The organism is Acinetobacter sp. WC-743 (assembly GCF_000335555.1).
GTDB classification, from domain to species: domain Bacteria; phylum Pseudomonadota; class Gammaproteobacteria; order Pseudomonadales; family Moraxellaceae; genus Acinetobacter; species Acinetobacter bereziniae.
Genome location: NZ_AMFQ01000076.1, coordinates 1 through 115343 on the forward strand (window position 1 = coordinate 1; position 115343 = coordinate 115343).

Below are 115343 nucleotides of genomic sequence, written 5' to 3' on the forward strand. Positions count from 1 at the left end.
AAAGATGGCAGTGGCAACACAGAAACCAGCATTAACCAAGCGATCAACACGTTAAATGCAGCGCAAGGTGAAACTGACAAGTTTGCAGTGAAGTACGATAAAAATGCTGATGGCAGTGTGAACTATAACAATGTCACTTTAGCAGGTACAAATGGCACAATAATCAGAAATGTTAAAGCGGGTGCTGTGACCTCAACATCTACTGATGCCATCAATGGTAGCCAATTATACGATATTGCAAACAGCGTGAAGAATGCAATTGGTGGTTCAACTACCAGAGATGTAACGACTGGTGCAATCACAACGACCAATATTGGTGGTACAGGTTCAAACACGATTGATGGTGCAATCAGCAGTATTAAAGATTCAGCGACTAAAGCGAAAACCACGATAAATGCTGGGGATAATGTTGTCGTTACATCGGGTACCAATGCAGATGGCTCAACAAACTATGAAGTTGCGACAGCGAAAGACGTTAACTTTGACAAAGTAACTGTAGGTAATGTTGTTGTTGATAAGGCAAATGACACGATCCAAGGTTTGAGCAATAAAGATCTAAATTCAACTGATTTTGCGACCAAAGGTAGAGCTGCGACTGAAGAACAGTTAAAAGCAGTGATTACCAGTAATATCACGGAAGTTGTGGATGGTAATGGCAACAAGGTGAATATTATTGACCAAGTTGTAAATACCAAACCTGACAATAAGAACCAAGATTCATTGTTCTTAACGTATGACAAACAAGGTCAAGAAACCACAGATCGCCTAACGATTGGTCAAACGGTACAGAAGATGAATACTGATGGTATTAAATTCTTCCATACCAATGCCGATACATCAAAAGGTGATTTGGGTACAACAAATGACTCAAGTGCAGGTGGTTTAAACTCTACAGCAATTGGTGTAAATGCGATTGTTGCGAATGGTGCAGATAGTTCAGTTGCTTTAGGTCATAACACCAAAGTCAATGGTAAACAATCAATTGCAATTGGTTCTGGTGCAGAAGCTTTAGGCAATCAATCGATCAGTATTGGTACAGGCAATAAAGTCACTGGTGATCATTCGGGTGCGATTGGTGATCCAACTATTGTAAATGGTGCAAACAGCTACTCTGTGGGTAATAACAACCAAGTACTTACAGATGACACTTTCGTACTTGGAAACAATGTCACCAAAACTGTTGCTGGTTCAGTAGTATTGGGTAACGGTTCAGCTGCAACGACAGGTGCTGGTGAGGCAGGCTATGCCTTATCTGTAGCAACAAATGCAGATAAAGCCGCGATCACTAAAACTACGTCAAGCACTGGTGCTGTTGCAGTTGGTGATGCGTCGAGCGGTATTTATCGTCAAATTACCGGTGTTGCTGCGGGTAGCGTAGATTCAGATGCTGTGAACGTTGCACAGTTAAAAGCGGTGGGTAACCAAGTTGTAACGACTCAAACTACATTGGTGAACAGTTTGGGTGGTAACGCTAAAGTAAATGCAGACGGTACGATTACAGGACCAACTTATAATGTTGCTCAAGGTAATCAGACCAATGTTGGTGATGCATTAACTGCGCTTGATAACGCAATTAATACTGCGGCAACAACATCTAAATCGACTGTTTCTAATGGTCAGAATATTGTTGTCAGCAAGAGCAAAAATGCAGATGGTTCAGACAACTATGAAGTATCAACAGCAAAAGACTTGACAGTTGATTCTGTCAAAGCGGGTGATACGGTTCTGAATAATGCAGGTATTACAATTGGCAATAACGCAGTTGTATTGAACAACACTGGATTAACCATTAGTGGTGGACCAAGTGTTACTTTGGCAGGCATCAATGCAGGCAATAAAACCATTCAAAATGTTGCGAATGCAGTAAATGCAACAGATGCAGTCAACAAAGGACAATTGGACAGCGCAATTAACAATGTGAATAACAATGTTAATGAGCTTGCCAACAACGCTGTTAAATATGACGATGCATCAAAAGATAAGATCACACTTGGTGGTGGGGCAACTGGTACAACGATCACCAATGTGAAAGATGGTACGGTTGCACAAGGTTCTAAAGATGCTGTGAATGGCGGTCAATTGTGGAATGTTCAACAACAAGTAGATCAGAACACAACTGATATTAGCAATATCAAAAATGATATTAACAACGGTACTGTTGGTTTGGTTCAACAAGCAGGTAAAGATGCACCAGTGACGGTTGCAAAAGATACTGGCGGTACAACGGTGAATGTCGCTGGAACAGATGGCAACCGAGTAGTGACAGGTGTTAAAGAAGGTGCAGTGAATGCAACATCTAAAGATGCTGTCAATGGTAGTCAATTGAATACAACCAACCAAGCGGTAGTCAATTATCTTGGTGGTGGAGCAGGTTATGACAACATTACAGGTAGCTTCACAGCTCCAAGTTATACGGTAGGTGACTCGAAATACAACAATGTTGGTGGCGCAATTGATGCATTAAACCAAGCAGATCAAGCATTGAATAGCAAAATTGACAATGTCAGTAACAAGTTGGATAACGCATTCCGTATTACCAACAACCGTATTGATGATGTAGAGAAAAAAGCCAATGCTGGTATTGCCGCTGCGATGGCTCTGGAATCAGCACCATATGTCCCAGGTAAATATACCTATGCAGCAGGCGCAGCTTACCACGGTGGTGAAAATGCGGTAGGTGTGACTTTACGTAAAACTGCAGACAATGGTCGTTGGTCGATTACAGGCGGTGTAGCTGCAGCGTCTCAAGGCGATGCAAGTGTGCGTATCGGTATCAGTGGTGTGATTGACTAATTCACTCGACAGGGAAGATCTTCGGGTCTTCCTTTTTCTTCGAAAATTTTTTAAGAGAGAAAAAATGAAAGCATTTAACAAAAAAATTATGTTTGGTGTATTCAGCGGTCTTGTGATGTCATTGAGCCATGCTGCTGAAGTCGAAAGTGCAAATACGCAAGAAATCCATTTTCCTGAAATCAAAGACAGCTATTTAAAACAAGTGAACCGTTATGAATATGACGATGTCGCACGTTTAGACAAGGGATTAACCAAAGATCAGATTCGCCATATTTTGGGGAATCCACAATTCTCTGAAGGTCTTTTTGCAGTTAAGACATGGAATTATGTATTGGATATTCGTGAGCCTAACTCAAACCAATATAAGCGTTGCCAATTACGCATAGATTTTGATAAGCAATACCGTTCAGACAATCTATATTGGAAAGGTGAACAATGCCAAGGTTTAATGGCTTGGGGGATTAACAATCAGTCTGAGACGGAGCAAACGACTCTAGCACCTGGTGGGCAGTCTGCAAGTGTTTTGTTTTATTTTGATCATGCGGATAAAAATGGTGTAAAGAACGCTGAAGTGATTCGTAAAATCGCAGATCAAATTAAACAATCTGATGCGAATAGCCCTGTTTTTGTGGCTGGATATACTGATCGTTTAGGATCATTTCAGTATAACCAACGTTTATCTGCCCAAAGAGCGAATACAGTCGTTGAACTCTTGAAACAACAAGGCATTCGTGGCGAGCAAATTCAGTACAGTGCTGAAAATAAAACAGATGTGTACCAAAAGTGCGCAGGGATCAATAAAAAGATCCAACTGGTTGAATGTCTAGCACCTAACCGTCGTGTGAATATCACGTGGTAAGTCTTATTTATTCAATCTAATTTTGGATAATCCAAACAAAAAACGATATGTGTTCCACATTATCGTTTTTTGTTTTTTGAGCAGGTGTTGATTAAAAAAATCAAGGAGCTGATGAAATTGCAAAAATTTCCAATTGATTTAAAACAATAAAGTACGCAAATGATGAAAAAACAGTTGTGTTAATGATTGGCTTGGGGTTTACCTTTCTGGCACAAGCATTTGATAAAAAAGTAATGATATTTCGATTATCAATATTTGAGCTTCTATGAATAGAGACCTTTTATAAAATTAAATTTAGTGATTATTGTTAAATGATAAATATTATTTATTAAAAAATAAAAAATTATTCATAGAAGTTTTGTGTTTTATCGACTGCGATAGCGTTATATTAAATATCACTTATCTCTAAACCCTGTTGAAATATAAGTAAACACGTCTTGTTTAAAAAAAGATCATACTCATGGTCATTGGTTCTACGTTAACTTATAGTATGATGTGTACATATTTCGACTGATTTATTGCTATATCAGTTTTATTTAGCCAGAGTGAATCTGATTCATTTCAAGCTCAAACAATGTTGGAAATACAAATGCCTGACTATCGTTCAAAAACATCGACACATGGAAGAAATATGGCTGGTGCACGTGGCTTATGGCGTGCAACAGGAATGAAAGATGAAGATTTCGGTAAGCCGATTATTGCGGTAGTCAACTCATTTACCCAGTTTGTGCCTGGTCATGTCCACCTTAAAGATTTAGGTCAACTGGTTGCGGAACAAATCCAAGCAGCTGGTGGTGTGGCAAAAGAATTTAATACCATTGCCGTGGATGATGGTATCGCAATGGGGCATGATGGCATGCTGTATTCATTGCCTTCACGTGATTTGATTGCAGACTCTGTCGAATATATGGTCAATGCACACTGCGCAGATGCCATGGTGTGTATTTCAAACTGTGACAAAATTACCCCAGGGATGTTAATGGCAGCGATGCGCTTAAACATTCCAGTGGTGTTTGTGTCGGGTGGACCAATGGAAGCGGGTAAAGTCAAAATCCGTGGTACAGAACGTGCAATTGACTTAGTTGATGCGATGGTGGTTGCAGCCGATGATAATTTTACAGATGAAGAAGTAAAAGAATACGAGCGTTCAGCATGTCCAACATGTGGTTCATGTTCAGGTATGTTCACAGCAAATTCGATGAACTGTTTGACAGAAGCATTGGGGTTGTCGTTACCAGGAAATGGTTCAACATTAGCAACGCATGCTAACCGTAAGAAACTATTCGAGAAAGCAGGTCAATTGGTTGTTGAATTGGCAAAACGCCATTATGAGCAAGATGATTACACGGTATTACCACGTTCGATCGCAACCAAAGCATCTTATGAAAATGCCATGACGCTCGATATTGCGATGGGTGGTTCAACCAATACCGTATTGCATTTATTGGCTGCTGCCAGTGAAGCAGGTGTTGACTTTACCATGGATGACATTGATCGTTTATCGCGTAAAGTGCCTGTATTATGTAAAGTTGCTCCTGCAAAGCAGGATGTGCATATGGAAGATGTGCATCGTGCCGGTGGCATCATGTCCATTCTCGGTGAATTGGATCGTGCAGGTTTATTAGATACATCGGTACACACTGTGCATGAGCACACCTTAAAAGATGCATTGGATAAATGGGATATTATTCGTACAGAAGACCCAGTGGTATATGAGTTCTTCCGCTCAGCGCCAGGTGGTGTTCCAACTCAAACAGCATTCTCACAAAATCGCTATTACCAGACTTTGGATGGCAATCGTGAAACAGGTGTGATTCGTAATGCTGAACATGCTTTCTCTAAAGATGGTGGCTTGGCAGTATTGTATGGCAACATTGCTGTAGATGGGTGTATTGTTAAAACAGCAGGTGTTGATGATTCAATTTTAAAATTTAATGGAACTGCACGAGTATTTGAAAGCCAAGATGCTGCAGTAGATTCAATTTTAGGACATGAAATTAAAGCTGGTGATGTGGTTGTGATCCGTTATGAAGGACCACGTGGTGGACCGGGTATGCAGGAAATGCTTTATCCGACCAGTTATTTAAAATCAAAAGGCTTAGGTAAAGAATGTGCTTTACTGACAGATGGACGTTTCTCTGGAGGTTCTTCTGGTCTTTCAATTGGACATGTATCACCTGAAGCTGCTGAAGGCGGTGTGATTGGATTGGTTGAAGATGGTGATTTGATTGAAATTGATATTCCAAATCGTACCATAAATCTTGCTGTGGATGAGGCGACCTTAGCTGCTCGACGTAAGCTTCAAGATGAAAAAGGTTGGCAGCCTGCTGAACAACGTCCGCGCAAGATTTCAAAAGCCTTGAAAGCTTATGCTATGCATACCACCAGCGCTTCAAAAGGTGCAGTGCGTGAAATCTAAGCGCTAAAATAAAATAGATCATTAGTTTGAGCTAAAAAGCATCCATAAATGGGTGCTTTTTTATTGGATTGACCTAATGGTTTAAATTTTATCAGGTTTTGGGATATTGATCATTCAGAACCGAATTGTTATAAATTTGCTTAAGACTGATCAGCATCAATTTTTTCAGCATCTTCATTGAATGAATGGTATGCTTGAGCGAGTTTCAGTCAGTTTTCTCTCATTTATTTAGTGCTTATTTTGAGGCTCTTCCCATGTCACTGCTACGCCGTTGGTTTGATCCAATCCGATCGAGTTGGTTTTACCAAAAACCGGTTCGCCAAGAGGTGTTATCTACGGAACAAGGGCTGAGTATCTATCTGCGTTTAGATGATGTGTATAGTTATCTTGCGGTACAACAATTAACGCAATTGGATGATATTTTAGCTGATGATTTAAAACCCTTGAAGGTGATTATTTCCAATACATCGGCAGAACCCCCCAATGGGATGACGGTAGAAGAATGGCGCAATTATTGTTTAGAAGATGCCAAAATCTTAGCCAACCAACACCGTTTTAGTTATGATGATGAAAAACCAGAACAACCTTCTCCAGAAGCATTAAAACAAGCAGAAATCATTCTGAGAAATACACCGCTTACAGGTCAGAACTTTCTTTATTTACTCGAAGACGTCTTTCATATGCTGTGGCAACAACAGTATGGAAAATTACGAACGTTGTTTGTTATGGCGAGTCAGCACCAAAAACCACAAAATTTCCCTGAACGCATTTTTAGTCATACCCCTATTTTAGAAAGCTATTTTGAATTTGGTGGGCGAAAGTATCACGCGGTGGATGATTTATTGCGTTTGACTCGTCGTCTAAAACAACAAAAATTATTGACGGGTAATCCGATTTTCTTAATCAATCACATCGAATGGCGTGAGCATTTGATGAGTGATGCAGAAGAGCTTGCTGAAATCCAGTCCATGCATCCAGAACTCGATTTATATATTGCTTTAGAAGACCCAATCAGCTGGTTATTGCTGGCTTATATTAAAGAAGAACTTGCTAATTATTATAATATTCAATTGAATTTGTATCCGTTGAGCTATCACGGTCGAGATGCTTTTGACTGGAGTTTGGCAACACGTCTTTCCAAGCGTTCTGAAGTGAAATTTACACCATTTTGTCGTCCAACGGCTGAAAGCACTTTAAATATGGCACAGCTATATTACAGTGTGCCCGAAGAACAGCGCGTAGATGTCATGTATGACATATTGCAAGCTGTATGGACCAAAGGGCGTGATTTGTCCTTTAAACCTCACTTGCAGCAAATGCAGCAAGACTTAGCAATCGAAAAATTAACAGAGATTGACGTTGAAGCTTTATTAAAAGTTAATGATCAGCAATGCGCTGAAAAGCATCAGCCCGATTTTCCAGTTTTAGAATTGCGTATTGAAGGAAAGCGATACGTATTTAATAGTCTATATCGCGTTTGGATGATTGAAAGTATTTTTAGTAATGTGTTAGAACATAAATATAAAACTGAAAATGCGTTAGAACGAGCTCAACACATGAGCGAAGCACAGGATGTAGAAAAAACCAATGATCAAAAAAGAGAAGTGTGAATCTTTAGAACAAGTCCGTGATCGAATTGATCACTTGGACCAAGAATTGATTGAATTAATTGCAGCACGCCAATATTATGTGGATCAAGCGGTTCGATTTAAACGTACAGCGGAAGATGTACAGTCACCAGAACGTGTACAGCAGGTGATTAATAAAGTACGTCAAAAAGCCATTGATGTTGGAACGAATCCTGATTTGATCGAAATGCTTTATCGGGAAATGATTCAGCATTTTATTCAGCGAGAATTAAAAGAAATTCGCCCATAATTGTGCAAGAATTTTAAGTTTTATATTTCATCATTTATTTTACTTTAGAGAACGGTATGAAAAAAATTATTTTAATCTGCATAACAACAATGTTGAGTCAGTATGCACTTGCGGAAAATTGGAAATTAATTATTAAAGATCCAGATGGAAGCTTTTATTTAGATACGGATCGCCTGGTGAAAAAAGGCAAAACAGTCGATTATTGGGCAAAGTTTGTTGCTGATGCCGATAATGAAGAACTCGAAATGAAAAAAGGTGACTATACTTTATCGCATAATTTAGACCATTGTGTAGAGCGCACGACCAGCATTAGTTTAGTTGAAGATTACTTAAAAAATGGTGAATTGATTAACCGAGATGATCAAGCTTCTGATCCTAGCACGGTGGATGATGATGAAATCAATTTGGCTTTCTTTCAATCAGTCTGTAAATAATCATAGAAAATCTAGATTCATTTTAACTTTTCAGCATATTTGAAAAAAATCCCTTTTTAAAAAAGGGATTTTTTTATGAATCAATATCCAAAAAAATTAATGGATCTAAGCAAGGCAATATTCTTTAGAGTGTGTAATTAAATTCCCCAATCTAGCTCTGTTTGAGTAATTTTATTGATCACGGTTTGATATTCAAATCTTTTACATGCGCACCACAACTGCATGAATTCTGTACCAAAATATTGTTTAAAAACAGCATTTTTTTCGAACAACTGCAATGCTTCAAGCTGATGGGTCGGTAAGAAATGTGGTGTATCAATGCCCTGCAATTGTGGGCTAGGTTTGGGTAAGTTGAGTGGAGTATGTAGCCCATGGAGTATACCGACCAATAGGGTTGCGACACAAAGATATGGATTGACATCTGCCCCTGCAACACGATATTCAAGCCGTTGATTGTCTTGATCTGCACAGGGGATGCGAATGGCAACATTACGATTATTCAATCCCCAATTTGCTTGTAGCGGTACATGATGCCCAAATTGGAATCTTCGAAAGGAATTGACATTGGGTGCCAAAATCGCCATGGATGCTGGCATCAAATCAATTAAACCTGCAATGACTTTTTGCATGATCAGGTTCGGTTTTTTAGCTGCATCTAATTGAAAAATATTTTCTTGCCATTGGTTGAGTAGACTCATATGAAAGTGCATACCACTGCCTGCTTTGGACATATTCGGTTTTGCCATAAAACTGGCTTGCAAATGGTGCTCTACAGCAATTTGTCGAATCATGCGTTTAATTGCCATGATGTCATCACAGAGTTTTAAAATATTGTGGCTATGCTGAATATTCAGTTCAAATTGTCCAGAAGCACTTTCAGCCACAATTGCAGTGAGCTCGATATTTTGGCGCTTTGCTTCAAGCTCAATGTGTTGAAGAATACGATGAAAATCATGTGGTGTATCTACATCGAAACATTGGGTCTGATGGGATTGATTATCTTGTTGTTGATTTGATAAATAAAACTCGATTTCACCTGCCATGACAGGAAAGTAATGCATTTGATGCAGTGTAGTTAAGATTTTTTTGAGTAGATTACGCGGTTCTAACATACAGTCTGAGCCATCATCCGACTGCATGCTCAATAACAGTTGAGCATGTTGGATGGGCTGATCTGCACAAGGTTTTAAACTGCCTAAAACGGGCATACATAAGCGGTCAGGCTCTCCGATATATTTGCCTAAACCGCTTTCTTCCACCACCTGACCATTTAAATTCATTGCATAAATCGACAATGGGAAATAACAACCTTTGTACAGTGAGTGAAGTGCATTCACCTCAATACGTTTCCCACGAATATGCCCATTCAAGTCATGTAAGCAAATATCAATAAAACGTGTTTCTGGATAATTTTCTAAGTATCGTTGCGTTTCGAGATAAAAATCATTGTTGTCCTGATGTTCACATAATAATGCTGTGGGGAAAATTTTTGTAGAACTGGCAATCGGCATATTCATGGTCAATACATCCAAAATGGGATGGAAAAAGTATAGAAAGCTTGGGTTGAGCAGTAACGTAAAATGATCGTAAATTCTTTGTCTGAGAAAAAGTCTGTCCATGAGGATAGAGCCTCAATATTTAATTGAGGCTCTATCCTAAAAACAGTGATATTTCAAATCTACAGATTGGCGTAGCATGACCTCAGCATAGAGAGGTAAAGCGACATGATGGGATTTGTCATAGGTGTGTTTGCAATTGCAGGGATGATTAAGGGAACGATTGGGCTAGGTTTACCTGCGGTATCGATGGGTTTATTGAGTTTAGTCATCAGCCCATTCCAAGCTGCGACACTGCTGATTATTCCTTCAATGGTCACCAATTTTTGGCAATTATTTGCTGAGGGCAATGTGTGGCGGTTGGTGTGTCGTTTTTATCCATTGCTATTGGGAATTATTGTTGGTTCAATCTGGAGCATTTTCCCGACCTTAGGGCATTCTCATGGCAGCTTTCATAGTGAGGCACTGTTAGGCGCAATGTTGGCTTTGTATGGGCTTTACGGCTTATTTGCCAAGCGAATGCCAAATCTTGCTCCACATGAAAAATGGCTTTCTCCAATCATTGGATATTTAGGCGGTGCTTTGACTGTTGCAACAGGTGTTGTAGTGATTCCAGTTGTACCTTATTTGCAATCTTTGCATTTAAAGCGTGATGATTTGGTACAGTCTTTAGGTTTAGCTTTTACTGTTTCAACAATATGCCTTGCCGTTTTTCTACATCAGAATCCTGTTGAAGATACCCCGATTGACTATAAATTATCACTGATTGCGTTGATTCCATCATTACTCGGCATGTGGGTGGGGACAAAAATTCGTCATCGAATTCCAGAGCAAAAATTCCGTAAAGTTTTCTTTTGTGGTTTGGTGATTTTTGGATTGTATTCTGTATTACATCAATTTGGCGTGCTGTAAGTGTCTTTTCCAATGATTTTTTGAGCTGCCGAGCTCAACATGCACTCGTTCAATTTAAGGCTGAGGCATCTCATCCAAAATCAGTTTAGTTTTTTGTGAAATTAAAAATTGCACAAAATGTTGGTAGGCTGTAGGAAGTTCATCAAAATTTTGTGCAGCCAATTGCAATTGGCGCTTTGCCCATTCGCCCACCAATTCGATTTGATGAAATGGATAATGCTGGTTTAACCTGATTGCAGCACGCTTTGGCATAATTGCAATCCCGACGCCGTTGGCAACTACCTGAGCAATTGCGGCAAAATTTGGTAATCTTAATCGATACTGAATGGCACAATTGAGTAATTTTGCTTGATTTTCAATAGATTGTTGTAGTGAATGATATTGCATTAGACCTACGAATGGATAATGCATTGCATCGATTAATTTTAATTGCTGCTGTTGCCCAAGCTCATGATTGGCTGGACAAATCAGCACCAATGGATCATCTGAAAATTCAAGTGTTTGCAACTGATGGTGATTAAAAAAGCTGGAAATTAAGCCCAATTTCGCATTACCTTTTTCAATCGTCTGGATAATTTCATTGCTTTCTGCTTCTCTTAGATCAATCTGGATCTGTGGATTTTCAACTAAATATTGAGGTAACAGTAGCGGTAAATATTCACTTTGCGCAGACGAATTACACCATAAGGTCATATGGTTACTGAGCCCTTGTGTATAGGGTGACATGGCTTGTTCAAGCTGTTTAGCTTGTTGGATCAACCTTAAAGCTTGCTCTGCAAAAGTTTGTCCTGCAATAGTCAGTTTGACACCTGAGGCGTGGCGAGTAAAAAGGCGAGTTGTATAGTGTTGTTCAAGTTTTTTAATGCGTTCACTTGCTGCTTGCAATGAAATAGACGAGCGTTCAGCACCTTTGGTTAGGCTTCCTGTGTCCACGATATTGATAAAAAGTTGCAAATCGAAGAAGTCTAGGCGCATGCGAATCATGAAAGGCTGAAATAAGATGAAAGTATAGCTGAATCATCATACAAATATACGCTATCGTAGCGATTGTTTCTGGAATCAATCAGGCGAGATTTCAATTGAAACAATGATAGCGTGATCACGATCGTATTGGATGAGAGTGACGAGATATTTTAAATGATTGTCATGGTGAATACAGGTGCTTTAAGACCTCCATTGAATCATATTGATTATTATTTTATTTGCTCTGTCCTCGCCTAAAACGCAATCCATTGATGAAATATCAACAGATCTTAGAATAGATAAAAAATCTTTGAGAGCAAAAACAGTGAAAACGATTGGATTATTGGGTGGGATGAGTTGGGAGTCTACAGATTTATACTACCAACAGTTGAATAAAAGCGTGCAACAAAAATTAGGAAAATTACACTCTGCGAAAGTCGTTTTAATCAGTGTTGATTTTGCTGAAATTGAAATATTACAGCGCCAAGGCTTATGGGAGGATGCAGGAATATATTTAAAAGAGAAGGCCGTTCAGTTGGAGCAAGCAGGGGCAGAGGGCATTTTACTGTGTACCAATACCATGCATAAAGTTGCGTCCTATATTGAGCACTCGATTTCTATTCCTTTCATTCACATTGCGGATGCGACAGCGAAAGAAATTTTAAATCAGAACATTCGCAAAGTCGGTTTGTTAGGTACTCGATTTACCATGGAACAAGATTTCTATAAGCAGCGGTTGGAACAGCAAGGCATCAATGTACTCATACCTCACCAAGCGCATCGAAAGATTGTTCACAATATTATTTATGATGAATTGTGTTTAGGCGTGATTAATGAACAATCTCGTCAGAAATATATCCAAATTGTTGAGCAACTCATATTAGAGGGTGCAGAAGGAATTATTTTGGGGTGTACAGAAATTTGTATGCTAATTGGAGACACTCCGTTTTCTGTTCCACTATTTGATACAACATCGATCCATACACAAGCTGCTGTGGATTTTGCTTTGTCGTGAGCTTTTAAAACGCAGTATGGGTATCAATAAAAAAGCTCCAGATGGAGCTTTAATATTGCTATCAGCAAAGGCTTACATGATTTTCACACCTTGCTGACCCGCAGGGGTAACTTTGAAGATTTCAACTTCAAAAACTGAATAATTCAAATGATTATTAAACTAAGTGTTTAATTTTTTTAAAAAATATAGGATTGTGATGTAGAAATCGTGTTACTATCTGACGGAATAGTAATGATTAAAAACATTCTCTTTTATAGATATTGAAACAATGAAAATTAAGCTGAATCTATCAAAAATAGGAAAAACTATGGCTGGTGGTTCTCAAATTATTATCAATAAAAATGGTATTACAATTATTACACCTGCAAAGTTTGAGGTGAAAGCTGGACAACATTTATTCAAAGATGGAGCTAAAGTAGAAACAAAACTTCCTTTTTTACCAAAAGGTACAGCATACAATTTACGATATTTGTTTACAGATGATAATGGTATTCCATATAAAAATAAGCCTTATACCGTAATTTATCCAAATGGATCAGAAATAAAAGGAATAACAGATAACGATGGTTATTCATCTAAGTTTTTTTCAAGTGAGGAAGAAAACCTCCAAATACATTTGGAGCTAGAATAGAATGGAAATTCCAGCAAAAAAAATTTCAACAGCAAGAACTTCAACAAAAGAAAACAATATTGAACACATTAAAATCACAAGGAAAAAACAATTATTTCTCTTATTTTATGCCGATGAATCTAGTGATGAAATTGCAAGAAGAATCTTTAAAGAAGCCGTTCAAACAAGATTAGTTATTATTAAAACTGATCCTATGTTTGATCCAGATATTCACATGGTTCATTGTCCAAATATTACCCACTTTTCTCAAATTCAAGTCATAATTGATTTTTGGATAAAAAAATATGGCGGACAAGGTAAAGTTGAAATGAAGGAGGTTAGCTTTTTTTCACATGCTGGATTGAATGGACCGATAATTTATGATGCATGGAGTTTTGACCCTCTTGAGATTTTATTACCAGTAAGTCGAACGTCATTGCTTGGTACTCAAAAGAGAAATCAACTTATTCACAGTGAATGGGCAAAATTTAATTATTATTGGGGAAAAGATACAAGACTTAATTTCTTTGGATGTAACAGCGCGTATGAAAAGAAAGGAAAAAATAATTTTGCAAAAAATATTTCCACAAATTTAAATTGTATAAATGTTCTGGTTGCTGGTCAAAGTCTTTCTTCTTATCCATCATTTCTTCCTGATAAGCGAAAAATTTCAAAAAAAATAGCAACATTAGGTATGTCCTTATACTATGATGATAATCCTATATACATGGTTGCTTGTTTACCGAAACAAGGTTGGGACGCGATGCTAAAGGAGGGTACTAGTGCATTACCGATGAATTTTTATAAAAATGGTATGCCTGTTGCTACAAATTATCAGTCTATATTTAATGACCATAGACAGCCAAGAAATAATATAAACAATGCTGAATTGTCTATGGTAAATAAATGGATAGAAAATGCTAAAAATGAGTAATTAGAATAAATGAAGAAATTAATTATTATTGTTGCGGTATTACTTCTTATCTTTTTTGGTAGCTATAAAATTATGAAGGGTTTTCAAGAAACAAATGAAATACAATTATTCTTTAAAATGGACGAAGATAATGATTTAAAAGATTTGCGAGTAAATTTATCAGTTCTTAAAGCTGATGGACCATCTGAATGGTATGCTTATGAGAAAACAATAACAGTGATAGATCAAGGTAAGGTGCTTACTAATTTTAAGTCTAAATATATTTTAAGTTATGAAATACAAGGGGAAAGTCAGTTAAAGAAAACTTCATTCAATGATATGTTAGAAGATAATGTATTTGCGCGAAAGGCAGATTATGAAGTTCATTATTTTTTTAATAATAATATCGTAAATATTAAAACCATTTTAAAGGATGGATTTTTGATAGCAAATAGCAAAACAGAGGGAAATATAAAATATTCAAATTTAGAAGATAATCATACTCAAAATTTAGAGTTTTTTAACCCTGAAACTACAAGTTATAAAATAACAAATATAACAAGTGAGTCACTTAATTTTTTGAGGACTAAAAAATTTGAGGAGTTAAAAAATGTTGGAAAAATTAAAAAAGAAGATATTTTTAAACTTGATCAACTATCGCATAAAGAAAAAATTGATTTATTAAATATTCATAATCATAAAAAATTTAATAAGCCTTTAGAATGAGTGATTTAATGGCTATTTTCAAATTAGCGCTTGATTACTCAAAATAAAAAAGCTCCAGATGGAGCTTTAATATTGCTATCAGCAAAGGCTTACATGATTTTCACACCTTGCTGACCCGCAGGGGTAACTTTGAAGATTTCAACTTCAAAGGTAATATTTTTACCTGCAAGTGGATGGTTAAAATCGACTTCGGTGATGTCCTCACCTACAGTTTTAACCACGCCAAATAAACTTTGTTTGGCTTTATCTTCAAACTCAATCATATGCCCTTCTACAGGACGCTGTTCGAATTTTACCGTATCAAACTTTTGTACGTTTTCAGGATTCCACGGACCGAAAGCATCTTCAGGAGGTAAGCTGACAGTACGACGGTCACCAGCACGCAGACCAAATAAGGCTTTTTCAAACCCCGGTAATAAGCTGCCATCACCCATAACTAAACTGACAGGTTCTTCACGGCTACGGGTATTATCAATTTCAACACCACTTTCAATCGCAACAGAAAAGTGCAGTTCTACTTTTGATCCATCCGCAATGCGTGTTTCGTCATTGGGATTAATAATTTGTTCAGTCATTTTGCGCTTCCGCACGTTGAATACGATGCTTTTCTAAAAAGAAGGTATCAATTAACAATAAAATGGTACCGAGGGTAATCGCACTGTCCGCAATATTGAATGCAGGAAAACTACTTCCTTGATAATGCAAATGAATAAAATCAACCACATAACCCAGTGTCATACGATCAATCAAATTGCCTAATGCACCACCAAGAATCAATGCGATTGCAGCAGGTAAAATCAGCGTTGTTTTTGGCATACGCATCAGCCAAAAAATAAAGACGATAGAGACGACACCCGCCAGTCCTGTAAATAAATAATGTTGCCATCCACCTGCATCGGACAAGAAGCTAAATGCTGCGCCGTAATTATGCAGTAATGTCCAGTTCAAAAAAGGCAGTACAGGTACAGGCTGAGCATAAGTCAGATGTGTACTTGCAATGTTTTTTGTCCATTGGTCAATGATAATGGCAAGGACAGACAGTCCAAGCCACATCAAATTATGAGGATAAAACTGGAATAAGCCCTTTTTATTTTGCGGATTAGGCATATTTTCTCTCTTCGCCTTGACCTGTAGGAAGGTTGATAATACAACGAGAACATAGACCTGGATGTTCAAGATGTGTATTTACATCTGGAAGTACATGCCAGCAACGTGCACATTTCTCACCTTCAGCCGCCGAAACCTTAACTCGTAAGCCTTCAATATCCGTTACTTCACCTTGTTCAGCATAGTCATAAACAATGGCTTGTGAGGTAATTAAGACAAAACGAAGTTCATCACCCAATTGGTTCAATACTTTTTGTAGATCCGCATTTGCCCAAAGTTCAACCTTAGCTGACAGGTTACTACCAATCAGTTTCACATTACGCGCAGCTTCAATCTGTTTATTGACCGCAGATTTAACTTCAATCAAAGTCTGCCAATCCGCTTCAGAGATCAAGTTGCTATTGGATGCAACTGGAATATCATACCAATTTGCAGTAAATACATATTTTTCAGTTTGTTCTGGAATCAACGGCCAAGCTTCTTGTGCAGTAAAGCTCAAGATAGGGCTCATCCAACGAACAAAGGCTTGAACCAAATGATACAACGCAGTTTGTGCTGAATGGCGAGCTGCTGAATCAGCCTTGGTGGTGTATTGACGGTCTTTGATGATGTCTAAATAGAATCCACCCAAGTCATTGATACAGAAATTCGTCAAAGCATTGGTCACGACATGGAAATTCATATCTTCATAAGCTTGTTGAATGGTTTTCTGTACATCAGCTGCACGTTGTAAGATGTATTGATCAAGGGCAATCAATTGATCAACTGGCAAGGCATCTGTTGATGGTTTAAAACCATTTAAGTTTGCCAACAAGAAACGCAAAGTATTACGAATACGACGATAGCTATCACTTACACGGCTAAAGATTTCATTACTTGCCGCAATTTCATAACGATAGTCACTTGAAGCAACATATAGACGTAAGCCATCTGCACCTAACTGTTTGATGATGTCTTCAAGCGGGATAAAGTTACCCAATGATTTTGATAATTTACGACCTTTTTCGTCTACTGTGAAACCATGGGTTAACAACGCTTTATATGGCGCACGTTTATGAATCGCAATCGACGTTAACAATGAAGACTGGAACCAACCACGATGTTGATCTGAGCCTTCAAGATATAGATCTGCTGGGTCTTCAAGTTCTGCACGTTCACGTAACACAGCATAATGGGTTGTGCCTGAGTCGAACCAGACATCCAAAGTATCACGGACTGCATTGTACTGTTCAGCATCATCACCGATAAATTCTTTGGCTTCACGGTTATACCAACCATCAATCCCTTCTTTTTCAATCAGTTTTGCAACTTCTTCAATTAATTCAGGAGTACGAGGGTGTAATTCATTGGTATCTTTGTGTACAAAGAATGGGATTGGCACACCCCAAGTACGCTGACGAGAAATACACCAGTCTGGGCGACCTTCGATCATAGATTTGATCCGGTTTTTACCCCAATCAGGAACAAAACCGATGTCATTTTCGATGGCATTTAAAGCATCTTGACGTAGACCATTTGCATCCATGCTGATAAACCATTGTGGCGTTGCACGGAAGATAATCGGTGTTTTATGACGCCAGCAATGTGGATAGCTGTGCTTAATTGGCAGATGCGCCCATAATTTACCGATACTTGATAAAGTCTCGATGATTTTTGGATTTGCCTTATAGATGTGTTCACCAGCAAAAAGCGGTGAGGTTGGTAAGTAGACACCATTTCCACCTACAGGGTTTTCTACTTTTAAGTTATAGCTTAGACCTACTTTATAGTCGTCTACACCATGTCCAGGCGCTGTATGTACAGCACCAGTACCACTGGTCGCAATAACATGCTCGCCTAAGATGACAGGCACTTGGCGATCAGTAATCAATGGATGTTGTAGTTGTAAATTCTCAAGTTTTGCACCAACAAAATCAGCCAATACTTTTGGATTTTCAAGCTTGTAACGTTCACATGCAGACTCAACCAAATCTTTGGCTAAGATGAGGTTTTGAGTACCACGTTCAGATTGTACTTCAACCAATTGATAGTCGATTTCAGCATGCAGTGCCACCGCCTGGTTGGCAGGCAATGTCCAAGGTGTTGTGGTCCAGATCACGATATCGGTTGGATGAGTAACAGTCAGTCCAATTTTTTCAGATAAGTCAGTCAGGCTGACCACACCAAAGCCGACATCAATTGCATCCGATTTTTTATCTTCGTATTCAACTTCTGCTTCAGCCAGTGAAGAACCGCAATCCATACACCAGTTCACTGGTTTTAAACCCGGTTCAATATGACCTGCTTTGGCGATTTCACCCAAGGCACGGACAATGTCGGCTTCTTGCTTAAAATTCATGGTGAGGTATGGGTTATCCCAGTCACCAAACACACCCATACGGATGAAGTCTTTTTTCTGTAATTCGACTTGAGTATAAGCGTATTCACGACAAGCTTTACGGAAGGTTGAAGCATCAACTTTCACGCCCACTTTGCCGACTTTTTCTTCAACTTTTAATTCGATTGGCAAACCATGACAGTCCCAGCCCGGAACATAGGGTGCATCCATACCATCTAAAGTACGGCTTTTTACAATAATATCTTTTAAGACTTTATTGACCACATGACCTAAATGCAATGAACCATTCGCATACGGAGGACCATCATGCAAAATATATTTTTTCTTACCAATACGCGAAGCACGAATCTGCTGATAAATGTTGTCGGCATACCACTCTTCTAACCATTTTGCTTCACGTACTGCGAGATTTGCTTTCATTGCAAATTCAGTACCTGGTAGGTTTAGCGTGGCTTTATAATCCACTGCATTTTCAGAAGTTTGCTTATCGCTCATGCAAGTTGTCATCCAATATTATCAGCACCATTGCTGACGCGTTTTACAATAAAAAATTAAGTTTAAAAAGGAAATTTGGGGGTGTTTTTACGAAACTCAAGCAATCGTTCGACATCATCATCAATCCCCGCCTGAAGCGCTTCAAGAGATGGGTAATTTAATTCACCATGTAAATAGTCGAGGAAAGTGACTCGCATCAACAGACCATAAAGATTAGCAGAAACATCAGGAAAATGTACTTCTAATCGCCATTCTGGGTGCTCTTGCTTAATTGCAGGGCGTGTGCCTACATGACCCGCACCATATAAAGCATCGGTGTGATAGCCAAGGATGCCTTTTTTATCTGGGGATTCCGCTTTAACCTTTTCTGTTAAAGAGGTCGTTTCACAAATCACTTCTACGCCATAGATACCACTTAAACAAGGTCTATGACGCCCAACACGGACATTAATGGTGGGGAAGTTTAAGGTGCGACCAATTTGATCACCGTATTGCACACGGCCAATCATGCTATAGGGACGACCCAATAATTTTGCAGCAAGTGAGAGATCACCTGCATGAAGCACTTGGCGAATACGAGTTGAACTCACGCGTTCACCATTAAACTCAACCGTTTTTAAATTCGTGACATCAAAACCGTATTGTTTTAAAAATTCGCTATTTCCTTGACGGTCTTTACCAAAATGAAAGTCGTCACCCAAGATCAAGCTTTGAGCATTGAGTTTGTTTTTTAATAAATCAGCGAAGTTTTCGGCACTTAAACTGCGAAATTGATTATCAAATTTGGCAATCGCAATATAGTCGACACCCAACTCAGTGAGATATTCGACTTTTTCTCTCAGTGAAGAGATGCGAGAGGGCGCTTCATAACCTTTGAAAAACTCTAAAGGTTGAGGCTCAAAGATCATCACCAAGGTTTTTAAGTTGTGTGTTTTTGCAACGTCTTTCAGTTGCGAAACCATGGCTTGATGTCCCAAATGGACACCATCAAAATTGCCAATCGTCACTGCGGTTTGGGGCAATTGGAAATTTGGTGCTAAGGCATTTAGACGTAACAGCTGCATGGTTTCAAAATAAGCTTAAAATTTGAAAGGACTATATATTGCCATAATCTCACAGTTTCGTCTTGTTGTTGTGTTTTTATCCAGAAAAAAAATATTGAGAATAATTTTTTATATCAGTTAAATTGATTCATTTTATGAAAATAAATCAATTTTATTTATTAATAAGTGATTTTATAATCAATTTATCTGCTGAAATGAGGATGAAGCGATGAAAAAGCCATTTTACCAACTCGAACAAACACGAGATGTGATCCGACAGTTTACGCCAAATTGGTTCACCATGACCATGGGGACAGGCGTTGTGGCACTCATTTTACCTGAATTTCCATTTGCTCAAGGTTTTTTGTGGCAATTGGCAACCCTGCTGTGGCAATTTAACATACTGGTATTTATCACATTTATGACGCTCTATGTTCTGCGCTGGCTGATTTATCCTCAAGAAGCGAAGCAGATCTTTTCCCATCCTGCGATGGTACTTTTTTTAGGTGCAATTCCAATGGGTTTGGCAACGATTTTAAATGGCTTTTTAAAATATGGCATTGCAATATACGGTGATGCTGCAATCCAAATCGCACAACTGTTATGGTTTGTTGATGTCATTTTGGCGGTAGGGATTGGGATTCTTGTACCATTTTGTATGTTCCATAAACAAGAGCATCAATTGCACACAATGACTGCAATGTGGTTGTTGCCGATTGTCGCCTGTGAGGTTGCAGCAACCTCAGGTGGTTTGTTGTTAGCGCATATGGAAGCGAGTCAGCAGGCTATCGGTATTTTATTCGCCAGTTATATGCTGTGGGGGATGTCTGTATTGCCAGCGTTTGGGATCCTGACGATTTTGATGTTGCGTCTGGCATTACATAAATTACCAAGCAAAGAATTGGCAATCACAGGTTGGTTGGCTTTGGGACCAATTGGTACTGGCGCATTGGCACTCTTGGTTTTAGGTGCTCAAGCACCTCAAGTTTTGACTTTGATCCACTTAGAAAGCCTCGGTGTGTTCTTTCAAAATGCAGGTATTGTCGCAAGTTTTATGTTACTGGGTTTTGGTGTGTGGTGGTTTGCAATAGCTGTTTTAACCACATTGAAGCACGCTGCGACAGAATTACCTTTTAACTTAGGTTGGTGGGGATTAACCTTTCCATTGGGCGTCTTTACTTTAGCGATATTGAATGTAGGGCATCAGTTACAGGTTAATTTTATTGTCGATACAGGTTTAGCATTTGCTGCAATTCTCATGATGCTTTGGCTAATGGTTATGGTCAAAACCGTACAAGGTATTTATCAAGGCAATTTGTTTTTTTCACCTTGTTTAAAAGCATGGTTGGAGCGAGAGCAAGCTTAAAAATGACGAGTTGACATAGACATAGCAATAGATAAAAAAAATTAGATTTTTTTAGCAAAACCAAGCCGTACAGGATATAAAAAAACAGTACGGCTTTTTTAATGCTAAGCCGTTTGATATAAATCAGATCTTATGATTTTCTATTCAATCACTCCGTTATATCGACATCTCTCATGATTCAATCTGAATTTGAACCTGTTTTAATGCAAGTGATAAACGTCTTTTGCACCGAATTTCCGACTGAACTGCATAGTGTGTATGTCTATGGAAGTGTGGCAAAGGGCACAGCTGTTAGTGGACAGTCTGATCTCGATTTATGTGTGGTCTTTGTTCAGCCAGTCGATGATGTAGAACGAAAAATTTCGCAGATTAAGTCGGATATTATGGCTTTAACCGGCTTTTTTTCTAAAGTTGATGTTGATATTGGCGTATTACAAGATGTTTTAAACGAAAACAATCGAAAAAGTTGGGGAGCATGGATCAAATTCTTTTGCCATCCTCTTTATGGCGATAATTTATCCAGACAGTTTGAAAATGTTGAAATTGATCGAAGTGTGATTCTCGCGATCAATCAGGGATATGATCAAGAGATACAACATTATTTCGAGATGTTGGCGACTACGCGGTTCGACTTACAAGACAGCGTCAATTTAAAAAAATCTTTATTGAGAAGAATCATTCGCTTATTGCCACTGACATGGCTTGAGATCGAACAATGGCCTGTAAATTTAGACAATACTGTACTGCAAGCTCTCCAGAAATATCCAGAACAAAAGCCAATGTTTGAATATCTGTTAAAAGAACTGGAAAATCCTGATGTACTCAGTCGTGATTGTTTGGATCAAGTGCAAGAAATTTATTTGTGGGTCTGTCGTCATATAAAATAAAAAAAAGCAGCCTTTCGACTGCTTTAAATATCTTCAATTAATTATTCTGATTTATCATTTAAACTAAAGAACCAGTTAAGAATCAGTGCCGCAAAGGTTGCAGTACCAATACCACCGAGATTGAAATCACCAAATTGAAGGGCAAAGTCACCTGTACCTAAAATAATGGTCACAGCAGCCACCATCAGATTTTTATTTTTAGAAAAGTCGACTTTATTTTCAATCCAGATTTTTGCACCCGCAATGGTGATTAAACCAAACACCACAATCGAAGCACCGGTTAAAATCGCAGTTGGGATAGTATGAATAATTGCCCCAAACTTTGGTGAAAAGCCTAAGAAAATGGCAAAAACACCCGCAATGACAAAAATAATGGTCGAATAAACACGGGTGACCGCCATCACACCAATATTTTCGCCGTAAGTGGTCATGCCTGGAGCACCCACACCACCTGAAAGTGTGGTTGCAATACCATCAGCAACAAACGCTTTACCAATTTGAGGGTCTAAATTTTCTCCAGTCATGGCACTCACTGCTTTGATATGACCTAAGTTCTCTGCAACAAGAATTAAAGCGATCGGTGCAATGATCAACATGGCATTGATATCAAAAACAGGCGAGTGGAATGTGGGAGTACCAAACCAAGCTGCTTGTTGAATTGGGGTAAAATTGATTGGTGTACCATTCCCCATCACATTGGCAACAATGAAATAGATCAAATAAGCCAACAATAAACCAACCAATAGCAGTAAACGTTGTAATAAACCTTTTGTGAATACAGCAATTGAGCCCATACAAAGTACAGTCACCAACGCCATCCACATATTAAAGTCATTGCCTGCAACCCCTTTTACTGTGACTGGTGCAAGGTTTAAACCGATAATCATGACCACAGCACCTGTAACCACAGGAGGCATCAGCTTTTCTATCCATTTGGTCCCTGTTGCCATCACAATCAAACCAAAGATTGCATACAACACGCCACACGCCATAATACCGCCTGCTGCATGAGCAATATTTAAATTTGGTGTACCCGTGCCAGAAGCAGCATAACCTGTTGCAGCGATGACGACACCAATAAAGGCGAAGCTTGAACCCAAGTAACTTGGGACACGACCACCCGTTACAATAAAAAATAGGATCGTACAGATTCCTGACATCAAAATAGCCAGGTTCGGGTCAAAGCCCATTAAGAAAGGTGCAAGTACAGTTGCACCAAACATTGCAAAAGCATGTTGAATCCCTAAAACAATGCTTTGTGCAGGAGGTAAATACTCATTGGTACCGACAGGTCTTGCATCAATGCTGCCAGAATACGGACGCCATTTGGGAAACCAGTTGGACATAAATTGAGCACTCGAAAGACAAATTGGACACATCATACGCTTTCTTTTCGAGAGTTTTAATCATTTTAGTCAAACTAAACGCTTGCATTTATTAGGGAAAAAGATTGTTTTGTACCATTTGGTCAAATAATTAAGCGATGTTACTGCGTAAAATCAAAGTATTAAAAAAATTTAATATTAAAAAAAATAAAAAATTAGATGCTTTTTGATTGATTAAAAAAAGTGATTGGTCACTTAAAATATTTGAATCAGTTGGCATTTTTATAAAAACTTAGGAGAATGACAAATGCCATTCTCCTAAACGGGATATAACAAGTGATGAGATCTTCAGTAAATTAACCTGTGTTTCGTAAACCCGCCGCAATACCAGCAATACTCACCATCAGTGCATGATCTACAGGGGTATGTTCAGCCTGAAATTCAGCCAAATAAGCACGACGACGTTTCATGAGCTCAGCTTGCAATAAGTGTAACGGCAACAGATATGGTTTACGTACTTTCATTGCTTGATCAAGCACTTCATTGGAACTGAGAAGTGCTGACTCGCCTTTCATGGCTAAAAGTGTTTGAACAGCATCATGGAGACGTTGACGTAATTCAGCACCGAGCACTTTTAAATCTTCATCATCTGTTAAATGAGATTCGTAATACAGGGCAATATTTGAGTCTGCTTTAGACAGCACCATTTCCAGCATATCAATTAAGGTTTGGAAATAAGGCCATTCAGACAGCATTTCATCCAAAACAGCTTTCTGACCTTGATCAATCACTTGATTGATGGCTGCCCCTGTACCCAACCAAGCAGGAAGCATCAAACGAATTTGTGTCCAAGCGAAAACCCAAGGAATAGCACGTAAGGATTCAATTCCTCCACTGACTTTACGCTTCGCAGGGCGTGAGCCAAGCGGCAACATTTGTAACTCAAGTTCTGGGGTAACGGTACGTAAATATTTTACAAAATGAGGATTTTCACGCACGGTCTGACGATACACTTGAACAGACAAGTCGGTCATGTTGTGCATCAAATCTCGCCATGCTTGTTTGGGTACAGGTGGCGGTAATAAGGTTGCCTCTAATGTCGCAGCAGCATAAATTTCTAAATTTTGTAAGGCGATTTCTTCCAAACCAAATTTAAAGCGAATCATTTCACCTTGTTCAGTTACTCGGATTGCACCAGAAATTGAGCCAGGTGGTTGAGAAAATAGTGCCTGTTGAGTAGGCGCACCACCACGACTGATGGAGCCGCCACGACCATGGAACAAGGTCAATTGTATGCCGTGTTGTTTTGCAATCGCAGTTAACTCTTCTTGGGCACGATACTGAGCCCAATTTGCCGACATAAAGCCTGCATCTTTGGCAGAGTCAGAGTAACCAATCATCACCTCATGTTTGCCTTGAATATGCTGTTTATACCAATGCATATTGAATAAGGTCGTCATGGTACTTGCAGCACCATCTAAATCCTTCAAGGTTTCAAATAATGGCACTACACGTAAGGGATGTTCAATTCCCGCTTCTTTTTGAAGTAACAGTACCGCCAATACATCACTCGGATATTCAGCCATCGAAATGATATAAGCACCTAAACTTTCTTTAGGCTGCTCTGCCAAAGTACGCATCGTAGCAAAGACTTCTTGAACATCAGGATGTTCAATCAGGCTATTAGCAGGCTCGTTTAAGTGTTTTGGTAATAATGGACGCTTGCTTTGTAATTCTTGCAATAAGAAGTTTTGGCGAGCTTGTTCAGTCCATGTCTCAAAATTACCCAAACCAAGATATTCGGTAATTGCGGAGATGGCTTGACGGTGACGACCTGATTCTTGACGAATGTCCAGCTTTAATAATTCAATTCCAAAACAATTGACACGATAGATAAAGTCGAGCAATTTCCCATTGGCAATTTCTGGCAAATTACATGCCATGAGCGAACGATAGCAAAGCAATAGTGGCTGTAATAACTCATCTTTATGACGAATGATTAAACTGCGGTCAACGTCCGAGTGCTGTCCACGTAATTTATCTGCCAACCATTGACGGGTAGCTTTCAAGCGCTCACGTGTAGCACGTAAATATTCACGATATGGCTCTGGATGGCTATAGCCTAAAGCTTGATGTAATTCATTGGAATACGCCTCAATTGAAAGCTCCCAACGCAAGTCCTCTATATCACGAAGATATAAATCAGCGGCTTTCCAGCGAGATAACCACAAAACCTCTTGTGTAATGTTATGTGTGACATTCGGGTTTCCATCACGGTCGCCTCCCATCCATGATGCAAAACGAATCGGTGAAATGTCCAAAGGTAAGGCTTGAGCACAGTTGCCTTGAACAAGGTCATCCAACTCACGGATAAATTTGGGTACTGCATTCCACAGCGTTTGTTCAATAGTGGTGAAGCCCCACTTTGCTTCATCAATCGGCGTAGGACGATGTTGACGAATCTCATCCGTTTGCCATGCTGAACAAATCAGTTGTTTTAAATCAGTCAACACCTCAGCACGTTGTTTAGGCGTGAGTTTTTGCTGATCAAATGTTGAAAGACAGTGATTAATCCCATCATATTTTTGAATTAAAGTACGACGACTGACCTCAGTTGGATGTGCGGTGAGTACCAATTCAATTTTTAATTCACAAATTTGCTGATAAAGCGTTTCAGCCGAAATTTGCTGATCTTTAAACTTGCTAAATAAATGATCGAGAACATTGGGTGATGGGGCATGTTCATCACATTCACTTTGGCGACGACTACGCACCACATGATATTGTTCTGCGATATTGGCAAAATTCAGAAAGTGTGAGAATGCACGGGTAAGAGGCAGAATTTCATAATCTTTTAAATTTAAAAATAATTGTTCAAGTTGTTTTTCTGCTTCAATTTGACCATCACGGGCGCCTTTGCCTAAAGCGCGAATCTGTTCAATTTGATTAAACAAATCTTGTCCTGCATGTTCTTTTAAGGTTTCACCTAAAAGATTTCCGAGTAAGCGTACATCTTCACGCAGTGGAGCATCAATTTGTTGAACCATTTGTCACTCTCCAGTTCTTGTTATCTTGAATATAACGTGATTCCATCACAATCCAAGGGACTCCCTACAAAAGTATGTAAGTGACTGTGCAAGAAGTCGACTTTGATTTGTTTTTCGTTCGGTTTTATTAGGGTCTGTAGACATTTCATAAATGGCTTGCGTTGTAGGTTAAAATTGAACAGGCAAGGCATGAAACAAAGAGAATAGCGAGACTATTTTCAAGTTTCATAACGTAGCCTGAGATAATTTTAGCCACAACCCTTCGGGACTAGCGTGTTTTTTGCCGCTTCTTCGTTCCGAACTACTTATTTAGAATGACTAAATTTCGTATTTCGCGCCTAGAATCGCCTAAAAAACACACCTAGTCGCAAACATAGACGAATTGTCAACAGACCCCAACTTTTTGGGTCAATTTGCCTATGACATCTTCGAGTATGCCTGAAACAGCAATTGCACATTATTTAGTTTTTTAATAGCACCATCACGGTTTATATTTCAGCATAAATAAATCAATGCTTTCTTTGATGATTTGCTGTTTTTCTTGATCTGTTGGCGTTGGGCGAATTCCCAACAAGACCTCATGATGACGAACACCAAGCAATAAAGACAAAATTAAATTGGTCTGCTTTTCGATTTGATCAACTTGAATAAATTTCAGGCTTGTGGCTTGTTGAAAAAAGTCTTGCCATACCGAACACATTCTTTGATGAGACGAATTATAAAATTGTAGCGCCAAAGGGTTCTTTTCTGCGGCAAGTTCCAATAGTAAATGATCTAATTTAATAGCTTCAGGCAAATTAATCACATTCATTGCCAATTCACAGGCTTGAAAAAAATGTGCATAAAAATCACTTTCAGCATTGAGACGCAATGGTCGGGCATTAATTGACTCTTCGCAAGTTTCTTCAATGGCACAGCTAAATAAAGTTTCTTTATCTTGAAAATGGTTATATACGGTCAGTTTTGTTACACCTGCTTCTTTGGCAATCTGGTTCATACTGGAACCGTGATAGCCAAGCTTTAGAAACAGTTTTTTTGCTGCTTCTACAATCTGTTTACGTTTTTCTAAGTCCTTTGGACGGCCAACTGTTGTTTGCACAATAATTCCCAAAAAAACAAAATTAGGTCAATTACTCAAAACATGATTCACAATTATTGTACCATGCAGTATATTAATTAAAAAATGAGCAACAAACGGGCTTTTGACATTTCATCAATGACTTGTGTCGTTCAGTAAAACTAAGCGGGCAAAGCGTGAAACCTAGAAAATTACTTTTTTAGTTTCGGCATGCTGGCTAAGATTATTTTAACGCCAACCTGCGCAAGAACAAAGTATGGTTTTGTTTGTTTTGCAAGGTGCTAGATGAATCGTCACATGGTCTCAATATCTCATTCTCATTTGCCTGAAAAGAGCATTTAAATAAGAGCCTTGCCTATGCGTAGTATAAAGTTAGTGATCACGAGCCTATTGGTATCGTGTAGTGTCATTCTGGTGGGATGTAGTAAGCCAGCGCCTGAAGTGGAACAGATTCCCTTGGTGATGGTTGCCCAACCGCTGACTTCCCAAGAAGATCAGAAAAGCTATGCAGGCGATGTACAGGCACGGCAGCAAACTGCGTTAGCCTTTCGAGTTGCTGGACAGATCACTGCACGTTATGTCGAGGTTGGCGACCGCGTTAAAGTTGGGCAGGTTTTGGCCAAGCTAGATGTCAAAGATGCCGAATTACAATTGAACTCTGCAAAAGCACAACTTGAAAGTGCTCAATCCGCTGCGAAAGTTGCAGCAGATGAGTTTAAACGTTTTCAACAATTATTACCCATCAATGCCGTCAGTCGTTCCCAATACGATAGTGTTAAAAATCAATATGACGCAGCACAGGCAAGCCTTAAACAAGCACAATCCAACTATGATGTCAGTGCCAATCAGACAGGTTATAACCAACTGATTGCCAATAAAAATGGGGTCATTACCCAACGTAATATTGAAATTGGACAAGTGGTTTCGGCAGGGCAAGCGATTTATCAATTGGCGATTGATGGTGATCGTGAGGTGGTTATCGGGGTTCCTGAACAGGCGATTTCTGAAATTAAAGTGGGACAAAGCGCATGGATTACCTTGTGGTCAAAGCCTGAAGATAAATTTGCAGCCTATGTCCGTGAGATTTCTCCTGCTGCAGATCAATCGCGGACATTTACAGTGAAAGTGGCTTTAAAAGAAGCACAGTCGGTCATTCAACTGGGGCAAAGTGCACGTGTGTTTTTCAATCAAAATGTTCAAAATATTTTGAGTGTACCGCTGAGCAGTGTCTCAGCCAATAATAATCAAGCATATATTTGGGTGGTCAATCCTGATCAGACTATTCGTAAAGTCTCTGTGACTTTAGGACCTTACGGGCGTGACAATGTCACGGTATTGAGTGGTTTAAATGCGGGGCAATGGGTGGTGGTCGGCGGTGTTCACTTACTCCGTGACAAGCAAAAAATTAAACCAATAGATCGTGAAAATCGTGCTGTAACTATCCAAAAAGGGGCACGATCATGAGTCTATTTAACTCCTTTAATTTGTCAGAATGGGCGCTCAAAAATAAAGGCTTAGTGCTTTATTTTATGATTTTGCTGGGGATTGTCGGGTTATTTTCTTATTCCAAACTGTCTCAAAGTGAAGATCCTCCTTTTTCCTTTAAAGTGATGGTGGTGCAAACCTACTGGCCGGGTGCAACAGCACAGGAAGTCTCTTTGCAAATCACCGATAAAGTTGAAAAGGAGCTCATGAGTACAGGGCTCTATGACAAGATTATGGCGTACTCTCGTCCTGGAGAGTCCATGGTCATGTTTATGGCAAAAGATTCGTTAGTATCCAATGAACTTCCAAATGTTTGGTACCAAGTACGTAAAAAAGTCGGTGACATCAAAACACAGTTGCCTTCTGGTGTTCAGGGTCCATTCTTTAATGATGAGTTTGGCGATACATTCGGGAATATTTATGTTTTAACAGGCAAAGACTTCAATTATGCCACACTCAAAGAATATGCCGATCGGCTACAACTTCGCTTACAGCGAGTAAAAGATGTCAGCAAAGTCAATTTGGTTGGATTACAAGATCAAAAGATTTGGATTGAGATTTCCAATACTAAAGCAGTGCAGATGGGGGTGCCTGTTACAGCAATCCAAGAAGCTTTGGCAAAACAAAATAGTGTGACCAGTGCAGGTTTCTTTGAAACAGGTACAGACCGTATTCAAGTCCGTGTCAGTGGCGCATTAAAAAGCGTAGACGATCTGAAAAAAATGCCGTTGCTGGTGGGAAATAAAACTATTCAACTGGGCGATGTGGCTGAGGTTTATCGTGGTTTTAGCGAGCCTGCTCAACCGCGTATGCGCTTTATGGGAGAAAATGGTATTGGTCTTGCTGTATCCATGCGTAAAGGTGGGGACATCATTGCATTGGGTAAAAATCTAGAGACTGAATTTCAAACCCTACAAAAGACTTTACCTTTGGGCATGGAACTGAAAAAAGTTTCAGATCAGCCTGTTGCAGTACAACGTAGTATTCATGAATTCGTCAAAGTATTGGCTGAGGCTGTGATCATTGTTTTACTGGTCAGTTTCTTCTCATTGGGGTTCCGAACAGGATTAGTGGTTGCCTTCTCGATTCCGTTGGTGCTTGCCATGACCTTTGCAGGGATGAATCTGTTTGATGTTGGCTTGCATAAGATTTCTTTAGGCGCATTGATCCTCGCATTAGGACTTTTGGTCGATGATGCCATTATCGCGGTTGAAATGATGGCGATCAAAATGGAGCAAGGCTATAGTCGAATGAAAGCGGCAGGATTTGCATGGACCAGTACTGCATTTCCAATGCTAACAGGTACATTAATTACCGCTGCGGGATTTTTACCGATTGCGACCGCTGCATCAAGTACAGGTGAATATACCCGTTCAATTTTCCAAGTGGTTACCATTGCTTTAGTTGTGTCATGGTTTGCCGCGGTGATTTTTGTACCTTATTTGGGTGATAAATTACTGCCTGATTTTAGTAAAGAAGCGCAAAAAGCGCCGTGGTATCAGCGTCTTTATGCAAGATTGCGTAAACAACCAGAACCGCAACCTGTGATTCATCATGCTGGTGAGCATTTTGATCCCTACCAATCGAAATTTTATCAAAGCTTTAGAAAGTTGGTGAATTGGTGTGTGACCTATCGAAAAACGGTGATTTCAATCACTGTGGGGATATTTGTACTGTCGGTGGTGATGTTTAAGTTTGTACCACAACAGTTTTTTCCACCGTCAAACCGTGCCGAAATTCTGGTCGATTTAAAATTGGAAGAAGGCGCTTCACTCACCGCAACTGAAAATGCTGTGAAAAAAGTGGAAGCATTCTTATCCAAACAAGACGGTATTGATAATTATGTCGCTTATGTTGGCACAGGCTCGCCACGTTTTTACTTGCCACTTGATCAACAAATGCCACAAGCCAGTTTTGCACAGTTTGTGGTGTTGGCGTCATCACTTGATGATCGCGATGAAATTCGTAAATCCTTAGATACTCAAATTCGCCAATTATTGCCACAAGTTCGAACCCGTGTCTCATTGTTGGAAAATGGTCCTCCTGTGGGCTATCCGTTGCAGTATCGTGTATCTGGTGAAGACGTTGCTGTAGTCCGTCAGGAAGCCCAGAAAGTTGCTCAACTGCTGAGTGAAAATCCAAATACTGGCAATGTGCATTTGGATTGGGGTGAGCAAAGTAAAATCATTTCTTTGCTGATCGACCAAGATCGTGCGCGTCAAATGGGCGTGAGTTCGGAAGATTTGGCGAATTTCTTAAACAGTTCGATTTCAGGTGCAATCATCAATCAGTATCGTGAAAAGCGTGAATTGATCGATGTGCGTATCCGTGGAGATCAGGCTGAACGGATAAATGTTGAAGCATTATCAAGTTTGGCTGTACCGACCAGCAATGGCACTACAGTACCATTGGCACAAATCGCGACACTACAGTATAAGTTTGAAGACGGTCTAATCTGGCACCGCAATCGTTTACCAACCATTACGGTACGTGCAGATATTCGGAGCAAGTTACAACCCGCAACTGTTGTAAATCAAATGGCGGAGAAAATGGATCAACTTCGCGCAACATTACCAAGTGGTTATTTGGTTGAAGTTGGCGGAACAGTAGAGGAGTCTGCCAAAGGACAAAGCTCTGTGAATGCAGGTATGCCTCTATTCCTAGCAGTGGTATTTACGCTCCTCATGATTCAGCTGAAAAGTATTTCACGCTCTTTCATTGTGTTTTTGACTGCGCCATTGGGTTTAATCGGTGTGGTTTTATTCCTGTTGTTATTTAACAAACCGTTCGGCTTTGTGGCAATGCTCGGTACGATTGCACTATCTGGCATGATTATGCGAAATTCTTTAATTCTGATCGATCAGATTGAGCAGGATATTCGAGCTGGGCATAATCAATGGGATGCAATTTTGGACGCAACAGTACGCCGTTTCCGTCCAATTATTCTTACTGCATTGGCTGCTGTTTTGGCGATGATACCGCTGTCACGTAGTATTTTCTTTGGTCCGATGGCTGTTGCGATTATGGGTGGATTAATTATCGCTACACTTTTGACCCTATTTTTCTTACCTGCGCTATATGCGACTTGGTTTAAGATTAAAAAAACTACAGAAAATACATAATTTGTTGTGAATATTAGGTGCGAAAAATTGAAAACTTCAATATAGTAGCACTTAATCTTTAACAGAAAATAACATAGGAAATTTCATTGCATAATAAGTCAATCAGTATGCAATGAATTTGAGGTCAAAAACACCCATGGGGCAAACAAATCCGGAACAGCATCGTAAGTTCATTACGAGCTCTTATTTGTTTATGTTTCTTGCATTATTTACGGTAATTACAGCAGTGCTCGCATATTGGTTAGCGCGCAAAGTAGCAGTAGCAAATGATGCAGAGGTATGGATACATGCACAAGCATTGTGGATTATGCGCAATGCTGTCATTTTTTTGATTTTAGCGGCTTTTGCTGCATTGTGGTTTATTCCTTTAATGTTTTTCTATTGGGACAGTTTCATCTGGGTAAAAGCATGTACGGTGGCAGGTGTCGTATTTAGTGCGATTGCATGGCTATATTTACTCAATATTTGGCTTAAAGGTTTTACAAAATATTTACAGAAAAAAGCAGTTTTTTAAAAAAAACTAGATTTCAAACTTGTAAAAAATAACATCGCCCCCAATTTACTCTGCATAGAAGTATTATCAAATTTTTGTGGAGCATCGCCAATCATGGCTAAACGTGATTATTATGAGGTTTTAGGTATTGCTAAAACCGCTAGTGATGATGAAATTAAAAAAGCCTACCGTAAGTTGGCGATGAAGTATCATCCAGATCGCAACCCTGACAACGCAGAAGCTGAAGAAAAGTTCAAAGAATGTGCAGAAGCCTACGAAGTGCTTTCTGACAGTGAAAAACGCAGCATGTATGACCGTATGGGGCACAATGCCTTTGAAGGTGGTATGGGCGGTGGCGGCTTCGGCGGTGGATTCAGTGCCGAAGATATTTTCAGCCAGTTTGGTGATATTTTCGGTGGTGCTTTTGGCGGCGGTGGTCGTGGTCAACAACGTGCACGTCGTGGCTCAGATCTCCGTTATGTCATGGAATTAACGCTTGAAGAAGCTGTGAAAGGGGTGAAAAAAACCATTACTTTCACTGCACCAGCACCTTGCGATGCCTGTGATGGAAAAGGTTCAAAAAATCCGAATGATGTTGAAACGTGTAAGACTTGTCATGGTGCAGGTCAGGTGCGTATGCAACAAGGGTTTTTCTCAGTCCAACAGACTTGTAGCACTTGTCGCGGACAGGGCAAAATCATTAAAAACCCATGTAATAAGTGTCATGGTTCTGGGGTTTCAGATCGTCAACAAACCCTTGAAGTGACCATTCCAGCAGGTGTGGACAATGGTGATCGCGTACGCTTAACTGGTAAAGGTGAAGCAATTCGTGATGGTCAGTCTGGTGACCTATACGTTGAAGTGGTTGTACGTGAACATGACATCTTCCAACGTGATGGTGCAGACCTATACATGGATGTGCCTGTGAGCATTGCTGATGCTGCCTTAGGTAAGGAACTTGAAATTCCGACTTTAGATGGTCGTGTCAGTTTGAAAGTGCCAGAAGGTACACAAACCGGTAAAATGTTCCGTTTACGTGGTAAAGGCGTAAAACCTGTGCGTAGTAGCATGCAAGGTGATTTACTTTGCCGTATCGTAGTAGAAACACCAGTGAATTTGACGAGTCGCCAACGTGAGCTGTTGAAAGAACTTCAAGCGACCATGGAAAGCGATGACAATAAATCTTCGCCGAAGAAAAAATCTTTCTTTGATCGTTTATTCGACTAATTAATCTGAACGATTAAAGCAATAAAAATGGAGCAACAGTGAGCTGTTGCTCCATTTTTTTATTTTGTTGGTTGATCCGATGAGGATTGGTCAAATTCATGATCATCTGGCGCAGCATCGATTGAATTGTCATCTTGTGGAAGAATCACTGCCGGAGTGGATGAGGCAGCTGTCTGAGGTTCAGCGGGGACGGCAGATTCTTGTGCCCAACTGAGCGAAACAGTTGTGATCATCATTAGTCCTAAAATCATGGTTTTAATTTGCATTATATTTCCTTAAATCTCTCTATTATTTATATGACTTCCGAGCTTTAGAATATTCATTTATTAAGCTTAAATTTTATTTAAAATTGTTTCGTTATTTTAGGGTTTGTGGGCAATTCGTCTATGTTTGCGACTAGGTATGTTTTTTAGGCGATTCTAGGCGCGAAATACGAAATTTAGTCATTCTAAATGAGTCCTAATTGTAGCTTCAAGATATAATTTTTTTTGATCAATAAAATTGATGTTATGAAAATATTGTTGAATGAGATAAAACTTTCATTGCCACAGTTTACATCTAAAGTTTCAATAGATTAGCGTAGATCATATTGTGAATCTGTGCAGTGATTTCAAGATTAGAGGATATAACCCCATATCCTCTAATACAAAAACAAACCAAAATTATTCAAGAATCGGAGCGTCAATATCTTCGACACGAACTTCAGTTTGTGTTTCTGAAGGCGTAGTTGCGTTGCCTTGAGAGACCGTTTTTTCTTCAGTAAGTGTAGCGGCTGGAGTTGGTGTAGATTCAGCCCAAGCACTGGTCATCATTGTTGCTAATACAAATGCAAAAACCATTTTATTCGAATGCATATTGATCTGCTTATAATCCATATTGTTTTCATTCGTGGCAGTAGTCTGCTGTGTGATTCTTGCACTTTGATGAAATAGATTGAGCAATATTTTAAATTTTTTCAAAGTTTTACCGATATATTTTTTAGTCTTGATCTATTTTTTCGTTGAGTCTACTTTTTTGACCTTAATTGCCGAAGACTTAAAAGAAATCAGAAAGTTCGCAGTATTTTTAAATGGAATCGTGGTCTTGGAACTGAGTTTTGTTATAGTAGAGCCAAATTTTCAAATTCAGATTTAGGAAGATCGTATGTCAGCAGCTCCACGTATTGGTATTTTAGGTGCAGGCGGTCGTATGGGCCGTACATTGATTCAAGCGGTACAACAAGCAGGTTATCAGCTTGCGGCAGCGGTAGAGCGTCCAGAAAGTACGTTGATTGGGGCAGATGCAGGGGAACTTGCTGGAATTGGTGCTGTCGGTATCAAAGTCGTGGGCAGTTTGGAAGACATTTTAAAAGATGTTGATGTGGTGATTGATTTCACTGCCCCAGTTGCAACAGAAAACCATCTAAAATTATGCCGTGATGCTGGTGTTGCCATGGTGATTGGAACAACGGGCTTTTCAGATGAGCAAAAAACCTTGTTAAATCAATCTGCGACACAAACACCCATTGTTTATGCCGCAAACTACTCAGTGGGTGTCAATGTTTCAATTAAATTGCTTGAGCTGGCTGCCAAAGTTTTTGGTGATACAGTGGATATTGAGATTATCGAAGCACACCATCGTCACAAAGTAGATGCACCATCTGGAACTGCTTTGATGATGGGGGAAGCGGTTGCGGAAACTTTAGGGCGTGATTTGAAGAAAGTGGCGGTTTATGGTCGTGAAGGTCATACAGGTCCACGTGAACGTGAAACGATCGGTTTTGAAACGATTCGTGGTGGTGATATCGTCGGTGAGCATACTGTGATGTTCATAGGCGAGGGTGAGCGTGTCGAAGTGACACATAAAGCGACCAATCGTATGAACTTTGCGGCAGGTGCTGTACGCGCAGCAGCATGGGTTGTCGGAAAAGATGCAAAAAAATACGATATGAAGGACGTTTTAGGCTTAAATGATATTCAAGCTTAAAACATGTTGCGCTAAAATTATAACAATGAGTCAAATTTTGAACATAAAAAATGAAAAAAACAGTGATGTTACTTACGTGTGTAGTCAGTGCTTTTAGCCTGACTGCACAAGCAGCTTTACCAAGCAATGCCAAATTGAGTCTAAACAAAAACAACATTAAGGTCTGGACTTATAAAGATACCAATAACCCTGTTCTGTCCTATAAAGCAGAAACAACAATAGACGTACCGATCGAACGGGCTGTTGCTCTAGTTCTGGATGTCAATAATTCACCTAAATGGGTACCCAATGTTGCTAAAGCAGAAGTGCTGTCTCGAGATGATAAAAAGGGCGAATTCAGTATTTATATGGTTTTAGACTTTCCATTTCCTCTAAAAGATCGTGACATGGTAGTGAAAGGAACGATGTCTAAAGACGCGAGTGGCACGATTTATATTAAAAACTCTGCGGTTCAACAAGGCAAAGCACTGAACTCAGATTATATTCGTTTAAAAGATTATGCGGGCGATTGGACATTTCAAAAACTTGGTCCCAATAAAGTGAAAGTGATCACTTCTGGACATGCCAATCCTGAAGGTTCAATCCCAGCAAGTGTGACCAATATGCTGGTTGAACAGCAACCTTATCAAATGCTGCAAAAGATGAAATCTGAATTGGCAAAGAATACCAAGCTTGCTGCCTTACCTGAAATTTTAAAATAATCATGGATTCAGGATGCGTTATTTATTGCTATTTTGAACCTGCACCCTATGAAGGTGCAGGGAAATAAACAATATAATCAATTCAGACGCAGATGATTGGGTAAGTTAACATTAGCTGAATTGATGCACGGGTTCTTTGCTCATTTTCATTTGGATAAATACCAAGAGCAATCCTAATGCGGTAAGTACTGCGCCTGCAATTGAAACGGCTGAATAACTCATACCCATACTGAGAACTGCACCACCTACGGTTGCGCCTAAAGCATTACCTAAATTAAATGCGCCAATATTCACTGAAGAGGCTAGTCCTGGTGCTTCATGCGCAACAGACATCACCCGCATTTGGAGTGGAGGCACAACGGCAAAGGCTGCAGCTCCCCAAACAACAAGTGCCAAAGCTGCACCAAGCGGTGTTTGTGCCAAGATCGGGAACAGTAACATGGACAGCATTAATAACACTAAAAAGCCTGTCAATGTCTTATTCAGTGATCGATCTGCGAATTTCCCACCGAGATGATTCCCAATTGAAAAACCGATTCCGATTAAGACCAACATCAGTGTGATAAACATTGGGCTGGCATGGGTGATATTCTGCAAGCTCGGTGCAATATAGGTGTAGAGCGTAAACATTGCTCCTGCACTCATCACAGTCGTCAATAAAGCAAAAACCACAGGCAAGCGAGTCAAAACTTTCAGTTCAGCTTTTACATTTGGACGCGGACCTGCCGCATCTACAGGCAAGGCTTTCCATAATGCCAACATGGTGATGACACCCAAGATCGCAATTGCGGCAAACGACATACGCCAACCAATATTTTGTCCAACCCATGTTGCTAGAGGTACACCCCCAATATTGGCAATCGTGAGTCCCATAAACATCATGGCAACAGCACTCGCCTGTTTGTCTTTAGGCACAACACTGGTGGCAACAATTGAGCCAATCCCGAAAAATACACCATGATTAAGACTGGTAATTATTCGAGCTCCCATCAGCCCCCAATAGTTCGGTGCAATGGCTGCAAGAATATTGCCCACAGTGAAAATACTCATGGCAAATATCAGTGCTTTACGTCGTGAAAAATGTCCAAACCACAATGTCATAATCGGAGCACCGATCATTACACCTAGTGCATAAGCAGTAATGAGCATCCCCGCAGTGGGAATCGAAATGTTGAGGTTTTCTGCAATTTGAGGTAGAAAACCCATTGGAGAAAATTCAGTTGTTCCTATTGCAAAAGCGCCTATGGCTAGTGCAAGTAAGGGAAAATTTAATTTCATGAGAGATCTCAAATATACAGAAGATTGAAAAAAGACCGAGTACAGTGGTGCAATCATCAGACCAATATCACAAGCACAATTTTTTGATGTTGAGTTCAACAAAAGCTTTTAGATCGCATTTTGTTTGAGTCAAACACACATCAAAGCTTCGCAACAAAAGATATTGCGAAGCAATTAATGCCTTTCAATCGATCAGAAATGAACAGTGAAAATCTGAGAATAGATTTAGCTGTGATTAAACTAAACTGCTAAATTAAATATCCCATTTCGGTGCTAAATTTTTTGGATCAACTTCACGACCATTGCGCTCCAATTGTGCGATCATCTGCATTTCTTCAGTAGAGAGTTGAATCTCTTGGGCTTTTAAGTTCGCCATTAAGTTTTCACGTTTGGTTGATGATGGAATAACCGCAAAACCTTTTTGCAATGCCCATGCCAACGCAATTTGTGCTGTTGAAGCTTGATGTTGTTGAGCGATTTCAGCCAATACAGGGTCATTTAAAACCTTGCCATAAGCTAAAGTCATGTATGACGTCACATCAATATGCTGTGATTGTAAGAAATCGACTAACTTTGAGTTTTGTAAATAAGGGCTGAGCTCAATTTGGTTTGTCGCAATATTTTCAAGTCCAACAGCATCAATCGCTTGTTGTGACAAATCAATATTGAAGTTTGAAATACCAATATGTTCAGTTAAGCCAAGTTTTTTAGCTTCTAAAAGGTTATGCATCATTTCAGCAACAGAAATACCTAAACTTGGTGCAGGCCAATGGATCAAAGTCAGATTGACAGCATCAGTGCGCAGTTTTTGCAGGCTCTCTTTCAAGCTTGGAATAAGTTTGTCTGCTTGATAATTGTCTGTCCATATCTTTGTCGTGATAAACAATTCATCAGGATGAATATGACTTTCAGCAATCGCCTGACCGACTTCGGCTTCATTGCCATAGATTTGTGCTGTATCTACAGCACGATAACCCACATCTAGCGCATTTTTAACTGAATCTATTACGGTTTGACCTGATAAACGGAAAGTACCAACGCCAAATTGAGGAACGATATTTGTCATGATGAGTTTCACTTTGTTTTCTGAGATTAGGGCTATTTTGCTATTTTAATTGTTGCGGAAAAATACAGGAATATGCAAAATATTATTGACTATTAATCAATAATAAATCGTGATATTGCAGAGATGAAATCGACCTTAGAAGAGTTACAGGCATTTATCAATATTGTGGACAGTGGTTCGATTGTTGCTGCTGCAACACATCTTGAACAAACGACTTCGGGCGTGAGCCGAGCTTTGCAACGGCTTGAGTCTAAACTGAATGTGACTTTACTGGAGCGAACTACGCGGAAGCTTAAGTTAACTCAAGAGGGGCAATTATTTTTAGAAAAAGCCCGTAAAATTGTACATGATCTGAATGAAGCTGAAGATGCTTTATTGAAGTCGGACAGCGATACTTCTGGGTTGATTCGTGTCGATTCGGCGACGCCTTTTGTGTTACATGTGATTGCACCCTTAATGCAAGAGTTTTCTCAGCTTTATCCAGACATTGAAATTGAATTAAACAGTAATGATCAAATCATTGATTTATTGGAACATAAAACGGATGTCGCAATACGTTTTGGAGAATTAAATGACTCCAGCCTACATGCGAGATTGCTGTGTAAAAGTCGTTTATACATTGTTGCCAGCCCTGAGTATTTAGCACGAAATGGTTATCCTGCAACCCCACTCGATATCCTCAATCATGTTCAAATCGGATTTAGTAAGGTCAGTCATCTCAATACTTGGCCCATCCGTGTGAATGGTGAAAAATTGACTGTACAGCCTAAAATCAAAGCATCTAGCGGTGAAACAGTACGTCAACTTTGTCTACGTGGGCATGGTATCGCCAGACTTTCAGCATTTGAGGTGCTTAAAGATCTCAGAGCGGGAAGGTTGATCGCGCTATTTGAAGATCAAATAGAAATTTACGAGCAACACATCCATGCAGTTTATTATCAACAAGAACATTTACCTAAACGTGTACGTCTATTTATTGAGTTTTTAGCGCAAAAGCTGTCAAGGTTTCGATAGTCTTTTGTGGTGGTAGATCTAGACTCAATAATGGGGCAGTGTTGGGCTGTTGCGGTGTCACCAAATGAATTTCAAAATGCTGGGCGGAGGTTTGTTGGCATTGGAATTCCAAATTTTTTTGAACAGGCATATTTATTTTAACAGCCTGATCTCCACTGGCACGATAGTGATAATGTCTGACCGCGACAGCCTGATGCAAGGTTGGCTGTAGATGATCAAGCTGATAATTACCCAAACGTTGTGTCTTCAAAAAACCTTCAATCAAAGATTTGCATACAAAATGTTGTTGCTGAGCTGCTTTATTGACTTGTTGAGGCTGGCAGGCGCTGAGTACCAAAGCAAGGCTGATTAGGGCGATGATTCTCATTATTTTCTCCTTTCAAATCAATTATGTTTTAAAAACTGGCTGTAAAAGAAGCATAAATCTGTTAGATTTACAGATACAGATACAACAAATATTAAAATTTGGGTACAGATATGGCTTTCCAATATCAGATATTGGCACAACAGATCGCGCAAAAAATTTATTGTGGGGAGCTCGCAGTCGGGCAACGACTGAGTTCTTTGCGTCAATTTGCTGAACTGCAAAAAGTGAGTTTGAATACGGCAAAGAGTTGTTATGAATTGCTTGAAGCTCAAGGCTTGATTTTTGTCAAAGAAAAGTCAGGTTATTTTGTACAGGCTTTGCCAAATTCCCCGCAGATTGCTGTACCTGACCATCCAGATTTTCAGTCTAGACCACGGGAAGTTTCTAATCTGGAATTGCAAATTCAAATTCATGAGGCTGCGATCAATAATAAATTGATTCATCTCGGTTCGATTCAATTGTCACCTAATCTGGTTCCTATCGAAGCCTTACGTCGTTCAATCCAACGTGCTTTAAAGCACAGTAAACCGGAAGATTTTTTATATAACGATCGTCAAGGACATCTGCAATTGAGGGAGGCTTTGTCTGCACACTGGGCTGAAGATGGTTTTTATATTGCAAAAGAAGATATTTATATCAGTAATGGCTGTATGCCTGCACTGTCGATCATGATTCAGAGCCTTACACAAGTTGGTGATAGCGTGATTGTGCCGACACCAAACTATAATGGGCAGTTGCAGTTATTGGCTTTGTTGAAGCGAAAAATTATCGAAATCCCAGCCAATACAGAAGGTTTTGATCTAGATCGTTTAGAGCAAGAAATGCAAAGTCCAGGGGTAAAAATCTGCTTATTGACGGCTAATTTTCAAAATCCTCTGGGTTTTTGCCTCAGCAATGCTGAGAAAGAACGTATTGCACAACTTGCGGCGAAATATCAATGCTATGTGATTGAAGATGATATTTATGCAGAATGTAGTTTTAATGCCAAACGTCCTTTACCTATTAAATATTGGGATCAACAGGGTTATGTGGTGTATTGCAGCTCAGTCTCAAAATCTCTATCGACCTCTTATCGTGTAGGCTGGTTTTGTCTACCGCAGCGCTTACAACATTTACATGCAAGAATCATTTTACAGAATGTTTCGGTGAATACGCCTTTGCAATTGGGGCTTGCTGATATGATTTATAGCAGAGCCTATCGTCAACATCTGAGTGAATTACGTCCTAAACTGATGGCACAGGTTGAGCAGTATCGACAATTTATTCAACAGGCTTTTCATGGCGTGAGTATCCGTTTAAATCAACCGCAGGGGAGTTATGCGCTTTGGCTGCAATTCCCTGAACAAGTAGATAGTTTGGCGTTGTATTATTATGCGCAGCAATACAGTATCAATATTGTTCCGGGTATTATTTTTGGTGAAGATCATCGTTATAACAATTGTATTCGTTTAAATGCAGGACATGAATTGTCTCAGGAGGTTCAGGATGCCATCATGTTATTGGCAGATTGGGTCAGAGGCGAATTGTCAACCAAGAGTGTGGCATAAGCGCACTCAACATGATGACATTCATATCGCCTCACGTTAGAAAAAAACAGTGATGATCCAAAAAATTAAAAATAAATGAATGCCCAAGATCTTCTAACAAATTCTATAAAAACATAAATTTAATCAGATATGCGTGATTGAAATCAAAGCACTAGTCCGAAGAATCCGGCAGTTTGACTAAGGTTTACAAACGGCATGATCCATTGCCCCATTGACGATGATGAATGTCAACGTAAATGGGGTATATTGCATAGATTAAAAATCAGCTTTTAACACAATACGATAACGTGCTTTTCCTGAATGGAGGCGTTCCAAAGCATCATTAATTTTTGACATTGGATACACTTCAATTTGAGGAGCAATATTTTTACGCGCTGCGAATTGCAATAATTGACGTAATGCAAAAGGGGAGCCTGTTGGAGAGCCAGTTACTGATTTTGCACCACTGATCAATGTACCTGCAGGAATCGGCATAGGTTCAAGCACCATGCCTAACATATGAATAGTGCCATTGGGTGCAAGTGTATTCAGATAAGCTTTCCAGTCTAAGCTCACATTCACCGTACAGAGTAACAAATCAAATTTACCACGTTGTGCTTTTAAATCATTTGCATCACGGCTATTGACGATATGGTCTGCGCCCATCGCTCGCAGCTCATCTGACTTATCTAAATTAGAGGTGAATGCGGTAATTTCACAGCCCCACGCTTTGAGTAATTTAATTGCCATATGACCTAAACCACCAATCCCAATGACACCTACATGATGAACAGCTTGAATTTGGTGTTTTAAAATCGGATCAAAAACAGTGATTCCCCCACATAATAGTGGACCTGCACTTTCAGGGTCTAAGTTTTCAGGAAGTGGAATAATCCATTGCCAACCAGCACGAACCTTATCTGCAAAACCGCCAGCATGACCAACGATGGTGGCTTTTTTTTCGCCAGTGCAAAGCACTTGTTGTCCACTGACACATGGGTCACAGTGCTGACAGCTTTCTGCTGTCCAACCGATACCAACACGTTGTCCGACTTTTAAACCTTTTGCTTCTGAACCCAACTGAGTGATCGTTCCAATAATTTCATGACCACCCACTACAGGGAAAACTGCATTTCCCCATTCATTGTTAATCACGGAAACATCAGAGTGGCATAAACCGCAATATTCAACTTTAACTTCAACTTGATGTGGTGCTAAATCGCCAGCATCAAATTGATAAGGTACAAGTTCAGCGCCTGCTTCTAGGGCTGCATAGGATTGAATGATATTGGCTGACATATGAATCCTTCCTGTTTTTTGAGCGAAATTTAGCGCGACATACAATCATTTTCATGGTCATTGACCATTCCAACCGCCTGCATGAATGCGTAGCATGTTGTTGGACCGACAAACTTAAAGCCGTTTTTCTTCAAAGTTTTAGACAACTTTAGGCTGGCTTCAGTTTGCGCAGGTGCTTGTCGATAATCAGGAACATCATTCAGCTGTACCTGTTGATCAACAAAATCCCAAAGCCAATCTACCATATCAATATTTTTTGCTTTCATGTTTTGCCATGCAATGGCATTGTCACGAATAGCGGTAAGTTTACCAATATGACGAATGAGCCCAGTATCTTGGCATTTCAATGCCAAATCTTGTTCAGTCAAGTCAGCAATGGTTTGGATTGAATGATTAAAAAAATGTGTACGATAAGATTCACGCTTTTTTAAAACAGTAATCCAAGATAATCCTGCTTGTTGCCCTTCGAGACACAACATTTCAAATAAATGTTGCTCATTGCGATTTGGTTTACCCCATTCATGATCATGGTATTCGATATAAATTGGATCATCCGAACACCAGCCACAGCGTTTATTGGTCATGAAAGATGCTCCATTTTTTTTGATGTAATTAGAGTTTAAATTCGACCCATTGATCTTGTTTGTTATCCCAATATGAAAGTTGGGCAGTTTCTAGGTCAGTAAAATTTATCCAAATATCTTTACCCGCTTTATCTGCAAAGCCAGTACTGATCATGAGGGACTCATTGGTGATTTCCATAATCCAGCCTTGATGGCTTTGCCCTTTGAGGACAATTTTTTGTTGATTGCCTGATTCTGCAAATTCAACTAAACGCTCAAGCAATGCTTCTGACATGGAATATTCCTAAATATCTAATTTAAAATTTAACGTAAATACGGATAAGGATTCACTGCACCTTGTCCCTTACCTCTTAAGTATAGTCCATAGTGTAAATGAGGTGCAGTATGTCGTGCATTTCCTGTATTGCCGACATACCCAATTAATTCACCTTTTTTAACGTAGTCTCCTTCTTTTAAACCACGTCGGTGATCATTGAGATGTGCATAATAATGATAAGCACCACCAGGTCCCATTAACCAAATCACATTACCGCCTAAGTTGTTACTTTTTAAACTGGTAATCACTCCTTCAGTATTACTGTACACTTTGGTTCCACGTGAAGCCATGATGTCAATGCCCTCATGTGCGCGTCCAGCACTTCGGGACGCTCCCCACGTATCGGTGAGATTTTGTGGTTTGACACCATCGACAGGGATCGCCAACCGTGTTGGAAGTGGCATTGCTTTTAATCGGTTAATTTGAGCTTGCGGAAGATGCGGTCTTATACCACTGGGCTTTTTGGGTGCGGTGGTACATGCGCTCAATATGATTGTAAACAGGGCAATCACACAATATTGGATACGATGCGGCACGAGACATCCTTTTTTTCTAGTTTCAAATTTCAGCTTTGAGGTTTAAAAAGGGTAAATTAAAATTGAAAAAATGATCAGAATACCCGTGCCTGACTATGTCATATTTTGATTGCTGAGATCAATTTTTTCATGGCTGTTGGTATACCCATTTGTGTAGCTTTTTGTGGCGTGAGCCATTCACCGCCCAGTTCAGCTTGGAGATATTCTGCTTGGTCTTTTTCAACATGAATGATGTGTGCGGTCAATATCCAAGTAAAATGAGTGAAACTATGCGAAATTTGCACAGATTCAACGTTTGAAACCAGCTTTAAACGTTCACAGATCTGTTGCAGTTCAGCCTCACTTTCAAAAATTGGTAAACTCCATAGTCCACCCCATAAACCACTATTAGGACGTTGCTCCCATAACCATTGCCCTTGAGACTCAATGAGCAAGACTTTGCCAGTTTTCACTGGAACAGGTTTTTTTGGCTTTTTATAAGGGAGTTCCGTTTCTAACCCTTGCTGATGGGCTTGGCAATGTTGCTGCATTGGGCAATATAAACATAATGGTTTTTTTGGGGTGCAGACGGTTGCACCTAAATCCATAATCGCCTGAGTATAGTCATGATTGCGTTCAGTGGGGCACAAACTTTCGGCCAATTTCCACATTTCCCGTTCATGTACAGGTTTACTGAGATCATCTTCAATGGCAAAAAAACGCGATAAAACACGTTTTACATTGCCATCCATAATGACACCATATTGGCGTAACCCAAGTGACATAAGTGCACCTGCGGTAGAACGTCCAATACCTGAGAGCTCCATCCATTGTTCCAGAGTGTTTGGAAAATGTCCTTGTTGACTGACAACCGTCGCAGCTTTATGTAAGTTTCTGGCGCGTGCGTAATAGCCCAAGCCTGCCCAATAAGGTGCAACATCATCCCATGACGCCTGACCCAAATCATCAACGGTAGGGAAGCGTTGAATAAATTTGTCAAAATATTGCAGTACTGTTTTGACTTGAGTTTGTTGCAACATAATTTCAGAGACCCAAACTTTATAGGGATCATCTGCCACTTGCCAAGGCAGATCATGGCGTCCGTGTTGATCAAACCAAGTCAGTAATGCGTCTGAAAATGAAAATTGCGACATATCAATCTAGGGCAAAAATAGGTGGCTCAGTATAACCAAATTCGAATCGATTACAGAAAATTATCTGAATACTGTGCATGAGATTTGTGTGAGTTAAGCCATTTCGAATAGTCAGAATTTAATTTTAAAGCCAAGTTGAATGAAGCAATATATTGAACTAAAAAAGACGCAGTAGCGTCTTTTTTAGTTGACTGGCAAAGGATTAATTTTCGTTGATGATACCCCAACGCTGATCCAGTTTAAGCGGTTCATTTTTATAGCGTGGAATGATATGAATATGAAAGTGTTTATTCTGTTCTTGACCAAAAACATCACCATCATTAAAGGCAATGTGAAAGCCTTCTGGTTGATGACGGAGTTTGAGTTCATTACGTGCCAACTCTAACAACGAAGAAAGACTTTTACGCTCTTTTTCTGAAACCTCAAAAAAAGAATCGATATGGCGCAATGGGATAATGACTGAATGCCCTTTAGACAAAGGATTTTGTTCAGGCAAAATTGCACCAAATTCATTTTTATCAATGATGTCAAATTCTTCAAATTCACAATAAGGGCATTTTATCTCAGTCATTTTAAACTCCTTGTTTACTGGTTGAGTTCATACATCAGATTTAAAATCAAACCAATGTACGATTTAACAACTGATACATAGCAGTTAATCCTGCGCTTTCAGCTTCTGCGTTATAACCTAGATCTACACCATTGGCTTTGGCACGTTCATCTGCTTGTGGGTTACTAAAGCCATGTTTGGCATCTTTAAGGATGATCACTTCAGATTTTACTTGGGCATGATTCATTTCTTGTTTGAAGGATTCAACATCTGCCAAAGACACCATTGAGTCTTTTTCACCATGCAAAACTAAAACCTCAGCTTTAAATTTTCCTGATTGTGCTGGGTTTTGTGCGGACAGGTTGGCGTGGAAAGTAACGACTGCTTTTAAGTCAGCACCAGAACGAGCTAAATCGAGTATGACTTTTCCGCCATAGCAAAAGCCAATAGCAGCTAAACGATCTCCATCCACCTCAGGTTGAGCAGCAAGTGTAGCAAGTGCAGCAGAGGTACGATCTACAATGGTATCGGCATCTTGAAAAGTTTGCATCATCCATTCATTGGCTTGTGTCGCAACGGTTGTCACTTTTTTATCGCCATACATGTCGATTGCCAAAGCAGCAAAGCCATGTTCTGCAAGCTCTCTAGCGCGTTGCTCAGTATATTCATTGCGTCCCCACCATTCAGGACCCACGATGACACCTGCAACAGGTTGTGTAGATTCAGGGGCAGCAAAATAACCGATTAAAGTTGTTCCATCTTTTGCTTGGTATTGAATTTCACGAGTTTTAATTGCAACAGCCATCTGTTCAATCCTTTTATATTTTTGAGAGCGACATTGATTAAAGCATAAATATAAAGGATTCAAATGGCTAATTTAGGAATATTGAGTATAGAAATGTGAGAAATTATGAATGATGGAATGGGTGCTGAAATGAAAAAAGAAGGACCTAGGACCTTCTTGATCATAAACAGAGACTGTCATAAAAATGTTGAGAAAAGCTTAAACTTTTCCTCTGGAAATAAATCCGACAATTGCAAGAATAACGGCAACAACAAGAAGAATTACTGCAAAGTCTTTAGACATTCCTGCGACACCGCCAAAACCAAATAAACTTGCAACTAACGCGATCACAGCGAAAATTATTGCCCAACGGAACATGATATCCACCTCCATATTGTTTTTATGCAGTTTCAGTATAAGGAGAAAAACGGCGCGGTCTTGTGAAGTTATGTTTGAAAAGTGTGATAAATAAAGCATCATGTAACTGATTTGTGATGTTTTTTTATTCTCTAGTTCATGTTCTTATGCTGATATAATAACAACATCTCATATGACTTCAATTTATATCATGAGCCTCGAAATACGCCCCCAATTTTGGAAAAACTATCATTTGTCTGAACTCAATCAGGCGGAATGGGAGGCCTTATGTGATGGTTGTGGTTTGTGCTGCTTGGTTAAACTCGAAGATGATGAAACACATGAAATCGCTTATACCAAGGTGTCTTGTAAACTACTGGACTGTCAAACAGCACAATGTTCAGACTATGCTAATCGCTTGGACTATGTCCCAGATTGTATTCAATTGAGTCCTGAAAAATTAGCGCAGATAAATTGGTTGCCTTCAAGTTGTGCCTATCGGCGTGTCAATGAAGGTAAAAACCTTCCGTCTTGGCACTATTTAATTACAGGCTCCAGACAAAATGTGATTAAAGCCAGAAAATCTGCAGCAGGGCGCTGCATCTCAGAGACAGAAGTTGATGAGGAAGAAATTGACGAATATATTGTGCGTTGGGTACGTTAGAAAATGAACATAATTTTGAATTGATAATCATTATCAAATAGTAATATGATAAAGATGCTTTCATGATGTGATCATTTAAAATGTCTGGTTTATTTACACGATTGAAAAAAATTACAATGTGCCTATGTGCGATCAGTCTAAGCTTTGCTGCGTATTCCCTTGCTTATGCCAAGCCTGATCTAAAGCCCTTAGGACTGAATATTGCAGATCATGGTTCAAGTTATTATCAGTTTCAAGTTCACAGCTTTCAGTCAGCCGATCAACAACGACATTATAAAGTTTGGTTAGGTATACCTAAACAGATCAATAAAAATCAGCCCCGTCCCGCTATTTTTATGCTGGATGGTAATTCAGTCATGGTGCGTTTAGATGAAGCATTATTAAAGCAATTATCAGAACAAGATAGCCCCGTTTTAGTGGCGATCGGCTATCAAACTCAGTTGCCGTTTGAATCTGCTTCACGTTCCGTGGACTATACGCCAGCAGATGAGTCTGGAAAAATATCAGCTGATCCCCGAAATCCTGAGCGCATGTCAGGAGGAAGTCCTCAATTTAGACAAATGATTTTTGAAAAAATCATGCCTTGGGTTTACTCGCAGGTGAAATTGGATGCTCAGCGCACTGCATTGTGGGGACATTCTTATGGGGGCTTATTTGTATTAGATACATTGTTGAATCGCCAGCACAATGAGAATAAATTTTCTCATTATTTCGCAGCAAGTCCATCTTTAACATGGGCAGATTCCCGATTATTGAAAGCAGTTGAGCAGGTAAAACCTGAATCAGTTAAAGATCAAAAGCTATTGGTGATGGAAGGTGATCTTGTTCCATCTAGCACAGCGAAAATCAGCCCGAATGCTGATCGGGACATGAACCAAAACAATCGAAAATTGGTTCTAGACTTAGCCAGCAAAGGTGCAAATACCAAGCTTTTATTGTATCCACATCTCAGTCATGGTGAAGTGTTTCAGGCTTCACTGATGGATATTTTACAGAATCGATTATTTTAAAATTGAAAGTACAATATTGAATGCTTTCCATAGTAGACTAAGCTCAGCATTCATCAATTAAAAAAGCAGTATGTCAGACACTCAAATTCCACTTCCAGAACGTTTACGTCCACGTGATTTGTCTGAAATTATTGGACAAGATCATTTGCTTGGCGCTGACGCCCCATTACGTCAAATGATTGATCAAGGGCATTTGCCTTCGATTATTTTCTGGGGACCACCTGGTGTTGGAAAAACCACAATTGCATTATTATTGGCTCAAGCTGTGGATCGTCCATTTGTCAGTTTATCTGCATTAAACACAGGTGTGAAAGAACTGCGCGAAGTGATTGCTGAAAGTGGTGATTTACTAACACCAGTGGTATTTATTGATGAAATTCATCGTTTCAATAAGTCACAACAAGACGCACTTTTGAATGCTGTTGAAAAAGGTAAAATTACCTTGATTGGGGCAACAACAGAGAATCCCTCTTTTGAAGTCAACAGTGCTTTACTTTCACGTTGTCAGGTATATACGCTGAATGCGCTCAGTAATGAAGCAATTCAAGAACTGATTCTTCGGGCGATTCAACAGGATAAGTTTTTACAAGAGCGCCATATTCAGATTGAAGAATTTGATGCCTTAATTCAATTCGCCGCAGGTGATGCACGTAAAGCATTGAATTTAACTGATCTCATTGCCAGCACTTTTGATTCAGATATTGAAAATATTGTGACCAATGCGATCGTCGTTAAAGTTGCCCAACAAAATATCGCACGCTATGACAAGTCAGGTGAACAACATTATGATCTTGTGTCTGCGTTTATTAAGTCGATTCGTGGGAGTGATCCAGATGCAGCGTTATATTGGATGGCACGAATGCTAAAAGGTGGAGAAGATCCAGTTTTTATCGCTCGACGTATGCTGATTGCTGCCTCAGAAGATATTGGCAATTCAAATCCTAATGCATTGTTGTTGGCAGGAGAGTGTTTCCGCTCGGTTCAAGCCATTGGGATGCCTGAATGCAGAATTATTTTAGGGCAATGTGCCGTTTATTTGGCAACCAGTGCCAAAAGTAACAGTACCTACTTAGCCATCAATAAGGCACTAGAGTTGGCTGAGAAAACCTCGAATCTACCTGTACCTCTACATTTACGTAATGCACCAACCAAATTGATGAAGCAACAGGGCTATGGGGTAGATTATCTCTATCCGCACAATTATCCAGAACATTTTGTGCTACAAGACTATTTGCCACCTGAGTTAAAAGGGACAAAATTATACGAGTCTGCACGAAATAAAAGGGAGGTTGAAGGGGAGCGCTTACAACAACGCCGTTGGCAGCAGGAACAGCAGCAACAATAATTTTCATGTTGGCTTTAAAGTAGCTGATCTATGACAGATAAAGGTTTAAAATATCGGCAAAATTTAAATTAGGCTGATGCCTTTAAAATGTAACTTACTCAAAATACGTTTTAAATGCGCTAGAAATTTTATGAAACTTTCTATTTTGTCTTATGCAATTTTAATTGCTTTACCTGTGACCAGTTATGCTGAACTGGCAACAAAGATTTCGACACAAACTCAGCCTAAAACGGCAATACAACAATTTAAAAAGCTTTATCAGCAAAATTTTGTTCAACAAAACAACATTCCCCAAGGATGGCGTATTCCCGGAAACAATCCAGGTCATATTTTTGTTGAACATGGTGTACTAAATATTGATGGGCGGGCAAATGCAATGAGCCCTACATCGATTTTATTGCCACAAAATCTTGAAAAGTATAAAAACTATAGGATTGATCTCGAATTTACTTTAGATCAGCCAATCAATGCCTCTCGCTGGGGAAGTGTGATTTATGATGTCACTGAGGCACAGGGCGTAATTCCAAGCAGTTATTATCAATTTACCATCAGAGCGGATGCGAAAGCGAAGAATGGTACTGAATTTGGGCGCCATAAAACCAATGCACAGTGGGAAGTGAGTGAGACCAAAGACTTTTCTGAAAATATCAAAGCAAATCAATGGTACAAAGCCAGTGTGGTGGTCTCAGGACAACGGGTTCAACACTATTTAAACCATCAGTTAATGCAGGATGTAGAACTTGACCAAGAATCTACAAAAGGCGGCATTGGCTTTTCTGCCTCAGGTGCTATTTTAAAAATTAAAAATATCCAAGTCTCTGAGCAGCTCACTGCCTTACCTGATCTCACCCATAATAAAGTTATACAGGTACAAGAAATTCAAACTCATGTAGCTTTAGCCCCAACCATTATTCAAAAAATAAAACATCCAAATATTGCATTAAATTCAAGTAATCAACAATATTATCAATTGGATGCAAATTTAAATTTGCTTGATCAAACTGGTCAGGTAGTCGAAACCTTAGGACACTATCTTTCCAATCCGCATCGTAACAGCATTCCTGTGTTAGAGATCAAAGATCCAAAAAGTATAGAAGCATTAAAATTGCTGTCTAAATCTCAGGATATTAGTGATATTACTGTGTTGTCGAAAAGTGATGACCTGCTTAAATCTGCACATCAAATTATACCGATGGTTCGAACAGCATTGGATTTAAGTCGAGAAAATCTTCAAGATCGTCATCAAGATCTGGTTGAAATTATCCGCCGTAGCAATCAAGCTTATGCACGAATTGTCGTGGTTCCTCAAAGCCTGAGAGAGAAAGCATCGATCAGTTTTATTCAACGTCATCTGATGACAGTTTGGGTGGATACATCTGCTGTTGAAGCTCAGGATGTAGCGCGCGTGTTGACCACAGGTGTAAATGGGGTGATCACCACGCAAAGTACGGTTTTTTCCAGTATATTAAAACAATTTCCAAAAAATACTTTATTGCGTAAACCTTTTATTATTGGGCATCGGGGTGTACCCAGCTTAGAGGATGAAAATACTTTAGAAAGTGCCAAACATGCAGTCGCTTTGGGTGCAGACATTGTTGAAAATGATATTTATTTGACTAAAGATCAGCATCTTGTGGTGATGCATGATGCAACCGTTGATCGTACAACGCGTTCAACTGGAAAAATTGAAGAGATGAATCTTGCGCAGGTTCAACAATTACAATCTAAGCATAAAGCTTATAAAATACCGACCCTTGCAGAGTATTTTAACTTTTTAAAACAGCATCCAAATGTTGTACTGATGATTGAAATGAAAAGTGCCAATCCAGCGTTGGTGGCAAAAATGCAGGATGAGATTAAAAAGTATCAAATGGAAAGCCAAGTGGTCACGACATCATTTAATACCGATCAAATTGTGCGTGCACAAACTCAAATGACTGAGATTCCTCGAGGTTTGTTGGTAGGGAATATGCCAAACAGTCGTAACAATTTAGTCAATACTAAACAAATCAATAGCGATGTCCAAAAGTATAACTCTAGTTATAACCCTGCTTATCGGTCTGATTTGATCAATATTTTAGAAGCCTCAAAACATCGTGGCATCAGTTTCTGGCCTTGGGCTTTGAGTGATGACACATTTAACAAGTTGTATGTGGCAGGAACCAATGGGATCACCACCAATTCAGCACAACTTTATTCTAAATATATCGTGGATATACAAGCACCGAAAAATATCAAAGCCAAAGTAGGACAGGCTGTTTTAATTGATGCTCAAACGACTCAACAAGACGGAAAAAAAGCCAAATTGCAAGTCAACAATTTTGTGGTTTTAGCTGGTTCTCCAAAGCATGAGCTAAAAAATGAGCAGTTGCGTTTTGTTGAACAAGGAACAGCTTATGTTTTGGCGGGCTACAAATATCAGATTGACCCACAAAATGACTATCAAATCTTTTCAGCACCTATCAAGGTGGTGGTGAAATAACTTATCAGGCTGTATGAGTTTAAAAAGGTACTTTGACAATTTTAGGGAAATTGGGAAAAAGAATAAAAAGCATTTTAGGATTTTTCTGTAGTCCTGAACCGTCTAAGTAAGTCCATTGATGTGAATGCTGTGAGCGGATCGCGACCATAAAAGAAGGCGGTGCTTTGACTGTTTTGCCTGCCACTTTCATCGTGATGGTTTTTGGCACAAAACAAATTTCTTCTTGATCGACGATATAGCTGTAGAGAGGTGGATTGGACTCAACCTTTTGAATTTCTAGGTTGGATTCTGCAAACATATTTTGGGCATATTTGAGCAACTTTTGGTAGTTTTCAGGACCACCGACATAATTGATCAGTGAAGGATGGGTTTTTTGTTGCATAAAACTATAATCATTATTCTTCAAATCTTGTCCTAAGCGTTGTAGGTCAGGTGCAATGATTTTAGGGTAGTCCTGTTGGCAACTTAATTGTTGTGCGTGGGCAGGGGCTAAAATGCTCAAGAATAGAATGCACGCATAAATTGTTTTTATCATGTTGGATTAAATCCGCATATGTGTTGTTTTGAGTATATAAGTTTGTCAAAAAAAGTTCATCAATCATCCAGACTTAATGATACTTACCTATAGCATATCTAGATTTTGATGGTTATCACTAAGACAATAAGCATCAAACCGAGTTGTTTAACTCGGTTTGATGCGCTTTAACAGGCTTTAGACCTTACCACTTATAATTAATTTTGCCGTAATAGAATGCGCCATTAAAGCCAAAAGGTGAGAACTGACTGTACTGTAGGCTTCCACCCGTTGGTTTGTTGATGTCATAAACATCTTTATCTGGATAAACATTGGTAATGTTGTCACCGCCAAGGGTAAATTTCCAAGCTTTCAATTGATAGCTGAGGGCTAAGTCTAAAAGCCATTTTGCAGAGAATTTCTGATCGCTGGCTGAACCAGCGTTACTGAAAGTTTTGAAGCTGCCATAACGCGTGATATTGGTGTTAATACCAAAATTTCCAATTTTATAATCATTGGCTAAACTGAATTTATGTTCAGGTGTACTGCCTGCCAGTAAACCATATTGTTCACGACGGTCTAAGCGTGTCAAATTGACACCCAATGCATTTAAAATGTCAGGATTTTTATCTACATTGGTGACTTCATTGCGATTAAAGTTATAAGCCAAAGATGTGGTTAACTCTCCATAAGGGAGGTTCTGCCATTGGTAGTTTGCAACCAAATCCACGCCACGTGTACGTGTATCACTGGCATTATTGAAGAAACGTACACTGCTAAAGTTGGTATTGGTGATGCCTTTTGAGATCAGATAATCACGTACAGCAGGGCTGCTGGCATTGATATTCGAAGACAAGCTAATACGATCATCAATATCGATTTGATAGGCATCTAAAGTCACATACAGATTTGATGTTGGGGTAAACACAAAGCCAAGACTGTAGTTTTTGGATTTTTCAGCTTTTAAATCCTCAGCACCGAGTAATTGCGCAACTTGAGATGAGCTTGGGAATGTACCTGCTTCAACGAATTGCCCATTGACCAGTTGAGAGGAAGTTTGGGTAAAATACTGTTGTGCTAGACTTGGCGCTCGAAACCCTGTAGAAACTGAACCACGTACAGCAACTTGCGGTAAAAGTTTATAACGTAAGGACAGTGAAGCGTTATTGGTATCCCCAAAATCATCATATTTCTCATAACGATATGCGCTAGAAGCAGAAAGCTTTTGGGTAATGTCCGTTTCTAAATCTAGATATCCTGCATAACTGTCACGCGTCCATTTGCCTGCATCAGCTTGACGAAAACCAGATAAACCTGAAGAACCACTTTTATAATAAGAACCCGGATCTCCTGCTTTAATTTGATATTGTTGGTTTAAATACTGGGCACCAAATGCAATATTCAAAGGGCTTGCAAATGCAGATATGTCATATTCTTTAGAAAGATCAATATTAAAAACAGATTGGCTATTTTTCAGCTTGCCATTATGAAATGAATTGGGTGTTGCCCCTGTATCTTTGTACAGATCAACATTAATGGTTCGGGTATTTACATCATATTGATTCAAACCATAATTTGCAGAAACATCATAACGCCAATCTGCCGCTTCTCCTCGTAAACCTGCAACAGCACTAAAGTCATCTAATTGACCTCGGATCAGAGGTAAGTAACCATTCGGAAACAATGCTGGAACATTGTTTGAGGCATTGCTTAAACGATAAAATCCAGCAGTTTCAGCATTTCGATGGCTATAGGTAGAGAAACCATATAATTCGACAGTATCACTAAGGTCAAAGCCAGCATTGAAAGCAGCTTTTACTTCGTCTGATTTTGGGTCACCAAATCGAAATGTCCTTTGCCCATATGTGGTTGCATTTGGGTCACGTAAGTCTAAGCCAGCACGATTGGTTGCTTGATTGTCCTGCCATTCACCTGAGAAAATGGCATAACCATAATCTCCAAGTCGAGTTCCGCCTGAAACATAGGACTGCTTTTGCTCACCATCACCTTTATCATAAATACCGTAGCGTATACCCGCTTCACCCGTCTTAGGGTCAGACTTTAAGATGATATTGACGACACCTGCAATTGCATCTGAACCATAACGTGCAGAAGCACCTTCTCTGAGGACTTCAATACGGCTGATTGCGGAAACAGGTATTGCATTTAAGTCGGTGGGTGCTGAACCACGACCAATTGTTCCGCCCAAGTTAATAAAAGCGCCGGTATGGCGACGTTTACCATTCACCAAAACCAAGACTTGATCTGGAGAGAGTCCTTTCAGTTGTACAGGTCGAACCAGTTCCGTCCCATCAACGACAGTGGGGCGGGGAAAATTGATTGAAGGAATAATTTTACTCAGTGCTGTACCTAATTCACTGGATCCAGTTCGTTCAGTGAGTTCCTGTGCACTAATCACGTCTATCGGTTGTAAGGAATCGGTCTTAGAACGCTTTAATGAGCGTGTCCCAGTCACCACAATCGTATCTAATGTTTTAACTTCGGGAGATGTATTCAGTTGTTCTTCAGCATGTGCTTGTGGGTACAGTAAGGCTAAGATCAAACTTGCTGTGAGACTGAATGAATATTGTTTTGATAATTTACGCATAACTCTATTTTGAAGCTCTTTTTGTAACTATTTGTAGTGATCATAGTGAGCTTGGCAAGATTTAGAAAACAACTTTTAAAAATATCAATAGAACAAAATCTGCAAAGTGTCTTGTTATTTAAAGCTTTCTATTGATGACTAAAGCCAATTTTATCAGTCGTGTAGATTGATCACTGGGGCTTGTTTTAGCGTGGGACTGTAGAGATGTAAAAAAGGCTGTCATCATGACAGCCTCCAGCAAAAGAATTTTTCACCCTTTAACGTGGTGGAAATCCTGCTTCGGTTAAGGCATCCGCAACTTGTTGCTGTGTTGCTGATGTTTCAACTTGAACACTGCGATTTGGTGGATCAGCAATGACTTTTGCATTTGCATCTACAGATTGGACTGCTTTGGTGACACCACGTGCACACCCGCCACAGGTCATATTTTCAATATAAAATTCCATATCTCACCTGTTTGAAGAAGATTTAAAACCAATATAAACCTTACCATAATTGTAAGGTCAAGCTTTAATACTTGAACTTTCTCTTAATGCTTTTCAGAAACATAGTTTATGGTGTACTTGGGGATTTCTATTTCTAATGGTTCTTCTGGAACTTTTACCTGACAAGAGAGTCTGGATTCAGGGGTAAGTCCCCATGCACGATCTAATAAATCTGCTTCGATATCATCCATTTCAGTTAATTGATTAAAGCCTTGCTTTATCACTACATGACAGGTTGTACATGCGCCAGATAAATCACATGCATGTTCGATGGGTATGCCGTGATCTAATAAGCTTTGGCATAAATTACTTCCACTTTCCACTTCTAAGGTTGCACCATCTGGGCAAATTTTTTCATGGGGAAGTACTTTAATTTTTGGCATACATAACATCCTGAAATAAGCCAATAGCTTGAAAATAAGGTGTTTAGCCACCTTATTTTCACTATTGTGAGCAGAAAAATGATAAGTGGAAACACGATATTTTTACTGATGATGACTGAGCCAGTTGAGCATCATATTAATTTCAGCCTCTTGTGCAAGAACTACATTCTCAGCAAGTTTGCGCACTTCAGGATAATGACCGTATTGCAATTCTATTTTCGCCATATCAATTGCACCTTGGTGGTGAGGAATCATACCGCGCATAAAATCAATATCTGCATCTCCCGAAAATGAAATCATCATATCCGCATGCATCTTGTCATTTGTTTGACGAAAAGCATCTATAGCAGCTTGAACATGGTTAAGTTCAGAAAGCTGAGCATTGTTTTCTAACCATCTTTGCATGACTTCGATTTCTACCTCTTGGTCGGCAACAATATTTTCAGCTAAGCGCCGTAATTTGGCATCAGCGCCATATTGTAGAACAACTTTTGCCATATCAATGGCACCCTGATGATGCGGAATCATCCCTTTCATGAAATCCATATCTACATTTCCAGTGAAATCAATTTGCATTTGTGTATGCATACGGTGATTCACGACCATATAGGCATTGATAGAAGCTTGATTCGGCAGATTTGATCCATTCATATCCTGGTGTTGAGAATGGTTTGTGTGGTTATTATTACTCATTGAAGTTCCCTTTAAGTTTTAGATAAAATTTTGCATATTAAAAATCACTGTATCTATCACACTTTTTAGAACAGAAATTTTATGGAGATCAATACTTACCGTAATGATGGAAGTTACTGCTTATTCCATGAACGGTCTATGGACTCTAAATAATTTAGAGTTACTTAATATTTAATCATTCTAATCTTTACAATCATGTGAAGGTCAAGCACAAAATAATTTGTTTTAAATGTCGCAACAGCGTTTTTTATAAAGTGATGCTTTTAGATAATTGGCAAAGCACTTTATACCGAATAAATCATGAAACTTATCCAATACCTGAGCAATGAATTGACCTGTTTTTAAAAGATTGTAATAGCACACTTTATTTTGAATATTGCAAGTTTGGTCTAAGCTTAGCTTGATTGTATAGAGATAAAACCTCATACAATTGATCAATACTTAATTTTTGGAGCAACTTTATTAAAGTCAGTCTTGATTCAACCAAAGCAGATATACAAAATTTGAGCATTGATAGTAAACTCTGATCTTAAACTTTAGCGCATAAGAACAGGACCATGAGAGAAGATCATTTATATTCAGTTATTTATCAAGATATTCAAGAGGCTTTGGCTGAAATTCAACAATTAACACAAGATCAGCATCTATGCGCCCTTGGTTTGGGAATGGTTGAAGATTTATGTGGTTTCTTTTATGTGGGATGCACCATAGAAAACCTTAAATCTTTTGAAGATGTGTACGAAGCATGGTGGATTTCAGAATGGCAATATTCTAGTACTGCCAATAATCATACACATGATGCGATCATGGCACTCTATGAAGCATTGGGTAAACAATGTACTGATGAGCAATATATTGCTTTGAGAGAGCATTATCAAAATACCATCATCCAAGCATTACAAGATTTAAGAGATGCAGGAAAATTAAAAAATCAGCAGGGCGAAGAAATCATCGTGATTATTCAGTATGCTGATTCGTTTGATGAGGACTTTGAGGAGAGTAGCTTCGCTGAGATCAATCCTGAGTTTTTGGTTCCACTCTTTAAAAATCGCTTTAAACAAAAATCAGGTGAAAATCTATATGATTATCTGTTGCAAAAAATAGCAGTTTAAACACATTTAAAGCGCAATAAAAAAGCTGAGTTCAACAACTCAGCTTTTTTATTGCGACATTATTGATCTTAAAGATCTGAAAGATCAACACCAATACGTGCAGCAACTTCTTCATAAGCTTCAACCACACCACCTAAGCCTTGGCGGAAACGGTCTTTATCGAGTTTTTTCTTAGTGTCTTTATCCCATAGACGGCAACCGTCTGGAGAGAACTCATCACCTAAAACAATACGGTCATGGAAAACACCAAATTCAAGTTTGAAATCAACAAGAAGCATGTTGCCTTGAGCAAATAAGTCTTTAAGTACCACATTCACTTTTTGAGTCAATTCTTTCATTTGAGCAAGCTGTTCCGCATTTGCCCAACCTAAAGCAATCGCTTGAGACTCATTGACCATAGGGTCGCCTAAAGCGTCATCTTTAAAGAACAATTCAAAAGTTGGTGGAACAAGTTCTAAACCTTCTTCAACACCTAGACGACGGCATAATGAACCTGCTGCATAGTTACGCATGACGCACTCTACAGGAATCATTTGCAATTTTTTAACCAAAACTTCAGTTGGAGAAAGAAGTTTTTCAAAATGAGTTTCGATACCCGCCGCTGCCAATTTTTCCATGATAAAGGCATTAAAACGGTTGTTCACCTTACCTTTACGATCTAGTTGCTCTATTTTTTCGCCATTGAATGCAGATGCATCATCACGGAAAACTAGAATTAGATGATCCGCGCTATCTGTTTCATAAACAGATTTCGCTTTACCAGTATAGAGCAAGGTTTGTTTTAACATGGGGGAACCTTTTGCAAAAAAAAATTGCCTAGAACGACTAGGCTGGCCAGTTTTGGTAAATCTGGGTCAATAATCCTGCAGCTTTTTCTTTATCTGCAAAACTATTGTCTGCGTTAAACACAGCAAGTGTGTTGCTTGAACCTACTGAGCTAAGTCTGAGTATATAAGTTGAATTATCGATTTTCACAGTTGCCTCATTGGCATTTTTGCTTTGACCGATTAGCTTATAATTTAGACTACTGAGGGTTGCAAGTGTGTACTGCCAAATTGTAGCAGAATTTCCATCAATTTTGATCAATGGATTGCCATTTCCGTCAGTTAAAATTTGAGGTCTGCCCACAGTTTCGGTGCTTGTTGCACTTTCATCTGTTGATGTGTTGACTTGAGCAACTTCTGGGCGAGGCACGTCATAACGATTGCCTTTTTTATTTTCAAATTTAGGTGCATGCTGAAGCGCCAGCGGGTCAACAATAGGAGCTGGATACATAGGCGTTGCAGGTCTAACTGTTGAACCTTCAGGGTACTTAAGCGGCTCTACTGTGGTCGTATTTTTATAATCTAAAGAACCATTATTGATTCCAAGGGAACTACAACCCGCCAAACTTAAAGCTGAAATGGCAAGAGTTAAACCTAAACGTAATTGCATAATACTAAGCTCTTATTAAATGAGACCTACTGCTTTGAGTTCTTCACGCAGAGGCGTACGGTATTTTTCTGCAAGTGGAGTTAATGGTAAGCGAATACCTGTACCAATTAATTCCATTTCATGAAGTGCCCATTTCACTGGAATTGGGTTCGATTCGCAAAATAGAATATTGTTTAATTTTGCAACTTGGTCATCTTTAACCTTTGCAGTACTTGCATCACCAGCAAGTGCAGCCGCACAAAGTTCACTCATGATTTTAGGAGCAATATTGGCAGTCACAGAGATATTGCCTTTTGCGCCTAACTGCATCAGTTCATTTGCCGTCGCATCATCACCAGAATACACCAACATGTTTTTACCTTGTAAACCATCAATCAATTGTTTACCACGTGGTACATCGCCTGTTGCATCTTTAATTCCAACGATTTGAGGAATATCTGCTAAACGAATGGCAGTATCATTATGTAAATCAACACCTGTACGACCTGGAACATTGTAAAGAATGATCGGTAAATCAACAGCTTCTGCAACTGCTTTATAATGTTGGAATAAGCCTTCTTGTGTTGGCTTGTTATAATAAGGGGTCACTAAAAGTGCGGCATCTGCGCCGAGCTGTTTAGCTTCTTTGGTGAGTTCGATCGCTTCGTGTGTCGAGTTTGCACCAGTACCGGCAATAATTGGAATACGTTTATTGGCTACACGGATAATTTCTTTAATTACTTCTGTGTGTTCTGCCATGCTAAGAGTAGATGCTTCACCAGTTGTGCCGACAGCAACAATACTATTAGTGCCTTGTTCTATGTGCCACTCAACGAGCTTCTCGAGACCCTTCCAATCTACGCTGCCATCTTCAAACATAGGGGTGACGATTGCGACAATTGAGCCTTGAATGGTCTGTGCTTGCTGAGTCATTTTAAAAAAATATCCTATTTTTCCATCCGCATGCGTTTGAGTAAACAAGGATTGGGATGGTTGCAGTATTTTGATTTGAGCGAAAAGCAATCATTCGAAAGATTGCATAATGCTTACCCAAATTATGACTGATTCAGCGAGACAGAACAATATGCTTTAGTCAAAGCTTGGAAATTCTTTAAAAAAAGCAACAATTCACTCACATTTCAGTTGAATAAATTTTATTTTTAGATTTTTTATACCGAAAATACAGGTGATTTTTTGCATATATACTTGCATGAAATTTATACCAGCCTAAGTTTCAAAAATAAAACCCTAAGATATTTTATAGACTGTTTTGTATTCGGTTGTTGGGTTATTGAGAGTTTATTATCGAGTATTGAAATTGTCTTATCAGATTATTAATACACTGGGCATACTTTGAAGCTGAGTTTGCTGTGGTGATAGATGTAATGATGGTGTAAATACTTCACCATTTTGAGATCATTTGATCAAGCTGCAAAACTGAATCCTTGATTTTGATAAGAAGCTCGCAAAAGTGAGCTTTTTTATTGTATGTTAGGTCATCAACGCGTGTCATATTGATCATTAGAATAGCTGAGATTTAGCCAGTATAAGGATAGGGAAATGTTGCAAACTGAGCGTAGCGCCTTAATTGTTGTCGATGTGCAAAATGGTTTTACTTCAGGGGGAAACCTAGCGGTTGCCCAAGCAGAAAGAATCATACCGCTCATCAATCAATTGGCAGATCATTTTGACAATATTGTACTGACACAAGACTGGCATCCTGCAAACCATATTTCTTTTGTTGAACAACACCCTCAACATAAAGCTTATGATGTCATTCAACTGGACTATGGTCCACAAGTGCTGTGGCCCTCTCATTGTGTGCAAGACACAGAGGATGCTGAATTCCATCCTGATTTAAATATTCCTACTGCGCAATTGATTATTCGTAAAGGTTTTCATTCGCACATTGACAGTTACTCAGCCTTTATGGAAGCAGATCATAAAACCACAACAGGTTTGGCAGGGTATTTGCGAGAACGTCAGATCGACACTGTATATATTGTTGGCATTGCGACAGACTTTTGCGTCGCGTGGACTGCAATGGATGCGGCTAGATTAGGTTTTAAGACCTTTGTGATTTCCGATGCGACCAAAGCAATTGATCTGCATGGCTCATTACAACATGCATGGCAAGAAATGCTGGCTGCTGGCGTAAAGCGTATGGTTTCAAAAGATATTCTTGATTACCCTCAATCATAAATGACTGCATAAATTTGAGCATTTGAGAAAAGTGATACTGATTTAAACGACATGCTTTAAGATAAGCCTTGATTTTAAACCTATTTGGGTAGGGACAATGTCAGCAATTTTACGCTTTAGTCAGTTTGTGCAAAAAACTTTTGCACTTTGGGTCGTTGTATTTGCATTCATCGCATTATGCTTTCCCGATGCATTTGTATGGATGAAAGCTTATATTCCATGGGTTCTTGGCATCATTATGCTAGGGATGGGAATGACCATGACAGTCGATGAGTTTAAAAATGTATTGTCTAATCCAAAAGCAGTGGTGATCGGTGTGGTGGCTCATTTTGTGGTGATGCCAAGCGTAGCATTTTTTCTCTGCAAGATTTTTAATTTACCGCCAGAAATCGCTGTAGGGGTAATCCTCGTTGGATGTTGCCCAGGCGGGACTGCTTCCAATGTGATTACTTATATGGCAGAAGGCAATACCGCTTTATCTGTCACATGTACTTCTGTTTCAACATTTTTAGCGCCTATTTTAACACCTGCTATTTTCTATGTTTTGGCAAGCCAATGGATTCCGATTGATGCAGGTTCAATGTTTATAGATATTCTTAAAGTGGTGATCTTCCCGATCATCTTGGGTGTGATCTTAAGAAGTGTGTTCAAACAAAAGACTGAGCAGTATATCCAAGTGATGCCATTGGTCTCTGTAATTGCGATTGTCGTCATCGTCGCAGCAATTATTGCTGCCAGTAAGGCATCTATTTTGCAATCAGGTTTGCTGATTCTTGGTGTGGTTATTCTACATAACGGACTAGGTTTTTTACTGGGCTATTGGGCAAGTCGTTTATTCAATTTATCTTACCCAGATTCCAAAGCTGTAGCGATTGAGGTGGGTATGCAAAACTCAGGCTTAGGGGTAACCTTGGCTGCGCTTCATTTTGCTGCGTCTCCTGTGACTGCTGTTCCCAGCGCAATTTTCAGTTTATGGCATAATATTTCGGGTCCAATCTTAGCCACATACTGGGCAGCGAAAGCGGATAAAATGTCGGAAAATAAACCCTAGTACCGTACAACTTTAGCGCTCATTTAGAGCGCTGAATTTTAGTTTTTTATTTACAGTGATTTATTCACTATCAAGTTGTTTTAAAAACTCATCTTCAGTCAGTACAACAAATCCATGTTGTTCCAAGAGGGCAGTCGTGACACCTTTGCCTTGCACTTTTTGTCCAGAGAATGAACCATCATAAATCATATTTGAACCGCAAGAAGGGCTATTGGCTTTTAAAACAATGTGTGTAACTTGATGTTGTTGTGCAAGTTTAAGTGTTTTTTCTGCCCCCTGAATAAATGCTGAAGAAACATCGTCACCATTGGCATCTTGTACTTTAGCTTGCCCCAATAAAACAGCATAACCATCACCACCCACAATTTCAGCAGATGGTCGAGGTGTACTTAAACCACCTGAAACTTCAGGGCAAATCACAACAGCTTGTTGATTGTCGAGCAACTGTTTAAGTTTATCGTGTAAACAGTTTTGAGCATCATAACGGACATTTTCACCGACAAGACATGCGCTGATCAGGTATTTTGGGGTCATCTTGAGTTTAATTCGAGCTGCATTAAATCCATGCCAATATCATATAAATCAGTTTTAAAGTCGAGACTTAATTGTTCTGTAAAGGCAAATTTTTGATAGAATTTTTTTGCACGCGCATTGGTTTTTAACACTTCTAAGAAGATATAGGCTTGATGATGTTGATTTGCAATCTCAATCATATATTGCATTAAATGTGCGGCTATATGTTTTCCAATGACATCTTTGAGTAAATAAATTTTCTGTAATTCAGCACCCATACGCGCTAAATTGGGCTGGTATTGATTAAGGTTGAGTTTGGCGTAGCCGATCAGTTGAGCATGCTCATTTTCAGCCAATATCCAAATTTGTTGCGGGTCCGCTAGAGATTTCGATAAGTTTTCAAGACTAAAATCTTGGTTGAGAAAATTTTGTAATCCTTGTTCTGTCCAAATATCACTAAAATGTTGGCGATATGTTGTGTTGCCTAGTGCATAAAGTTGATTTGCATGGAGCGTCGTGGCTTGGTAAATTTTCATGATGTTTTATCTTAAAATGATGGCTTATTATGATTTGATGCGATGTTCAATCATTGATGATTTTCATGTGATAATCAATCTGAAATATGGGAAATGAATGTTGCTATGAGCGTTTATGTGGATCGTGCAAAAGTACCGTTTAAAGGCAAAGAATGGTGTCATCTCATGGCAGATACGCTAGAGGAATTACACCATTTTGCAAACATGTTAGGCATAGATTCGCGTTTATTTCATCGTTCTGCATCTTATCCTCATTATGATATTACTCTGCAAATGCGGGTCATCGCCATTGCGCATGGGGCAATTGATGCTGATCGGAAAACCATTATTGCTTGTGGAAAGCAGCTTAAACTTCAATTAAATCAATCTTGATAAATGTTGTGTGAATAGTCATAAAATAATTTATATCAAATGGTTAATATTAATAATCTTTTAAAATGCCAATAATTTTTGCTGCTTCTAAAGCTATCCAAAAACGAGTAATACCTAAGCTTGTTGTGGGCTTTATGCCTGTTAATTCTTCTATAACTTTCAATCTATAGACTAGTGTTTGCCGATGAATATCTAATTTAGAAGCGGTTACCTTCCAATTGCCATCATATTTTAAAAATACGGCTAAGGTTTTGAGCAATGGTAGGGAGTTAGTTTGTTCATATTCTAAAATACGACCAAAATAATGACCAACAACAGCTCTTGCTTCTGCAACAGTCTTAGGACCTAAGGCTAGTTCTAAATCTAGATGGTTGTAGTGAATTAAATCGGTTTGGCTTTCTTTGATTCTTCCTAAAGCTAAACATGACTGGAAAATACTTTCTTTGAAACCAAGCATTGCTGTAATTGGGCTACTTATGCCTATTTTTGTCCCCTTTCCAAAACAATTAATAAGCGCATTTAATAAATTACTATCGTCAGGAAGTACTGCAAATATTCTATTTTCATCACGAGAAAATAATGGATAAATTTTATAAAATTCAGGTATATGATGGATATTTGTGTATTGGCGAGATCCTTTATTTGAGGGAATAATTGCAATAGTAACTAATTTACCTAGTAAGCCACGTCTTTCTAACATAATTTTTGCAGCACCAAACTCAATTTCCCCATTTAACAAGTCATCAAATAAAGCTTCACCTTCTTCTCGAATTCCATCACGGTCTATCATTTCACGTTCTAGCTCAATACTCAGTAAGCCAGCTAATATGCGTGGTAAAAATGTCTCATCAAAAAAACGTGACTCTTTATTAATAATATTTAAAGTGGTTTGGGTTCTACCCGGTATTTTTACACTATATGTAATATTATCTTTTGGTACTGGAAAATTAAAATTAAAAATAGGAGTGAGAGTTTCATTATCTAAGATTTGTAAATTTAAAGATAACTTTTGTTCGATAATCTGTAGTCGTTCATCTAATTGTGAACTTTCCCATAACGCATCAGTATAGACTTGAAATAACTTATTTCCTGCATCAAAACGGTCTCTCTGAGCTTGTAAAACGCTTTCAATGACCAAACGCGCTAATCTTAAAAACTCTAAATCAAAACTAGCTCCTAATATTGGAAATCCCAAATCACTTGCTTCATCAAGCATCTCCTGAGTAATAGAAGGTGAAAAATCTCTAGGGGCAATAACAATGGCACTCGCTTGAGCTTCAGCGAGCTGACGTAACCATTCTATCTGTTCAATTGGTTCAATTGGTAAACCACCACCAGTGGTCATCACGAGGGTGCCAGGAGATATCCAATGCCAAGGATCTGGTAAATCTACAGCATGAGCCCATTTTACTATTCGTTTGCCGCCTGATCTACCAGATTTAAAAGTTAGACCTAAATTATTGTTTTTTACCAATTCATCAATAGTAATCATAAGCATCCTACTTTTTTCATCATACATTTGTATAAAAGATAGCAGTTTTTATACTTATCTTACCAATAGAATCGTGCTCAACATGGGCTTAACATCCTCAATCAATACTAAAAATGTTTGAGGAATAACAAATGAATGAAGCACTTAGGGATGAGCTCATCAAATTACCAAATATTCCATATTGGTATAAAAAAACTGATGAAAGACCATCGTTAAATACTGAAGTTGATGCTGATATAGTCATTATTGGAGCTGGTTACACAGGCTTATGGACTGCGTATTATTTACTTAGAGCATTACCTTCTCTTAGCGTTGTAATTTTAGAGCGTGAACATGCTGGATTTGGAGCATCAGGTCGTAATGGCGGTTGGGCTTCTGCCATATTTCCAATTTCACTGTCTAAAGTAGCAAAAAATTCATCTCATCAAAGTGCACTGTTTTTACAGCAAATTATGAATGAGACAGTAGATGAAATTGGTCAAGTTCTTCAATTAGAAGGTATTGATGCAAATTATTCTAAAGACGGATTTTTATCAATTGCTCGAACACAGGCCCAACTACAGCGTGCAAAATCTTCAGTTAAGGCTTCGAAAGATTTTGGTTTACCTGACCAATGGTATTTCCTTGATGCTAAAGCAACAAGATCAAAGATTAATGTTTCTAATGCATTGGGGGCAATTTATACGCCACATTGTGCTGTAATTCATCCAGGTAAGCTTGTTAGAGGTTTGGCTAAAACTGTAGAAAAATTAGGTGCTAAAATTTATGAGAAAAGTGCCGTAACACATATAAATTCTGGGCAAGTTACGACTCTAACAGGCAAAGTTAAAGCGCCTATTATTGTAAAAGCTACAGAAAGTTATTCATGCCAATTAGATGGATATAAACGATCAATTATTCCTTTGTATTCATTAGTACTGGCCACCGAACCAATTCCTGCATCTGTAAGAAATGATCTGAAGTTAAACCATAGGTTAGCTTTTAATGATATGAGGCATTTGCGTGTCTATGCACAAATGACTGCTGATGGACGGTTGATTTTTGGTGGGCGTGGCGCACCTTATCACTATGGTTCAACAATTTCACCTGAATTTGATCTTGTTGATAACGTTCATGAAAGTATCCGTAGCACTATTAATGATTTTTTCCCAACTTTAAGCAGTTTAAAAATAACTCATCGATGGGGCGGAGCACTTGGGGTTGCCCGCGATTGGTCACCATCTGTAGGTTTTGATCAGAATACTGGTATTGCTTGGGGTGGCCATTATGTTGGGGATGGCGTCGCGATGAGTAACCTTTCAGGACGAATTCTTAAGAACTTAATTTTGAATATTTCAGAACCAATTAATAAGCTGCCAATCGTAAATCATGCTTCTCCTTTATGGGAACCTGAGCCTTTACGATGGATGGGGATTAATTTTGGTTTATCTGCAACGGCGTTTGCCGATAAAGAAGAAAACATGACTAACCGTCCTTCTACAGTTGCATCTGCACTAGAAGCATTGACTGGCGCTCATTAATTCTAAAGGAGTAACTATATGACAAGTATGACTATTGTTAAGCGCGATGAAATTGAAAACGGTAACTTACCTGCTGCAGGTTTACGTGCTGGCGCTGATAGTGGAAACCCTCAATTAGGAGTTCAAACTCTTGCACCTAATGCTCAAGGGAATTTAGGGATTTGGGAGTGTCAACCAGGAGGATGGCCTGTTATCGACAGAAAGGATACCGAGTTTTGCTACATTATTTCAGGTAAAGCAACTCTAACTGATGACAAGACAGGTGAGGCCATTTCTGTAAGTGAAGGCGATTTAATAATTCTACCTGTTGGCTGGACAGGTCGTTGGGATGTTACTGAAACAGTTCGAAAAATATTCACAATTTATTAATTCAATCATTTCCTTAAGGAAAATATCTAAAGTTAAGGAGAATCAAATGAGCCAAATCGTTGGACATTTTATCAATGGCGAAGTAGTTGTAGATGAAAGCAATACTCAACCAGTATTCAATCCATCAACAGGTGAGATCAGTAAGCAAGTAAGTTTAGGTGGAGCTAAAACAATCGATGAAGCAGTCGCTTCAGCTAAAGCAGCATTTCCATCATGGAGTAAAACACCTCCACTAAAACGTGCTCGCATCATGTTTAAATTTAAAGAATTACTAGAGCAAAATAGTGCTGAAATTTGTCGTTTAATTGGCGAAGAGCATGGGAAAATTATTCATGATGCAGCTGGAGAATTACAGCGTGGTATTGAGAATGTCGAATATGCATGTGGTGCGCCTGAATTATTGAAAGGCGAACATAGTCGTAATGTTGGTCCAAATATTGATTCGTGGAGTGAATTTCATCCACTAGGTGTGGTTGCGGGTATTACACCATTCAATTTTCCTGTAATGGTTCCGCTATGGATGTTCCCAATGGCAATTGTATGTGGAAATACTTTTGTCCTAAAACCTTCTGAACGGGATCCTAGTGCGACTTTATATATTGCTCAGTTGTTAAAAGAAGCTGGTTTACCTGATGGTGTACTTAACGTAGTAAATGGTGGCAAAGAAGCTGTAGATGCTATTTTGGTTAATAAAGACATTCAGGCAGTAAGTTTTGTGGGGTCTACTCCAATTGCTGAATATATTTATAGAACTGCTACCGCCAATGGTAAGCGTTGCCAAGCTCTTGGCGGTGCGAAGAATCACGCAATTGTTTTGCCTGATGCAGATTTAGATAATGTCGTGAATTCCTTATTAGGAGCTGCTTTTGGTTCTTCTGGCGAGCGATGTATGGCTCTATCTGTTGCGGTTGCAGTTGGTGATGAAATTGCTGACAAAATGATTGCAGCTTTAAAAGATGCGATGGCAGGTTTAAAAGTAGGTATTCATTCAGATAAACAAAATGATTTTGGACCTGTAATTACCGTAGAACATAAAACCAAAGTTATTGGACATATTAAGAGTGCTGAGCAGCAAGGAGCTACTATTTGTGTAGATGGTTCAGATCTCGTTCATTCAGATTACGAAAATGGTTTTTATGTCGGGGCTACATTGATCGATGGGGTTACCAAAGACATGAGTAGTTATCAGGCAGAGATCTTCGGCCCAGTACTTCAGGTTATGCGTGTTAAGACAATGCAGGAAGCAATGGAATTAATCAATGAACATGAGTATGGGAATGGTACCTGTATTTATACTAGAGATGGAGAAGCTGCTCGTTATTTTGCAGATAACATTCAAGTTGGTATGGTTGGTATTAATATTCCACTGCCTGTGCCAGTAGCTTATCAAAGTTTCGGTGGCTGGAAGCGTTCATTATTTGGTGATTTATTTATGTATGGTCCAGACGGCGTACGTTTCTTCACTCGCCGCAAGACGATCACTCAGCGTTGGCCAACTGCACAAATACGAGAAGGTGCTCAATTTTCAATGCCTACCTTATAGTTTGAATAATAATACAAAATAGTTGAATGGCTTAAACCTCTTGATGTTTAAGCCATTTTTCTTGAATTAAGTAAACATTTTCTGCTTTCCCATTAATGAGAGAATTCTAAACTTGAGCTTTCCAGTTCTTTTCTAAAAACTGTAGTGAGTAAATTATCTTACCTCTAATGTGGTCGCTGCTCATTATTATACAAACGTTATAACTACACTATTTCTCTAACCTATGTCAGGTTTTCAAATAAATAAGTATCGAGAACGCCCTTCCTGAATGAATCATTCAATAAAACATTTTTGTAGCTTCCTTGATTATATGTACGATTCTTATACTTTTATCTTTACACAACTCTAGCAATTTGGATGAGGTCAACTCAGGATTATTATCAACATGAGGTAGCTTTGGAAAAGTCACATTAATATCCAAGTAGTTCTAGTCATTAAGTAATACGTTCAACCAGCAAAAATGTGTCTACTTCGATATTAGGGGAAGGGGACAATCGCTGTCATAAAGCTTTTATATATAAGTATAGTTTTAATTATTGATTTGGAAATTAAAATCTCGGTATTGGTATACCGAGATTTATTCACTCAACAATACAAGAGGATTCTAATTATTTAGTGTGTCTTACAGAATTAATTTGTTGGACCTGTGATGCCTTATTGGGGCTAACAATTTTCATAGCGAAGTATGCAATAACAATAACAAAGATTGCAATTATGGACTGTAATAAGCTAAGTCGTGTAGCTGGATTGATCCCCATACTAACTAAAACAGCGATGATGCATAGAGTTACAAATAACGGTAACCAAGGATGCAACCACATCTTAAACGTTAAAGTTCCTTCCTGTATCCATTTTTTTCGTAATTTTAACTGTGATAAGCAAATCACTAAATATATAAATAGAAATAGAGCACCAGATGAATCAAGTAAAAACTGGAATGCAGTGTCTGGCCACAATGCCGCAATTACAACACATCCATATCCCACTAAAGTAGAGGTGAGGACCCCCAAAACTGGTACACCGCGCTTATTTTTTCTTGCTAACCAGCTTGGAGCTTCATTATTTGAACTTAACACATGTAATAAACGAGAAGCAGTGTATAAACCTGCGTTTAGCACAGATAAAACAGCAACTAGTATAACGATTGTCAATATTGTACCAGCACCAGGAATGCCCATTTTTTCAAGTGTAGCGACAAATGGGGATTTGCCAGGAATAATACTAGTCCAAGGTTGAGCAACAACAATGAATAGTGTAGATAACACAAAAAAGACTAAGATACGCGCCATCACAGTATTTACAGCACGACGTATATTTTTAGTGGGATTATCGGATTCTGCAGCAGCGATTGTAGCAACTTCTACCCCACTCATTGAGAATATTACTGAAACAACTCCAGAAAATAGTGCTAATGTGCCATGTGGCAAGAAACCGCCATGCTGAGTCAAATTAGAAAAAGAAGCTGTTGAATTTGGCCATACTTTAAATACATATGCACCGACTATAACTAAGAATACAATAATTGCTGCTACTTTAATTCCAGCAAACCAGTACTCTGCCTCACCAAATGAACTTACTGATAATAAGTTAAGAGAAGTCATAAGTATTAACAGCGCTAGCGAGATAATCCAAACTGGAATATGTGGCAACCATTGATTAATAATTTGTCCACCAACAACTGCTTCAAAGCCAACGACAACAACCCAGAAATACCAATAAAGCCATCCTGTTGAGAATCCTGCAAGATTACCAAAGGCTAATCGGGAAAAATCCACAAACGAGCCTTTGGAAGGGTGAGCTGCTGCCATTTCGCCAAGCATTCTCATAATCAGCCCAACCATTATTCCTGTGATAGCATAGCAGATGAAAGCTGCTGGACCTGCTGCAGCTATTACTGAACTAGAACCGACAAACAAGCCAGCCCCAATTACACCTCCAAGGGCTAGCATGCTAATGTGGCGTGTTTTAAGTACTGATTTTAACCGTGGATCATGTTCCGTATGAATAGGCATTTTTAGTTCCTCTATGATTATACTTTTAACTCCATGTATGCAAATAATAAGCATGGTAAGAAACCATTTCCTATATGAAAAAAAGATGAATTTGCCTGTGGCTTTCATATAAATGTATGAAGAGGGATTAAGTTTGGCATCATTCATTTTAAGTTAAGGGGTATAGTTGATTAATGGTGATTAAATTCACGTCCACAGAAAGATTTCTTTCTCGATATTAAGTCTTGTTCTGATGAGGAGCGCAAGGGTAGAATCTTTGATGACGATCAATGATGAACAATGACAGAAATATGAGTGTTAAAGAAGGTTCAACAGAAATATCACAGGACGACATTATTATTCTGGCTGAAACTTTTCGGCTTTTAGGTGATGCGTCACGTCTGAGAATTCTTATGTTCTGTATGCGTGGACCTAGCCCTGTAGGTGATATTTGTGAGGCACTGGACTTGTCTCAATCCTTGGTCAGCCACCATTTACGTTTATTACGTTCTGCACGATTGGTTAAAAGTGAACGTCAGGCGAAGCAAGTCTTGTATGAAATTGCCGATACACATGTGAGCCATGTTTTGTCTGATATGGCAAAACATATTGCAGAAGAGCAGTGTGGTTAATTTCGGTATTCTGGTCTTTAGAAAATTATAACAATCAATATGATTCACTTAACATGAGTTCATCCTAATTTAAATGAAAAGGGCTTTGCTTTTTTCATCAGTAAATTTTACCAGACATCGCTATTGCGGTTGGTGGCATGGCTGCCGCCGTCGGTTAAGTGCGATATGAGCAAAAACAAAGCACTGCTTTGTTTGCAGCGCAAGATCCCTGTCAAACAAAGGATTTTTGTTATCTTTTCATCTCTAAAAAGTAAAACATCGCTTACGCAAATCGATTCAAACTTTAGAAGCATAGGGTGGTATTGCAAGCTTTATATAATGAAAAATATATTGTGTTGATTTTATTGGTATTTTTTGTGTGATTTTTTAACTGATTGACTATGTTATGCTAGTTTTCTTGATTTGAATCTTTATTTTCATTCATATTTTGAGTTGGATTTAAACACGAAGAATAAACAAAGACGCTTCAAAACATAGATCCTAAGTTTGAACGTTAACGCCACATGGTTAATATAACTCCCTTGTGGCGTTTTGTGGTTGATTGATGCAGAACTTAGTGACTATGCCCAGCATGAGGATCAATTTTGACAGGCTTTTCAAGGCTACATGAGCTATCGCCTTGCCAATCAATGGCAACAGTTGGATGTTCAATATCAAATTTGGTTTTTAATTCATGTTCAATTTGTTCGGTGAGGGTCTTGATATCTACACCCGCTTCAGGTTGGACGTGTAATGTTGCCATTGCTCTTCCAGATGTGATCATCCACACATGAATATGGCTAATTTTCTGAATGCCTTGAACAGATTTTAATAAGTGCGTGGTGATATCTGTAGTATTGGCATTTGCAGGAGCACCTTCTAATAGGATATGAATGGTTTGTTTAAACAATGCCCATGCGCTACGTAATACCAGTAATGAGACAAGAACAGACAAAATAGGATCAATAGGGGTCCAACCTGTGTACCAGATCACAATCGCCGCGATAATTGCAGCAACAGAACCCAATAAATCACCCATCACATGGAGAATTGCACCCTTAACATTCACATGATCTGTGTCATTACGTGTCAGATACCATAATACAAAGATATTTACCAACATTCCGATAATAGCCACAATGAACATGGGTCCCGCAAGAACGGGTTGAGGTGATTGAAAGCGTACAACAGCTTCATAAACGATCCAACCCACAATCCCAAACAAAGTTAGAGAATTGATTAACCCTGCAATCACTTCGAATCGCATATAACCAAAAGTACGGGATTTATCTGCGGTGCGGCGACCAAAGCGAAAGGCTGCGTAAGCTAAGCCTAATGCAAGTGCATCTGTCATCATATGTCCTGCATCCGCAAGAAGTGCCAGTGAACCAGATATGATTCCTCCAGCAGCTTCGACGAGCATGAAACTAAAAATAATGAAAAATGAAATTAGAATTTTTTTCTCATTTCCACCATTCGCTTCAGGCGCATGGTCATGATCGCTATGGCTGTTATGGATATGATTGTGATTATGTCCCATAAGGACCTCTACATTATTAGATTGCTTACATATGAATATATGTTCATATGTTTGTTTTGTCAAATGTGTTTATGTTAACTGTTCTATTTTATTATTGATCAAAATATTTAAAGTCTGATGTACTTCTATCTATATAGTCTTTTATAAAAAAATCCACACATCCATGCCATTTTCATGCATGAATTGTGTGGATCTTTTACTATGGGTATATATTAGATTTTATCAATCAGATACATATACTCAATATCTAAAATATGAACTATTCAACAGTGACTGATTTAGCCAAATTACGCGGTTGGTCTACATCTGTACCACGTAAAACAGCAACATGATAAGACAACAACTGTACTGGCACACTGTAAACAATCGGCGCTAACCATCCGTTGACTGCAGGTACATTAACAACATGTTGGCGGTCTTTATTGACGATTCCACTGTTTTCATCGGCAAACACAAATAATTCACCGCCACGCGCTTGAACTTCTTCCATGTTGGATTTGAGTTTATCCAACATATCATCATTCGGTGCAAGAATAACCACAGGCATATCATTGTCAACCAAAGCCAATGGACCATGTTTCAATTCGCCAGCAGCATAACCTTCAGCATGGATATATGAAATTTCTTTAAGCTTTAAAGCACCTTCCAAAGCGATCGGGAATTCTGTACCGCGACCCAAGAATAAACAGTGTTGTTTCTCTTTGAACAGGTCTGATAAACGTAAAATTTCCGCATCATTTTGTAAGGTATCAAGAATAACCTTTGGAATATGCCATAACGCAGAGGTAATTTGTTCAATAGATTCTGCACTGATGCTTTGTTTAACTTGACCCAGTTTTAGCGCTAACAACATCAAAGCTGCAAGCTGAGTGGTAAATGCTTTGGTTGAAGCAACACCAATTTCAGGGCCAGCAAGGGTTAAAAGATGATGGTTGGTTTCACGAACCATTGACGATGTTGCAACGTTACAAATGGTCATGGTGCAAATATTTAAGCCTTTTGCCTGCGCGCGTTTTTGGGTGTCACGCAAGGCGGCTAAAGTATCCGCTGTTTCACCTGATTGTGAAATACAGATATACAGGGTGTTTGCTACAATCACTGGCGAGCGATAACGGAACTCGCTGGCAATTTCAACTTGGCATGGCAAATCGATCAGTTGTTCAAACCAATATTTTGCAATCATCCCCGCATGGTAGCTGGTTCCACAAGCAAGAATTTGAATTTGTTGGACATTTTTAAAATCAACTTCAGCATTTTGTAAAAAGTCTTCACGCAATGCATTGCCATTTAAGGCTTGAGAAATGGTTTGCTGAATTGCTTCAGGCTGCTCATAGATTTCTTTGAGCATATAATGCTTGTATTCACCTTTTGATGCATTGCTTACTGCGGCATCTAACTCCTTAACAGGACGCTTAACCAATTGATCTTTAACAAAAACCTCAATAGTTTCACGGGTTAAACGTGCAATATCACCTTCTTCAAGATAAATAAAACGATTGGTGACAGGTAAAAGCGCCAATTGATCAGAACTGATAAAATTTTCGCCAATACCTACTCCGATGACTAAAGGTGAACCTTCACGCACAGCGATCAATTCATCAGGAAAATCAGTATGTACGATACCCAATGCATAAGCACCTTTCAGTTGAGGAACAACCTCTTCAACTGCTTTCAGTAAACTTGGCGTTGATTTGAGTGCTTCAGAAATTAAATGTGCAACAACTTCAGTGTCTGTTTGTGAAGTGAATACATAACCAAGTGCTTCAAGATCATCTTTGAGTTCTTGGTAATTTTCAATAATACCATTATGTACAACAGCCACATGCCCAGAAATATGTGGATGGGCATTATTTTCAGTAGGTTTACCGTGAGTTGCCCAACGCGTGTGCGCAATACCCAGGGAACCTAAAATATTTGATTCAGAAATTGCCCCTTCTAAATTGGCAACTTTACCAACACGACGTTCACGCAAGATTTGACCTTGGTCAACAAGGGCAACACCAGCAGAGTCATAACCACGATATTCAAGGCGCTTTAGACCTTCAATTAAAATATTTGTAATGCTTCGTTCAGCAACGCCACCAACAATACCACACATATTAATATCCTCTTATTTCTTGACCTTTTGGGGACGTTGATAATTTTCTTTAGAAATTTGTTTTGCACGTTCAAATGCAAGACTGTTGTCAGCGACGTCATGGGTAATCACAGAACCAGCACCTGTGGTTGCGCCATGACCAATCTTGATTGGGGCAACCAGAGAATTATTGGTGCCGATAAAGGCATTATCACCAATGATTGTTTTGTGCTTATTGGCACCATCATAGTTACAGGTGATGGTACCTGCACCAATATTGGAGCCTGCACCAATTTCAGCATCACCTAAATAGGTAAAATGATTTGCTTTTGAGCCTAGACCAACTGTGGAGTTTTTAACTTCTACAAAGTTTCCAATATGCACTTCGTCTGCGAGTTGAGCACCTGGACGAAGGCGTGCAAATGGACCAATCAATACATTCGAACCCACCACAGCATCTTCAAATACGCTATACGCTTGAACTTTAGTACCTGCAGCGATTTGAGTATTTTTAATCACACAGCCTGCACCGATTTCAACACCATCACCAAAGCTACAATTGCCCTCGATAATCACATTGATATCAATACGAACATCGGTACCCACTGTGAGTTGACCACGTAAGTCAAAACGTGATGGGTCAATCAAATGCACACCTTGTTGCATCAGTTGTTTGGCCTGATAGTTTTGAAATTCACGTTCCAAAGCCGCAAGTTGGATACGATCATTAACGCCTTCAACTTCAAATGCCAATTCAGGTTGAATTGAGGCAATTTCCATTCCGTCAGCCAATGCCATTGCAACGATGTCAGTCAGGTAGTATTCACCTTGCGCATTATCATTACTGAGTTGAGGTAACCATTCATGCAGTTTTGCATTGCTGACACAGTAAATACCTGTGTTAATTTCTTTAATCTGGCGTTGTTCTTCAGAAGCGTCTTTATGTTCAACGATTGCTTGAATTTTTCCATCTTTACGAACAATACGTCCATAACCGGTTGAATCTTCAAGCGTCAATGTAACTAAGCCAATACCTGTTGTCGTGGACACATCGATTAAACGTTGCAAGGTACTGTGTTGGACACAAGGTACATCACCAGAAAGGATTAACGAAATTCCATCTTTAGGTAAAACAGGTAAGGTCACTTTAACGGCATGCCCTGTACCCAATTGCTCAGTTTGTTCTACCCATTCAACGTTTTCTTGTGCGAATGCCTGTTGAACCAGATCACCGCCATGCCCAAAAATGGTAATAATATTTTTTGCTTGTAATTGTTTCGCTGTTTCAATTACATGACCGAGTAATGGACGTCCTGCTAAAGGTTGAAGTACCTTCGGTAAACGTGAGCGCATACGCGTTCCTTTACCCGCCGCAAGAATGATCACAGTTGTAGACATATCACACCTAACAGATCTGGCTTAAGCCATTTTAAAATATAAATAAATCATGATACATATTGCTGCCCAGACCCCTGCAATAATGTCGTCGAACATGATGCCAAAACCGCCATCAACTTTTTCATCAATAATGCGAATTGGCCAAGGTTTCCAAACATCAAATAAGCGGAACAATGCAAAGCCAACCACCACCCATATCCAATTCATTTGTCCAATATAGATCAAGGGAAGAAATGTAATAGATTGCCCTGCAAACTCATCCCAAACGATTCGACCATCATCATGCACATGAATAATGTCTGCCGTTTTTCCACAAATCCAGATGCCAACCAAAGACATAATGATGATTGCCAATATGGCGCCATAAAAGCCAATTGCAAGCCAAATGGGGATAAACAATAGGGCAAAAGCAGAGCCGAAAGTGCCTGGTGCTTTGGGTGCTAAACCAGAACCAAAGCCTACACCACAGAACACAATAAAGCGTTCTGTCCATGTCATATTTTTAAAGACAATCGGAGGTTTATGCAAAGTGTTGGTACCCTTGAAGTTGCAATGAATGGTCTAAGCCATCTTTCTCAAATGCAATGCCACATTGTTGTGTAACTTTTCCAATAATTGTAGTGCTTACATTGGGTTGTAATTGCAAAAGTTTATCATAATTTTGCATACTTATTGTAAAGCATAATTCATAGTCATCTCCGCCAGCCAAAGCATATTTCCATTGCTGATTTTCACTTAAATCCCTTAAAGCAGGATTAATCGGGAGTTGATTTAAATTAATTTTAGCACCGACTTTAGAAGCGTCCAAGATGTGCCCAAGGTCTTGAGCCAAACCATCTGAAACATCAATCATGCTTGACGCTAAACCTTTGAGCATTGCGCCAAGTTCACAACGAGGTGTTGGGTAATCTAGACGTTGTTGAAGGGGATGCCCTAAATGTTGTAGCGCAAATGCGGCATCACCTATAGAACCACTGACCACAATCAGATCATCCACTTGTGCTTGCGCACGCGTCACAGCTTGACCAGTTTCAATCCAGCCAAGTGCGGTTACAGTGATGGTCAGCTGAGGGCTTTGTGTAGTGTCACCACCAATTAAACGTACCCCAAATTGATCACAACAATCATATAAGCCCTGACTAAAATCTTTTAGCCAGTCATGATCGATTTGGGCTAAGCTCAATGCCAGAAGAATGCTATGCGGTTTTGCACCCATGGCAGCAATGTCTGAAAGATTGACAGCGACAGATTTCCAACCAATGGCATGGGCAGAAGTATCTAAGGGGAAATGCCGTCCTGCGACAAGTGTATCTGTACAAATCACCAGTTGGTGATTTAAAGGCGGGGTGAGCAGGGCTGAGTCATCTCCAACACCTAAGTCAACATCAGACTGTTGCTGACAATTGAAATAGCGTTCAATAATTGAAAACTCAGCCATGTAAAAACAACTTATTTCGCTTGTTGTTTTTCTGCTTCACGCAGGCTTGTTGCTAAACGGTCTAATACACCATTGATGTATTTGTGACTGTCCGCACCACCAAAGTGTTTTGCCAATTCAATGGCTTCATCCAGTACCACGCGATATGGAATTTCAAGATGATCTTTGAGTTCATATGCGCCTAAACGTAATGTAGCAAGTTCTACACCGTCTAATGCATCAATCTCACGATCAAGTACTGGAATAAGTAAAGCATCCAATGCTTCATGGTTTGCGATCACAGTAGTGAGCAACTCATGATAATAGCTCAGATCCACTTTATGCATAGCATTTTCAGCACGTGTACGTGCTTCGATTTCATGCACTGGGTTGTGGCTCATTTGCCATTCATAAATCCCTTGTACAGCAAAGCGACGTGCTTTACGTTTCGCTGCATAAGTAGCTTGGAGTGTTTGCGACATGCTTTAAATTGCCTTTAACAGGTTAACCATTTCAATTGCAGTAAGGGCAGCTTCACCACCTTTATTACCTGCTTTTGTACCAGAGCGTTCAATCGCCTGTTCAATACTATCCGTAGTCAATACACCATTAATTACAGGTAAACCAGTATCTAAACCAACTACACCTAAACCTTTGGCACATTCACCTGCAACGAAGTCGAAATGTGGAGTACTTCCACGAATCACTGCGCCAAGAGCGATCACTGCATCAAACTTACCTGAAGCTGCAAGTTTTTTAGCGACAACAGGAAGTTCCCATGCGCCAGGTGCATGAACGACAGTGATATTATCGTCGCTTACACCATGACGATGCAATGTATCAATTGCACCTTCTAATAAATGTTCAACAACAAAGCTGTTAAAACGACCAACTAAAATCGCGTAACGGTCTTCGCTCGCGAGATGTAATAAACCTTCAATTCGGCGAATCGCCATAGCAACCTCGATAATTTTACAGATAAGTTATTTTACAGATTTCTTTGATCAAATGCTTTCTTTCATGGAATCACCCAGATCAAAGAGATCAATTGAAACAATTATGAATCAATCTCTTGTTCAGCGGTAATATACTCAACCACTTCCAGATTAAATCCTGATAATGCATTGAAACGGAGTGGCGAGCTTAGCAACTTCATTTTTTCTACGCCCAAATCACGTAGAATCTGAGCACCTACACCAATCGTTTGATATTGCTGAGAAAGTGCGGCATTTGATTTGGTCGGCTTTGGTTTGCCCAATGCTTCTAACGCTGGACCTAAATCAGATAAATGACGTTGCCCGATCCAGACCAATACACCACGATCACTATGGGCAATCGTTTTCAGTGCTTTATCTAGATTCCACGCAGGCTCACCATCTTTTTTATTGAGTTTAAGTAAGTCGCGAGCAGGATTGAAACCGTGTACACGTACAGTGGTTACACCTTGTTTAGGTTCACCTTTCACCAAAGCCAAATGAATATCTGGGTTACCGATTTCACGGTAACGGTAAAGATCAAATGTTCCATATTCAGTATCAATGCTTTGCTGATCCAAACGTTCTACCGTTTGTTCATTGGTCATTCGATAATGGATGAGGTCTGCAATCGTGCCAATTTTCAAACCATGTTTTTCTGCAAACACTTCGAGATCTGGACGACGTGCCATTGTACCGTCTTCATTGATGATTTCGCAGATCACTGAAGCTGGTTCTAAGCCTGCCAAACGAGATAGGTCACAACCTGCTTCGGTATGCCCAGCACGGTGAAGTACACCACCTGGTTGAGCCATCAATGGGAAAATATGACCTGGTTGTACAATATCAGAAGGTTTGGCATGTGCAGCAACCGCAGTCTGAATGGTATGTGCACGTTCTGCCGCGGAAATGCCTGTTGTAATACCGTTTGCTGCTTCAATTGAAAGCGTGAAGTTTGTGCTGTGTTGAGCACCGTTGTGATCGACCATCAACGGTAAATCCAGTTGCTTACAGCGATCACGACTCAAGGTTAAGCACACTAGACCACGTGCATGTGTAATCATAAAGTTGATGTCTTCAGGACGTACATGTGTTGCAGCAATCACCAAATCGCCTTCATTTTCACGATCTTCGTCATCCATCAGGATAACCATTTTCCCTGCACGGATATCTGCTACAAGCTCTTCAACGGTATTGAGCGGCATCAACCTTCACCTTTTTGTTCTGTCGTGTGACATTTTCATTGGATTCATTCGGCACATAGTCTAACGCGTTTTTACGTATTTTGCCTATGCTTATCATCTTCCTTTACCGCTCATAGTTATACACAAGCTTATAGGGGGATGAAAAGAGAAGGAAAATTGATTTATGCAGATTTTGAACAAACATTAAACGCTTATTTCGAAAAAAATAAGATGAGCTTATGAGTATTAAAGCAAGTAAAAATAAAAAAGCGCTCTACCTTTATGGGTAGAACGCTTTTATGCTGATTTGAATCATAGGTCTGAAACAGGTTCAGAACTGACGTTTTGTTTTTTTCCTTTTAAAATTTCTGTACGAATATTTTGTGCAAGCTCAGCACACTCATTATTCATTCCATTAATCATAAATGCGTGGCGTGTCAGTACATTGGTAGGATTTGGTAAAGCGACCAATTGATAGCAATCACCAATATGTTTGAGTTGATCATTGCTTAAGTACAGTGCCATTTCTTTAGCAATTAAATGATTCACCAAACGTTCTGCTGCATGTTTAGCATCCAACTGCATTGCTTCTACAGAAGTGGTCACGGCACAGCGTGTTTGTAAAACGAAGCGTTTGTCTTCGCGATAACGTTTGTACAGAACCTCAGACAGCAATTGGAACACTGAACCAATCATCAGTATGGATTGTGCAGCATCGGGCTTTTCAGCATCAATACTCAAGATCGCCCCGTGTTGATTAAACGCTTGATGAATGACGAAATCTTTAGAATTGAGTTTGAAATGCTGTGCACAAAGTTCAATGCTTTTATTCAGGAAAATCTGACATAAGTTAAAATAAGGTACAGATACAGATTGATTGACGGTATTCATCAATTGTTTTGGATCATAATACTGAATATTCAATGCAAGAATTTCTTGATCATCATCGACAGCAGAAGTGACCGCAACTTTAGGTTCAGGTTTAACTTTGTTTTGAGCCTGTTGCTGTGCCTGAGCAATTGCTAAGGTGCGATTGGCTTTTTCAGCCTCCAAAGCTTCTGTTAATTGTTGAATTTCGTGTTTTAAGCGCGCCTCATTATTGATACGTGCCAAATATTCACTACGCGTTGGGCGTGCAATTGCGCGATAAGCCAACCAAAGAAAAGCGTGGATCAAAAGTGAAACTAAAATCGCAAGCCATTGGGTCCGTAAAATTTCACCAATACTCGGTTTGATTAACGTTATTTCAATCGTTCCGACTTTTTTCTCGTTCTGCAATGCATCACGAATAAATACTTCACCTTGGCGAGTTTTTGCCATGCCGCTGGTTGCAAGCACTTGTTTTTTAGCATCAAGTATTCGAATCGAAGCAACGCTTGGATTGGTCGCATAACGATTTGCCAACAGTGCCAATGAAACTGTATTCGCAGGTTCAAGCTCAGACAGGCTGTCTGTGACCAGTTGACTGGTCATCAGTTGCCCTTGACTGGCACGGTTTTCATTTAACTGATGTGTTGTTGCAACTACCAATAAAAAGGTATGAAATGCAAAACTTACAATAAGTAGGCTAGCAAATAGCCCTTGTCTTGGCGCATTCAACGTAAACTTCCAAAGCAAAAAATTTCGATTTCGATTATGATTCTTCCAATTGTTGTAGCTCAGACCCGAGTCAATTCATGCGAGAAATCATTCTTATTTCATTTTTAGGACCTGACCAACCCAATCAGTTTACTCGATTAATGCAAGTGTTGTCCGTACATTCTTTGCAAATATTAGATGTAGGGCAGGCGGTCATTCACAATCAATTGACTTTAGGTATTGTAGTGTCGTCAAACGACCAGACTGCAACAGCTTTAGCAATGAAAGACATCCTTATTTTAGCACATGATATTGGTCTTACCGTTCGTTTTAAACCAATTTCAGGTACAGAATATGACCAATGGGTAAGCGAAGGTGGGCGTACCCGCTATATCGTGACGGCATTGGCACCTGAATTAACTGCTGCACACTTACAAGCTGTAACAAATATTGTTTCAAGTCAGGGATTTAATATTGAAACAGTGACTCGTTTGTCTGGTCGTCCTGAGCGTGGTGGGCATCAAGATATACTCAAACGTTCATGTGTCCAATTTGGTTTAAGTGGACAGATGCTAGATGCACAAGCGATGCGTGCAGCATGTTTACGTCTTTCGGCTGAATTAAACATTGATGTCGCTGTGCAGGAAGACAATGCTTACCGACGTAATCGCCGTTTAGTTTGCTTTGATATGGACTCTACTTTAATCGAACAAGAAGTCATTGATGAGTTGGCGAAAGAAGCAGGTGTGGGAGACAAGGTTGCTGAAATCACCGAACTTGCCATGCAAGGTGAATTGGATTTTCAGCAAAGCTTCCGTGCACGTGTAGCCTTGTTGAAAGGCTTAGATGCTGAGGTTTTACCAAAAATTGCCGCACGTTTAACCATTACTGAAGGGGCAGAGCGTTTAATTTCTACTCTGAAGTCTTTGGGCTATAAAACTGCAATTTTATCGGGTGGTTTTCAATATTTCGCAGAATATCTACAAGAGAAATTAGGTATTGATGAAGTTCATGCCAATATCCTTGATGTTGAAAATGGTCAAGTCACAGGTGAAGTGAAAGGACATATCGTAGATGGTGCACGCAAAGCATATTTATTGACTGAATTGGCTGAAAAAATGGGAATTTCACCAGAGCAGGCGATCGCTGTGGGTGATGGTGCAAATGACTTGCCGATGCTGTCTATCGCTGGTTTAGGCGTGGCATTCCGTGCTAAACCTTTGGTTCGTCAAAATGCCAATCAAGCCATTTCAAGTGTTGGTTTAGATGGTGTACTTTACCTCTTGGGTGTTCATGATAAAGACCTCACTCGTGCTTAAATGCTTTAAATAAGATTGCCGAAACATGAAAAATAGCGACACAATGTCGCTATTTTTGTTTGAAAATGAACCACTTTGCTGTCATCAAATTTAAATAATACTTTTTGAAAAAGAGATTCGTTTTAAAACTTAAATTTTTTTATTTCTATAGAAAAACAACATGTATTTTTTTGTAATGACACTGCATGATTGATGGCAATTAGATTTTGAGAAAAACAGGATTCTTAAAAAATGTAATGACAAATGCATGTTGCGACAAAGTGTGTCGTTTACCCGAAAAACAGCACTTTCCTTCTCATAAAAACCATACATAATGCAATGCATAAGCTTCTATAAGATGGTTAAAGAAAAATTATAAAGCTTGAACTTGTTGTGAAACACCACTTAGACGGTTTATGAGAGACATCATTTTGACGGAGGTTGTTATGGTATCAGCGACATTTGCAACATTGATTGGATTCGCTCTAATTGCTGCAGCGTTGGCTACTGTTTTCTTTTCCCCTTATCGTCATTGGTTAGGGTTTATGTTTGCGGGTATGATCTTCTGGGGCACTCTAGAAGCAATGCGTTACAGCGTACAGAATATTTTCGATCTTTCGGTAGCATATAGTTATTTAACGGCAATCATGCTTGCAATGTCTGCATTGATTGCGTTGTTATTACGTGAAGACAGCCGTGCCCAAAAAGCACTGGCAAATCGTCAATATATTGAACATACCCCAGTCTATGAAGATGAATAAGTATTGAGTGAACAGAATGACAACATGCAAACCAAGATAACAATAGTGACTTTAATTACACGAAAAAAATCAATTTAGACATTTTAAGGTATATCAAAATGGTATACCTTTTTTCAGTTTATACTTTGTTCTCAAAGCCATGTCTAAGAAATGACAAGTTATGCTAGGATGAGCAAATTCGGATCTAATTTAAAAAACAACAGGCTTAAATGTCATGAAACTTTCTGCAATTCCAGTTGTGAAGTTACCAATCGTTGATGCAAGTACAGATCCATTGGATTTACTTGTATTGGGTTTAGCGCTTCGTATGAAACAATTGGCGCGTACCAGCCCAAAATTTATTGAATTGACCCATGATCGTCAGTTCCGTATCCAGATTGGTACAGACTTAGGCGTGGCTCGCCAAATTATTGTCAATAACGGTCAAATTGATACAGTTTCAGGTGCTGAACAAAAAGCGGATTTCGTTTTACAGTTTGCTGACAGTGATCAAGGTGTGAAAACTTTGGTCAAAGGTGATCCAACTGCATTTATGACGGGTATGCAAAACGGCACGATTAAAATGGAAGGTGATTTTAGTTTACTGGTGTGGTTTAACCAAGTTGCTAAGTTAATCCCACCGAAAGTACCAAAACCTGTCAAAGAAAAAATCAAATTGGCGCGTCAGTTCTTAAAGGAAAAGACAGGTCGATAATTGTTTTTCAAACATTAAAAAAGCCCATTCGGGCTTTTTTATATTTTAAACAGCGATTTTGTGTTGTGTATGCGAGCTTATTCGACCTCTAGGTTGAAGGTCACAGGTCCGTCATTGACCAAATGCACTTTCATATTTGCGGCAAAGATTCCTGTTTGTACATTTTCAAATTGTGATTGCGCATATGTAACCAATTGTTCATACAGTGCTTTGGCTTCAGTGGGTGGCATTGCTGGTCCAAAGTCGGGACGCAAGCCTTTTTGCGTTTGCGCCATCAAGGTAAATTGCGAAACCAGCAAAAGTCCACCATTGGCTTGGCTGACGTTCCAACCCATTTTTCCTTGTTCATCATCAAAAAATCGATATTTTAAAATCTTATCAATCAGTTTTTGACCCTTTTCAAAGTTATCCTCTTTACCTAAACCTAAAAAAACCAAAATTCCTGTTTGGATCTCTCCTGTGACTTGACCATCAACCACGACTTTGGCTTCTAACACTCGTTGTAATAATGCACGCATAAGAACAATAAGACTAAAATATGATAAGACCATTCTAACAGTTATAGAACAGCAAGATTGTCTAAAAAAGCTCATCTTTAAAACATTATAAATATTTGAATAAGCATGGCTTTTGTTTGATTATTCAGCATTTTTCGATATGAAACAGACCTAGGTGTTCGATTTTTAAACACTGTTAAATTGCAAATATAGCCATTCACAGCGAAATGATTACGTTATGCACTTCAAAAATATGCTTTAATAAAAAAAGCATAGCGAAATTACAAACAGATATGGCGCCAATCATTCAATCTTTGCTGGATACCGATTTATATAAATTTACCATGTTGCAAGTGGTACTGCATAAATTTCCCCAAACTCACAGTGTCTACCATTTCCGCTGCCGTAATCTGGATGATACCGTTTATCCATTAACGGATATTTTGGAGGATTTGAATGAACAATTGGATCATCTTTGCTTACTAAAATTTAAAGAAGACGAATTACAATATTTACGCAGCATGCGTTTTATCAAAAGTGATTTTGTTGATTATTTAGAATTATTCCAACTGAAACGCCGTTTTATTAAAGCGGGTATAGATGAAGAAGGTCGTTTGGATATTTGGGTAGAAGGTCCGATGGTTCAAGCGATGATGTTTGAAATTTTTGTTCTTGCGATCGTTAATGAGCTTTATTTTAGCCGTATTCGCAATGATGAGGTGTATGCTGAAGGCGAACGACGTTTACAAGCCAAAGTTGAGTTATTAAAGAAACTTGAACAGCAGCAACAGACGGATAAGCCCCCATTCTTGGTATCTGACTTTGGTACGCGTCGTCGTTATAGCTTGGACTGGCAGCGACATGTCATTCAAACGTTCCATGCAGCGGTACCCAATGTTTTCAGAGGAACCAGTAATGTTCTCTTGGCAAAAGAATTAAATATTTATCCAATTGGAACAATGGCACATGAGTTTTTGCAAGCTTTCCAAGCTTTGGATGTGCGTCTAAGAGATTTTCAAAAAGCTGCTTTGGAAACTTGGGTACAAGAGTATCGTGGAGATTTAGGTATCGCCTTGACCGATGTTGTTGGTATGGACGCATTCCTACGAGATTTCGATCTGTATTTTGCCAAACTTTTTGATGGTTTGCGCCATGACAGTGGAGACCCTTTTGAGTGGGGTGATAAGGCGTATCATCATTATCGTAAATTAAAAATTGATACCAAAGCGAAGATGTTAACCTTTAGTGATGGTTTAGATATCGAAAGAGCTTGGGCATTGTACCAATACTTCAAAGACCGTTTCCAAGTCAGTTTTGGTATCGGTACCAATTTGACCAATGATATGGGACAAACTCCATTGAACATTGTTTTAAAATTGGTGGAGTGCAATGGTCAGTCTGTCGCGAAAATTTCTGATAGTCCAGGAAAAACCATGACAGATAATGATACATTTTTGGCTTATCTGCGACAGGTCTTTGAAATATCAGAAGTTGTCGAAGCATAGAAAATTCTTATCTGATTTTTTGCTAAAAGAATGTGAAAAATCAGCTTATTGGGAAAAAACACTGTGCTAAGATCATGCATATTCAGGGTCTTAAAATAGAAAAACTTATGACTACACCTGCCTTTAATTTTGAATTACTCATCGAAGCAGAACAACTCGTGCCTTTTTTAGGGCACGATAAGATTCGTATCGTCGATTTGAGTCGTAGTTCTGTCTACGAACAATTACATATTCCTCATGCTTTACATGTTAAACCACAATTGTTGGTAAGACAGGAAGAACAAGCTTCAGGGCTTTTACCTGATGAAGACGGTTTAAATGCGTTGATTGAATATTTAAATATTTCGCCTGAGCATCATGTTGTGGTTTATGACGATGAAGGAGGCGCTTGGGCTGGACGTTTGATTTGGAATTTGCATTGTCTTGGCTTTTACAATACCAGTTTATTAAATGGCGGTATTCATGCATGGTTGGCAGAAGGTTTTCCAACCTCATCTGACGTTGAAGTGTTTGAACCAGTAGAAACATTGGTTCCAGTCAATTTAAATCACCTTGAGCAACATCGTATTGAATATGCAAAATTGTTGGAAAAGGTTCAGCAACAAAGTATTCAAGTCTGGGACTGTCGGACATCCGAAGAATATACAGGACAACGTTTGGCAGCTAGACGCGGCGGTCACATTCCAAATGCACAACATTTTGAGTGGAGTACTGCAATTAATCGTCAAAATCATTTAAAATTGCATCCTCTAGAGCGCACGCAACAACGTTTAGAACAATTAGGCTTTCAATTTGATCAACCTGTGGTGGTGTACTGTCAGTCGCATCATCGTTCAGGCTTGGCTTATATTTTAGGTCGGTTACTGGATTGGAATATTCAAGCCTATGATGGTGCGTGGAGTGAGTGGGGCAATCGCCTCGATAGTCCAATTATTACTGGAGAATCACCTGCGTGAGTCTTACATCAAACTTAAAAAAACAAATTTTTATCCAAGCTCAAAAAGTTGTTCCACAGCAACAACTCAGCCGTGTCGTAGGTAAAGTTGCAGCCAGTGAAAATCCGATTATTAAAAATATAGCGATTCAAGCGTTTAAAGCTCAGTACGGGATTGACCTGTCGATCGCTGAACAAACGGATGCATTGAAATATAAGTCGTTTAATGAATTTTTTACGCGTGCCTTAAAACAGGGTGTGCGTGAAATTGATACAGACCCGAGTAGTATTGTTTCTCCTGCTGATGGTGCAATTTCACAGTTGGGTAAAATTAAAGATGGAGATATTTTTCAAGCCAAAGGTCAGAGTTTTACTGTAGACCAATTGATTGGTGACCCAAAGTTGGCTGCACCTTTTGTGCAAGGTGAGTTTGCCACAGTGTATCTATCACCACGCGATTATCACCGTGTGCATATGCCATTCGCAGGAACACTGACAGAAACTTTATATATTCCAGGTGAATTATTTTCAGTCAATCAAACCACGGCTGAAAATATTCCGGGCTTGTTTGCACGTAACGAACGTATGGTGTGTTTGTTTGATACTGAACTCGGTCGTATGGCTGTTGTTTTAGTGGGTGCGATGATTGTGGCAGGTATTGAAACTGTGGCAACGGGTAAAGTGAAGCCAACTGGGCGCTTAGAATTAAATCATCACGAATTAGCACTAGAAAAAGGTGCTGAGCTTGGACGTTTCTACTTAGGCTCAACTGCAATTGTATTGTTTGAGCAAGATAAAATGAATTGGGATGCACAATTTAAAGCCAACTCCGTTGTTGTGATGGGTGAAGCTTTAGGGCATACACTTTAATTTGCTTTATTTATAAGGGGTTGTGTTTTTTCATGTAGGAAATACAACTCTTCTTAAATGTTACAGTTGCCTATATAAAACTAAACGTCAAAATAAGTTAACCTGAGTTCGATAAAAATCCTTGATGAAAGATGATACAGCCAAACCGCCTGATTATTCATGCAAGTGATTTGGATGATTCATTTATTTTATACTTTTGAATCATAGATGGTCTTGCTATCGTGAGGCGACATGGATGTCGCCATGTAGAGTGGGGGTATGAGGATGTACCCCTCGCTCAACGAAAGATTTTTGTCACTTTTCTCACCGTTTTTTGTTTAAGCACATTCTTGTTCATATCCCCCTGCTAAACATGGCGAGCCGCAGGCTGATCCAAAAAATAGATAGAAATTCAGCAAGAATCTGTGAATAATTATTATTTTTCAATGTGTTGATGTGTGATTGCACCGAACTCACATTATTTAAATTATGTCGAACTCACGTTAAGTGAATAATATTGATCGGTTTCATATAAAACTTGTTTTAGTTTCTAGAATAAATCAGAACCCATGTGCTTTTAAATAAGACAGTTTTAAAGCCTGTGCATCTGCTAAAGCGTTGTGCGGGTTTTGAGAAGGTACATGAGTTTCGACAGGATATTGCATCCAAAGTTGCATGGAAAGTGGAGGTGTTCGTATACATTTTCCTGCTGAAAGCACTAAACTCCGCATAAATAAAGCGAAATCTTCAGGCCAATCTGCAATGATTTCAATCTGATCATATTGAAATAGAAAAATCTGCAAATGACTTTGAAATTTTTTGAATTGAATGGGCGGTTGGTTTAAACGTGGTATCACATGATCTTTTACCCAAGGTACAGGGTTTGGGCATTCTAAAACTTCATAAAAAGATTGATGCTGTTCATCGACCAATGCCAACGAAATCAGTTCACCACCAAAACCATTAAATTCACAATCTAAAAATAATTTCATTTGGATTAATCAAAAATCAGCCTGCAAAATCAAGGCGCTCTTTCGGGAACACCACTCTAAAAACTGAACCTTGATTTTCTTTAGAATCAATTTCAAGATAAGCATTATGTTGCATTAAAACATGCTTCACGATCGCTAAACCTAGACCTGTTCCACCTGTTTGTCGGCTTCTCGCACTGTCTACACGATAAAAACGTTCAGTTAGACGTGGAATATGTTTGGGATCAATCCCAATGCCTGTGTCTTCAACTGTAAAATAACCATGTTCAGTGTCATCATGCCAACCAATCGTCACAGTACCGCCTTTAGGTGTGTATTTAATGGCATTGGTGATTAAGTTACTGAAAGCACTGGCGAGTTCTGCATCTGAACCAATCAGGTCACAATGACTGTCAATATCCAGATTTAAAGTATGTCCATAATCGACGTTATAGGCTTGCGCATCATCAAAAAGCTGATTCATTAAATTGGGCATATCAATAATTTGATTTTTCGCGACCTGTTTATTGCCTTCTAATCGCGAAAGTAACAATAAATCATTCACCAAAGCATTCATACGTCGCGTTTGTGACTGCATCTGTTCAAAGGCGCGTTTCCAACGAGGATTTAGGTCTTCTTGGTCGGTAAAAGTTTCAATATACCCACTGAGTACAGTCAAGGGGGTACGAAGCTCATGTGAGATGTTATCGACAAAGTCTTTACGCATCTGCTCAAGATTATGCACACGGGTTACATCATAAGCGACCAACAAGCGACTTTCACTGCCAAAGCGAGTCAGTTTGATTTGTACATAATGTTCTTCATAGACCGAAGACTTTATTTTTATACCATCAGGTGATTGGTCAATATTATTAAAGTATTCAATAAAACTCGGCTGGCGGATAATGGTTAAAATATTACGACCACGATCTAAAGGTTGAATACCTAAAAGTTTTTCCGCAGCAGGGTTCCACCATTCGATTTGATGGAGTTCATCTGTTAAAACGACAGCTTCAGCCAAAGCCACTAAGGAGGATTGTGCACGATCAATCAAGCCAACCATTTCAGCTTGAACAACGCGTTCTTGGCGTTGTGCGCGATAGACATTAAATAGAAGCGCTCCCCAAATACCTTCGAGATTTGGTGGAGAATCATAAGGACGGTTCGAAATCCATTCATTGACCAAATACAAAGAGCGCAATTGAAATATAAAAAAAACGGCAAAACCGATGGAAATACAAATCCAAAAATAACTGATCCCTAAACCAATAAATCCGCCAATCACCAATAAAAAAGCCAACAGGCGTAAGTCTTGTTTTGCAAACTCCCATAAACTGCTGTAGCGAAACTTTTTATGTTCACGTGCAAGATCTGGGACGGGATAGGGTTCATACATAGAAATTTATTTACCTTAACAGTGCTTAACCTATAGCGACATCTGCGCGTGTAGAGAAGCGATAACCTGTTCCACGAACAGTTTGGACATAGCGATCTGCGCCATAAGGTTCAAGTACTTTGCGTAAGCGACGGATATGCACATCGATGGTACGGTCTTCAATATAAACATTTCCACCCCAAACTTGGTCAAGTAATTGGGCACGTGTATAAGCACGTTCTGGATGGGTCATAAAGAAAGCCAACAAACGGTATTCAGTTGGTCCCATATCTAAAATACTGTCACCAAAACTTACTCGTTGGCTGACAGGATCAAGCACTAAGCCGTTCGCATCAATGGTTTTTTCACCACTCAATGCATTGGCACGACGAAGTACAGCTTTGATACGAGAAACTAATTCCCGTGTTGAAAATGGTTTGGTCATGTAGTCATCCGCACCTGCATCAAGACCTTGAACTTTATGGTCTTCTTCGCCACGTGCAGTTAACATAATCACTGGAATTTCTGCTAGATTTTCATCTCGTTTTAAGCGGCGACACAAATCTACGCCACTTACACCACCGGGCATCATCCAATCGAGTAAGATTAATGATGGTCGTTGGTCTACGATCATTTGATGTGCTTGTTTTGCATCTTCAGCTTGCAGGCATTGAAAACCTGCCATATCCAGTGAGGTATGGATCATTTCTCGAATCGGAAGCTCGTCATCGACGATTAATATATAGTCATCTTTCACAACGCAATATCCTATGTATGAACGGTGTACCGTCTTTTATTTATGACAGGCTTATTACAAAGATTAATTATGACAGTATCATTGCAAAAACAAGATGTAGACGAATTTTTGCAAAAAAATGTGACAAAAAATGGGCGATGTGATGAAAATTAGATGACATTTTTAAATAATCTTTGCAGCTTCAGCTTAAAAAGAACATCAAATTGGTGACTAAAAATGCAAATATGACAGTTTGATGACACTGTTATACTTACTTCACACTACTCAAATCAGTCTAGGGCTGAGGAGCAAAGGTATTAATCAATGACACAAAGACCACTTCACATGCTGAAACAATTTCGTCTAAGGACTGTTTAAAACCACCCATCACCCAACGCACAGCAATTTGTGTAACATAACCATTTAGACCAGTCGCAACCAGCGAAATTTCCTGTTCACTTCGTTCAATATGCGGCATCATCAGCGTCACAAAAGAGTGAATTAAGCGATCAAAACGTCCCATAGTTTCGTGAATAGTCGCATGATTATGTAATTCTTGAACCAGCATGGCATCGATATAAATAATACGAGCAACACGTGGGTCATTTTTTAACATGGTAAAAATCGCTGTCAAACCGCCTTTGATCATGTTTTTAGGCTCGGGCGCACCTTGCATCACGCCTTGCATCACGGTTTGTTGTAACTGTTCAATCAATTGTAAAAAAATAACTTGAAACAGTTCCTCACTCTTTTTAAATGACTCATAGAAGTAGCGTTCAGTAAGTTTTGCTTCATTACAAATATCTTTAACAGTCACGGAAAAGAAACCATGTGTTCCATATGCCGCGATGCCTGCTTCAATCAATTTTTCGCGACGGGCGAGCTTTCTTTCAGACAAGGACATGCCTTTGAATTGGCGTTCTTTTGTGGTTTTATTTATGGTTTTCTTTTCAGTTAAGCGAGATTCAGTCATTGTAAAAAATTACTCGTGTCATGTTCGATTGTCACAAAGAAGTGGTTATTTTAGCAATAAAAGTCATTGAAACCTATTTAAGATTTTTTGTATAAAAAAACAACTGCTCATTCACAATATAATATTGACAATAGTTATTGTCAAAATTATATTGAGCAGGTGAGCTGCACATTATCAGTATTATTGTGTGCGGATTTTAATAAAGGATAGACAATGAAAAATTTTAAAAACAAAGTCGCTGCAATTACAGGTGCTGGCTCTGGTATGGGACAACAGCTTGCGATTTTACTGGCAAAAGCAGGCTGTCATTTATCAATTAGTGATGTGAATGAAAAAGGTTTAGCAGAAACGATCGAATTGGTTAAGCCTTATAATGTTCGTGTTACTTCTAAGAAAGTGAATGTGGCAAATGTTGAGGAAATGCGTACATGGGCTGCTGAAACCGTACAAAATCATGGCTCTGTGAACATGATTTTCAATAATGCTGGTGTTGCTTTAGGTTCGACTGTAGAAGGCGCGACCTATGAAGAGCTTGAATGGATTATGAATATCAATTTCTGGGGTGTGGTATACGGAACCAAAGAGTTTCTACCATACATCAAGAAAACAGGTGATGGTCATATTATCAATATTTCAAGCTTATTTGGTCTAACGGCTCAGCCGACGCAATCTGCTTATAATGCATCAAAATTTGCGGTACGTGGTTTTACTGAATCTTTACGTCAAGAATTAGATATCGAAAACTGTGGTGTATCTGCATTATGTGTACATCCGGGTGGTATTCGTACCAACATTGCCAATGATGCACGTATGAATGACAGTTTACGTTCTTTGGGCATGAATCCTGATAAGTCAGCAAAAGCATTTAGTAAATTATTGCGTATGCCTCCAGAAGATGCTGCTCAACAAATGCTTGATGCGGTGCTCAAAGATAAACGTCGTTTATTGATTGGTAATGATGCAAAAACTTTAGATTTGATTCAGCGGATCTTACCAACGGGTTATCAAAAATTGACAGGTTTTGCGACCAAATTTAGTAAAAAATTAGAACCAAAATAAACCTTTCTATGAAAAGCCGCCAAATTTGGCGGCTTTTTACTTTTTCAGGAAACATGTCAAGTTCCTTGATTGATAAAAAAATCTTCATACTTTTACTGTACCGATCATCTACAGATTGGGATTGATAAAATAATTTGTTAGACTGACTCAGAAAATATTAAATTTTTTATTTTTATTATAAAGATAATTTGAATTGAGCATTTTATGAAAAAAGCCATATTAAGCCTCAGTATAGGTATGATTTTATTTGCATCACATTTAGTCTATGCGTCTACTGATCAAGAGAATGTCAGTATTTTAGACAGTGTTGCAGGTGTACCAGAGCATTCAAGCCCTGATCCGGCAGACGATAGAGCGCTTTATAGAGCAGAAGTGGAGCGACTCTATCCACAATATATCAAAGAGGACGAAGGGGATCAGTTATATTCAACTTTCTTAGCAGATTATCAATATAGAAAATTTTGGTCAGCATATTTTGATCGCTCTATACAATATTTAGATTTATATCAAAGCTCAATTCAACAAGAGCAATTGCGCAAAATCGATCCTGAGCTTTCTAAGCTGGATGCGATGTTATACGCAGATTTAACCCTTATTTATCAGTCGCTTAATCAGATTCAAAATCACTTAAAACCCGTGGTTGATTTTAACCGTGTGATTGTCGATCAGATTAAATTTGATCAGCCTTATCCATTGCTGGACGAGGAACAAGGCAGTGTCTATCGTTCGGCATTACGTAACATGAATGATGTTCAGAACGCAGAGAAAAAACAACTCGTTTTACTCGCCCAAATGATCGACCAGTACCAAGATCGAGTAGATGAATTTGCAAAGATTGTGTCAAAACGCGTAAAAAAACAGCATCAGAAAAATATCGATGTGTTAAATCGAAAAGTGGCATTGATTGGGCATTATTTATCTGCCCAACTGCAAGGCTACGATGCATTTAAGGCGACCTATAGTGTATTAGATTCCTATGATGCTGAAGCGCATCCAGTCTATGCTAAAAAATACCAACATGCTGCGCAGTCTGAGCAGAACCTAAAAAAAGTAAATGCGATCATGGCGGCGATTGCTCAAGAACAAAGTCCAAATACAGCGTCATCTGAAGCGCCAGATCAGGTCGGGACTTTACAGGATTCTAGTCAATATTGTGATTATTTATGGAATGGTGAAGAAAGGGGTGAGATTGCAGGTTACTTAGGAAAAACCCAACAGCAATATATTCGGGATTGTCAGGAACAAAAGACCAAGATTCAACAATTTTATAAAAGTCAGGTCTTTTTGGAAGCAGTCCCACAGCAAACTGTTACTTTACCCAATATGAATGCAATGGGAGATTTTCGTCGATATGGGGATGATCTTTACTATACCGAAACAGAGAAAAATGCAGTCTATCGATTTAATCTTGTTTCATTCAAAGAGGAACTGCTTTACCAATATGCTTTAGCTGATGATGAAAGTGGTTGTATGCACAATATGTGCCGTGGTGTGGGGGCAACCGATGTGGTGTTAAGCCACGATGGTCAAATTATCTATGTAGCATCTTTAGATTATGACCAAGTTTTTGCAATTGATTTAAAGACCAAGCAGATATTGCAAAAGTTTAAAGTTGAACGTTATCCACGCAAACTATTATTGGATCAACAGGGTGAAAATCTATATGTTTACAATGGTGTAGGGAACAGTATTTCACGCATCCAGTTGAAATCAGGCAAAATCACCACAGCCGCATTGCCAGCAAATTATCAGGAACACTTTTGTCGTGAAATCGATATGGTATTTGAACCAGACCAAAAAAGCATTCGTATTTTAGGTGATTGGGCAAATCGTCCTTTTATCTATATGAATACTGCCGATTTAAGCTTTTTTGAACTGAATTTTGATGTACCACAAAAAGTGCTCTATACAGTCGATGACTATCGTTCAGTGGTGGAGTTTTATCAAGACTCGGAAAATCAGATCGGAATTTATGACCAACGGATTGCAGATTTGGTCAGTGTGATCAATGTGCAGGATGCACCCTCTCAAGATCAAGATGAGCAAGAAGACAATCGCTATACGTATCGAGATGTCTATACCAGAAGCATACCAGTGATGATGGGATATTTAGCGGATCAATATTTTTATTATGCTGAGAAGGCAAACTTTAATCGATTTAATTCATTAAATAGTGCCTTAGATCAGCACGTCTTAGATATTTATCTGCTGAATCTTGTTGACCAAACTCAAGAAAATCGCCAAAAAGTAGCATTTAAACTGCCGAGCAAACCTCAGCACATCGAACTGCTGGAAAATGGCAAAATTTTAATCTTGTTTGCTGAAAGCTATCTCAATGATCAGAAAATTTTACCGCAAGCCTTAGTCTTTGATCCAAATGATCCTGCAACGCAACAAGTCTTTGCACGCAATAAAACCAAACGCTTAGCACAGTCGGAACTGAAAGTGATCAAGCTTCATCAAGAAGATTAAAATCATTTTGGGGTGAGATCATCATGGCTGATTTAAATGCATGAGCACAGGGCTGATGCATTTAAATCAAAATTTCGATGGTTTTCTTTTTCCAGACGAATTGATAATACAGACCTTGCATTACACAGAGGCTGAAAAAGGTTAGCGCAAGTGCATACCAGATGCCTTGTAAGCCAAACCACTGACTAAATAAATAAGCACAAGGCACTTCGATTAGCAAGATCGATAAAATGTTAAAAATCATCGGCACAGTGACCGTACCACTGGCACGCATGATAGAGGCAAAAATGGCACTTGCACCAAAAAATATAATCGACCACAACACAATAAATAACAATTGCTGACCCAGTTCAATCACGGATGGATCGGTAATAAACAACGCCATCAAATATTTTGAACAAATATAGGCCAACAGTACCAATGAACCTGTAATCGCAATATTGCTGACCAGCGCTGTACGGGTTACTTTTGCCAGCAATTCGGATTTGCCTGCACCAATGGCTTGTGCTGCAAAGATTGAGCCTGCAATCGCAATGGATAAGGCAGGAAATTGAATATAGTTGAGCACTTGGTTGACTGCACCATAGGCGGCTGTGGCATGTGCACCATGTTGGTTGACCAGTCCGATCACCACCAAACCTGCAACAGAGTTGGTGACCATTTGGATACCTGTCGGTATGCCTAAACGTAAAATACTGCGGCTAAACTGCGGGTGAAAGCGCACATGTTCGATTAATGCCACATCGGGCTTCAAAGCATGGTCTTTTTTATTTAAATAGACAATCAGAAACGCGAGGGTAGAAATAAAACCTAAACCACTGGCAATCGCTGGGGCAATAATTCCTAGTTTTGGCATACCCAAATAACCCCCAATCAATACAGGAGTGACGATTACACCGACAATAATGGTGAGGCTGGAAGCCATAAGAGGTGTGGTGCTGTCACCGACCCCACGCAAAATGGAGGTATAGGTGATATAGATAAATAAAAATGGGCTACTCATTAACATCCATTGCACATAAGGCAGTGCAAGATGCATGATTTTCGGGTCGATTCCCAACAGCAATAAAATTTGCTTCGCGAAAAGCACGCCTAAAAAGGCAATAATGGTTCCGCCAATCAAAGTCATAAATAACAATGCGCCAACAATGGTACGCACTTTTTCAATATCTTTGGCGCCCCAAGCTTGTCCCACCAACACAGTTGCCCCTGTCGAGAGACCAATCACAAAAGCCAGCAATAAAAATAGGATCGGAAAAAAGACTGAAATCGCAGCAATTGCTTCAACACCCAGCATTTGCCCGACAAAAATAGTGTTAATGGTCCCTGACAGATTTTGCAAGATATTGGTTAAGATCAATGGACCCAAGAAGATTAAAAAAACCTTCCAGAATTTGGGTTGGTGGAGCATGTCGGGACGAGCTGGCATCTTTTTTTCTACTGTCTATTTTCGAGTATCTTTATCTTATTGATAATATACAACTACTCAGTAAAAAGCCTGAGTATTTGAGTAACTCAAGCTTTATTTTATGAAAATTCAGAATTTATTCGGTTTAAATACGATTTAAAATTTCACATGCATGTACTAAAGTTTGATCTTTTTTGGCAAAACAAAAACGAATTAAACGTAAGTTTTTAGGGGCTTTCTGATAAAAAACAGAGACTGGAATTGCCACGATTTTGTGTTCTTCTGCAAGGAATTTACACATCTCGACATCATTTAAATCTGGACGAATTTGGCTGTAGTCAACATTTTGGAAAAACGTTCCTTTGGATGGAATAAAGCTAAATTTTGAATCTTGAATACCTGAATTAAATAGATCGCGCTTTTGTTGATAAAAACTGGCTAAGCCATCGATATGTTCAGGGTGCTGTTGCATAAAATTGGCAAGTGCCATTTGTACAGGTGTGACACCACAGAAGTTGGCAAATTGATAAATTTGACGAAACACCTTCATCAGCTCAGGTGAGGCAATGCAATAACCGGTTTTCCAACCTGTCACATGAAAGGTTTTTCCAAAAGAACCCACGACAAAACTACGCTCTCTAAGTGCTGGAAATGACAACGCTGAATAATGCTTTTCGCCGTCAAAAATCAGGTGTTCATAAACTTCATCTGAGAGCACGATGATATTTTTATCTTGAATCAGTTCAATTAAATTCAGCCAGTCTTGTTTAGACCAAATTGCCCCTGTGGGATTGTGTGGGGTATTTACGATGACCATTCGGGTTTTATCTGTGATTGCAGATTTGACTTGATCCCAATCCACAGAAAAATCAGGTGCATGAAGCGGAATATGAACCGCTTTGCCACCGACCAATTGTACGCTAGGTGCATAACTGTCATAGCTTGGATCAAAAATAATCACTTCATCGTCTTGGTGGATGATGGCTTGTATGGCACTGAAAATCCCAATCGTTGCGCCTGGTGTAATGGTAATTTCTGTGAGTGGATCGAGCTGTAATTGATCTCGCTTATGAAAAAGTTGCGCCAGTTGTTGTCTAAGCTGCAGTAAGCCATCACCCGCTGCGTATTGGTTAAAACCATCTAATGTAGCTTGGCTCAGCGCCTGTAGTAATGCAGGCGGTGCATCAAAGTCAGGAAAGCCTTGTGATAAGTTTAGCGCATTGAGTCGTTGTGCCATTGCGGTCATGATACTGAAAATGGTGACGCCTTGAGCAGGGAGTTTGGAGTGGATTTCGATCATGACCAGACTGTTTTAATGAGGTTTGTGATTGTGAGTGTAGCAGGTGATTTTTAACAGCAAAATAGGTTGTTGTGATTTGTGGCGGGGATAGAGACCAGTTACTATAATGTTTTGTTACATAATATAAAGTGGGCTTGAGTTGGTAAGCATGTGATAAAGCCTATAAGTTAAAGAAAATATAGGCTTCATGTACGAACACTATGTTAAATAGGAGTTCTTAATGTCTTTCATCTTTTTTAAATTTTTCCCATTCAACTGCTGTATCTCCTCCTTGCTTGTGCCACTTTTGATGTAATGCTCTATCGGCTGGGTCAAGATTTTTGGGATCAGCCATTTTTTGTGAATAACTAACTGATTCTTATAATGAAAATATATTTGGCTAAACCAGTCCATATTTTTAATTTTAATCATGAGGGATCAGAGTTCTAGCTGTAGATAGGCCGATTCCTAACTGTTGTTTTGACATGTCATGTTTTTTGTTGTGTTATAATAGAATTAAAATGTAACACATTGGAGTCAAAGCCATGACAGAATCGACTTTTACATTCCGAGTGGATGAATCTTTGAAACAAGAATTTTCTAGTTTTGCCAAAGATATAGACCGTAGCGGAGCGCAATTATTGCGTGACTTCATGCGTGATTTTGTGAAGCAACAGCAAGAAGCCGCATCTTACGATGCGTGGTATCAAAAACAAGTCCAAATTGGCTTAGACGAAGCAGATGCAGGGCAATTGGTTCCTCAAGAAGAAGTGAAATCCCGTTTTGAAGAAAAACGTGCAAGCCTACTCGCTAAATTGGCAGCTAAATAATGAAAGTGTTTTGGACACCAACTGCTTTAGACGATTTAGAGAGAATTATTGATTACATTACTGAGCGTAATTTGGTTGCTGCAATTGAATTGCACGATCTGATTGAGGAAAAAACAGATTTACTTTCTCACAGCAGCTTGATGGGGCGCTCTGGTCTGGTCAAAGGGACTCGTGAATTAGTGGTTCATTCACACTATGTTGTAGTGTATGACGTTAAAGATACGGTTCGTATTTTAAGAGTTTTGCATACATCACAGCAGTGGGAAGCTTAAAACTTCCATTTTTTATTTGAAACAAGACTTAAGCGTGTATCCAAAATAATAAGATTTACAGGGCAGTTTAGTATCTACGACCTTGCTTGAAGATTCTGAATACACGAAAAATTATTTTCAAATTGAGTCAATATCAACCAACAAGAAGTTGGTAAATTTACTTTAGGATAAATTAGAAGTAATAGTGTTGTTGATACTCTAAAGTTTGTAAATCTAAACGATCACCACTACTAAATTGAATAGATTCAACCTGATACTGACTACCCTTAGCAGCATCTTTAATCGTAATTTGATCTGTAGATCCTTTTACTGAAATCACTTGATTTGAGCCAATATATGAAACAATTAAATCATCTATATTAATATCTTTACCGAATTTAATAGTATCGTTACCTCCAGTCTCCTGAATAATATCCTTACCAAAACCTCTTTCAAATTCGTAGGTTTCGTTACCTGCACTACCAATCAATTTATCATTGCCTGTTCCACCATTTAGAACATTAAATAAACCTCCAGTAGCTTCTAGAGTATCATCTCCTCCAAATCCATAAAGATGATTGCTTCCAGTATTTCCTTTAATTATGTTATTCAATTCGTTACCTGAGCCAGAAATGTCTGTATTGCCTGCTAATGTAAGATTTTCCACATTTTTTGTTAGAAAAAAATGCTTAGCTGAACTAATGACAGTATCAATACCTTCATTATTATGTTCTAAAACAAAATCAGAGTTTGATTGAACATAATAGGTATCATTCCCCTTACCCCCAACCAAAACATTAACTCCTGATCCCCCATCTAGAATGTCATTACCCCAACCACCAAATAATAAGTCATCTCCTTTACCACCGTATAACTTATCATTGCCTATTCCACCATTTATGACATCATTACCATTTTTTCCAGTTAATGTTGCACCGAAAGGAGATAATGTAGAAATCACATTGGTATTAGGATTAAGGAAATTAGTCACTACAGCAACTGGTCCAGCTAAATCACCCACATATGCATAAGCAATTTGAGTAAGTGTATTGACCAATTGATCTTTAGAAGAAAAACCGTTTTGAAATACTTCTCCTTGTATTAATAAATCAATATAATTCAGACCTTCTTTTGTGAATTGACTGATTACATCAATTAAACTTGCTCCACTTTTTAGCGTTTCCTTAACCACATCACCTAATAATTCTAAATACCATGATATGGGGCGACTATCTCCACCATTTAGTTCTGAAGTATCAACACCTAAGATGTGATCTAAAAGACCAAAAGGTGTAATCCCAGCCCAATCTGAAAGTGTGCCACCTAGATTTTGAAGTGCTTGAGTTGCATCCATATGTACAAGACCAAATGTTCCTGCTGCACTTGGAACATAACCAGCAGGAATTATAAGATTGCCATCTGTATCATTCACGCCATACAGTAAATTATCAGCAAGCGTTTTAACTAAAATATTCGATGCTTTATAAAATTCACCATCCGCAAAATAAATCCCTTTATCCCCTAAAGCTTTTTCAGTGCCTAATCGTACATATTGGTAAAGAATATTTGTCGGATCTGCTGTTGCAACAGCCTCAGCCACATGGAACCAATTGAGAGTACCTGGATCGATGCCTTCTTTGCCTTTTAGGTCATTAGCAATTAATGAATAAATTGGGCGCCATAAATTATTAACATATTGCGAAGGAGCTTGCTCAAATTGCTGATAGAGTTCAGCCACTTTGTTTAAAACATTGGAGCTTACTTGATAACTTGTTTGTCCATTTTTTTCGTATATTAGTACATGTTCAGCTTGGCTTTGATTTCCCCATTCATTTTCATAATGGTTGTTTTGAGCAGGTAAAGTTCCTCCAATAGCTTTTCCAGTATTAACAATAATATTTGAAATTTGATTAATAAAAGCATCACCAGCCTTATGTATGGTTTCGAAACCTTTACCAAATATATTATTACCTGCAAGACCTAATGGAGCGACTGTATTCAACAAATCATTCGCAAGATTAGTTCCACCAATTAAGGCATTACCAATTACTTCGCTAGGAACATTTAACAAACCTTTAGTTGTAAGCTCTTTATCTATCCATTCATTTTTGAAATGTGTATCAGTAGGTTTTACTGTTGCACCTAAAGAAACACCAATATTTGATACAGCATTAGAAATTGAATCAATAACTTTATCACCCACTACATGAGCAATTTCAAATGGAGCACCGAAAATTTTATTTCCTGCTAAACCAATTGGAGATGTAATATCAAGAATAGTATTAATGGTATTTGCAGCAGTGACTAACCCATTGGCTACTAGTTGAAGTGGGATAGTAAATACTGAACTAAATTTGAAATTTGGTAAGTATTGATATGTATTAAATAATTTCATGTGATTTCCTTTTATTAATTTTAAATAAACAAAAAAATAAAGCAGCACGATAGTCACATACATCTCAAAAAGGTGTTTTATTTCTGTAAGACAATTTGGATATAAATTTATATAGATGAAAAATTATAAATCGTAAGAATTTTAATTTTTTATATGATATATAACATAGTTATTGAACTAAGATTTTATTTTAAAAATAATAGGTATAAATGTATTTTAAAATAATGTATCTTTAAGGCTGAAGCATTAAAATAGTTAAAGATGTTCATAAGTTATTTATTAATTTGGAGTTTTATTTAATTAAAAAATATCTAAAAAATAGGATGCTATTTGAAAAAAAGCTTGGTGATAAAATTCAGAAGCTCTTTTTCAGTTGTTTAATATCATCTTATTATACTAAAAATTTTTCAATACAAAATCTACAATCTATTACGGATAAAAAGATTTTTTATAGAATTAGTATAATATGTTTCATGTGATTTTTTTAATTTTATTTTGTATATTAATTGATTTTTAAAAAATTTCTTTATAGTATTTAGTAAATTGAATTGGATTATTAGTTGATTTTTTATTTGAATTCTTAGAATTTCTAAAAATTCATAAATTCTTTTGTTACTAAATATTTTTCAAACATACGATTTCAAAACATCGAACTGTATAACGTTCATACTTATGGCTTAGTGACCAGTCTTTTTACTTCTAAAGGCTCATCTTGAGTATTGGGCACATGCCCAAAGAAATATTTCTCCTTACTTTGAAAGAAAATATCAAAGCTTCGGCTCATAAATGAATCACACTGGCTTTGTTTCTGATAAATCTCTGCGATTCGATTGATATAATGATTGATCCACTCTGTTTCATTGTTAAAAGCTGAGTAGTCTTTGAGATCTCTATTAAGATGTTGTAAGTCAGTCATTGTGCCATTGCGGTCATGATACTTAAAATGGTGGAGCCCTAAGCAGGGAGTTTGGGGTGGATTTCGATCATGACCAGATTAATTTAATATTTTATTACAAAATATATTATAGGAGACAGAAGGTAGGTATAACGTGAAGTCTATAAGCTGAATGTAAATATAACTTGGAGAGAGTCTTTCAAAGTTTTGTATCTCCTATTTCTTTATGTTTTAATAAAGTCATTATTAATTAAATATAAAATATAAATGAAGGCATTAATTACAATCGGTTGTAAAACAGACCATGGTGGAATCATTATTTTAGGTGATCCATCTTTTTTAGTCGAAGGTAAAGCTGTACACCTTGATGGAATGACACACTTTTGTCCAAAATGTAAAGTTCAATCGCGAGCAATTGCTTCCAATCAAGGCTTTATGATCGTTGGTGGTAAAAGTATTGTCGCTGCTGGTGATACTTCAAGTTGTGGTTCCAAGTATTTAAAAATTTCTGATTTAGCAGTGATGGACAATGGATCTGGTAGGGTAAATTCAAATTTGAACCCAATAGCCGCTCAAAGGAATAGCTTTGTTGATGACGAAAGTAATTTTTATGATGAACAAATACAATTAGAAAATACAAATGGCGAACCTTATGCAAATGTCGAGTATATAGTCACTTTTGAAGATGGTTCTATCTGTAATGGCGTAACTGATAATAATGGTAATACTGAAAGACTAAAAACAAAAACTTCATTGGGAATAGTTTCTGTTGATTTAATTATTGATAGTAATTGCAATGAATCTTGCTCTTGTGGAGAATAAAAAAATGGATTTTAAAGTCGTACCTGATCTACATCTACCAGAAGTTCCTGGATTTAAGCTACCTAATATGCCTGAGCTACCATCAGGAAAATCAGTTATAAGATTTGTAACTGATAAAATCATGACAAATACAACAGCAAAGTCTAAAGTTATTCTTAGAGAGGATCAATCAAAAAAATATAGGACATTGACTGTCGGTGAAATAGCAATTTGTAAAAAAATATTTAAAGATTCAATAGATTACAATAAAGTGAAAATAATAAATAAAGCAATTTTACCAAATCAAGATGTACCTGTTACACCCCACGGAAGCCCTCATTATCCCAATAACCTAGTTGGAGCAAACGTATATCAAGATGATTTCTCTAATCCTAAATTTAGTGGGAATACTGATGTTGGAAATGGTCGAGATTTAAAAATAGTTTCAAAAATGACCTTTATTCATGAAATGACACATGTATGGCAGCATCAGAAAGGACTAAATTTAATTAAAAGAGGTTTAATTTTACAACCATTAGATAGAGTCATTCCTGATAATATTTATGATGCTTATTCATATCAATTGAAATATGGTTCAAAATTTAATGATTTTAATTTTGAACAACAAGCAACTATTGTTTCAGATTATTTTGGTATATTATCTGGTTTCAGTGATGCAAACTTTAGTTCATACTGGAGGAAGTATTCTAATCCATTTTGGAAACAATATATTCAAGATCTAATGCTTCCGGTAATCCACAATCCTAAAGATTTTAAGTTAAAAGGTGTGGAATTAGATAATCCTATTACAACAATAGCTACAACTTTATATTTTATAGTGAGATAAAATGAAAATTAAATTTATTCTCTTAACTTTCATATTTTTTAATTTAGTAGGTTGTAAGAAAACATATGAAGATACCTTTGAATATAAAATAATAGATCAAAAAATATGTGCTATAAAAAGTAAAACTATAGGAAATGCTAATAAAATAAACTGGTTATTTCCTGAAGTTAGAAATTTTAATGGTGAAGTGATAAGTGGAAATTTAAAATTTGATAAAGATGACAAAAATTATCTATTTTGTTATAACCTAGACGAATTTAAAAAAGAAGTTGGAAAAGGACCAATTCAATCAGATATTGGCATAGAAATAGATTTAACTTCATCAGTACAAGAATATAATTTAAGAAATTATTCTTGTATTCTTGATAATAGAATAAAGTTAAATATATCTAAAACAGATTTAGCAGAGATTTGTATTTAGTAAAATTAATATAAAAATCTTAAAAAGACGTACTTTTTTAGAAATTGAATTAGGAATTATTGCAGGATGGGGCGATAGTAAGGCTGACTTCATCGTTAAAAGAGACAGTAATGATGGGAAAATTTAAACATTCTACTTATTCCATAATTATTATTTTTATATGTGGGTACTTACTCACGGCATGCCAACCAAAGGCAAAAGACATCGAGAATAACGCAATGAATCAACAGACTTACATTTTGCATTTTGGTCAACAAGGTGTTCAAGATTTTTTGAAATATAATGATGGACAGGTAGATCATCAATCAGCAGGCGCGAGCTTTAGAGAATTAGATTTCTCTCCTCCAAGTCTAGGTCAAATTAAAATAGAAAATGGAACAAATAGCCTAGTCATTGACCATGTTTTTTCCGTACTAGGGACACAATGGAATACAACTGATGGAATTCAAATATTTGATATTGATGCTGGTTTAAACAAGGAAGAATTTGTAAGCCCTGAGCAAGCTTATCACGGTTATGTTGAGTTAATGAAACGCTTAAATCAAGCAGGATGGAATACTTATTTTGCTAGATATAACCCAAGAGTAGCAAAAGAGGACAATATTAGATATTTAATGGAAGGGCATGACATCGTTGATATGAGTTATATATTTAATTTTGAAGAGTGGAAAAAAATTATAAACTCTATAGCAGGTAAAACGATAGGTTACCGTTTATACGCAAATGGTATTCTACTAGATATTAGCCTAAAACAAACTAAAAAAAATGAAGAAGGTAAAGAACAATATATTGTACGTTATAGCTTTCAAACAGTCCGTTATAATGAAAGAAATCTAATGTCTGATACCGATAAGATGACACCTCAAGAATTAGAGAATGCATTCAAACAAAGTTTAATTAAAGATAAACGGTCAAGAGGAATAGATGAAAAAGATATGAGATCTAAAGGTTATCATATAGATGAAAGTTATATAGATCCTGATGTTTGGTTGTATGTTAAATAGTTGATTTTATTAGTGTTAAAAAGTTTTATTTATATGGTCTTTATATTAATGTATTGGTCAGAATCGTTTGTAGGTCTAGTATAATAAACCCCTAAACGAATAAGGATTTAATCATGTTTTTTAAAATTCTTATCGTTCTTATCATAGTAGTTATAACAAATTCATGCTCAAACATATCTTCGCAGAATTATGAAATAAAAGTAGATGTTATCTTTGATAAATCCATAGATAATAAAGATTTAAAAATTGTGGTGAATCCGTATGGATATCTCTTGGATGGATATGAGTTAAAAAAATATATAGGAAAAACTAACAATTATACTGTTTTATTTAAAGAAGGAAGAATGCAAAATTATAAAAAAGAAGATATAAATACTTTTAGTGATTATTATATCTACGCAAAATATAAAAATCAGTATGCAAAAATGAAATATACCAATAGTTTGGTAATGGGAAGTAATCAAACTGATATAAGAATTTTTATTAATATCTTTGATAACCTAGTGTATTTATCTTCAAGTGAAACTGTTTTAAGCCCCGAAGCTATTCATCAAAATTCATTTAAAAATAAACAAGATTTTGATCAAGTTGATACAAAATTTTTAAAAATTTTGGATGATTTAAATTAAGAAATGTATTTAAGTTTTATGAAAATATTAATTTTGATAGTCATATTCTTATTAGGATGTTCAGAACATATCAAAGAATCTACTCGCTTAAATTTTAACGTGGAAGATCAAGCAAGTTCAGAAAACTTAAATATAAATTTATATACGTATAAAAACTATTTAAATTCAAGGTGGTATGGTTTGGTTAAGAAAGAAACCATTATTAACCAAGGAAAATTGGTGAAAAAGTCTTCACTAAATTCAAATATTTTTTATTATGAATTTTATATATTTACACCTGAATTTAATAAAATTCAGCATACAGAAAATATTTTTAAAGACATAAATGTCGAAAATGACTATGTTTTTGCAAAAGATCATTTAAGTTTTAAAGTTTATAAAAATAAAGAGTTATTTAGCTCTGGTATTTTGTATTACAAAAACTTTGAAAACTCTGGAGTAAAAAAATTTACTTACTATGATCCGAACAAAGCAAAGTTTGAACTTACACAATTAGAGCCTGAGACAATTGCGACTCTAGAATCTATGACATTTGAAGAGTTGTTAGAAACAGACAAGCTATTAAATAAAGATATTTTAAAATTAAAAAATATATCTATGAATGAAAAGAAGAAATTAATAGAAGTGCATAGTTTGAAAAAATTTGAAAATTAACATCTTAACTGCATTTATATAACACAGAAGTCTTTAATCATTTTAATATCACACTACAAATCAGCAAACACACTAAGCAATTTCCGTCTGTCCCACATGGTGGTAAGCACGATTAAAATAAACCAAGCTTTGATCATGTTGGCTCTGTTGAATCGCAACAATACGACAAATCAAGATCGTATGCGTGCCAACTTCTTGCATTTGCTCAATTTCACAATCGAAATTCACCAAAGCATCTTTTAAAACAGGTGCGCCGGTTTCTAACTCGGTCCAAACACCATGTTTAAATCTTTCTTCTGGGCTTAACTTAGACGAAAAAGCTTTAGAAATATGCTGATGATGTGCGCTGAGTACATTGACAGTTAAAATTTTATTTTCAATAAAATGTGCGTGTGAACTAGATGCCTTGTTCATACATACCAGTAAGGTTGGTGGTGTATCAGTCACGCTACATACAGCTGATGCAGTGAATCCGTAACGACCAGACAAGCCCGTTGTTGTAATCACACTGACCGCACTGGTGAGCAAAGACATTGCATCTCTATAGTTTTTTGCTTCAATCATTACATCATTCCTAAATTGAACCGTACCACTTTTAGATTTAGCGATACCTTGCTATTGCGTCTTGTCGACCATTTTAACTGGATCAGATATGCGTAGGGCGGATAATTACACAGGATTAAAAATGGGGGTTATCAGTTTGCGTAGAAATATATATCCAAACAAACTGAAATGGTTCCCCTTTATACCGAATACTACGAATGAAAACTAGCGAGAAAGCTCTTTACGCACAATTTCTGCACCTGCACTTAGGGCATTCAGTTTACCTCGTGCGACTTGACGAGAGAGTGGTGCCATTCCACAGTTGGTTGAAGGATAAAGCTTATCCGCATCGACAAACTGCAGTGCTTTACGCAGTGTATTGGCAACTTCTTCTGGCGTTTCAATGTTGTTGGTCGCAACATCAATCGCACCCACCATCACTTTTTTACCACGGATCAATTCAATCAAATCCATGGGTACACGAGAGTTTTGACATTCTAAAGAGACAATATCGATTTTAGACTGTTGAAGTTTAGGGAATGCCTCTTCATATTGGCGCCATTCTGAACCCAACGTCTTTTTCCAATCTGTATTGGCTTTGATACCATAACCATAGCAAATGTGCACCGCAGTTTCACATTTAAGTCCTTCAAGCGCTCGCTCTAAAGTTGCAACACCCCAGTCGTTAACTTCATCGAAAAATACATTAAATGCAGGCTCATCAAACTGAATAATATCTACACCTGCGGCTTCTAACTCTTTCGCTTCTTCATTAAGAATCTTGGCAAATTCCCAAGCCAGTTTTTCACGGCTTTTATAATGCGCATCATAAAGCGTATCAATCATGGTCATTGGACCAGGCAACGCCCATTTAATCGGTTGCGAGGTTTGTTGACGTAAAAACTTCGCATCTTCAACGAAAACTGGTTTTTGACGAGACACTTCACCTACAACCGTAGGTACACTTGCATCATAACGATTACGGATGCGAACAGTTTCACGTTTCTCAAAATCGACACCATTAAGGTGTTCAATAAAAGTCGTTACGAAATGCTGACGAGTTTGTTCACCATCACTGACGATATCAATACCCGCGTGTTGTTGCTCTTGCAATGACAAACGCAAAGCATCTTGTTTACCTTCAATTAATTGCTCATCTTGTAATTTCCAAGGTGACCAAAGTTTTTCAGGTTCTGCAAGCCAAGACGGTTTTGGTAAGCTGCCAGCAGTTGAAGTCGGTAATAAAATTTTCATAATCGATATCTTGTCTATTTAGGTTATACAGCAACGTAGTTTGAAGACCACTGCTCAAGGATGCTTTTGTACGGCTTGATGAATTGTTCTTCAGTAAATTTGCCTTGCTTGATGGCCAACTGGCTGCGCTCTTCTCGGTCATACACAATACGGGTCAGTGAATAATCCTGATGCTTTAAGCTTGGTTGATAAGTCTTTCCAGCAACAGAGTTTGCATTGTAAATTTCTGGGCGATAAATTTTTTGGAAAGTTTCCATGGTGCTGATGGTACTGATCAACTCAAGGTTGGTGTAATCACTGAGTAAATCACCACGGAAATAGAATGCTAATGGCGCAACACTATTCGGCGGCATAAAATAGCGAACCTGCAAACCCATTTTTGCAAAATACTCATCTGTTAGAGAGTATTCATCTTGTTGATATTCAACGCCTAAAACAGGATGTTGATTTGCAGTTTGGTGATAGGTTTTGCTGCTAGAAACACTCAAACAAATTACTGGTGCTTTACTAAAATTATCTTTATAAGTATTCGAATGAACGAATGAATTAAAAATGTTACCGTGAAGCTCACCATAGTTGTCTGGAAGGCTAAATTCAGCTTTATCTTTATTATGTTCTAACAGAAGTACACTAAAATCATAGTCTCGCACATAAGAGGAAAAATTATTTCCAACAATACCTTCAATACGTTGATTGTTTTTGTGATCGATAATATTGGTTTTCAAAATTTCTATTGTTGGGAAAGTTTCACCATTGCCTTCAATATCAATATCCACTGAAATAATTTCAAGTTCGACAGCGTAACGGTCTGCTTTCGGGTTATCCCAATGTGCCAAAGCATTGAAACGATTGTTGATCATCTTCAGAGTATTGCGCAAGTTGTCTTGACGACTCTCACCTCTTGCTAAATTTGCAAAGTTGGTTGTAATGCGCGTACTGTCAGCTGGATGATAGTTTTCATCGAAACTAATGCGCTTAATCGTAAATGTAAACTCTTTACTCATTGTGATAACCCTAATTTCTGAGATAAAAACCTGAATTTATTTCATGCTCTTGTCGACTACCTCAAAGTATTGTTGAAACTTATTCATCCATAGTTTTTCAATATTTTCTTATCTGAACTGCATGAAAAATTGAAAATCAATGCTGATATGGTCTGTAGCGAGGAGCATGGTGTAATTTATACCTCAAACCAGACATGAATAAAAATGATATTAATTCATAAAAAGTTGAATAAAATTCATGATTGATAATTTTATTCAATTAAGAAAGACTTGCGTGATCAAATAGTCTTATCACATCTGAATATTTCACCGCTTAAAACAATGGAATCATTGCAAATGAGTCACATACTGAACTGGGTGACTGAATATGTATACAATGATATTTGAGAGGTTTCTTTGCTGAGTGATTGAACGGTTGATTAGGGGATAATAATTTAAGACCATTGATGCTCAGGATCTAAGTCAATAATAATGACATTTTGTCTCTGTAAAATGAGAACTGAAATAGAAAACATATACTTATAAAAGGAGGGTTACTTCATGCATTTCGTTAAGCTATTGATGGGCTGTTTCGTTTTTATCTTAAGTAAACTTGCTGTAGCTGCGGATTTTCCAATCTATCAGCTCAAAGCTGCACAAAATCTTCAAGATGGAATTTGGAGCTGGAAGTCAACCATGCGACCACATAAGTCTACAGCAGCAGACCATTCTGAACGTGGTTGTATCAAGATTAAAGATTTCATCAAACAACAAACAGATGAGATGCGAGAAAGCATTCCTCAAGAATGTAAAACTCAAATTACCAGTGATCAGCCGAATGAGGGGCGTATGGCTTTACAATGTTCAGGTGCTTTCAGTGGATTTAAAGTCAATTATCGAGTACAGCGTGTTTCAGCAAATCATTTAATTGTTGAAGCGAAAATGCCATCCAATACAACATTAATTCATGAATATAAACGAGAAGGTGTATGTAAATAGTTAATGATTTGAATAAAGAATTTAATCTTTTTCAATCCATTACCTTAAAGAAAAATATAGTCATAATTTATTTGTTATTGCTTATATTGATGAAGGCATTAATTATATACAGTCATTGATGTTTAAGATTCTTTAATCCAAGCTGAATCTGATTTTTAGAATAAACGTCAGATTCATGTATAAATAAATACAATCAAATTATTTTATCCAATGCATTAAAAATTCTTTTGAATTGGTTTCTAAATCGATGCCTTCTTCTAAAATTTCAAAACCTAAAGTCTTATAAAATTGCACACTTTTTGGATTTTCTTGATAGACATTTAATTTTAGTTCAGTCTGTATGGCTTGAGCGTATTGGATCAGCCCTGTACCTATACCTTTTTCCTGATGTTGCGGTGAGACAAAAATTGCGGCTATTTGGGTGTCTAGTAAAGCAATAAATCCACAGATTTGTTGGTTATGTTCTGCAAGATAAACTTCGGACATAGGAAGATAAACATGCTGCATTTTGAGCTTATGCGCTTTCCAATATGTTTCTGGAATAAAATGGTGAGCGATTAATGATGCTTCAAGCCAGATTTCGGATAAAATATTAAAATCTTCAATATCGGCTTTTCTTATATTAATTAAACTCACTAATTTTCTCTCCGAATTTAAATAAGCATTTATTTTAGCTAGGATACAAGAAGACGATTTATTTAGCATCTTATTCAGTATCATATATGGTTGACTTAGTGCTCATTTATTATTATAAAATCTATATGATAATTTTGATGAAATTAGAATAATGGAAAATAAATCAATTACATATAAAACCTTATGGGTTTTTGCACTGATTCTGAGTTTAGGTTTTATTATTTCGGCAAGTGTATTGGGATATGCTTTTAAGCAATTTGGTGGTGAAAAAAATTCAATTATTGTGAAAGGTTTGGCAGAAAAACCTATCCAAGCAGATTCTGCACGTTGGGAAATCAACCTTCAAACCAGTCGTGCGACGGACAGTGTGACAGCGTCCTATCAATTACTTGATCAAGAAATAAAGACCTTACAATCGTTCTTTGTTGAACATGGTTTTAAAGCCACAGAAATGAAATTAGGCAATAAAAGTTCGCAACCCTATTATCAGGATGTGGATCAGGGTGATGGAAAAACAATTCGTGAATTTAGAGGTTATGTTGCGATGCAGTCGTTGGTGATCAATACCCGCGATATTCAAAAAATTGAAAAAGCTGCAAAAGATGCATACCTACTGGATGAAAAAGGTATTTCAATTGAACAAAAACCACAGTATTTGGTTTCGAATCTAGAAGAAATAAAGATGTCATTGATTGCCAATGCCACAAAGAATGCTCATAGCCGTGCCAATGAATTTGCAAAAGTGGGTGGTGTGAAAGTGGGTGCAATGCGCTCTGCAAGCCAAGGTGCGTTTTATATCTTGCCTGAAAGTGGCTCAGACGATGACAGTGACTATGGCGGTGCATATGACAAAAATACCATCAATAAAATTGCTCGTGTCGTCGTCACGATTAATTATTCAATTGATTAACCAACCCTTAAAGCTCAATTTGAGCAAATTATGTCTTAACATCATCAATGTTTAAGTAAAAAGAATGGGAGCTCAGCTCCCATTTTTAATTCATTTTATACGTGTGATTGAATGGATTTCATCGTATGCATTGTCATCGTTAGATCGCAAAATCAATGACAGCGCGAATAACACCTAAACTCAAACCAATAAATGCACCTACGACTACACCGTTCACGCGTATCATGTGTAAGTCGCCACCGACTTCATTTTCAATTTTGGCAATCATCTCTGTAGAGTCCCATTCATGAATTCGTTGACTAATAAACGTAATCACTTTTTCACTATATTGATCGCTTAGATTAACAGCAATACCGCTGATTCGGTCGTTGAGCAGGTCACGAACCGATTGGTTTTGTACGAGGTTTTCTCCCACTTGTTGAATTGCAACACGAAGGTTCATCGCAATACCTGAGTCTGCTTTAAGCAGGTCAGATTTAATCGCATCACATAAAATGACTACTGCGCCAGTAATAAAATTCAAAACAGGTTCACTGTCTAAAAGGGCATTTTTGGTTTCGTTTAAACGTATGCTGGCATTGCTATTATTATCTGCCAATTGCACCATCAGTTGATGTGCTGCTTGTTCTATTTTTTGGCGGATTGGATGCTCTTCATCTGCCAGCATCGACTCAACTTTTTCAATAATTGAATCAATGGTGCGTTGCTCAACATCAATCCCGATCCAGCTTGCACCTTTGGCAAGGCGTGAAACGCCCAGCTCTTTAAACAGAGTTTGTGTGAGTTCACGTGTTTTTTCAGGATGGGTCATCATCCATTCATGGGCAATGTCGAGTCCACGTTGCAACACATCTTGATGGAAATCATTGTCTAAAACTGCACGAAGCATTTCACTGGCAAGTTGGTTCATACGGGTATTGCGAACCCATTGCACGCTGTTATTTTGGATAAAACGTCCAATTTGATCCTGACCAACAAATTCAAAAATTTTCGGTACTGTTTGTTGAATCACATCCACCACTTGACCGTTATTTTTTGGATGTGCCAACCATTGACCTACGGCTAAACTCAGGTCAGTATTTTTTAAACTCCGTTCAACGATTTGGGGAGAAAGGAAGTTTTCCTGAACAAATTTACCCATCGATTCCGCAATACGTGCCTTATTACGTGGAATAATTTCAGTGTGATCTTTTAAAAACTTAGGAATAGGAATTTTCCCAAAGGGATTGCGGAACAAGACCGTAATTGCATACCAGTCGGCTAGACCACCAACAACTCCAGCTTCAGCACCTAACATGAGGATATGAATAAACCATGCATATTCAGGGAGCAACTTGGCAGAAATGATTAAAGCAATCCACGCCACGACTGCCACAATCAATGCAATCGTGGCAAAGCGTTTGCTTCGATCTAGGCTGGGAATACTGTTGGCGATTTCATTGTGTTCAATTCCGCTCATTCATTTTCCTAAAACAAGTGTCTTTATCTTTATTGCTTTGATGTTACCGTATCAGGTTGTGGTTGTAGTACCTGTCCTGTCGGACTAACCCCATATTTAGGTCCTAAAGATTGCAAAATCAGACGAGCGTCAAAAGCATCGTTGGGTGATGATTTCTTATCTTTATAACATTCAATCGTATAGGAAATCTGTACGGGATCAATATTGACGACTTGTGGCATATCGTAAAATGGGTCATTCCAGAACATTGGGTGGCGACGATACCCCCAACCATATGGATAGTAGTTTGTGGATGGATAGACCACAGCTTTACGAGGAGGTTGCTGACTTCGATTGCTCGGATCATCTAGAACTTTAAAGTATGTGAAACCATTTAA

108 protein-coding genes and 1 pseudogene (1 of these 109 running past the window's edge) are annotated in these 115343 nt (G+C 38.4%); 51 read left to right on the top strand and 58 right to left on the bottom strand.

The window, feature by feature from the left end:
• The 6 genes and pseudogenes from ataA to ACINWC743_RS10105 form a co-directional block, all read left to right on the top strand.
• A pseudogene (gene ataA / locus ACINWC743_RS10080) lies at nt 1-2793 on the top strand (trimeric autotransporter adhesin AtaA); the annotation flags it as partial.
• A 64-nt stretch (nt 2794-2857) separates the two neighbouring features.
• The gene (tpgA, locus tag ACINWC743_RS10085; protein ID WP_009585404.1) at nt 2858-3652 is read left to right on the top strand and encodes a trimeric autotransporter adhesin/peptidogylcan-associated protein TpgA; all 795 of its coding nucleotides are present in this window, start codon (nt 2858-2860) and stop codon (nt 3650-3652) included.
• Nucleotides 3653-4241: 589 nt separating this feature from the next.
• Entirely contained in the window at nt 4242-6071 is a 1830-nt protein-coding gene (gene ilvD / locus ACINWC743_RS10090) for a dihydroxy-acid dehydratase (RefSeq protein ID WP_004825762.1), read from the top strand.
• A 254-nt stretch (nt 6072-6325) separates the two neighbouring features.
• On the top strand, nt 6326-7681 hold the full coding sequence (locus ACINWC743_RS10095) for a hypothetical protein (protein WP_009585383.1): 1356 nt from the start codon (nt 6326-6328) through the stop codon (nt 7679-7681).
• The gene (locus ACINWC743_RS10100) at nt 7659-7949 is read left to right on the top strand and encodes a chorismate mutase (protein WP_004825764.1); all 291 of its coding nucleotides are present in this window, start codon (nt 7659-7661) and stop codon (nt 7947-7949) included. Before ACINWC743_RS10095 ends, ACINWC743_RS10100 begins: the two co-directional genes overlap by 23 nt.
• 56 nt (nt 7950-8005) lie before the next feature.
• Nucleotides 8006-8383, top strand: a complete 378-nt coding sequence (locus ACINWC743_RS10105; protein ID WP_005034942.1) for a surface-adhesin E family protein — start codon at nt 8006-8008, stop codon at nt 8381-8383.
• A 137-nt stretch (nt 8384-8520) separates the two neighbouring features.
• Here ACINWC743_RS10105 and ACINWC743_RS10110 read toward each other — a convergent pair whose 3' ends face one another.
• Nucleotides 8521-9900 carry a glutamine synthetase family protein gene (locus tag ACINWC743_RS10110; RefSeq protein ID WP_009585393.1) on the bottom strand — a complete coding sequence of 460 codons (1380 nt, stop codon included), beginning with the start codon at nt 9898-9900 and terminating at the stop codon, nt 8521-8523.
• Nucleotides 9901-10107: 207 nt separating this feature from the next.
• Between ACINWC743_RS10110 and ACINWC743_RS10115 the strand changes: the two genes are divergently transcribed.
• Nucleotides 10108-10851 (top strand): sulfite exporter TauE/SafE family protein, encoded by a 744-nt coding sequence (locus ACINWC743_RS10115; RefSeq protein WP_004825767.1) that lies wholly within the window; start codon nt 10108-10110, stop codon nt 10849-10851.
• Nucleotides 10852-10905: 54 nt separating this feature from the next.
• On the opposite strand, the gene ACINWC743_RS10120 is transcribed toward ACINWC743_RS10115, so the two are convergent.
• A complete protein-coding gene (locus ACINWC743_RS10120) occupies nt 10906-11826 on the bottom strand; it encodes a LysR family transcriptional regulator (RefSeq protein WP_009585431.1) in 921 nt (306 codons plus the stop codon).
• 313 nt (nt 11827-12139) lie between these two features.
• On the opposite strand from ACINWC743_RS10120, the gene ACINWC743_RS10125 reads away from it, so the two are divergent.
• The 4 genes from ACINWC743_RS10125 (at nt 12140) to ACINWC743_RS10140 (ending at nt 15078) form a co-directional block, all read left to right on the top strand.
• Nucleotides 12140-12829 (top strand): aspartate/glutamate racemase family protein, encoded by a 690-nt coding sequence (locus ACINWC743_RS10125; protein ID WP_035300934.1) that lies wholly within the window; start codon nt 12140-12142, stop codon nt 12827-12829.
• 307 nt (nt 12830-13136) lie between these two features.
• Complete coding sequence (locus ACINWC743_RS10130) at nt 13137-13460, top strand: hypothetical protein (RefSeq protein ID WP_009585410.1); 324 nt, start codon at nt 13137-13139, stop codon at nt 13458-13460.
• A gap of 1 nt (nt 13461) precedes the next feature.
• Complete coding sequence (locus ACINWC743_RS10135; RefSeq protein WP_009585436.1) at nt 13462-14373, top strand: hypothetical protein; 912 nt, start codon at nt 13462-13464, stop codon at nt 14371-14373.
• Between the two features lie 9 nt (nt 14374-14382).
• Nucleotides 14383-15078: a hypothetical protein gene (locus ACINWC743_RS10140; RefSeq protein WP_009585374.1), complete on the top strand. Its 696-nt coding sequence runs from the start codon at nt 14383-14385 to the stop codon at nt 15076-15078.
• A gap of 89 nt (nt 15079-15167) precedes the next feature.
• On the opposite strand, the gene ACINWC743_RS10145 is transcribed toward ACINWC743_RS10140, so the two are convergent.
• From ACINWC743_RS10145 to ribF, 4 genes are all read right to left on the bottom strand, one after another.
• Complete coding sequence (locus ACINWC743_RS10145; protein ID WP_005034950.1) at nt 15168-15653, bottom strand: FKBP-type peptidyl-prolyl cis-trans isomerase; 486 nt, start codon at nt 15651-15653, stop codon at nt 15168-15170.
• Nucleotides 15646-16185 (bottom strand): signal peptidase II, encoded by a 540-nt coding sequence (gene lspA, locus ACINWC743_RS10150; RefSeq protein WP_009585417.1) that lies wholly within the window; start codon nt 16183-16185, stop codon nt 15646-15648. Before lspA ends, ACINWC743_RS10145 begins: the two co-directional genes overlap by 8 nt.
• Nucleotides 16178-19018: an isoleucine--tRNA ligase gene (ileS, locus tag ACINWC743_RS10155; RefSeq protein WP_009585405.1), complete on the bottom strand. Its 2841-nt coding sequence runs from the start codon at nt 19016-19018 to the stop codon at nt 16178-16180. The genes lspA and ileS overlap by 8 nt, the downstream gene beginning before the upstream one ends.
• A gap of 62 nt (nt 19019-19080) precedes the next feature.
• Nucleotides 19081-20082: a riboflavin biosynthesis protein RibF gene (gene ribF, locus ACINWC743_RS10160; protein ID WP_009585409.1), complete on the bottom strand. Its 1002-nt coding sequence runs from the start codon at nt 20080-20082 to the stop codon at nt 19081-19083.
• Between the two features lie 208 nt (nt 20083-20290).
• Between ribF and ACINWC743_RS10165 the strand changes: the two genes are divergently transcribed.
• Together ACINWC743_RS10165 and ACINWC743_RS10170 are read left to right on the top strand one after the other, a co-directional pair.
• Nucleotides 20291-21427, top strand: coding sequence for a TDT family transporter (locus ACINWC743_RS10165; protein ID WP_009585421.1), 1137 nt, complete (start codon nt 20291-20293; stop codon nt 21425-21427).
• Between the two features lie 173 nt (nt 21428-21600).
• On the top strand, nt 21601-22314 hold the full coding sequence (locus ACINWC743_RS10170; protein WP_009585420.1) for a nucleotidyltransferase family protein: 714 nt from the start codon (nt 21601-21603) through the stop codon (nt 22312-22314).
• A gap of 41 nt (nt 22315-22355) precedes the next feature.
• On the opposite strand, the gene ACINWC743_RS10175 is transcribed toward ACINWC743_RS10170, so the two are convergent.
• The 3 genes from ACINWC743_RS10175 to ACINWC743_RS10185 form a co-directional block, all read right to left on the bottom strand.
• Nucleotides 22356-23660, bottom strand: a complete 1305-nt coding sequence (locus tag ACINWC743_RS10175) for a solute carrier family 23 protein (RefSeq protein ID WP_004825782.1) — start codon at nt 23658-23660, stop codon at nt 22356-22358.
• 335 nt (nt 23661-23995) lie between these two features.
• Nucleotides 23996-26686 (bottom strand): phosphoenolpyruvate carboxylase, encoded by a 2691-nt coding sequence (ppc, locus tag ACINWC743_RS10180; protein ID WP_009585371.1) that lies wholly within the window; start codon nt 26684-26686, stop codon nt 23996-23998.
• A 481-nt stretch (nt 26687-27167) separates the two neighbouring features.
• Entirely contained in the window at nt 27168-27785 is a 618-nt protein-coding gene (locus ACINWC743_RS10185) for a TetR/AcrR family transcriptional regulator (protein WP_009585416.1), read from the bottom strand.
• Between the two features lie 336 nt (nt 27786-28121).
• On the opposite strand from ACINWC743_RS10185, the gene ACINWC743_RS10190 reads away from it, so the two are divergent.
• The 4 genes from ACINWC743_RS10190 to dnaJ all read left to right on the top strand — a co-directional run bounded on the left by ACINWC743_RS10190 (nt 28122) and on the right by dnaJ (nt 34091).
• Nucleotides 28122-29228, top strand: a complete 1107-nt coding sequence (locus ACINWC743_RS10190; RefSeq protein WP_009585394.1) for an efflux RND transporter periplasmic adaptor subunit — start codon at nt 28122-28124, stop codon at nt 29226-29228.
• Entirely contained in the window at nt 29225-32371 is a 3147-nt protein-coding gene (locus tag ACINWC743_RS10195; protein ID WP_009585361.1) for an efflux RND transporter permease subunit, read from the top strand. The genes ACINWC743_RS10190 and ACINWC743_RS10195 overlap by 4 nt, the downstream gene beginning before the upstream one ends.
• A gap of 136 nt (nt 32372-32507) precedes the next feature.
• Nucleotides 32508-32885, top strand: coding sequence for a hypothetical protein (locus ACINWC743_RS10200; protein ID WP_004825792.1), 378 nt, complete (start codon nt 32508-32510; stop codon nt 32883-32885).
• A gap of 93 nt (nt 32886-32978) precedes the next feature.
• Nucleotides 32979-34091 carry a molecular chaperone DnaJ gene (dnaJ, locus tag ACINWC743_RS10205; protein WP_004825793.1) on the top strand — a complete coding sequence of 371 codons (1113 nt, stop codon included), beginning with the start codon at nt 32979-32981 and terminating at the stop codon, nt 34089-34091.
• A 59-nt stretch (nt 34092-34150) separates the two neighbouring features.
• Here the strand turns inward: dnaJ and ACINWC743_RS10210 are convergent, their stop codons facing one another.
• Nucleotides 34151-34357, bottom strand: coding sequence for a hypothetical protein (locus tag ACINWC743_RS10210; RefSeq protein WP_009585370.1), 207 nt, complete (start codon nt 34355-34357; stop codon nt 34151-34153).
• A 396-nt stretch (nt 34358-34753) separates the two neighbouring features.
• Nucleotides 34754-34945, bottom strand: coding sequence for a hypothetical protein (locus ACINWC743_RS10215; protein ID WP_035300961.1), 192 nt, complete (start codon nt 34943-34945; stop codon nt 34754-34756).
• A gap of 289 nt (nt 34946-35234) precedes the next feature.
• Here ACINWC743_RS10215 and dapB point away from each other — a divergent pair, with 289 nt between their 5' ends.
• Nucleotides 35235-36056 (top strand): 4-hydroxy-tetrahydrodipicolinate reductase, encoded by an 822-nt coding sequence (gene dapB, locus ACINWC743_RS10225; protein ID WP_009585378.1) that lies wholly within the window; start codon nt 35235-35237, stop codon nt 36054-36056.
• Nucleotides 36057-36106: 50 nt separating this feature from the next.
• Nucleotides 36107-36757: an START domain-containing protein gene (locus ACINWC743_RS10230; RefSeq protein ID WP_004825801.1), complete on the top strand. Its 651-nt coding sequence runs from the start codon at nt 36107-36109 to the stop codon at nt 36755-36757.
• A 111-nt stretch (nt 36758-36868) separates the two neighbouring features.
• Here the strand turns inward: ACINWC743_RS10230 and ACINWC743_RS10235 are convergent, their stop codons facing one another.
• Together ACINWC743_RS10235 and dkgB are read right to left on the bottom strand one after the other, a co-directional pair.
• Entirely contained in the window at nt 36869-38035 is a 1167-nt protein-coding gene (locus ACINWC743_RS10235) for an MFS transporter (protein ID WP_009585427.1), read from the bottom strand.
• Between the two features lie 253 nt (nt 38036-38288).
• Complete coding sequence (gene dkgB, locus ACINWC743_RS10240; RefSeq protein ID WP_009585433.1) at nt 38289-39101, bottom strand: 2,5-didehydrogluconate reductase DkgB; 813 nt, start codon at nt 39099-39101, stop codon at nt 38289-38291.
• Between the two features lie 123 nt (nt 39102-39224).
• On the opposite strand from dkgB, the gene ACINWC743_RS10245 reads away from it, so the two are divergent.
• A complete protein-coding gene (locus tag ACINWC743_RS10245) occupies nt 39225-40115 on the top strand; it encodes a LysR family transcriptional regulator (RefSeq protein ID WP_009585422.1) in 891 nt (296 codons plus the stop codon).
• Here the strand turns inward: ACINWC743_RS10245 and ACINWC743_RS10250 are convergent.
• Nucleotides 40075-40482 carry a hypothetical protein gene (locus ACINWC743_RS10250; protein WP_004825812.1) on the bottom strand — a complete coding sequence of 136 codons (408 nt, stop codon included), beginning with the start codon at nt 40480-40482 and terminating at the stop codon, nt 40075-40077. The two genes, ACINWC743_RS10245 and ACINWC743_RS10250, sit on opposite strands and share 41 nt — an antisense overlap.
• Before the next feature lie 110 nt (nt 40483-40592).
• Between ACINWC743_RS10250 and ACINWC743_RS10255 the strand changes: the two genes are divergently transcribed.
• Nucleotides 40593-42029, top strand: coding sequence for a PLP-dependent aminotransferase family protein (locus ACINWC743_RS10255; RefSeq protein ID WP_009585411.1), 1437 nt, complete (start codon nt 40593-40595; stop codon nt 42027-42029).
• Between the two features lie 255 nt (nt 42030-42284).
• Here ACINWC743_RS10255 and ahr read toward each other — a convergent pair whose 3' ends face one another.
• From ahr to ACINWC743_RS23865, 8 genes are all read right to left on the bottom strand, one after another.
• A complete protein-coding gene (gene ahr / locus ACINWC743_RS10260) occupies nt 42285-43307 on the bottom strand; it encodes an NADPH-dependent aldehyde reductase Ahr (RefSeq protein WP_005034992.1) in 1023 nt (340 codons plus the stop codon).
• 29 nt (nt 43308-43336) lie between these two features.
• A complete protein-coding gene (locus tag ACINWC743_RS10265; RefSeq protein WP_004825818.1) occupies nt 43337-43891 on the bottom strand; it encodes a DNA-3-methyladenine glycosylase I in 555 nt (184 codons plus the stop codon).
• Between the two features lie 28 nt (nt 43892-43919).
• A complete protein-coding gene (locus tag ACINWC743_RS10270; RefSeq protein ID WP_004825820.1) occupies nt 43920-44165 on the bottom strand; it encodes a hypothetical protein in 246 nt (81 codons plus the stop codon).
• A 29-nt stretch (nt 44166-44194) separates the two neighbouring features.
• Nucleotides 44195-44743 carry a M23 family metallopeptidase gene (locus tag ACINWC743_RS10275; RefSeq protein WP_009585412.1) on the bottom strand — a complete coding sequence of 183 codons (549 nt, stop codon included), beginning with the start codon at nt 44741-44743 and terminating at the stop codon, nt 44195-44197.
• Nucleotides 44744-44841: 98 nt separating this feature from the next.
• Nucleotides 44842-45876 (bottom strand): A/G-specific adenine glycosylase, encoded by a 1035-nt coding sequence (gene mutY, locus ACINWC743_RS10280; RefSeq protein ID WP_009585369.1) that lies wholly within the window; start codon nt 45874-45876, stop codon nt 44842-44844.
• Nucleotides 45877-46078: 202 nt separating this feature from the next.
• Nucleotides 46079-46447: an HIT family protein gene (locus ACINWC743_RS10285; protein ID WP_004825828.1), complete on the bottom strand. Its 369-nt coding sequence runs from the start codon at nt 46445-46447 to the stop codon at nt 46079-46081.
• Between the two features lie 46 nt (nt 46448-46493).
• Nucleotides 46494-47231, bottom strand: coding sequence for a dienelactone hydrolase family protein (locus tag ACINWC743_RS10290; protein ID WP_009585384.1), 738 nt, complete (start codon nt 47229-47231; stop codon nt 46494-46496).
• Between the two features lie 198 nt (nt 47232-47429).
• Entirely contained in the window at nt 47430-47588 is a 159-nt protein-coding gene (locus ACINWC743_RS23865) for a DUF1328 domain-containing protein (protein WP_004825834.1), read from the bottom strand.
• Between the two features lie 190 nt (nt 47589-47778).
• Here ACINWC743_RS23865 and ACINWC743_RS10300 point away from each other — a divergent pair, with 190 nt between their 5' ends.
• The 4 genes from ACINWC743_RS10300 (at nt 47779) to ACINWC743_RS10315 (ending at nt 53068) form a co-directional block, all read left to right on the top strand.
• Nucleotides 47779-48231, top strand: a complete 453-nt coding sequence (locus tag ACINWC743_RS10300) for a YcgN family cysteine cluster protein (RefSeq protein WP_009585392.1) — start codon at nt 47779-47781, stop codon at nt 48229-48231.
• Nucleotides 48232-48311: 80 nt separating this feature from the next.
• Complete coding sequence (locus tag ACINWC743_RS10305) at nt 48312-49241, top strand: alpha/beta hydrolase (RefSeq protein WP_009585418.1); 930 nt, start codon at nt 48312-48314, stop codon at nt 49239-49241.
• A 70-nt stretch (nt 49242-49311) separates the two neighbouring features.
• Nucleotides 49312-50586 carry a replication-associated recombination protein A gene (locus ACINWC743_RS10310; protein ID WP_009585397.1) on the top strand — a complete coding sequence of 425 codons (1275 nt, stop codon included), beginning with the start codon at nt 49312-49314 and terminating at the stop codon, nt 50584-50586.
• Nucleotides 50587-50716: 130 nt separating this feature from the next.
• The gene (locus ACINWC743_RS10315; RefSeq protein WP_009585375.1) at nt 50717-53068 is read left to right on the top strand and encodes a glycerophosphodiester phosphodiesterase family protein; all 2352 of its coding nucleotides are present in this window, start codon (nt 50717-50719) and stop codon (nt 53066-53068) included.
• A gap of 19 nt (nt 53069-53087) precedes the next feature.
• Here the strand turns inward: ACINWC743_RS10315 and ACINWC743_RS10320 are convergent, their stop codons facing one another.
• The 5 genes from ACINWC743_RS10320 to ACINWC743_RS10340 form a co-directional block, all read right to left on the bottom strand.
• Entirely contained in the window at nt 53088-53570 is a 483-nt protein-coding gene (locus ACINWC743_RS10320; RefSeq protein ID WP_227510905.1) for a hypothetical protein, read from the bottom strand.
• A 217-nt stretch (nt 53571-53787) separates the two neighbouring features.
• Nucleotides 53788-56190, bottom strand: a complete 2403-nt coding sequence (locus tag ACINWC743_RS10325; RefSeq protein WP_009585364.1) for a TonB-dependent receptor plug domain-containing protein — start codon at nt 56188-56190, stop codon at nt 53788-53790.
• Between the two features lie 257 nt (nt 56191-56447).
• Nucleotides 56448-56636, bottom strand: a complete 189-nt coding sequence (locus ACINWC743_RS10330) for a heavy-metal-associated domain-containing protein (RefSeq protein ID WP_004825842.1) — start codon at nt 56634-56636, stop codon at nt 56448-56450.
• Between the two features lie 83 nt (nt 56637-56719).
• Complete coding sequence (gene fdx / locus ACINWC743_RS10335; protein ID WP_005035016.1) at nt 56720-57058, bottom strand: ISC system 2Fe-2S type ferredoxin; 339 nt, start codon at nt 57056-57058, stop codon at nt 56720-56722.
• 102 nt (nt 57059-57160) lie between these two features.
• On the bottom strand, nt 57161-57751 hold the full coding sequence (locus tag ACINWC743_RS10340) for a DUF305 domain-containing protein (protein ID WP_009585432.1): 591 nt from the start codon (nt 57749-57751) through the stop codon (nt 57161-57163).
• A gap of 557 nt (nt 57752-58308) precedes the next feature.
• Here ACINWC743_RS10340 and ACINWC743_RS10345 point away from each other — a divergent pair.
• Nucleotides 58309-58863, top strand: coding sequence for a DUF4303 domain-containing protein (locus ACINWC743_RS10345; RefSeq protein ID WP_009585398.1), 555 nt, complete (start codon nt 58309-58311; stop codon nt 58861-58863).
• A 68-nt stretch (nt 58864-58931) separates the two neighbouring features.
• On the opposite strand, the gene purC is transcribed toward ACINWC743_RS10345, so the two are convergent.
• Genes purC through dapA form a run of 3 tightly spaced genes read right to left on the bottom strand, consistent with a single transcriptional unit; the run spans nt 58932 to nt 61209 of the window.
• Nucleotides 58932-59651, bottom strand: coding sequence for a phosphoribosylaminoimidazolesuccinocarboxamide synthase (gene purC / locus ACINWC743_RS10350; protein WP_004825848.1), 720 nt, complete (start codon nt 59649-59651; stop codon nt 58932-58934).
• A gap of 37 nt (nt 59652-59688) precedes the next feature.
• Entirely contained in the window at nt 59689-60297 is a 609-nt protein-coding gene (locus ACINWC743_RS10355) for a hypothetical protein (RefSeq protein WP_009585430.1), read from the bottom strand.
• 15 nt (nt 60298-60312) lie between these two features.
• Nucleotides 60313-61209 carry a 4-hydroxy-tetrahydrodipicolinate synthase gene (gene dapA, locus ACINWC743_RS10360; RefSeq protein ID WP_009585389.1) on the bottom strand — a complete coding sequence of 299 codons (897 nt, stop codon included), beginning with the start codon at nt 61207-61209 and terminating at the stop codon, nt 60313-60315.
• A 627-nt stretch (nt 61210-61836) separates the two neighbouring features.
• Between dapA and pncA the strand changes: the two genes are divergently transcribed.
• Complete coding sequence (gene pncA / locus ACINWC743_RS10365) at nt 61837-62478, top strand: bifunctional nicotinamidase/pyrazinamidase (RefSeq protein ID WP_009585403.1); 642 nt, start codon at nt 61837-61839, stop codon at nt 62476-62478.
• Nucleotides 62479-62575: 97 nt separating this feature from the next.
• The gene (locus tag ACINWC743_RS10370) at nt 62576-63529 is read left to right on the top strand and encodes a bile acid:sodium symporter family protein (protein ID WP_009585435.1); all 954 of its coding nucleotides are present in this window, start codon (nt 62576-62578) and stop codon (nt 63527-63529) included.
• Between the two features lie 60 nt (nt 63530-63589).
• Here ACINWC743_RS10370 and ACINWC743_RS10375 read toward each other — a convergent pair whose 3' ends face one another.
• Together ACINWC743_RS10375 and ACINWC743_RS10380 are read right to left on the bottom strand one after the other, a co-directional pair.
• Nucleotides 63590-64063: a DUF523 domain-containing protein gene (locus ACINWC743_RS10375; RefSeq protein ID WP_005035030.1), complete on the bottom strand. Its 474-nt coding sequence runs from the start codon at nt 64061-64063 to the stop codon at nt 63590-63592.
• Nucleotides 64060-64578, bottom strand: a complete 519-nt coding sequence (locus tag ACINWC743_RS10380; RefSeq protein ID WP_009585429.1) for a GNAT family N-acetyltransferase — start codon at nt 64576-64578, stop codon at nt 64060-64062. Before ACINWC743_RS10380 ends, ACINWC743_RS10375 begins: the two co-directional genes overlap by 4 nt.
• Before the next feature lie 105 nt (nt 64579-64683).
• On the opposite strand from ACINWC743_RS10380, the gene ACINWC743_RS10385 reads away from it, so the two are divergent.
• Complete coding sequence (locus ACINWC743_RS10385; RefSeq protein WP_026040265.1) at nt 64684-64950, top strand: DUF4031 domain-containing protein; 267 nt, start codon at nt 64684-64686, stop codon at nt 64948-64950.
• Nucleotides 64951-64999: 49 nt separating this feature from the next.
• On the opposite strand, the gene ACINWC743_RS10390 is transcribed toward ACINWC743_RS10385, so the two are convergent.
• On the bottom strand, nt 65000-66442 hold the full coding sequence (locus tag ACINWC743_RS10390; protein ID WP_009585376.1) for a PucR family transcriptional regulator: 1443 nt from the start codon (nt 66440-66442) through the stop codon (nt 65000-65002).
• 131 nt (nt 66443-66573) lie between these two features.
• On the opposite strand from ACINWC743_RS10390, the gene ACINWC743_RS10395 reads away from it, so the two are divergent.
• The 3 genes from ACINWC743_RS10395 to ACINWC743_RS10405 are packed head-to-tail and all read left to right on the top strand — an operon-like array spanning nt 66574 to nt 69874.
• A complete protein-coding gene (locus ACINWC743_RS10395) occupies nt 66574-67962 on the top strand; it encodes an NAD(P)/FAD-dependent oxidoreductase (RefSeq protein ID WP_009585380.1) in 1389 nt (462 codons plus the stop codon).
• An 18-nt stretch (nt 67963-67980) separates the two neighbouring features.
• A complete protein-coding gene (locus tag ACINWC743_RS10400; protein ID WP_009585363.1) occupies nt 67981-68331 on the top strand; it encodes a cupin domain-containing protein in 351 nt (116 codons plus the stop codon).
• Nucleotides 68332-68377: 46 nt separating this feature from the next.
• Entirely contained in the window at nt 68378-69874 is a 1497-nt protein-coding gene (locus ACINWC743_RS10405; protein WP_009585367.1) for a CoA-acylating methylmalonate-semialdehyde dehydrogenase, read from the top strand.
• Between the two features lie 608 nt (nt 69875-70482).
• Here ACINWC743_RS10405 and ACINWC743_RS10410 read toward each other — a convergent pair.
• The gene (locus ACINWC743_RS10410; protein WP_035300945.1) at nt 70483-71886 is read right to left on the bottom strand and encodes an amino acid permease; all 1404 of its coding nucleotides are present in this window, start codon (nt 71884-71886) and stop codon (nt 70483-70485) included.
• A 290-nt stretch (nt 71887-72176) separates the two neighbouring features.
• Here ACINWC743_RS10410 and ACINWC743_RS10415 point away from each other — a divergent pair, with 290 nt between their 5' ends.
• Complete coding sequence (locus ACINWC743_RS10415) at nt 72177-72497, top strand: ArsR/SmtB family transcription factor (protein ID WP_035300964.1); 321 nt, start codon at nt 72177-72179, stop codon at nt 72495-72497.
• A 553-nt stretch (nt 72498-73050) separates the two neighbouring features.
• Here the strand turns inward: ACINWC743_RS10415 and ACINWC743_RS10420 are convergent.
• The 9 genes from ACINWC743_RS10420 to ACINWC743_RS10460 all read right to left on the bottom strand — a co-directional run bounded on the left by ACINWC743_RS10420 (nt 73051) and on the right by ACINWC743_RS10460 (nt 82683).
• Nucleotides 73051-74016, bottom strand: coding sequence for a cation diffusion facilitator family transporter (locus tag ACINWC743_RS10420; RefSeq protein WP_009585434.1), 966 nt, complete (start codon nt 74014-74016; stop codon nt 73051-73053).
• 259 nt (nt 74017-74275) lie between these two features.
• A complete protein-coding gene (gene glmS, locus ACINWC743_RS10425) occupies nt 74276-76114 on the bottom strand; it encodes a glutamine--fructose-6-phosphate transaminase (isomerizing) (RefSeq protein ID WP_009585381.1) in 1839 nt (612 codons plus the stop codon).
• Between the two features lie 12 nt (nt 76115-76126).
• Nucleotides 76127-77491: a bifunctional UDP-N-acetylglucosamine diphosphorylase/glucosamine-1-phosphate N-acetyltransferase GlmU gene (glmU, locus tag ACINWC743_RS10430; protein ID WP_005035042.1), complete on the bottom strand. Its 1365-nt coding sequence runs from the start codon at nt 77489-77491 to the stop codon at nt 76127-76129.
• A gap of 21 nt (nt 77492-77512) precedes the next feature.
• Nucleotides 77513-77989 carry a phosphatidylglycerophosphatase A gene (locus ACINWC743_RS10435; RefSeq protein ID WP_009585439.1) on the bottom strand — a complete coding sequence of 159 codons (477 nt, stop codon included), beginning with the start codon at nt 77987-77989 and terminating at the stop codon, nt 77513-77515.
• Nucleotides 77990-78011: 22 nt separating this feature from the next.
• Nucleotides 78012-78929, bottom strand: coding sequence for a thiamine-phosphate kinase (gene thiL, locus ACINWC743_RS10440; RefSeq protein ID WP_009585377.1), 918 nt, complete (start codon nt 78927-78929; stop codon nt 78012-78014).
• 11 nt (nt 78930-78940) lie between these two features.
• Nucleotides 78941-79390, bottom strand: coding sequence for a transcription antitermination factor NusB (gene nusB / locus ACINWC743_RS10445; RefSeq protein WP_004825937.1), 450 nt, complete (start codon nt 79388-79390; stop codon nt 78941-78943).
• 3 nt (nt 79391-79393) lie between these two features.
• Entirely contained in the window at nt 79394-79864 is a 471-nt protein-coding gene (gene ribE / locus ACINWC743_RS10450; RefSeq protein WP_004718750.1) for a 6,7-dimethyl-8-ribityllumazine synthase, read from the bottom strand.
• Nucleotides 79865-79965: 101 nt separating this feature from the next.
• Nucleotides 79966-81087, bottom strand: coding sequence for a bifunctional 3,4-dihydroxy-2-butanone-4-phosphate synthase/GTP cyclohydrolase II (ribBA, locus tag ACINWC743_RS10455; RefSeq protein WP_004825939.1), 1122 nt, complete (start codon nt 81085-81087; stop codon nt 79966-79968).
• Between the two features lie 291 nt (nt 81088-81378).
• Nucleotides 81379-82683, bottom strand: coding sequence for a hypothetical protein (locus ACINWC743_RS10460; RefSeq protein ID WP_085947559.1), 1305 nt, complete (start codon nt 82681-82683; stop codon nt 81379-81381).
• A 59-nt stretch (nt 82684-82742) separates the two neighbouring features.
• Here ACINWC743_RS10460 and serB point away from each other — a divergent pair, with 59 nt between their 5' ends.
• From serB to ACINWC743_RS10475, 3 genes are all read left to right on the top strand, one after another.
• The gene (gene serB, locus ACINWC743_RS10465; protein WP_009585400.1) at nt 82743-83963 is read left to right on the top strand and encodes a phosphoserine phosphatase SerB; all 1221 of its coding nucleotides are present in this window, start codon (nt 82743-82745) and stop codon (nt 83961-83963) included.
• A 425-nt stretch (nt 83964-84388) separates the two neighbouring features.
• Entirely contained in the window at nt 84389-84703 is a 315-nt protein-coding gene (gene aciT, locus ACINWC743_RS10470; RefSeq protein WP_004825944.1) for a ciprofloxacin tolerance protein AciT, read from the top strand.
• A 214-nt stretch (nt 84704-84917) separates the two neighbouring features.
• Nucleotides 84918-85397 (top strand): SCP2 sterol-binding domain-containing protein, encoded by a 480-nt coding sequence (locus ACINWC743_RS10475; protein WP_004825947.1) that lies wholly within the window; start codon nt 84918-84920, stop codon nt 85395-85397.
• A 77-nt stretch (nt 85398-85474) separates the two neighbouring features.
• On the opposite strand, the gene dtd is transcribed toward ACINWC743_RS10475, so the two are convergent.
• The gene (dtd, locus tag ACINWC743_RS10480; protein ID WP_009585425.1) at nt 85475-85915 is read right to left on the bottom strand and encodes a D-aminoacyl-tRNA deacylase; all 441 of its coding nucleotides are present in this window, start codon (nt 85913-85915) and stop codon (nt 85475-85477) included.
• Nucleotides 85916-86187: 272 nt separating this feature from the next.
• On the opposite strand from dtd, the gene pncB reads away from it, so the two are divergent.
• From pncB to asd, 3 genes are all read left to right on the top strand, one after another.
• Nucleotides 86188-87399 (top strand): nicotinate phosphoribosyltransferase, encoded by a 1212-nt coding sequence (gene pncB, locus ACINWC743_RS10485; RefSeq protein WP_009585424.1) that lies wholly within the window; start codon nt 86188-86190, stop codon nt 87397-87399.
• Between the two features lie 107 nt (nt 87400-87506).
• Nucleotides 87507-88355: a sulfurtransferase gene (locus ACINWC743_RS10490; protein ID WP_010590830.1), complete on the top strand. Its 849-nt coding sequence runs from the start codon at nt 87507-87509 to the stop codon at nt 88353-88355.
• Entirely contained in the window at nt 88352-89203 is an 852-nt protein-coding gene (gene asd / locus ACINWC743_RS10495) for an archaetidylserine decarboxylase (RefSeq protein ID WP_005035058.1), read from the top strand. Before ACINWC743_RS10490 ends, asd begins: the two co-directional genes overlap by 4 nt.
• A 539-nt stretch (nt 89204-89742) precedes the next feature.
• On the opposite strand, the gene ACINWC743_RS10500 is transcribed toward asd, so the two are convergent.
• The 4 genes from ACINWC743_RS10500 to ACINWC743_RS10515 form a co-directional block, all read right to left on the bottom strand.
• A complete protein-coding gene (locus ACINWC743_RS10500) occupies nt 89743-90174 on the bottom strand; it encodes a hypothetical protein (protein WP_009585368.1) in 432 nt (143 codons plus the stop codon).
• Between the two features lie 16 nt (nt 90175-90190).
• Complete coding sequence (gene phoR / locus ACINWC743_RS10505) at nt 90191-91549, bottom strand: phosphate regulon sensor histidine kinase PhoR (RefSeq protein ID WP_009585379.1); 1359 nt, start codon at nt 91547-91549, stop codon at nt 90191-90193.
• A 25-nt stretch (nt 91550-91574) separates the two neighbouring features.
• Entirely contained in the window at nt 91575-92285 is a 711-nt protein-coding gene (phoB, locus tag ACINWC743_RS10510) for a phosphate regulon transcriptional regulator PhoB (protein WP_004825961.1), read from the bottom strand.
• A 274-nt stretch (nt 92286-92559) separates the two neighbouring features.
• Entirely contained in the window at nt 92560-93237 is a 678-nt protein-coding gene (locus tag ACINWC743_RS10515; RefSeq protein ID WP_005035061.1) for a TetR/AcrR family transcriptional regulator, read from the bottom strand.
• 213 nt (nt 93238-93450) lie between these two features.
• Between ACINWC743_RS10515 and ACINWC743_RS10520 the strand changes: the two genes are divergently transcribed.
• Together ACINWC743_RS10520 and ACINWC743_RS10525 are read left to right on the top strand one after the other, a co-directional pair.
• Nucleotides 93451-94296: an SDR family NAD(P)-dependent oxidoreductase gene (locus ACINWC743_RS10520; RefSeq protein WP_009585440.1), complete on the top strand. Its 846-nt coding sequence runs from the start codon at nt 93451-93453 to the stop codon at nt 94294-94296.
• A 204-nt stretch (nt 94297-94500) separates the two neighbouring features.
• Complete coding sequence (locus ACINWC743_RS10525) at nt 94501-96768, top strand: YncE family protein (protein ID WP_009585365.1); 2268 nt, start codon at nt 94501-94503, stop codon at nt 96766-96768.
• A 61-nt stretch (nt 96769-96829) separates the two neighbouring features.
• Here ACINWC743_RS10525 and ACINWC743_RS10530 read toward each other — a convergent pair whose 3' ends face one another.
• Both ACINWC743_RS10530 and ACINWC743_RS10535 read right to left on the bottom strand, forming a co-directional pair.
• The gene (locus tag ACINWC743_RS10530) at nt 96830-98197 is read right to left on the bottom strand and encodes an MATE family efflux transporter (RefSeq protein WP_005035066.1); all 1368 of its coding nucleotides are present in this window, start codon (nt 98195-98197) and stop codon (nt 96830-96832) included.
• Between the two features lie 124 nt (nt 98198-98321).
• Nucleotides 98322-99476 carry a methionine aminotransferase gene (locus tag ACINWC743_RS10535; RefSeq protein WP_009585415.1) on the bottom strand — a complete coding sequence of 385 codons (1155 nt, stop codon included), beginning with the start codon at nt 99474-99476 and terminating at the stop codon, nt 98322-98324.
• Nucleotides 99477-100000: 524 nt separating this feature from the next.
• On the opposite strand from ACINWC743_RS10535, the gene ACINWC743_RS10545 reads away from it, so the two are divergent.
• Together ACINWC743_RS10545 and ACINWC743_RS10550 are read left to right on the top strand one after the other, a co-directional pair.
• Nucleotides 100001-100285 carry a CopG family ribbon-helix-helix protein gene (locus ACINWC743_RS10545; protein WP_004825980.1) on the top strand — a complete coding sequence of 95 codons (285 nt, stop codon included), beginning with the start codon at nt 100001-100003 and terminating at the stop codon, nt 100283-100285.
• Complete coding sequence (locus tag ACINWC743_RS10550; protein ID WP_005035081.1) at nt 100285-100557, top strand: type II toxin-antitoxin system mRNA interferase toxin, RelE/StbE family; 273 nt, start codon at nt 100285-100287, stop codon at nt 100555-100557. The genes ACINWC743_RS10545 and ACINWC743_RS10550 overlap by 1 nt, the downstream gene beginning before the upstream one ends.
• A gap of 172 nt (nt 100558-100729) precedes the next feature.
• Here ACINWC743_RS10550 and ACINWC743_RS10555 read toward each other — a convergent pair whose 3' ends face one another.
• On the bottom strand, nt 100730-102931 hold the full coding sequence (locus ACINWC743_RS10555) for a calcium-binding protein (protein WP_009585426.1): 2202 nt from the start codon (nt 102929-102931) through the stop codon (nt 100730-100732).
• A 670-nt stretch (nt 102932-103601) separates the two neighbouring features.
• Nucleotides 103602-103847, bottom strand: coding sequence for a hypothetical protein (locus ACINWC743_RS10560; RefSeq protein ID WP_009585395.1), 246 nt, complete (start codon nt 103845-103847; stop codon nt 103602-103604).
• 246 nt (nt 103848-104093) lie between these two features.
• Here ACINWC743_RS10560 and ACINWC743_RS10565 point away from each other — a divergent pair, with 246 nt between their 5' ends.
• From ACINWC743_RS10565 to ACINWC743_RS10590, 6 genes are all read left to right on the top strand, one after another.
• On the top strand, nt 104094-104648 hold the full coding sequence (locus tag ACINWC743_RS10565) for a PAAR domain-containing protein (protein WP_005035088.1): 555 nt from the start codon (nt 104094-104096) through the stop codon (nt 104646-104648).
• Nucleotides 104649-104652: 4 nt separating this feature from the next.
• Nucleotides 104653-105474, top strand: coding sequence for a hypothetical protein (locus tag ACINWC743_RS10570; protein ID WP_009585390.1), 822 nt, complete (start codon nt 104653-104655; stop codon nt 105472-105474).
• Between the two features lies 1 nt (nt 105475).
• The gene (locus tag ACINWC743_RS10575; RefSeq protein ID WP_009585419.1) at nt 105476-105895 is read left to right on the top strand and encodes a hypothetical protein; all 420 of its coding nucleotides are present in this window, start codon (nt 105476-105478) and stop codon (nt 105893-105895) included.
• 110 nt (nt 105896-106005) lie between these two features.
• A complete protein-coding gene (locus ACINWC743_RS10580) occupies nt 106006-106899 on the top strand; it encodes a hypothetical protein (RefSeq protein ID WP_009585362.1) in 894 nt (297 codons plus the stop codon).
• A 113-nt stretch (nt 106900-107012) separates the two neighbouring features.
• The gene (locus ACINWC743_RS10585) at nt 107013-107528 is read left to right on the top strand and encodes a hypothetical protein (RefSeq protein WP_035300953.1); all 516 of its coding nucleotides are present in this window, start codon (nt 107013-107015) and stop codon (nt 107526-107528) included.
• Between the two features lie 18 nt (nt 107529-107546).
• Complete coding sequence (locus ACINWC743_RS10590) at nt 107547-108182, top strand: hypothetical protein (RefSeq protein ID WP_005035102.1); 636 nt, start codon at nt 107547-107549, stop codon at nt 108180-108182.
• Nucleotides 108183-108254: 72 nt separating this feature from the next.
• Here the strand turns inward: ACINWC743_RS10590 and ACINWC743_RS10595 are convergent, their stop codons facing one another.
• The 3 genes from ACINWC743_RS10595 to ACINWC743_RS10605 form a co-directional block, all read right to left on the bottom strand.
• On the bottom strand, nt 108255-108746 hold the full coding sequence (locus ACINWC743_RS10595; RefSeq protein WP_004825996.1) for a flavin reductase: 492 nt from the start codon (nt 108744-108746) through the stop codon (nt 108255-108257).
• 204 nt (nt 108747-108950) lie between these two features.
• Complete coding sequence (locus ACINWC743_RS10600) at nt 108951-109979, bottom strand: methionine synthase (RefSeq protein WP_005035105.1); 1029 nt, start codon at nt 109977-109979, stop codon at nt 108951-108953.
• 23 nt (nt 109980-110002) lie between these two features.
• Nucleotides 110003-110983: a DUF1852 domain-containing protein gene (locus ACINWC743_RS10605; RefSeq protein ID WP_005035107.1), complete on the bottom strand. Its 981-nt coding sequence runs from the start codon at nt 110981-110983 to the stop codon at nt 110003-110005.
• A 540-nt stretch (nt 110984-111523) separates the two neighbouring features.
• Between ACINWC743_RS10605 and ACINWC743_RS10610 the strand changes: the two genes are divergently transcribed.
• The gene (locus ACINWC743_RS10610) at nt 111524-111961 is read left to right on the top strand and encodes a hypothetical protein (RefSeq protein ID WP_009585413.1); all 438 of its coding nucleotides are present in this window, start codon (nt 111524-111526) and stop codon (nt 111959-111961) included.
• 198 nt (nt 111962-112159) lie between these two features.
• Here ACINWC743_RS10610 and ACINWC743_RS10615 read toward each other — a convergent pair whose 3' ends face one another.
• Nucleotides 112160-112597, bottom strand: coding sequence for a GNAT family N-acetyltransferase (locus ACINWC743_RS10615; RefSeq protein ID WP_009585407.1), 438 nt, complete (start codon nt 112595-112597; stop codon nt 112160-112162).
• A 151-nt stretch (nt 112598-112748) separates the two neighbouring features.
• On the opposite strand from ACINWC743_RS10615, the gene ACINWC743_RS10620 reads away from it, so the two are divergent.
• Nucleotides 112749-113507 (top strand): SIMPL domain-containing protein, encoded by a 759-nt coding sequence (locus ACINWC743_RS10620; protein WP_004826006.1) that lies wholly within the window; start codon nt 112749-112751, stop codon nt 113505-113507.
• A 139-nt stretch (nt 113508-113646) separates the two neighbouring features.
• On the opposite strand, the gene ACINWC743_RS10625 is transcribed toward ACINWC743_RS10620, so the two are convergent.
• Both ACINWC743_RS10625 and ACINWC743_RS10630 read right to left on the bottom strand, forming a co-directional pair.
• Nucleotides 113647-114966, bottom strand: a complete 1320-nt coding sequence (locus tag ACINWC743_RS10625; RefSeq protein ID WP_009585438.1) for a DUF445 domain-containing protein — start codon at nt 114964-114966, stop codon at nt 113647-113649.
• A gap of 29 nt (nt 114967-114995) precedes the next feature.
• Nucleotides 114996-115343, bottom strand: the 3' portion of a protein-coding gene (locus ACINWC743_RS10630) for a CC0125/CC1285 family lipoprotein (protein ID WP_004826010.1). 219 nt of this gene lie beyond the right edge of the window; 348 of the gene's 567 nt are visible here — the last part of the coding sequence; its start codon lies beyond the right edge, outside the window; its stop codon occupies nt 114996-114998.

Excerpts from the sequence above, each read along its gene's own strand:
- ACINWC743_RS10415 (WP_035300964.1), top strand. The coding sequence starts at position 72,177 with ATGAGTGTTAAAGAAGGTTCAACAGAAATATCACAGGACGACATTATT.
- ACINWC743_RS10310 (WP_009585397.1), top strand. The coding sequence starts at position 49,312 with ATGTCAGACACTCAAATTCCACTTCCAGAACGTTTACGTCCACGTGAT.
- ACINWC743_RS10585 (WP_035300953.1), top strand. The coding sequence starts at position 107,013 with ATGTTTTTTAAAATTCTTATCGTTCTTATCATAGTAGTTATAACAAAT.
- ACINWC743_RS10330 (WP_004825842.1), bottom strand. The coding sequence starts at position 56,636 with ATGGAATTTTATATTGAAAATATGACCTGTGGCGGGTGTGCACGTGGT.
- ACINWC743_RS10405 (WP_009585367.1), top strand. The coding sequence starts at position 68,378 with ATGAGCCAAATCGTTGGACATTTTATCAATGGCGAAGTAGTTGTAGAT.
- ACINWC743_RS10305 (WP_009585418.1), top strand. The coding sequence starts at position 48,312 with ATGTCTGGTTTATTTACACGATTGAAAAAAATTACAATGTGCCTATGT.
- ACINWC743_RS10435 (WP_009585439.1), bottom strand. The coding sequence starts at position 77,989 with ATGACATGGACAGAACGCTTTATTGTGTTCTGTGGTGTAGGCTTTGGT.
- ACINWC743_RS10115 (WP_004825767.1), top strand. The coding sequence starts at position 10,108 with ATGATGGGATTTGTCATAGGTGTGTTTGCAATTGCAGGGATGATTAAG.
- ACINWC743_RS10230 (WP_004825801.1), top strand. The coding sequence starts at position 36,107 with ATGAAAAAAACAGTGATGTTACTTACGTGTGTAGTCAGTGCTTTTAGC.
- thiL (WP_009585377.1), bottom strand. The coding sequence starts at position 78,929 with ATGGCTGAGTTTTCAATTATTGAACGCTATTTCAATTGTCAGCAACAG.
- ACINWC743_RS10165 (WP_009585421.1), top strand. The coding sequence starts at position 20,291 with ATGAAAAAGCCATTTTACCAACTCGAACAAACACGAGATGTGATCCGA.
- ahr (WP_005034992.1), bottom strand. The coding sequence starts at position 43,307 with ATGTCAGCCAATATCATTCAATCCTATGCAGCCCTAGAAGCAGGCGCT.
- tpgA (WP_009585404.1), top strand. The coding sequence starts at position 2,858 with ATGAAAGCATTTAACAAAAAAATTATGTTTGGTGTATTCAGCGGTCTT.
- ACINWC743_RS10265 (WP_004825818.1), bottom strand. The coding sequence starts at position 43,891 with ATGACCAATAAACGCTGTGGCTGGTGTTCGGATGATCCAATTTATATC.
- ACINWC743_RS10600 (WP_005035105.1), bottom strand. The coding sequence starts at position 109,979 with ATGAAAATTTTATTACCGACTTCAACTGCTGGCAGCTTACCAAAACCG.
- ACINWC743_RS10110 (WP_009585393.1), bottom strand. The coding sequence starts at position 9,900 with ATGAATATGCCGATTGCCAGTTCTACAAAAATTTTCCCCACAGCATTA.
- dapA (WP_009585389.1), bottom strand. The coding sequence starts at position 61,209 with ATGACTCAGCAAGCACAGACCATTCAAGGCTCAATTGTCGCAATCGTC.
- ACINWC743_RS10375 (WP_005035030.1), bottom strand. The coding sequence starts at position 64,063 with ATGACCCCAAAATACCTGATCAGCGCATGTCTTGTCGGTGAAAATGTC.
- ACINWC743_RS10245 (WP_009585422.1), top strand. The coding sequence starts at position 39,225 with ATGAAATCGACCTTAGAAGAGTTACAGGCATTTATCAATATTGTGGAC.
- ACINWC743_RS10490 (WP_010590830.1), top strand. The coding sequence starts at position 87,507 with ATGACTACACCTGCCTTTAATTTTGAATTACTCATCGAAGCAGAACAA.
- ACINWC743_RS10345 (WP_009585398.1), top strand. The coding sequence starts at position 58,309 with ATGAGAGAAGATCATTTATATTCAGTTATTTATCAAGATATTCAAGAG.
- lspA (WP_009585417.1), bottom strand. The coding sequence starts at position 16,185 with ATGCCTAATCCGCAAAATAAAAAGGGCTTATTCCAGTTTTATCCTCAT.
- ACINWC743_RS10210 (WP_009585370.1), bottom strand. The coding sequence starts at position 34,357 with ATGCAAATTAAAACCATGATTTTAGGACTAATGATGATCACAACTGTT.
- ACINWC743_RS10610 (WP_009585413.1), top strand. The coding sequence starts at position 111,524 with ATGCATTTCGTTAAGCTATTGATGGGCTGTTTCGTTTTTATCTTAAGT.
- ACINWC743_RS10170 (WP_009585420.1), top strand. The coding sequence starts at position 21,601 with ATGATTCAATCTGAATTTGAACCTGTTTTAATGCAAGTGATAAACGTC.
- ACINWC743_RS10525 (WP_009585365.1), top strand. The coding sequence starts at position 94,501 with ATGAAAAAAGCCATATTAAGCCTCAGTATAGGTATGATTTTATTTGCA.
- nusB (WP_004825937.1), bottom strand. The coding sequence starts at position 79,390 with ATGTCGCAAACACTCCAAGCTACTTATGCAGCGAAACGTAAAGCACGT.
- ACINWC743_RS10500 (WP_009585368.1), bottom strand. The coding sequence starts at position 90,174 with ATGAAATTATTTTTAGATTGTGAATTTAATGGTTTTGGTGGTGAACTG.
- ACINWC743_RS10555 (WP_009585426.1), bottom strand. The coding sequence starts at position 102,931 with ATGAAATTATTTAATACATATCAATACTTACCAAATTTCAAATTTAGT.
- ACINWC743_RS10575 (WP_009585419.1), top strand. The coding sequence starts at position 105,476 with ATGAAAATTAAATTTATTCTCTTAACTTTCATATTTTTTAATTTAGTA.
- pncB (WP_009585424.1), top strand. The coding sequence starts at position 86,188 with ATGGCGCCAATCATTCAATCTTTGCTGGATACCGATTTATATAAATTT.
- ACINWC743_RS10580 (WP_009585362.1), top strand. The coding sequence starts at position 106,006 with ATGATGGGAAAATTTAAACATTCTACTTATTCCATAATTATTATTTTT.
- serB (WP_009585400.1), top strand. The coding sequence starts at position 82,743 with ATGCGAGAAATCATTCTTATTTCATTTTTAGGACCTGACCAACCCAAT.
- ACINWC743_RS10215 (WP_035300961.1), bottom strand. The coding sequence starts at position 34,945 with ATGCATTCGAATAAAATGGTTTTTGCATTTGTATTAGCAACAATGATG.
- ACINWC743_RS10355 (WP_009585430.1), bottom strand. The coding sequence starts at position 60,297 with ATGCAATTACGTTTAGGTTTAACTCTTGCCATTTCAGCTTTAAGTTTG.
- ACINWC743_RS10130 (WP_009585410.1), top strand. The coding sequence starts at position 13,137 with ATGGCTGGTGGTTCTCAAATTATTATCAATAAAAATGGTATTACAATT.
- ACINWC743_RS10140 (WP_009585374.1), top strand. The coding sequence starts at position 14,383 with ATGAAGAAATTAATTATTATTGTTGCGGTATTACTTCTTATCTTTTTT.
- ACINWC743_RS10300 (WP_009585392.1), top strand. The coding sequence starts at position 47,779 with ATGAGCCTCGAAATACGCCCCCAATTTTGGAAAAACTATCATTTGTCT.
- dtd (WP_009585425.1), bottom strand. The coding sequence starts at position 85,915 with ATGCGTGCATTATTACAACGAGTGTTAGAAGCCAAAGTCGTGGTTGAT.
- ACINWC743_RS10545 (WP_004825980.1), top strand. The coding sequence starts at position 100,001 with ATGACAGAATCGACTTTTACATTCCGAGTGGATGAATCTTTGAAACAA.
- ACINWC743_RS10175 (WP_004825782.1), bottom strand. The coding sequence starts at position 23,660 with ATGTCCAACTGGTTTCCCAAATGGCGTCCGTATTCTGGCAGCATTGAT.
- ACINWC743_RS10590 (WP_005035102.1), top strand. The coding sequence starts at position 107,547 with ATGAAAATATTAATTTTGATAGTCATATTCTTATTAGGATGTTCAGAA.
- ACINWC743_RS10285 (WP_004825828.1), bottom strand. The coding sequence starts at position 46,447 with ATGACTGAGATAAAATGCCCTTATTGTGAATTTGAAGAATTTGACATC.
- ACINWC743_RS10520 (WP_009585440.1), top strand. The coding sequence starts at position 93,451 with ATGAAAAATTTTAAAAACAAAGTCGCTGCAATTACAGGTGCTGGCTCT.
- ACINWC743_RS10135 (WP_009585436.1), top strand. The coding sequence starts at position 13,462 with ATGGAAATTCCAGCAAAAAAAATTTCAACAGCAAGAACTTCAACAAAA.
- ACINWC743_RS10380 (WP_009585429.1), bottom strand. The coding sequence starts at position 64,578 with ATGAAAATTTACCAAGCCACGACGCTCCATGCAAATCAACTTTATGCA.
- phoR (WP_009585379.1), bottom strand. The coding sequence starts at position 91,549 with ATGTATGAACCCTATCCCGTCCCAGATCTTGCACGTGAACATAAAAAG.
- fdx (WP_005035016.1), bottom strand. The coding sequence starts at position 57,058 with ATGCCAAAAATTAAAGTACTTCCCCATGAAAAAATTTGCCCAGATGGT.
- ppc (WP_009585371.1), bottom strand. The coding sequence starts at position 26,686 with ATGGTTCAACAAATTGATGCTCCACTGCGTGAAGATGTACGCTTACTC.
- ACINWC743_RS10565 (WP_005035088.1), top strand. The coding sequence starts at position 104,094 with ATGAAGGCATTAATTACAATCGGTTGTAAAACAGACCATGGTGGAATC.
- ACINWC743_RS10560 (WP_009585395.1), bottom strand. The coding sequence starts at position 103,847 with ATGACTGACTTACAACATCTTAATAGAGATCTCAAAGACTACTCAGCT.
- ACINWC743_RS10535 (WP_009585415.1), bottom strand. The coding sequence starts at position 99,476 with ATGATCGAAATCCACTCCAAACTCCCTGCTCAAGGCGTCACCATTTTC.
- ACINWC743_RS10410 (WP_035300945.1), bottom strand. The coding sequence starts at position 71,886 with ATGCCTATTCATACGGAACATGATCCACGGTTAAAATCAGTACTTAAA.
- ACINWC743_RS10290 (WP_009585384.1), bottom strand. The coding sequence starts at position 47,231 with ATGGCTGTTGCAATTAAAACTCGTGAAATTCAATACCAAGCAAAAGAT.
- ACINWC743_RS10595 (WP_004825996.1), bottom strand. The coding sequence starts at position 108,746 with ATGATTGAAGCAAAAAACTATAGAGATGCAATGTCTTTGCTCACCAGT.
- ribE (WP_004718750.1), bottom strand. The coding sequence starts at position 79,864 with ATGGCGATTCGCCGAATTGAAGGTTTATTACATCTCGCGAGCGAAGAC.
- ACINWC743_RS10515 (WP_005035061.1), bottom strand. The coding sequence starts at position 93,237 with ATGACTGAATCTCGCTTAACTGAAAAGAAAACCATAAATAAAACCACA.
- ACINWC743_RS10315 (WP_009585375.1), top strand. The coding sequence starts at position 50,717 with ATGAAACTTTCTATTTTGTCTTATGCAATTTTAATTGCTTTACCTGTG.
- mutY (WP_009585369.1), bottom strand. The coding sequence starts at position 45,876 with ATGTCGCAATTTTCATTTTCAGACGCATTACTGACTTGGTTTGATCAA.
- pncA (WP_009585403.1), top strand. The coding sequence starts at position 61,837 with ATGTTGCAAACTGAGCGTAGCGCCTTAATTGTTGTCGATGTGCAAAAT.
- ACINWC743_RS10235 (WP_009585427.1), bottom strand. The coding sequence starts at position 38,035 with ATGAAATTAAATTTTCCCTTACTTGCACTAGCCATAGGCGCTTTTGCA.
- ACINWC743_RS10190 (WP_009585394.1), top strand. The coding sequence starts at position 28,122 with ATGCGTAGTATAAAGTTAGTGATCACGAGCCTATTGGTATCGTGTAGT.
- aciT (WP_004825944.1), top strand. The coding sequence starts at position 84,389 with ATGGTATCAGCGACATTTGCAACATTGATTGGATTCGCTCTAATTGCT.
- ACINWC743_RS10325 (WP_009585364.1), bottom strand. The coding sequence starts at position 56,190 with ATGCGTAAATTATCAAAACAATATTCATTCAGTCTCACAGCAAGTTTG.
- ACINWC743_RS10340 (WP_009585432.1), bottom strand. The coding sequence starts at position 57,751 with ATGAGTAATAATAACCACACAAACCATTCTCAACACCAGGATATGAAT.
- ACINWC743_RS10195 (WP_009585361.1), top strand. The coding sequence starts at position 29,225 with ATGAGTCTATTTAACTCCTTTAATTTGTCAGAATGGGCGCTCAAAAAT.
- ACINWC743_RS10390 (WP_009585376.1), bottom strand. The coding sequence starts at position 66,442 with ATGATTACTATTGATGAATTGGTAAAAAACAATAATTTAGGTCTAACT.
- ACINWC743_RS10255 (WP_009585411.1), top strand. The coding sequence starts at position 40,593 with ATGGCTTTCCAATATCAGATATTGGCACAACAGATCGCGCAAAAAATT.
- ACINWC743_RS10145 (WP_005034950.1), bottom strand. The coding sequence starts at position 15,653 with ATGACTGAACAAATTATTAATCCCAATGACGAAACACGCATTGCGGAT.
- ACINWC743_RS10400 (WP_009585363.1), top strand. The coding sequence starts at position 67,981 with ATGACAAGTATGACTATTGTTAAGCGCGATGAAATTGAAAACGGTAAC.
- ACINWC743_RS10100 (WP_004825764.1), top strand. The coding sequence starts at position 7,659 with ATGATCAAAAAAGAGAAGTGTGAATCTTTAGAACAAGTCCGTGATCGA.
- ACINWC743_RS10475 (WP_004825947.1), top strand. The coding sequence starts at position 84,918 with ATGAAACTTTCTGCAATTCCAGTTGTGAAGTTACCAATCGTTGATGCA.
- ACINWC743_RS10250 (WP_004825812.1), bottom strand. The coding sequence starts at position 40,482 with ATGAGAATCATCGCCCTAATCAGCCTTGCTTTGGTACTCAGCGCCTGC.
- ACINWC743_RS10370 (WP_009585435.1), top strand. The coding sequence starts at position 62,576 with ATGTCAGCAATTTTACGCTTTAGTCAGTTTGTGCAAAAAACTTTTGCA.
- ACINWC743_RS10270 (WP_004825820.1), bottom strand. The coding sequence starts at position 44,165 with ATGTCAGAAGCATTGCTTGAGCGTTTAGTTGAATTTGCAGAATCAGGC.
- dkgB (WP_009585433.1), bottom strand. The coding sequence starts at position 39,101 with ATGACAAATATCGTTCCTCAATTTGGCGTTGGTACTTTCCGTTTATCA.
- glmU (WP_005035042.1), bottom strand. The coding sequence starts at position 77,491 with ATGTCTACAACTGTGATCATTCTTGCGGCGGGTAAAGGAACGCGTATG.
- ACINWC743_RS10200 (WP_004825792.1), top strand. The coding sequence starts at position 32,508 with ATGGGGCAAACAAATCCGGAACAGCATCGTAAGTTCATTACGAGCTCT.
- glmS (WP_009585381.1), bottom strand. The coding sequence starts at position 76,114 with ATGTGTGGTATTGTTGGTGGCGTTGCTGAACGAAGCATTACAAATATT.
- ACINWC743_RS10095 (WP_009585383.1), top strand. The coding sequence starts at position 6,326 with ATGTCACTGCTACGCCGTTGGTTTGATCCAATCCGATCGAGTTGGTTT.
- ACINWC743_RS10625 (WP_009585438.1), bottom strand. The coding sequence starts at position 114,966 with ATGAGCGGAATTGAACACAATGAAATCGCCAACAGTATTCCCAGCCTA.
- purC (WP_004825848.1), bottom strand. The coding sequence starts at position 59,651 with ATGTTAAAACAAACCTTGCTCTATACTGGTAAAGCGAAATCTGTTTAT.
- ACINWC743_RS10570 (WP_009585390.1), top strand. The coding sequence starts at position 104,653 with ATGGATTTTAAAGTCGTACCTGATCTACATCTACCAGAAGTTCCTGGA.
- ACINWC743_RS10395 (WP_009585380.1), top strand. The coding sequence starts at position 66,574 with ATGAATGAAGCACTTAGGGATGAGCTCATCAAATTACCAAATATTCCA.
- ileS (WP_009585405.1), bottom strand. The coding sequence starts at position 19,018 with ATGAGCGATAAGCAAACTTCTGAAAATGCAGTGGATTATAAAGCCACG.
- dnaJ (WP_004825793.1), top strand. The coding sequence starts at position 32,979 with ATGGCTAAACGTGATTATTATGAGGTTTTAGGTATTGCTAAAACCGCT.
- ilvD (WP_004825762.1), top strand. The coding sequence starts at position 4,242 with ATGCCTGACTATCGTTCAAAAACATCGACACATGGAAGAAATATGGCT.
- ACINWC743_RS23865 (WP_004825834.1), bottom strand. The coding sequence starts at position 47,588 with ATGTTCCGTTGGGCAATAATTTTCGCTGTGATCGCGTTAGTTGCAAGT.
- ACINWC743_RS10550 (WP_005035081.1), top strand. The coding sequence starts at position 100,285 with ATGAAAGTGTTTTGGACACCAACTGCTTTAGACGATTTAGAGAGAATT.
- ACINWC743_RS10530 (WP_005035066.1), bottom strand. The coding sequence starts at position 98,197 with ATGCCAGCTCGTCCCGACATGCTCCACCAACCCAAATTCTGGAAGGTT.
- dapB (WP_009585378.1), top strand. The coding sequence starts at position 35,235 with ATGTCAGCAGCTCCACGTATTGGTATTTTAGGTGCAGGCGGTCGTATG.
- ACINWC743_RS10385 (WP_026040265.1), top strand. The coding sequence starts at position 64,684 with ATGAGCGTTTATGTGGATCGTGCAAAAGTACCGTTTAAAGGCAAAGAA.
- ACINWC743_RS10420 (WP_009585434.1), bottom strand. The coding sequence starts at position 74,016 with ATGGGACATAATCACAATCATATCCATAACAGCCATAGCGATCATGAC.
- ACINWC743_RS10120 (WP_009585431.1), bottom strand. The coding sequence starts at position 11,826 with ATGCGCCTAGACTTCTTCGATTTGCAACTTTTTATCAATATCGTGGAC.
- ACINWC743_RS10105 (WP_005034942.1), top strand. The coding sequence starts at position 8,006 with ATGAAAAAAATTATTTTAATCTGCATAACAACAATGTTGAGTCAGTAT.
- ribF (WP_009585409.1), bottom strand. The coding sequence starts at position 20,082 with ATGCAGCTGTTACGTCTAAATGCCTTAGCACCAAATTTCCAATTGCCC.
- ACINWC743_RS10605 (WP_005035107.1), bottom strand. The coding sequence starts at position 110,983 with ATGAGTAAAGAGTTTACATTTACGATTAAGCGCATTAGTTTCGATGAA.
- ribBA (WP_004825939.1), bottom strand. The coding sequence starts at position 81,087 with ATGCCGCTCAATACCGTTGAAGAGCTTGTAGCAGATATCCGTGCAGGG.
- ACINWC743_RS10620 (WP_004826006.1), top strand. The coding sequence starts at position 112,749 with ATGGAAAATAAATCAATTACATATAAAACCTTATGGGTTTTTGCACTG.